This is a genomic window from Bradyrhizobium sp. 139 (assembly GCF_023074175.1).
In the GTDB taxonomy this organism is placed as follows: domain Bacteria; phylum Pseudomonadota; class Alphaproteobacteria; order Rhizobiales; family Xanthobacteraceae; genus Bradyrhizobium.
In genome coordinates this window covers 56,969-171,173 of sequence record NZ_JADPKS010000028.1, presented here as the reverse complement: position 1 = coordinate 171,173, position 114,205 = coordinate 56,969, and the positions used below count along the sequence as shown (strand labels likewise).

The window sequence follows — 114,205 nt, the reverse complement described above, 5'->3', positions numbered from 1 at the left end:
ACGAGCCCGGCCGCTTTTCCTTCAACGTCAAGGGCGGCCGCTGCGAGGCGTGTCAGGGCGACGGCGTCATCAAGATCGAGATGCACTTCTTGCCCGACGTCTACGTCACCTGCGACGTCTGCAAGGGCAAGCGCTACAACCGCGAAACGCTGGAGGTCCTGTTCAAGGGCAAGAGCATCGCCGATGTGCTCGACATGACCGTCGAGGAGGCCGCCGAGTTCTTCAAGGCGGTACCGCGCGTGCGCGAGACCTTCCAGACCCTGCACCGCGTCGGGCTCGACTACATCCATGTCGGCCAGCAGGCTACGACGCTCTCGGGCGGCGAAGCCCAGCGCGTCAAGCTGGCAAAGGAGCTGTCAAAACGCGCCACCGGCCGCACGCTCTACATCCTGGACGAGCCGACCACCGGCCTGCACTTCCACGACGTCAAGAAGCTGCTGGAGGTGCTGCACGAGCTGGTCGCGCAGGGCAACACGGTCGTCGTCATCGAGCACAATCTCGAAGTGATCAAGACCGCAGACTGGGTCATCGACCTCGGCCCCGAAGGCGGCGACGGCGGCGGCGAGATCGTCGCCTGGGGCCCGCCGGAAGACATCGCGAAAGCGCCGCGAAGCTATACGGGGAAGTTTTTGGCGCCGGTGCTGAAGAAGGCGCGGAAGCCGAAGCCGCGGAGCACGAGCGAGGCGGCGGAGTAGGATCGCTCCGCGGCGTCTTCGAGGGCTTCGGAGAACATGCGAGTGACCGCCCGCGATGCCCAGCCGAACCTACACACTCTTTCGCAATGCAATTCTCGCCGAACAGCAGGTGACCTGCATCTACGAGGGCCGCTATCGCGAGCTCTGCCCGCACATCATCGGCGCCAACAAGAGCAGTGAGGAAGCTGTGTTGGCCTGGCAGTTCGCTGGTGAGAGCAGCGGCCCGCTGCCGCAATGGCGATGCCTGAAGCTGGCCAATGTCAGCGGCGCCCGTGCGCGCGATGGCCACTGGCACGAGGGCGGCTCGCATCGGACCACTCAGACCTGCGTCAGCAATATCGATCTCGACATCAATGTTGACGTGCGCAAGTTGCGGTGAGCCGCAAACCGCGGACCTCATCGATCACGAAGCCAGCGCACGATTCAGCGATAGATAATGCCCTATGGCTGTCCTCGAACTCCGCTTAAGAATGGCGTACTACAGCCCGCTTGAAATCCAGCCCCCATGCCCTACTCCCTCGCCATCTTCGATCTCGACGGCACGCTGGCCGACAGCTTCCCGTGGTTCCTGCGGACCATCAATGACGTCGCCGACCGGTTCGGCTTTCGCCGCGTCGCGGACGAGGATGTCGAGGGGCTGCGGCATGCTTCGAGCCGCGAGATCCTCGCCCGGCTCGAGGTGCCGCTGTGGAAGCTGCCGGCGATCGCGCGGCATGCGCGGCGGCTGAAGGCCGAGGCTGCGGCGGAGATTTCGCTGTTTGCGGGCGTCGAGGCGATGCTGCGAACGCTGGCCGAAAGCGGCGTGCAGCTCGCGCTGGTGACGTCGGACAGCGAGGCCAATGCGCGCGAAAAACTCGGCGAAGCTGCCGCGCTGTTCTCGCATTTCGACTGCGCCGCGTCGCTGTTCGGCAAGCCTGCGAAGTTTCGCCGCGTCATCCGGCGTGCCGGCGTGGAGCTCGACCAAGTGATCGCGATCGGCGACGAGGTGCGCGACATCGAGGGGGCGCGAGCTGTCGGTATTGCCTGCGGCGCGGTGTGCTGGGGTTATGCGGCACCGGCGGCGCTGCGGGCGCTGGGGCCGGACCACGTGTTTGAGCGGATGGGAGAGATTGCGGATGCCGTGTGCCGACATCGTAGGGTGGGTTAGCCCTGCGGCTGCGTCGAGCACGGCGCTAGGCTAGGTTCGTTAAGGCCACTTGCACCTTGACGGCCGGTAGGAGGTCCTACGGCACCTGCCCCCCTACTCCGTCTTGCGCAAGAACGCCCCGAACGCGCGCGGGCCGTCGCCGGTCTCGACCTCGCCGATCACCTTCAGCTCGGCGGCATCGATGATATCAAGCGTGTTGCTCTCCCAGCAGGCGACGATGACGTGCTTGCCGTCGGCGGTCGCGGCGATGCCTTCGGGATAGTCGCCGACGTTGATGCGCTTGACCGGCTTCAGCATCGCCAGATCGAACACGCTGACAGTGCCGCCATACTGGTCGGTGACGAAGCCACGGCCCAGCGTCAGTGCCACGGCGTAGGGACGCATGCCGACCGGCACGCGGCCGATCTCGCGGCCTGCGGCGATGTCGATCACGGAGACGTTGTTGGAGCCGACATTGGCGGTGTAGGCGCGCTTGCCCTCTGCATCGATGGTGACGCCGAACGGCCGCGTGCCGACCTTGATGGTCGCTTTGCGCTGACGCGTCGTGGTGTCCACCACCGAGACGCTGTCGTCGTCGCGGTCCGCCGAGAGCAGCAGCTTGCCATCAGGCGTCACCGCCAGGCCGGACGGCGAAGCGCCGACCGCGATGCTGGCCGTGACGCTGCGGCTCGCCGCGTCGATCACCCGCACCGCGGCCGCATACCAGTCCGCGACATAGACCGTCTTGCCATCGGGCGCCACCGCAATGCCGAGCGGCCCGCCGCCGACCTCGATCCTTCCTAAGACCTGGCGCGTTGCTGCGTCCACCACGGTCACCGCCTTGGCATCGGGGCTCGTCACATAGGCAAAGCGCCCGTCCGCGCTGACGGCCACACCGGCCGGCTTGCCGCCGATCGGGATGGTCGCGACGCTGCGCGATATCGCGAGATCCACGACCATCAGATCGTCGCTGAGCTGGTTGGTGACGAACGCTTCTTCGGCGGATGCGTTGCCGAGAGCGGCACGGCAGAGGCTGGCGGCGAACGCCGCCAGGAGCAGCGCCCGCACTGTCAGCTTCCGCTCTCGATCTTCTTCTTCAGCGCTTCGAGGCCGGCCTGATAAAGCCCCTTCACCGCCTTCACCGCGGCCTCGTCGCTCAGCTCCGGCGGCGGATCGTTGTTGGGAAAGCCGCGGTAGAAGGCGCCGGCCCATTCCAGCGTGCTCGCCTTGCCGTCGGCGCTCGGCGCCACCGTCAACGTCGAGGAATAATTGGTGACCGGCAGCACCTTCACGTCGACAGTGGTGATCCGGTAGGAATAAGTCATCGCAGCGGCGTCGAACTTATAGAGCTCCTCATCGACCGTGGCGCCGCCGGTCAAGGTCAGCCGCCGCGTTGCGCCGATCTCGTTGCCCTTCTCGCCCTCGGTCTTGGTGACGGGCGGGAGCCAGTTGATGTCCTGGAAATTGCCGATTGCCGCCCACACTTTGGCCGGGGCTGCATTGATCTCGATGGATTCGCGCACCTTCTGCCGGGTCGGTCCGTGCGCCCAGGCCGGTGTAGAAGCCGGTGCAAAAGCCGCCGTCAAAGCCGCCGCTCCCGCGGCAGTCAGTACCGCGGCCACGGCCACGCGCCGTCCAATCGTCACCCTCATCTCGTTTCCTCATCCGTCTCGTTGATCGTGCGCGACTTGGGCGCGCTGGGATCATCGTAGCGCATTTTGGGGCCGAGGGGAGACCGGTTCGTGGCACCGTTGCGGCGGCGCGCTTGCGCGATCCACAACCTGTTGCGCTGCCCGTCGGGCAAAGCATCCAATGGGTGGGGCAATCACGCCATGCAAAAATAATTCTCTTTATCAGCATTTCGGATTATCGTATAGGAAGCCATCCCAACCCGGCCGAGGGGCGCATCGCGATCGTCACGAACGCGGGATGGGACGTGGTGGACGCAGGCGGCGTCGGCGCGAAGGTGGTTTGCAGGGCGGGTCACACCGTGAGCAGCTACCTGCGTGCACACGACCGGTGCAGCCTGCGTACGGCAAAATCGTGTGGTCCTGGCGCCCGGGGTCTGTGCGCCAAGTCTTGCGGTGACGCTGCGGCCCGACCGGGTCCGCGCGTCAGCCATCCGCAAGACGACGGGGGCAATAGTGCATCGCTCCCCGGGGAGAGCACGACATAAGCCGTAAAGCCACTGCGCAGGGAAGGCCGGGTTGTTTGGCTTCACCTGTATGCCGCTGTGCAAATGTTTGTAGCGCATCTATCGCACAGTGGACCGCGGGTGCCAGCCGGCACCCGGTCTTCCCTGCGCCCTCGGCACCTTCGAGGGCAATGACTGCCGTAAAACTCGGGCGAAACACGCCGCGAGGGGGCGAAGGTGTGTCTGCAATTGAAATGCGAATTGAATTGAAGCGACCGTGTCACCCACGCCCCGTCATTGCGAGCGAAGCGAAGCAATCCAGAGTGCCTCCGCGGAAAGATTCTGGATTGCTTCGTCGCGAGAGCTCCTCGCAACGACGGCGGAGAGAACGGCCGTCGGCCGCGCCTTCCTACTCCGTCAGCGTCGCCTCCACGAACCCGCGCGGGTCGTCACAGAATTCCCGCATCACCCGATAATGATCGGTTTGCTCCACCGTCGTCGGCTCCAGGCCGTATTTCCCGAGCCGAAGCAGCTGCGCATTTGGATAGGCCATCAGCAGAGGCGCATGGGTCGCCATGATGACCTGACAATTGCCGGAGAGATCCATCCGATGCAGGAGCTTGAGGAAGTCCATCTGCCGCGCGGGCGAAAGTGCGGATTCCGGCTCGTCGAAGATGTAGATGCCCTGATTTTGGCAGCGCTCCTCGAAGAAGACCAGAAAGCCCTCACCGTGGGAAAAAGAGAGATAGTCCGGGGCTTCTTGAACGCTCGCACCAAACACGCCTTCCATGGCTTGCGCAGCACTCCCGGCCGAGCGGTCCAGATACCGCGCAACAGAAAAGAATGTCTCGGCCCGAAAAAACCAGCCGTCGGTTACCTTCGGCACCCAGGCAGCCTTCAGGGCGGCAGACAGCTCTACGCCGGTTACTTCCATGCCGCCGCCATCGATCTCCTGAAAGCCCTTGCGGCCGCCGGTGCTGGCAAAGCCGGCCATCCCCGCGATGCCCTCGAGGATGGTCGACTTGCCGGTGCCGTTCTCGCCGACGATGATGGTCACGGCGGTGTCGAAATTCTGATCGAACTCGTCCCTGAACACGGGAAGACAGAACGGATACGCCTCCCAATCCTCGACCGCCGAACGATCGAGCCAGACGCGCCGGAGATAGGGCGCGGGCAAGGTGGTTTGACGACGTTGTTTCCGGCCCATGCTCTCAACCTGCCCCTATTGCTCCAGCGCGGTGCCGATAAATCGGTCCGGATCATCGCAGAACTCCCGCATGACCTTGAAGTGCTCCGTCTCTCGCAACATCACCGGTTCGATGCCTGCTCTGGTCAGCCGCAACAACTTCGCGTTCGGATAAGCCATCAGCATCGGCGCGTGCGTCGCCATGATAACCTGACAGATGCGGGAGTCTTCCATGCGTTGCAGCAGTTTCAGAAATTCGATCTGGCGCGCCGGCGACAGCGCCGATTCCGGCTCGTCGAAAATAAAGATGCCCTGGCGCTGGCACCGCTCCTCGAAGAAGCGCAGGAAGCCTTCGCCATGGGAATGCGACAGGAAATCGGGACCGAGCTGGCCAGCATCACGCGCAGCCTTGTCAAGATATCGCGCCACCGAGAAAAAACTCTCGGCGCGAAAAAACCAGCCATTGGTAATTTTCGGCAACCAGCTTGCGCGCAGTGCCTTGGAGAGTTGGCCGCCCATCTTCTCGCTAGCTTCGGAGTGATCGACGGGCATGTAGCCCTTTCCGCCACCGGCATCGTCGTAGCCGGCGAGCGTGGCTATGCCCTCGAGGATCGTCGATTTCCCGGTGCCGTTCTCGCCGACGATGATCGTGATCGCGGCGTCGAAGTTGAGCTCGAAATCATCCGGAAAGATGGGCAGGCAAAACGGATAAGCCTCGCGATCGTGAACCTGCGACGGGTCGAGCCAGACCCGCTTCAGATACGGCGCAGGCAGGTTGATCGTGCGATTGCCCTTCCGCGCCACTGTTGGCCTCCAGAACCCGAACCTTCCCCGGAACATAACAGGAACAATCAGGTTGCGAAAGGCCTATCTCGCATCTCGGCCGTCGGCCGCCCATCAGTCCAGCGCTTCCAGCACCAGCTCCATGGTCATCAGCACGGGATTGTCGCCGCGAACCAGGCGGCCCTCGGCAACGCCGCCGGTGTAGTCGATCAGGGCAACATCGAGCGCAGCTTCGAGTGCGCCAGAGGAGCCGGGCGCAATCGCACCGGCTGTTATCGCAAGCTCCGTCGCAAACGGCTCGGTCACGCCGCCATCCGTGAAGCGCGCGCCGATGGTCGAGCCGACGCCACCGTGGATTTTGGCGCGCGCGATGCCGTGGTCGCGGCAGAAGCCTTCGAGGCAGCCAGCAAAATCCTGGTTCGGCCGCAACCGCATGGCAAACGCGCGGCTGGTCGTGCGTGCGCCGGTTGCGGCCGAAACGACCGGCCCGAACAGCTTAAAGTTCGTCTCGGGATCGATCTCGGCCGTGAACGTCGCTCCATCGATCCCGAAGGCCTCCACCGCGAACGGCTCGGCGACAACAGTCTCGTCCGGCAGCATGTGGCCGCCGCTGGCGCGGCCGTCGACTTCGGTCCAAAGCGCGTGGCAATGAAAGAACGGCGCACCGTCGCGCGTCCCAAGCGTCATGCTGCCAAGCCTTGTGCGTGTCACGCCGCTCGGCCGGAACGTGTCACTGTAGAAGGCTGCATTCTCGCCGGTCTTCGACAGCGCCGGCATAACGTAGGCGAACGGCCCGAGCGCGCCATGGCCGAAATTCAGTACGCCGCTCGTAAAACCTTCCGCGGCAAACCCGCGGCGCGCGGCTTCGAGCAACGGCAGGCCAGCTTGAAGCGTGAACGAAAAGGCGCGTCCCCTCGCCTCCACCCACTGGATGCGTTCGGGAAGCGGCGCGCCCGGCTGCTTGATGATCCGCATAACCTACGCTCAGCCCGCCTTCGTCTTGTCGAGATCGAGCAGCCCGCGCGCCTCGAGCTCGTCGCGCACCATGCGTTTTGGAATCTTGCCGTAGCCGGATTTCGGCAGCGCCTCCCAGAAGAAGAACCGCTTCGGCATCTTGTAGCGCGGCACTTTTGGCATGAGAAACGCCGCCATCTCCGCTTCGCTCACCGGCTTGGCACCTTCGCACGCAACGCAAACGGCGACGCCGACCTCGCCCCAGGTCGGATCGGGCACGCCGACGACCGCGACCTCGCCGACCGCTGGATGGGTCAGGATCTTCTCCTCGATCTCGCGCGGATAGATGTTGGAGCCGCCGGAGATGTACATGTCGGAGGCGCGACCCGTGATGTAGACGAACCCCTCCTCGTCCATGTGACCGAGATCGCCGGTGCGGAACCAGCCGTTGCGGAACGCCTTCGCATTGGCCTCGGGGTTGTCGTAATAGCCGGCGAGTACGGCAGGCCCGATCACGCATATCTCGCCGCTCTGGTTGGCGGCGAGCTCGCGGCCCTCGTCGTCCTGGATCGAGACCTGCATGCCGGTGCGCTCGAAGCCGCAGGTGCCGATCTTCGCGTGCGGGCCGTCCTCGGGATCGTGCAGCGCCGCCGGCAGCACCGTGATGTTGCCTGTGACCTCGCCGAGGCCGAAATATTGCACGATGACTTGGCCGAGCTTCTTCAGCGCGGCCTTCTGGTCCTCGCGGTACATCGGCGCGCCGGCGTAGATCACCTGACGCAGCGAGGAATGATCGTATTTGTCGGCGGCGGGGTGCTCGACCATCATCTTCAGGATCGTCGGCACCGTGAAGAGATTGCTGACGCGATGGGCCTCGATCAGGCGGAATGCCTCATCGATGTCGAATTTCTCGGTCGGCAGCAGCACGGTGCGGACGCCGCGCGCCGTCTGCACCAGCTGATGCACGCCGGCGCCATGCGACAGCGGCGCCACCACCAGCGACGCATCCTCTTCTGTTACGCCGGGGGTGAGATCGGCGAGATGGTTGGTGACGACAAAGCCCATCTGGCCATGGGTCAGCACCGCGGCCTTGGAGCGGCCCGTGGTGCCCGAGGTGAAGAAGAACCAGCAGGGATCATCGTGCTCGACGTCGACATTTGCAATGCTTGCGCCGGCCTGCGAGGCGATGGCATCAGCGACCGAGCGTTCGCCGAACGAGCCCTTGCCGTCGACGCTCCAGGTGAATTCCAGCGCGCCACCGCTCACCGCCGCGGCGTGCTCGGGAAAATCGACGTGGCACAGAAACGCCTTCGCGCCGGAGGCCTGCGCGAGATAGGTGACCTCGTCCGGCATCAGACGGAAATTGGTGGGCACCCAGACCGCCCCCAGCCGGAACGCAGCGAACATCGAGAAGAACATCTCGTCGCCATTCTTGGAATGGACGAGGATGCGATCGCCCTTGGCGATGCCGCGCGCGGCGAGCGCAGCCGCCAGCGCCGAGACCTGCGCATCGATCTCGCGCCAGGTCCAGGATTTATCTCCCCAGACAAGGCCGGGGCGCGATCCATGCCGCCGCGCATTCTGGGTCAGCATGTGAGCGAGATTCATGACGCGGCGAGACATGCGCAGGGGCTGCATCGGGCTTCCTCTTCGGCGGCGGACGGCGCGCGAGCCGCCCGCTCATTGCAGCCCATTTATCGCCATCGCCAGCGCCCCTGCAAGGCCGCCGGCCGCACACCTGACTTACGGTGCCTGAACGCGAACGGCGGGCGGATATTCGACGAGATTGAACGGCTTTGCTTCGTCGGCAGGCGCAGCGGTGGCGTAGTGTGCGAGCATGAAGATCAGATAGCTCATGCGCGCTTGTCGCCAGCGTAGCCGCAACCATTCAGGGAATTTTAAACATGATCGGCGCAATCTCGCTCAGTTCTCGCGTACAGAGTGCCGCATCATGGTCAAAGCGCCCGCCTTCCTTCTGTTGTCGCTGGCGCTCGCCGGATGTGCCGTGGCTCCGCAGGCGCACCTCTCCTCCGACCCCACCTTCAAGCCTGCGCGCTATGCCTGGGATGGCGCCGGCGAGGATCCCAACCAGCCGCGTGCGGCGTCCGGACCTGCGCGGACCGCGGCCCGATCCGAGCGCAACAGGTCGCACGCCGAGCTTGCGCCCTATTCGAAGGAATGGTGGCAGGCACAGGACGGCATCGAGGCCGAGCAGGATGCCAGGGTCAACCGCTCACTCGTCATCTGCCAAGGCTGTCTTCGCCCGCAGCCGCAGCCCGACGATTCCAGGCTCGCCAAAGCGACCGATTGAACCGAACCGCTCCTCCATCGGTCTACAGAGATACGCGCTGACACCGGCCGCTCCGGCCCGACGTCGCGCGCCATCATCTCAGGACATTCATGCTCACCCGTCGGACCTTTGTCTCCGCTTCTCTGCTTGCCATCGCTTCCCCGACATTCGCCGTCACCCCTGCCCCCGGCGATCCCATCACCATCCTGTCGCAGGAACCGGACGTGAAATCCTTCAAGGTTGACGCGGAAAAGATGGAGGCTGACAAGGCGACGATCGCGGTGACCATTACCGATCCCGGCAACGACCGCAAACCTTCCGACCAGGTCGTGCGTTACGACTTCGTGCAAGAGGCCGATAGCTGGCGGATCGACGACATCAAGGGCTCCTCCGACGGCGAAGCCTGGTGGATCCGCAAGATGCTGACGGACTCCCTGAAGAGCTGACCGGAGACGACATGAGCGAAATCATCAACAACAAAACCCATCACCGCTATGAGCTCGAGATGGAGGGCCATCTTGCGACCGAGCAATACAAGCTCGACGGCAATTTCATCACGTTCGAGCACACGGACGTGCCAAAGGAGCTCGGCGGCAAGGGCGTCGGTTCGAAGCTGGTGCAAGGCGCGCTCGATCAGGTCCGCGCGGCCGGCTTGAAGCTGATCCCTGAATGCCCGTTCGTGAAGGCGTGGATTGAGAAGCACCGGGATTATCAGGACCTGGTGAAGAGATAACCGCGCAGGCCCGCCAGCCGGCGGGCCTGCCGGTCTCTAGGGCTATTGCCGATGCCCGAGCAGGTCCTGATCGTTCAGATCCCAGTCCTGCCAGAGCTGGAGGATGCCGAGGAGCACCACCACCGCGCCGAGGCTCGTGTGGTAGATGCGGAGAAAGCCTCCACCGGAATAACCGAGGACATAGGGCGAGGCGATGAGCCACAATCCGATCAGGATCGTCATCACCTCTTGCCAACGCTGCAATGCGACATATTCGAGCTGGCTAATACCAAACACGACCAGACCGACCGCGACCGCGTTCAGGATCATCGTCTCGTGTCCGACGATCGTCGGCTGATCCTGGATGGGAAACCACGGCGAAACGACGATCAGCGCGCCGAGTAACATCCCGCACCAATCTTCCCACGTTCGATGAGTCTTCAAGAAACCAAAGTCCGACATAGTACCCTCCTACGACAGAGGCATACGTCTGCGGCTGGCGATCATGACACTCCGAATGTCTGGCAACTCTGCCGGCCGCATTCGAGCGTATGTCCTCAAAATGACGTGGCCATCGCCCTGGAACTTGCAAGGGCCATGTTGAGGATTATTTGGGGTATTGCAGTGCCTTGTCGTAGTCGGAAGGCCGCCCTTGTTGGCGCCTAGATCAGACAACGGGCAGCACGTCGGAAGGATCTTGCATGGCGGCATCGGTACGGGACAACAGGGACAGGAGTCGCTTCGAGCTCGATGTCGGCAACGAAATCGCATTCGCCAATTACCGGCTGACGCCGGCGGCCGTGATCATCACCCATACCGAGACGCCGCGCGCGTTGCGCGGCCGCGGCATTGCATCCGAGTTGGTCAAGGGTGCGCTGGATTTAATCCGCCGCGACGGCAAGAAGGTGGTCGCTGGTTGCGGCTTCGTCGGCGACTATCTCGACAGGCATCCGGAGGATGCGGATCTCGTCTCCTGAATGCAAAAGGGCCCGCGAGATCGCGGGCCCTTGGCTCACGACCGAGCGATCGGTCAGTGCTTGATCTCCGGCGGCAGCTTGCCGCCATTGGCGGCGAGCTTGGACATGACCTGCTTGTGCAGCCAGACGTTCATGCTCGCCGAATCGTTGGTGTCGCCGCTGTAGCCGAGCTCCTTGGCGAGATCCTTGCGCGCAGCGAGGCTGGAATCGATGTCGAGCGCCTTCATGAGGTCGACGATCGAGGTACGCCATTCCAGCTTCGCGCCCTTGTGGGCGGCCGCCGCCTTGTCGACGATCGAAGCGACGTCCACCGTCGCCGCGGGCGCGGCTCCGGGCGCCGATCCGCTCGGCGCGGCACCGGCGGGCGCGCTGCCCGACGGTGCGCTGCCTGCGGGTGCGGCGGAAGCCGGATGACTGCCGAAGATCGCGCCCATGATTTTCCCGAAAATGCTCATATCTGCTCCCCGAATAGGATCCGTTGGAAGGGCCTTGAGTGGCACTTATAGACGAAGTGTCTGCGTTGCGCCCGCTAAGTCCTGCGAACCGACACGCAGCATCAGCTTATCTGCGGCGAAATGACGACCGAATGACATGATTGAGGTTGCAGTGCGGCATCGAATCTTACCCAAGCGTGAGGGACAGGACTCGGAAATGGGCGTACGCTCCAGCTTCAGCTCGCGATGCCGTGCGGATTTCGCGTCTGGTCGGATCGCGAAACTCAGAAGGGCGGCCGTCCGCGCCGTTGTCGGCGCCGAATTCGGCCGCATGGCAAGGGAGCTAGCGAGCATGGCGACACTCTACCAGGGCAATGTCCCCCCCATGGCCCCGACCGCGGATGCGGCTGGACCGGTGATCCGAACCATCCGACTGTCCGATCTGCACGACGCGCTCAGGCGCGGCTGGGAAGATTTCAAGGCGGTGCCGAGCCATGCCATCATCCTCTGCGTGATCTATCCGGTGCTGGGCCTCGTGCTCGCCCGCGTGGTGATGGGCTATTCGGTGCTGCCGCTGTTGTTCCCGCTGGCCGCAGGCTTCGCGCTGATCGGCCCGTTCGCCGCTCTCGGTCTCTATGAGCTCTCCAGCCGACGCGAACGCTATGAAGAGGCCAGCGCCTGGGATGCCATGGAGGTGCTGCGCTCGCCTTCGTTCGGCGCCATGCTCGGTCTCGGCACATTGCTGCTCGCGCTGTTCGTGACCTGGGTTGCAACCGCGCAGGCGATCTATGTCGCGGCGTTCGGCTATGAGGGCGCAACCGGGATCTCTGATTTCATGATGCGCGTTCTCACCAGCCGGCAAGGCTGGTGGCTGATCGCCGTCGGCTGCGGCACCGGCTTCCTGTTCGCGCTTGCCGCACTCTGCATCAGCGCCGTGTCGTTCCCGTTGATGCTCGATCGCCATGCCGGCGCGTTCGACGCGATGGTGACGTCACTGCGCGTTGTCGCCAAGAACCCGGTGCCGATGGCGGCTTGGGGCCTGATCGTCGCGGTGCTGCTGGCGCTCGGCACGATTCCGGCGTTCCTTGGCCTTGCCGTGGTGATCCCTCTGCTCGGCCACGCCACTTGGCACCTCTACCGCAAGGTGATCGTCTCGGAGCCCGGTGCACGTCCGGTGCCGCCCCCGCCGCATCGTCCGCGCAAGCCGGCCGCCGACTTCCCCGCCAACCTCTTCCCCTGGCGGAATCGCACTGACGCCTGACGATATCGTGACATCCGATCCTGCCCGGCCTCGGGCAGGATCGCGCACTGTCATGCGCCTTGCTTTGGCCGCGGTTACCGCCGAAATTGCGCCCGCCGATCGGATCACTTCACGGAATTAATTTTATCGAATGACCCCGACGATTTCTCGTCTCGCTCTCGCAGCCTTCGCCCTCTTCGCGTCAATCCTAACCCAGCCAGCTCTCGCCGCTGCTGCCTGTGGCTCGGGCAACTTCGATGCCTGGCTCGCGGACTTCAAAACCGACGCCGCGGCCAAGGGTATCTCGCAGCAGGCCATCACCGCCGGGCTTGCCGGCGTGACGCTCGATCAGGGCGTGCTCAACCGCGACCGCTCGCAAAAGGTCTTCACCCAGACGTTCGAGGAGTTCTCCGGCCGCATGGTGCCGCCGCGCATACAGCGCGGCTCCAACATGATGAAGCAATACGGCTCGGTGCTCTCCCGCATCGAACAGACCTACGGCGTGCCGGGCGAGGTGCTGGTCGCGATCTGGGGTCTCGAGACCGATTTCGGCGTCAACACCGGCAAATTCGCCACCATCCGCTCGCTGGCGACGCTGGCCTATGATTGCCGCCGCTCCGACCAGTTTCGTGCCGAGCTATTGGATGCGCTGCGCATCGTCCAGCGCGGCGACCTCGCGCCCGGCGACATGCGCGGCGCCTGGGCCGGCGAGCTCGGCCAGACCCAGTTCATGCCGTCGTCCTGGATGAAATACGCCGTCGACTTCGACGGCAATGGCAAGCGCGACCTCCTGCACAACGCACCCGACGTGCTCGCCTCCACCGCCAATTATCTTGCCGGCTATGGCTGGCAGCGCGGCAAGGATTGGCAGCCCGGCAGTCCGAATTTTGCGGTGCTACAGCAGTGGAATAAGAGCGAAGTCTACTCCAAGACTGTCGCCTATTTTGCGATCCAGCTCGCACACGCCCCTTAAGGTACTCCTCTCGCAAAACGCCCAAGGCCGGTCCAGCGGAGATCTGGAAACCTGCGTTTTGCATAAAGAATGAATATATATTCAAATTTATAACCAATCGCTCATGCGGTTCGCGCATGTGAGACTTGGGTCCAGCAGCTAATCGCCCGCCTTGCGATGGATCGAAATCCAACTTATTTCGTCGCCTCTCGGAACCTAGGCGATGCCGCAAACCCGTGAATTCACGGGCGCTTATGGCGCCTCGTCGCGCATTCCGCCTGCCCTTTGGGCGGGGCTGCTCTTGGGTTAATCATCCGTTACCGACGCCATGCATTGGGCGCTTAGCTGCATCGCAACATCGGAACTTTCGCACTGCACCACTCCACTCTATATTCATTTCAACGATGAGGCCCGGGCAAGGGCTGAATCGAACTACAGGAGACTACCAATGCTGCTCTCGCTCATCCGCATGATCCAGGCTTTCCGGGACTATCAGCGCAATGTTGCCGAGCTGTCCCAGCTCAGCGATCGCGAACTGGCCGACATCGGCCTTGATCGCTCGGACATCCCGCGCGTTGCCGCCGGTCAGTATCAGGGCTGATATCGTCAGCCCTTCACCGGACGAACCGATAGCGCCCGCCTCGTGCGGGCGTTGTCGCATCCGATGGCAGAAAACTCGATCTCGGCGATTCCACTGGCCGCCGAAAAGCGCTACCTGTCCGCCCCATGACAGGACCCCAATCCAACATTGTGCACGTGATCGGCGCCGGCCTTGCCGGTTCCGAAGCCGCCTGGCAGGTGGCCAAATCCGGCTTGCCCGTGATGCTGCACGAGATGCGGCCGACGCGCATGACCGAGGCGCACCGCACCGACGGGCTCGCCGAACTGGTCTGCTCCAACTCATTCCGCTCGGACGACGCCGCCAACAACGCCGTCGGCCTGCTGCACGCCGAAATGCGTCGGCTCGGCTCGCTGATCATGCGCGCGGCCGACGCCAACCAGGTGCCCGCCGGCGGCGCGCTCGCGGTCGACCGCGACGGCTTCTCCGCAGCCGTCACCAGCGCGCTCAACGACCACCCCCTGATCGAGATCGCCCGCGGCGAGGTTTCAGGGCTGCCGCCGGCCGACTGGAGCAACGTCATCGTTGCGACCGGCCCCCTCACCTCCGCGCCACTCGCCGATGCCATCCGCGAGCTGACCGACGAGAACGCACTCGCTTTCTTCGACGCGATCGCGCCCATCGTGCATCGCGAGTCCATCGACATGTCGGTGGCCTGGTTCCAGTCGCGCTATGACAAGGTCGGCCCCGGCGGCAACGGCGCCGACTACATCAACTGCCCCATGACCAAGGAGCAGTATGACGGCTTCGTGGCCGCGCTGATCGCCGGCGAGAAGACCGAGTTCAAGGAGTGGGAGACCAACACGCCCTATTTCGACGGCTGTCTGCCGATCGAGGTGATGGCGGAGCGCGGCCCCGAGACGCTGCGCCACGGCCCGATGAAGCCCGTCGGCCTCACCAATCCGCACGATCCCACCACGAAAGCCTATGCGATCGTGCAGCTCCGTCAGGACAACAAGCTCGGCACGCTCTACAACATCGTCGGCTTTCAGACGAAGCTGAAATACGGCGAGCAGCAACGCATCTTCCGCACCATTCCCGGGCTGGAGAAGGCCGAATTCGCCCGCCTCGGCGGCCTGCATCGCAACACCTTCCTCAATTCGCCAAAGCTGCTCGACGGCCAGTTGCGCCTGCGCGCGCAGCCGCGGCTCCGCTTCGCCGGCCAAATGACGGGCTGCGAGGGCTATGTGGAGTCTGCCAGCGTCGGCCTGATCGCGGGTCTCTACGCAGCAGCGGATGCGCGCGGCGAGACACTTGCGAGCCCGCCGGGCACCACAGCGCTCGGGTCGCTGCTCGGCCACATCACCAGCGGCCATCTCGAAACCGTGGAGCCGGGAACGCGCTCGTTCCAGCCGATGAACGTCAATTTCGGCCTGTTCCCGCCGCTCGCGACCGTGCCGACGAAGAAGCCCGACGGCACGCGCCTGCGCGGCAACGAGAAGACGGTGGCCAAGAAGCAGGCGATGAGCGCGCTGGCGCTCGCCGATCTCGATCGCTGGATCGCCGATCATTTGCGCATTGCCGCCGCCGCGTGAGAATTCGATGAGCCTCCCCAAAGACGACGCCGCGATCCTCTCGGCGCGCTGGACCGAGGGCGTGCTGCTCAAGCGCGATGTGTTCTCGACCGTTGAGCGCGGCCGCTTCCGTGGTGACAGCGGCGAGGTCGACGCGGTGCTGCGCCGGCTCGACGAGGTGCCGTGGTGGTCCTACCTGCTGGCGCGCCACCTGTTCGCGCGTGAGAAGCACGCGCTGGCGCTGGCCAAAGGCCTCAATGTTGGACCCGGTTTGCTGTGGGGCGGCCGCCGTGCACTCGTGCGCGGCTTCGTCGACGGCGTTGCGCTGCATCTGGCGAAGCCGCACGGCGATCTCGCCTATTTCCGCTCAGCCAAGGCGGCGCTACGCCGGCTGCGCCGCGCCGGCATCTGCCACAACGATCTCGCCAAGGAGCAGAACTGGCTGGTCGGCCGAGATGGCCGCGCCTATGTGACCGACTTCCAGCTCGCGGCGTGCTTCAACCGACGCGGCCGACTCTACCGCATCCTGGCCTACGAGGACCTGCGGCATCTGCTCAAGCACAAGCGTTCCTATGCACCCGAGGCGCTGACACCGCGGGAACGCAAGATCCTGGCGAAGAAGTCGTTCGCCGCGAGTCTGTGGCTGGCCACCGGCAAGAAGGTCTACCGGGCAATCACGCGCGGTCTGTTCAACTTCACCGACCGCGAAGGCGGCGGCCGCCGGCTGGTCAACGACGCGCCGGTTCTGGCCGAGCTGATCCGCAAGAATCCGGCCGTGCGTGACACCGCCATCGTCGCCTTTGCCGATCGCCGTTCCGGCGTCGGGCTCTATGCGTTCGTGGAAGGCGATCGGGCCTCGCTCGAAGGCCAACTTCGCAACGAACTGACCGCAGCCAAGGGACCGAAGCCGCCGGAGCACATCCAGGTCGTGCATTCCCTGCCGCGCGATCCCAACGGCAAGCCGCGCACCGAGATCCTGCAACTGGTCGCCATGAACCAGCTCGACCTGATCGAACCGATGATGAAGAACGATCAGGACCGCGCGTTCCTCAAGGACATCCTGGAACAGCGCAAGAACCTGCGCGACCGCTTCAATTTCGAGGCGGACCTGCCGGCGGGCTAGCATCGCGCACCGCGCCTTGAAGCGTCCACATTGGCAATAGAGAAGCAAACAGATAGCGCTAGCCAGGTGGGGGTTATGGGCACTCGGGGGACGATGATGCATCGTGTGGCTGGCGCCATGATCGCCGGCCTTCTGCTGCTCGCAGCCGCGCCCGCAATGGCCGAAACGCCGGCCGAGCTGATCTCGAGCTTCCGCCTCAAGCACGGTGAAGTCCGCGTCGTGCGCGATTCAACCCTCGACCGCATCGCCATGGACCAGGCCCGCGCGATGGCAGCGAAGGACGATCTCAGCCACGACGCCCTCGGCCCGTTCAACCGGCGCGTCGCACCGGCCGGCGCGGGACGCGCCGCCGAGAATATCGCTTACGGCTACGACAATTTCGAGAAGACTCTCGGCCAGTGGATCGACTCGTCCGGGCATCGCAAGAACCTGCTGCTGCACAACGCCTCCCGGATCGGCATCGCGAGCGCCAGGAACGCCGGCGGCAAGCGCACCTATTGGGCGATGGTGATCGCCGGCGATTACGAGCCGAAGGGCAAAGGCAAGAAGGGCAAGGAGCCGCTGGTTGCCGTGAAGCGCGAGGCCGCGCCCGCCAGCAAGCCGAAATCCAGCGGCTGCCACATCAAGCTGCTCAGCCTCTGCATCTGAGGCGAAACCAGATGTTGCAACCGGCCTCTTGTCCGCATTCCTCGGCGCATCTAATTCATGCAGTGAGATCGCGAGAGCAAAGGCGGCGCACTTGATCGACATCGAGCGAATACGTGCCGACACGCCAGCCACCTCCCGGGTTGCGTACCTGCACAACGCGGGGGCGGCTCTCATGCCTGTCCCTGTCGTCGAAGCCATGAAGCAGCATATCGATCTGGAAAGCGAGATCGGAGGTTATGCTGCCGCTGACCGCGAGTCCGACCGGCTTGAAGCGGTCTACGGCTCGGTGGCGCGTCTGCTGAATGCCGCCCCCGATGAGATCGCGCTCATGGAGAACGCAACGGTCGCCTGGCAGATGGCGTTCTACGCGCTTCCGTTTCGCGCCGGCGATCGCATCCTGACCGCCGAGGCGGAATACGCCGCCAACTATGTCGCGTTTCTTCAGCTCGCCAAGCGCACGGGCGCGATCATCGATGTGGTGCCGAGCGATGCCGGTGGCGAGCTCGACATCCAGGCGCTCGAACGCATGATCGATGAGCGGGTGAAGCTGATCGCCATCACCTGGGTTCCGACCAATGGCGGGCTGGTCAATCCCGCGGCGGCGATCGGCAAGATCGCGCGGGCGCGGGGCATTCCCTATCTGCTCGACGCCTGCCAGGCGGTCGGCCAGATGGCGGTCGACGTCGAAGCCATCGGCTGTGACATGTTGTCGGCGACGGGGCGCAAATTCCTCCGCGGCCCGCGCGGCACCGGCTTTCTCTACGTCCGCCGCGAGATGCTGCAACGGCTCGAACCGCCGATGATCGACCACTTCGCCGCGCCTTGGGTTTCGCGAGATGAATATCGGCTCCGCGATGATGCCCGTCGTTTCGAGACATGGGAGAACAATTACGCGGCACGTCTCGGTCTCGGCGCTGCTGTCGATTATGCCCTCGCGATAGGCCTCGGCCCCATCGAGCAGCGCTGCCGCCTGCTTGCAGGCCGGCTTCGCTACGGCATTGCCGCCATTCGCGGTATCACCATTCGCGATCTCGGCCGCGCGCCGGGTGCCATCGTCAGCTTCACGATCGATGGGCGTGAGGCGGACGCCATTGTCAGAAGTGCCGCTTCGGCCGGCATCACGATCGGCGTTTCACATCCGTCAAGCACCCGCATCGATGCCGAAGTCCGCGCGCTGCCGCCGGTCGTGCGGGCATCCCCGCATTACTACAATACGGATGCCGAGATCGATCGGCTGATCGGGCACCTCGCGAGTTTGACACCGCGATAGCACACGGGTGCGCGCCGCTCAGGTGCAGCGCGCGCTCAGTCCGGATGCACTGAGCCTGGCCATGACCTCGTCGAGATGCGCACTGTCGCGGGTTTCGATGACCAGCTGGAGCAGCGTCGCCTTGGCCGGCAGATCGGAGAAGGTCCGCTGATGCGAGACCTCGATGATGTTGGCGCCGGCCTCGGCCAGAAGCGCCGCGACGGCAGCCAATTGCCCCGGCCGATCAGGGATATCGAGCGACAATTGGGTCAGCCGCCCTTCGCGTGCCAGCTCACGTGTAAGGACAGATGCGATCAGCCTCGTGTCGATGTTGCCGCCGCTCAGCACCAGGCCAACCTTCTGGCCAGCAAAGCGGGACGGATCGGACATCAGCGCGGCAAGGCCGGCAGCGCCGGCGCCCTCGACGACCGTCTTCTCGATCGAGATCAGGGCCGCGACCGCGCGTTCGAGCTCGGCTTCGTTCACCAGCGCGATATCGTCGACGAGGCGGCGGACGATCTCGGTGGTGATCTTGCCCGGCGATTTCACCGCGATGCCTTCGGCGAGGGTATCGCCGCGCGCGGGCAGATTGCCGTCATGGATGGCGTTGTACATCGAGGGATAGAGCCAGGCCTCGACGCCCAAAATCCGGAGTGACGGCTTGATCGATTTCGCAGCAATGCCGATGCCGCTGATCAGGCCACCGCCGCCGATCGGGACCACCAGCGTATCGAGCTCGGGCACTTCCTTCAGCATCTCGAGCCCGACAGTGCCCTGCCCCGCGATGACAAGCGGATCGTCGTAGGGGTGGACGAAAATCATGCCGCGGGCTTCGCCGTGGCTTCGCGCATACGCGGCCGCCTCCTCCAGCGTCGCGCCCGTCACCACCACCTCCGCGCCGTGGTGCTTCGTGTTCTCGACCTTCACCATGGGCGTGCCGACCGGCATGACGATGGTGGCGGGAATGCCGAGCCGCTTGGCGTGATAGGCGACGCCCTGCGCATGGTTGCCCGCCGACATCGCGATGACACCACGCGCACGCTCCTCTGGCGTCAGCGCGGTGAGCCGGTTAAGCGCGCCCCGCTCCTTGAACGAGGACGTGAACTGGAGGTTCTCGAATTTCAGCCAGATGTCGCAGCCGCAGATGTTGCTCAGCGTGCGGCTGTAGCTACAGGGCGTCTCGACGACGGCGCCGCGGATGGTGTCGGCGGCGGCATGAATGTCGGCCGGCGCGACCGGAAAGCCGCTGAGATCGGAGGATGTGTTCTGGGACAACTCAGCCATAGGACAGCATAGAGCATTCGGCGGTTTGAGGCGATAAGCCGGCCGCTATTTGGTAAATTCGCTGGAACGTGAAGCCCGCCACAGGGTCCATAGCGTGCGCAGCCGCGACGACGGCTGCAGCGCAAACGGATTGCGCCCGGGTTGCGACAGGCGCTTGAGGTCGTCCCGCACCTGGGCCAGCAGCAGAAACGCTGGCCGTGCCGACGCTGGCACCTCCGCCAACAGCGACCAGGCCGTCGTCAAATGCTGCTCGGCTTCGCCCACGAGCTGGCCCAGCACCGCATGCAGATTCGGCGTCTCCTTGCCGGCGAACACGTCCTCCATCGGGCAGCCATGGCTCGCCAGCAGCTGCTGCGGCAGGAATAGTTGTCGGTGCGCCGAGTCGCGCGGCAGATTTGCGATCACCTGCGCGATGCCCTGGGCGAGCCCGGCATGCCTTGCGATATGCTCGGCCGCCTCCGAGGGCGGCGCCATGACCCGGGCCGCGAGGGCAAACAATGCCGAACAGGTCGCGTCCAGATAACCCTCCAGAGCCGTCATGGTCGGCATCGGATCGTTATAGAGATCGAACTGATGCTCGTCGGCGAGCAGCGATAGCGGCCCGACCGGAAGGTCGAAATCGCGGATCGCACGCAATAGCTCTGCTGCCACGGGATTGCCCTCGGCGCTGCCATGGACGTGGCCCGACAGCATGTCGGTCCACCATTGCAGGCGGATTTCGCCGGGCAAGGGCTGGCTCACCTGGTCGCGGACGCGGACGATCTCGACATTGAAGGCATAGAGCGCCAGCAGCGCTTGGCGCTCGGCGGCCGGCGCGAACAGCGTTGCGGCATAGCGCGGAAAGTCATGGCTGCGCACGAGGCCGGCGCAGAAGGCAACCGAATCGGGCAGAGGCGCAGCGCTGCTCATGGGACGGCGATCAGCGCGGCCGCGACGCGGCGCCGCTCGCCGATCATGATGTTGTAGGTGCGCACGGCAGGACCGGTTTGCATCGTGTCCAGAACCACCCTCACCGCCTTCAGCGCCTGCCGCAGGTCCGGCGGCGGCAGCCAGACACCGGTTCCGGTGCCGATCAGAAGCGTGTCAATGCTGTTGGCCGCCATGAAGACCCGGTCCAGCGAATAACGGTCGATCCCGGTAGGGTCCGTCACATCCCAGGCCCAGATCGCGTCGGGCAGGCAGAGCAGCGATCCCCGATGGGACATGCCGGCAAAGGCGAAGCCGCCCTTGCCATAGGCTTCGATCGGCGCCGAGCGCGGGAAATGCGGAGCGTTGGGATCGCCGGCCATCAGCCTCGTCCGAATGAGCTTACTGCCCTCGCAAACGCGTGCGAGGGCATGCGGTTCGGATCATGCCTTGTTTTTCTTCGCCGGCGTAGCCTTATCGGGCGCATCTTCGCGATGCTCGCCGACGCCGAGATAGATCAGGATCGGAGCCGCGATGAAGATCGAGGTATAGGTGCCGACCAGCACAACGCCGAACATCATCACCGCGGTGAAGCTGTGGATGGCATGGCCGCCGAACAGCAGCAGAGCCAGCAGCGCCAACGTCACGGTGAAGTGGGTGATGATCGAACGCGACAGGGTGGAGTTGATGGACTCGTTGAGAAGCTGCGGCATCGGCATCTTCTTGTAGCGGCGCAGCATTTCGCGGATGCGGTCGTAGATCACGACGGTGTCGTTGAGCGAATAGCCTAGGATGGTCAGAAGCGCGGCTATGCTGGTCAGATCGAAATCGACCTGGCTGATCGACATGAAGCCGATCGTCAGCACGATGTCGTGCACGTTTGCGATCATGGCGCCCAGCGCGAACTGCCACTCGAAGCGGAACCAGAGATAGATCAGGATCGAGACGATCGCGAGCATCAGGCCGAGCATGCCATAGGCCAGGAGTTCGCCGGAGACGCGCGGGCCGACCACTTCGACGCGGCGATAGTCGACGGAATCGCCGAGCGCGGTGCGGACCTTCTGCACGGCTGCCTGCTGGGCGGCATCGCCGCCCGGCTGCTCCGCGACGCGGATCAGGACGTCGGCGGGACCGCCGAACTGCTGGAGCTGGACTTCACCCAGATGCAGCGCATCGAGCGTCGTGCGCATTGCCGCGATGTCGGCCGTGCCGGACTTGGCCTGCACCTCCAGCAGCGTGCCGCCGCGGAAGTCGATGCCGAAATTGAGGCCGTGGGTGAAGAACAGCGTGATCGCGACGATCGACAGCGCCGCCGAGATCGGGAAGCTGATCCGGCGGAAGCGCGTGAAGTCGAAATGCGTGTCGTCCGGGACAATGCGGAGCGACGGCAGCAGCCCGAGCGCGGCGACCACGGTGAGGACGACAATGAGGATGCCGAGCCCGATGAGAACGGTGTGAGTCACGATCAGGCTCCTAGATCGGCACGCTCTGCGGCCGCTTCCACCGCACCCACCAGGCCACGATCAGTCGCGTCAAGGTGAAGGCGGTGAACACCGTGGTGATGATGCCGATCCCGAGCGTCACGGCGAAGCCGCGCACCGGGCCGGTGCCGATGTAGAACAGCACCGCGGCGGCAATGAAGGTGGTGATGTTGGAATCGAGGATGGTCGCAAGCGCCCGCTTGAAGCCGGCGTCGATCGCCGAGATCGCGTTGCGGCCGCCGCGCAGCTCCTCGCGGATACGCTCGTAGATCAGCACGTTGGAATCGACCGCGATGCCGACGGTGAGTACGATGCCGGCGATGCCGGGCAGCGTGAGCGTGGCGTTGAGCAGCGACAACAGGCCGAAGATCATCGCGACGTTGATCGCCACTGCGATGTTGGCGAACACGCCGAACAGCCGGTAGGTCAGCAGCATGAACACGATAACCAGGATCGAGCCGACATAGGCCGCGAGCTCGCCCTTTTCGATCGAGTCCTGACCAAGACCCGGGCCGACCGTGCGCTCTTCGACCACCGTGAGCGGCGCCGGCAGCGCGCCGGCGCGCAGCAGGATAGCGAGATCATTGGCCGATTGTACGGTGAAATTGCCGGAGATCTGGCCCTGGCCGCCGGTGATGGGCTCGCGGATGACGGGCGCCGAGATCACCTTGTTGTCGAGAACGATTGCGAAGGGCAGCCCCACGTTCTCCTGCGTGGCCTGCGAGAACTTGCGCGCGCCCGACGTATTGAATTTGAAGCTGACGACCGGCTCACTCGTGCGCTGGTCGAAGCTCGCCTGGGCATCGGTCAGATCGCCGCCGGCCACTAGCACCTGCTTCTTCACCACATAGGGCGTGGGCGGCGGCGACGCGCTCATCAACAGTTCGGATTCCGGCGGCAACCGCCCCTGCTGCGCCTGATCCGGCGGCACGGACGTATCGACCATGCGGAATTCCATTTTCGCGGTCTTGCCCAGCAGCTCCTTGAGGCGGGTCGGATCCTGGAGGCCGGGGACCTGCACCAGGATGCGGTCGTTGCCCTGGCGCTGGATCACAGGCTCGACGGTGCCGAGCTCGTTGACGCGGCGCTCGACGATCTGGATCGACTGCTCGATGGTCTTGCGCATACGGTCGAGCATCGCGGCCTGCGGGATGGTCAAACGGATCACGCCGCCGCCGGCTTCGGTCACGTCAAGGTCGCGCTGACCGCTCGATCCCATCAGTCCGCCCAGCGGCTGGGACAGCTCGCGCAGCTTGGCGAGCGCAGGCTGCACGTCCGATTCCTTGGTGATGCGAACCTCGGCCGCGTCGTTGCGCACGGTCACGCCGCCGGTGAATCCGATCTTGGCATCGCGCAGGGTCCGGCGAACGTCGTCGCGGACCTGGTCGAGCCTTTCCTTCTTTACATAGTTGCCGTCGACCTCGAGCAGCAAATAAGAGCCGCCCTGAAGGTCGAGGCCGAGCACGAGCCGACGCTGCGCCCAGGCGGGCCAGGTCTTGACCTGCGCCTCGGGGAAGAAGTTCGGGACCGCGCAGAGGCACACGATCAGCGCCGTCAGGATGATCCCGAGCGCTTTCCACCGCGTGAAATACAACATCGACTGGACCTGTCAGATCAGGAGACTTGAGATACTCGCGCAGGCGATCACTTCGCGGCGGTGTCGTCCTTGGCGCTTTCCTTGGCGCTTTCTTTGGCCGGCTCGCCCTTGGCTCGTACGCCGGAGACCATCGAACGCATCTGCCGCACTCGCACGCCATCGGCGATCTCGAACTCGATCTGGTCGTCGTCGACGACCTTGGTGACCTTGCCGACGAGGCCGCCCGAGGTCACGACGGTATCGCCGCGGCGGATGTTCTTCACGAGGTCGGCATGGTCCTTCACCTTCTTCTGCTGCGGGCGCAGAATCAGGAAGTACATGATCACGAAGATCAGGGCGAACGGCAGCAACGACATCAACATGCTGTTGGTGTCGCCGGCGCCCGCAGCCTGGGCATACGCAGGAGTAATCAGCATTCGGACGATCCTCGTGAGAACGGGGGAAAGCCGGTCAGGCCCCTTGGGCCACCGGCTCGGTCAAATTCGCGCGGACTATAGCGGCCACCGCCCCAATTGCAACGCTGCCAGACCGCCCTTTTGGCCACCTTGCGGCGGGCGGTCAGGCCCGATAAGGCTGCGTTCTCAGGAACTTCGGACATGCCCAGAAAACCAAGCAAAAGCCCGGCCGGCAAAGGCCCCCGTACCCCTGCCACGAGGCCTGCCCGCGTCGCGGCAAAACGCCCCACGGCAGTCCCTAAGGCGGCCCGGGACCTCTCCCAGGATCGCATCGTCCGCGCGCTGGAGAGCATCGCGGCGCACCTCTCCGCCCAAGGCAATCCGGCCGTCGAACGCGAATCGTTCGAGCGAGCGGACGCCTATGTCTGGCACCCGGACGGCCGCCTTTCGGCGGTGCCGCGGGTCAGCCGCGTCGAGTTGTTCCTGCTGAAGGGCGTCGAGCGGGTGCGCGACATCCTGATGGAGAACACCGAACGCTTCGCAGGCGGCCTGCCCGCCAACAATGCACTGCTCTGGGGCGCGCGCGGCATGGGCAAGTCGTCGCTGGTGAAGGCGGTCCATGCCAGCATCAATGCCGACCGAAAGCCTGCGAACAAACTCAAGCTGATCGAGATCCACCGCGAGGACATCGAGAGCCTGCCCGCGCTGATGGAGCAGTTGCGTGCCTCATCCTTCGGCTTCGTCGTGTTCTGCGACGACCTCTCCTTCGACGGCAATGATGCCTCCTACAAGTCGCTCAAGGCGGTGCTCGAAGGCGGCATCGAGGGCCGACCCGAGAACGTCATCCTCTACGCCACCTCCAACCGGCGCCATCTGCTGGCGCGCGAGATGATCGAGAACGAGCGTTCGACCGCGATCAATCCAGGCGAAGCGGTGGAGGAGAAGGTCTCGTTGTCGGATCGCTTCGGACTGTGGCTCGGTTTCCACCGCTGCAGCCAGGACGAATATCTTGCGATGGTGCGCGGCTATTGCAGTCATTTCGGCATCAAGGTCGACGACGAGGCGCTGGAGCGTGAGGCGCTGGAATGGTCGACCACGCGCGGCTCGCGCTCGGGCCGCGTCGCCTGGCAGTTCGTGCAGGAGCTGGCGGGACGGCTCGGCGTGAAGCTGACGGCGAAGTAGCGCGATCGATAGAGCCCGACCCACAACTGTCATTCCCCGCGAAAGCGGGGAATCCAGTACGCGGCAGCTTATCGGCTGAGTCACGACTATCTCTGAATACGGGATCGCCCGGCCAAGCCGGGCGACGACGCCGTCATTGCGGACGCTGACCGGGCCTCACGCCCCGTTCAGGAATTGAAGCGGGTCAACCGGGCTCGATCCCTTACGGATCTCGAAGTGGAGCTGCGGCGACGCCACCTCCCCGGATTGACCCGACTTGGCAATGACCTGGCCGCGCTTGATGGTATCTCCGCGCTTCACCATCAGCTCACTCGCATGGGCATATGCGGTGACGTAGCCGTTGGAGTGCCGAACCAGGACCAAATTGCCGTAACCCTTCAGCTCGTTGCCGGAATAGGCGACGACGCCGTCTTCAGCCGCCTTGACCGGCGTACCCTCGGGCACCGCGAGATTGATGCCGTCATTGGACTTGCCGTTGGTCTTGGCGCCGTAGCTCGTGACCACCTTGCCACGCACCGGCCAGCGGAAGGTCGGCAGTGCGCCGGTGGCGTCCGCAGCCTTCGCCGGCGTCTCGGCAGGCTTCTCTTCGACATTGGCCGTGGCCTGAGCCAGACGCGCGCTCTGCACTGGCGCAGCGACAGCGGCCATCTTGGTGGCGGGTGCGGGAGCCGCCGCAACGGGCTGCAACGTCCCGGCGACAGGGGCAGCAGCAACCGGCGCCGCGACGGCGACGGTCTTGGCACCGGGCACGGTCAGTCTGGTACCGAGCTTGAGCTTGGCCGACGGATCGAGGCCGTTGGCACGGGCAAGCTCGGCCGCCGAGATATGGTTCTTGCGGGCAATGCTGGCGAGCGTGTCGCCATGGTTGACGAAGTGCGTGCTCGGCGGCGCTGCGACGGCTGCAACCGGCTTCGCAGCAGGCGCTGTCGCGGGAGCCGCCGCGACCGGCGCCATCGCCGGTGTGGCCGGATGCGGGATGATCAGTTGCTGGCCCGGCGAGAGCGCGCGCGGGCCCTTGTAGCCGTTGGCGGCGAGGAGCGCCTGCGGCGTGACGTGATAGCGCTTGGCGAGCACCTCGAGCGTGTCGCTGGTGCCGACGATGATTTTGGTCCCGCCGGCCGGCTGGGCGGCTGCAACCGAGCGCGGCGGCACGGTGGCCGTGGTCTCAAGATGCGGCTGCGCCGGGGGCGCGTAGGAGCCGACGCCTCGGCCGCCTCCGGACACGCCACCACCCGCCGCAACGGGATAGGATTGCGGTGCGGAGACCGCCGGCGGCGGCAAGGCCTGCGACTGATAATAACCGGGCTGCGTCTGCGGCCGCGAATATTGCGGCAGCTCACGCTGCGGCGGCGGTGCCTGCTGCACCGAGCCGGTCGATTCCTGCGAGAAAGGATTGGAGAAGTTCGACTGGGACAGCCGCGACGACATGTCGGCGCTGCACCCTGCGAAGCTGAAGGAGATCAGCGCCAGCACCGCGACCTGCGGTACGCGGCGCGAGTAAAGCAACTCGGCGACGACGGACATGGTTACTCACTCGTACGCAACAGAACTGGTCTTTTAAGTAAACACGCGCCGAGTAAATAACGGCTTAACCCTCCCAATAAGATGTTGGCAGCACAGCCGATCCGGAAATCTACAGCTCCCGCGCCACCCCGGGCAGCGCCGGCACGAAGCGGACCTCGACGAGTTCCTTGCGCTCGATCCCGGCTTCGGTCCGGCTGAGACGGACCAGCGTCTGCACACCCTGGTGCGGGCCGACGGGCGCGATCAGGATGCCACCGACCTCCAGCCGCTCGACCAGATTCTCCGGAAGCTGCTCCATCGCAGCGGTCACGATGATGCGATCGAACGGGCCGATGTTGGCCGGCAGATTGAGACCGTCACCGAGCATCACCTCGACATTGTGACAGTCGAGCTTTTCGAGCCGGGCGCGTGCCGCATCCGCGAGCTTGCGGTAACGCTCGACGGTCAGCACCTGGCCTGCGAGCCGCGACAGCACCGCGGCCTGATAGCCCGAGCCGGCGCCGACCTCGAGCACGCGGTGCTTCTTCTGGAGCTGCAGCTGCTCGGTCATGTAGGCGACGACGAAGGGCTGGCTGATGGTCTGCCCGCAGGCGATCGGCAGCGCGCTGTCACGATAGGCGCCGTTGCGATCGGCTTCGTCGACGAACTGCTCGCGCGGCACTTCCTCCATGGTCCGCAGCACCGCCTGGTCGCTGATGCCCCGGCGTCTCAGCATGAGCTGAAACATCATCTTTTCCGGTGGGTGCTGATTGGAGGTCATCGCTGCCAGCGTTGTCTTGTAGGCCCGCCAAACCCGGGCGGGAGAATCCTGTTCCTTAGGCGGGAACCCGTGATACCATTCGGCCTGGACATTTGATCACAGATTGGCGTCCAACGGGCCAACCGTGATCGCCATTTCCGGCGTCCGTTTGCCGAAACGCGCATTGCGTCGATTCGTGTTATCTGCGAACGTTTTTCCGGAATGGGCAAGGACTCAACGATAATGACCGTGGCAGGGCTTTCGGGCCGCTCTGTATTCCTCGTCGAGGACGAGGTGATGATCAGGATGATGGTCGCGGACATGCTCGAAGAGCTCGGCTACAAGATCGCAGCCGAAGCCGGCGATATCACCGAGGCAATGCGGCTCGCCCAGGCGACCGAGTTCGACATCGCCATTCTCGACGTCAACGTCAACGGCAAGGTCATTTCGCCGGTTGCCGACGTCATCAAGGCGAAGGGCTGCCCGTTCATCTTCGCCACCGGCTACGGCTCCTCCGGCCTGCCCGAGCAATACCGCGACCGGCCGGCGCTCCAGAAGCCGTTTCAGCTCGACGCGCTCGGCAAGACCATCGAGGCCGCACTTCGCGGCGGCTAGGCCCAGGTCCAGTCGGACTTACTTCAGCGTCGCGCTCAATTCTTCTGAAAACGCTTCGTTGGTACGGTCGAGCCTGAGCGGTGTGACGGAGACATAGCGTTCGCGCAGCGCCGCTAGGTCAGTGCCATCGGCGGGCGTGTCCACCATCGCCGTGCGCTCGAAGCCGATCCAGAAATAGGGATTGCCGCGGCCGTCCTTGCGCTCGTCGATCCTGAGGAAGCCGAGATTGCGCTTGCCCTGCCGCGTGACGCGGATGCCGAGCACATCTTGCGGCGCGCAGGACGGGAAATTGACGTTGATGACGGTGTCCTTCGGGATGCCGGCGGCGATCACCTTGCGCAGGATGTCGGGCCCGAACTTGCGCGCGGTGTCCCACGGCGGCCGCTCGCGCGTCTCGATGCTGAACTCCTGCGACAGCGCGAACGAGGGCAGACCCAGGATGGTGCCCTCCAGCGCGCCGGCGATGGTGCCGGAATAGACCACGTCCTCGGCGACGTTGCGGCCCTTGTTGACGCCGGACAGCACGACATCGGGCAGCTTGGCGCCGAGGATATGGCGCGCGCCCATGATGACGCAGTCGGTCGGCGTGCCGCGCACCGCAAAATGCCGCGGGCCGACCTCGCGCAGGCGCAACGGATCGTTCAGCGAGAGCGAATGCGACACGCCCGACTGGTCGAGCTCGGGCGCAACGATCCAGACGTCGTCGGACAATGCGCGTGCGATCTCCTCCACGACCTTGAGGCCGGGGGCGTGAATGCCGTCGTCATTGGTGCAGAGAATGCGCATGCGAAGGGTCGATTCCTGAAGCGGGTCTGAGCCGTCTTATCCGGCTGGGGCCGATCAGGCAAACCGGCCGATTGGGTCCGGCGGCAGGTTCCCGGCTTGTCCTGCTACCGGCGGATGCGCCATTGCGGCAGGAAGCGCGCGAGCCTGCCTTCCACACGCAGCCTCATCGCCGGCATCGCCGGCATCACGACCGGAGCCTCGATCACGCCGAGCGCTTCCAGCTGCGCAACGATCGGGTCCGGCACCGGCGTCTGCGGAAAGCGTTCGCGTGCCATGGTCAGCGCCTTGTCGAAATCCGCAGCATTCACGCCGGGCTTGGCTCGCCGGCTTCGCACGAGGTCGTCATCCCAGATCCGCGCGATCTCGATGTCGAGGACACCACGCAGGCGCTGATCGACAGCCTGGATTCCGGCGCCTGTCACCGCCCATTGTCTGCCGACCCAGAAGATGTCGCTGTGCAAGGCCATGAACGGTGGGTTCGCGTTGTCGGGTGGCCGGCAGGATAACCGGCCGCTCGATCTTCGCAACCAAACGTTTCTGCGTCACAGCCGGGGCAACACGCCCTGGAGCCCCGTTCCGATGGACTCGGAACGGGGCTCCAGATTCTTATTTTGACTCGTTTTCTTTACGCGAACCGGTACCCACTTCGCTCGAAAACGCTCTAGTCGCGCGCGACCACCTTGAGCCCGCCCATATAGGGCTGGAGCACGCTGGGGACCGCGATCGAGCCGTCCTCCTGCTGATAGGTCTCCATCACCGCGATCAGTGCACGGCCCAGCGCAGTGCCGGAGCCGTTCAGCGTGTGCACGAAGCGCGGCTTACCGTCGGGGCCGCGCGAGCGCGCGTCCATGCGCCGGGCCTGGAAATCGCCGCACACCGAGCAGCTCGAAATCTCGCGGAATGCGCCGCCCTCACCCTGGCCCGGCATCCAGACTTCGATGTCATAGGTCTTTTGCGACGAAAAGCCCATATCTCCGGTGCACAGCGTCATCACGCGGTAATGCAGGTCGAGTCTCCGCAGCACTTCCTCGGCGCACGCAAGCATGCGTTCGTGCTCGTCCTTGCTGGTCTCCGGCGTCGTGATCGAGACCAGCTCGACCTTCGTGAACTGGTGCTGGCGGATCATGCCGCGGGTGTCGCGCCCGGCAGCCCCCGCCTCCGCGCGAAAACACGGTGTCAGCGCAGTGAGCCGCATCGGAAGCTGCTTCTCCTCGAGGATGGATTCGCGGACGAGATTGGTCAGCGCCACCTCTGCGGTCGGAATGATACCGAGCCGCTCGGTGCGCAGCCGCTCGTGGTCGGGCGCGGCGAGCAACTCGCCCTTGATCGCCCAGAACTGGTCGTCCTCGAACTTCGGCAATTGTCCCGTGCCGAACATGATCTCGTTGCGCACCAGCAGCGGCGGATTGATCTCGGTATAACCGTGCTCGTCGATGTGCAGATTGAGCATGAACTGACCGAGCGCGCGTTCGAGCCGCGCCAGCCCTTTCTTCAGCACGACGAAACGCGCACCGGAGAGCTTTGCCGCCGTCTCGAAATCCATCTCGCCGAGCGCGCCGCCGAGATCATCATGAGGCTTGGGCGCGAACGCGTAGTTGCGCCTGTTGCCGAAGACATGGCGCTGCACATTGCCGTGCTCGTCGACCCCATCGGGCACCTCGCCGAGCGGCAGATTGGGGATCGCCGACAGTTCCTTGGCCAACTCCTCGTCGGCGGCTTTCGCGGCGGCTTCGAGCTGCGGCATCGTCGTCTTGAGCTCTGCGACCTCGGCCATCAGCTTGGCCGCGCGCGCCTCGTCCTTCGCCTTCTTGGCATCGCCGATCTCCTTGGAGACCGCATTGCGCCGCGCCTGCGCCTGCTCGGAAGCCAGGATCGCCGAACGCCGCGTCTCGTCGATCGCAAGCAGCGATGCCGACAACGGCTTCAGGCCCCGCCTCGCGAGGCCGGCGTCGAAGCCTTGCGGATTGTCGCGGATCGATTTGATGTCGTGCATGGCTGATTTCCCGTCATGGCCGGGTTTATCCCGGCCATCCACGTCTCTGCCGCCTTAGATCAAGCCGTAGATGCCCGGGTCAAGCCCGGGCATGACGAATCATGGGATGAGCAACGACATGGTAGGCGAAAAGCGCTCCTACTCCGCTGGATTGGGCGGCGTCGACACGTCAGTGCCGGTGGGAGCCTGCGAGGCCGCCGCCTTCTTCTCCACTATCCCGACCGCGATGATCGAGCCCTCGTAGAGCAGAAGCAGAGGAATCGCGAGCGAACACTGGCTGAGCACGTCCGGCGGGGTCAGCACGGCTGCGATGACGAAGGCGATGACGATGAAATAGCGGCGCTTCTCGCGGAGCATTTTCGAGGTGACGATACCGATGCGACCGAGCAGCGTCAGGATCACCGGAAGCTGGAAGGCGATGCCGAAGGCAAAGATCAGCGACATCATCAGCGACAGATATTCGCCGACCTTGGGCAGGAGCTGGATCTGCGCGGTCTCGTCGCTGCCGGCCTGCTGCATGCCGAGCGAGAAGCGGACCAGCATCGGCAGCACCACGAAATAGACTAGCGCAGCGCCCAGCACGAAGAAGAACGGCGTCGCGACCAGATACGGCAGGAAGGCCTGCTTCTCGTGCTTGTAGAGGCCCGGCGCCACAAACTTGTAGATCTGCGTCGCAATGATCGGGAACGAGATGAAGCCGGCGCCGAACAGCGCGAGCTTGAGCTGGGTGATGAAATATTCCAGCAGCGCCGTGTAGATGAACTTCGAATTCTCCGGCCCCGCGACCCACACGAACGGCCAGACCAGCACGTTGTAGATCTGCTTGGCGAAGAAGAAGCAGACGATGAAGGCCACGCCGAAGCCGAGCAGCGCCTTGATCAACCGCGAACGCAGCTCGATCAGGTGGTCCATCAGAGGGGCTTTGCTGGCCTCGATATCGGCGTCGCTCATGACGCTTTGACGTCCTTGATCGCCTCGGATGGCGATGTGTCCTGTGCGACCGGTGCTTGCTCGACCTCGCGGCTGATGGCGAGCGGCTCGTTCGCCACCGCATGCTCCTCAGCTTCCACGAAGGTTTCCGGCGTCGGCGCTTCCGGCGTCGTTGGTGTCGCCGGCGGCTCGACAGCCGTGATGGTCGTCGTCTCGGCGGGCTTGTCCAGCGCATCGACGCGAAGCGCGTCGCTGACGTCCTTCTGCAGCGAGGTCATCAGATTGTTGCCGGCAAAACCGGCCGCCGCTTCCTTGACCTCGTCAAAGCTCTTCTTGAGGTCGGCCATCTCGGCCTCGCGCATCGCCTCCTGGAACTGGCCCTGGAATTCGGCGGCCATCTTGCGGGCCTTGCCCATCCACTGCCCAACCATGCGCAGCACGCCCGGCAGCTCTTTCGGGCCGATGGCGACCAGGGCCACCACCCCGATCAGGACCAGTTCACTCCACCCGATGTCGAACATGAGGTCTTCCGTTCACGCCAGCCGCGACCGGCCCAATCCCTCGCGCACAGGATCGGCGCCGCTACCCGCGTCTCGCGTAGTCTTACTCAGACGGCCTTGCTCAGACGGCCTTGCTGCCGACGTCGGACCGGGCCGCGGTCGGCGCGGCGTTGTGCTGCTCGATGGACTTGGCCGGCTCGGGCTTGTCGGCGACCTTGTCGTCGTCCTGCATGCCTTTCTTGAAGGCCTTGATGCCCTGTGCCACGTCGCCCATCAGATCCGAAATCTTGCCGCGGCCGAACAGCAGCAGGACGACTGCGATCACCAGGATCCAGTGCCAAATGCTAAGCGAACCCATCCTGCAACCCTCCAAACACCATGGCCGGGGACCCGGCCGATCTTCCCCGAAACCTAGGCTTGGCAGGCCTCAAAAACAAGGACCAAGGCAGCGCCAATTCGCTGTTGGCGCTACGTAATTTTGCTAGTGTTAACTGGTCGCAGGCGGCCCCTAAAAGGCCGGGACGTCAGTCCTCGCTGCTACCCTCGCCCCCCTCATTGCCGCCTTCCGGCGCCTCGGGCTCGACCGCAGGCGCCAGCGCCAGATCCAGGTCCTCGCCGGGTTCCAGCGGATCCTCGTCCTCGCGCAGCTGCGGATCATCCGACGGGGTCGGCACGCTGAATCCGGTCGGCAGGCGCGAATCCAGCAGGCCCGTGCCCTTCAGTTCTTCCAGGCCCGGCAGATCGCCAAGCTGTTCCAGGGTGAATTGCGACAGGAAGTCCTCGGTGGTTCCGAACGTCAAGGGGCGTCCGGGGGTCTTGCGACGGCCGCGCGGCTTGATCCAACCGGTCTCCAGCAGCACGTCGAGCGTGCCCTTCGAGGTGACGACACCGCGGATCTCTTCGATCTCGGCGCGCGTCACCGGCTGGTGATAGGCGATGATTGCCAGCACCTCGATCGCGGCGCGCGACAGGCGGCGGGTCTCGGTGCTCTCCCGCGTCATCAGCCAGGCGAGATCGCCGGCGGTGCGGAAGGTCCATTTGTTGGCGACGCGCACGAGATTCACACCGCGCAAGGCATAGTCGGCCTGGAGCTGTTCGAGCGCAGCCTTGACGTCGACGCCATCGGGCATGCGCTTGGCCAGCGTCGCCGTGTCCAGCGGTTCATTCGAAGCGAACAGCAGTGCTTCCAGCAGCCGCAATTCTTCGGGACGCGCCTGGGATTCGTTCTCCATCGGCTCGGCCTCTTCTACCCGCACTTCAGCCAGGCTTGCCATGGCAGATTCTCCTTGTTGCACTTAAGCGACCGGCGCGTCGGGCGCAGGAGCTGCGTCCATGACCGGCTTAGGGCGCCCCTTCCGGAAATAGATCGGCGCAAACGCCTCTTTCTGGTTCAGCTCGAGCTGACCTTCACGCACGAGCTCGAGCGCAGCCGCAAAGCTCGAGGCGAGCACCGTCGCGCGCTGCGTCGGATCGGCGACGTGCCGGAGCAGAAAATCGTCGAGAACGCCCCAGTCGTCCTGTTCGCTGATGCTGCCGACCAGCCGCTCCAGCGTGGCGCGCGCCTCGGCGAGCGACCACACCGTGCGCTTGGCCAGATGCACGCTCGCCAGCACGCGCGACTGGCGCTGCGCAGCATAGGCAGTGAGCAGGTCGTACAGTGTCGCGGTGTATTTCGGATGCTTGATCTCGGCGATATGCTCGGGCTCGCCGCGCGGGAAGATGTCGCGCTGCAATTGCGGCCTGTTCATCAGCCGGTTGGCGGCTTCGCGAATGGCTTCCAGCCGGCGCAGGCGGTTGGCCAGCGCCGTCGCCATCTCTTCCGCGCTCGGACCTTCCGCACTCGGCGGCTCCGGCAGCAGCAGGCGCGACTTCAGGAAGGCGAGCCAGGCCGCCATGACAAGATAGTCAGCGGCAAGCTCAAGTCGGATCTTTCGCGCGGCTTCGATGAAGTGGAGGTACTGGTCGGCCAGCGCCAGGATCGAGATCTTGGCGAGATCGACCTTCTGCTGCCGCGCCAGCGCAAGCAGCAGGTCGAGCGGGCCCTCATAGCCCTCGACGTCCACCACCAACGCCGGCTCACCCTCGGCGAGCTCTGCGGGCCGCCCGGTTTCGAAAGATAGTATTTCTGCGGTCATGCGGATGCCGTGTTTGCCAGCGCGATCAAAGCGTCCAGTTCGGCGCGTGCGGCCGCCCGGTCGAACACTTGCGGCGCCTTGCGCGCCGCAAGTGCGGCTTTCGCCCGCTCCAGCGCCGTGCCAGACAGCTCAGGTGTCTGGGCGGCGACCTCGCGCATCTCCTCGATGTTGCCGTTGCAATGGAGGGCCATATCGCAGCCGGCCGCGAAGATGGCGCGGGTCCGTTCGGCGATATTCCCCGACAGCGCGTTCATCGACACGTCATCACTCATTAACAAACCCTGGAACCCGATCACGCCACGAATCACCTGAGCAATCATTGTCGCAGAAGTCGTCGCCGGATGGGCGGGGTCGATAGCGCTAAACACAACATGTGCAGTCATGGCCATCGGCAGGTCCGCGAGCGGCCTGAAGGCCGCAAAGTCGGTCCGGTCGAGTTCGTCCCTCGGGGTCTCGACCGTCGGCAGGTTGACATGGGTGTCGGCTGTGGCGCGTCCATGACCGGGAATGTGCTTCAGAACCGGCAGAACGCCGCCCTGCTCCAGGCCCTCGGTGACCGCGCGAGCGATCGCGGCGACCTTGCCCGGTTCGGTGCCGTAAGCCCTGTTCCCAATGACGGCATCGGCGCCCGGCACCGGGACGTCAGCCAGCGGCAGGCAATCCACGGTGATGCCGAGATCGGCGAGATCGGCCGCAATCAGCCGGGCGCTGAGGCGCGCAGCCGTCAGTCCAAGCGCCGAATCAGTGTCGTAGAGGCCCGCGAAAATGGCGCCCGGCGGATAGACCGGCCAATGCGGCGGCCCCAGTCGCTGCACCCGCCCGCCCTCCTGGTCGATCAGGACAGGCGCGTCAGCCGCGCCCGCAACCGCCCGCAATTCCTCAACCAGTGCAGCAACTTGAGCCGGCGTCTCGACGTTGCGCTTGAAGAGGATGAAGCCCCATGGGCGCTCGGCACGGATAAACTCCCGCTCGGCGGCGGTCAGTTCCGTTCCGGATACGCCGGTAATGAAGGCCCGCATGCTCATAACGGCCGATTAACCCCGCCCCGCGAGGGGGTCAAGGAAACGGCCGTTAATTCCTCTGGACGAAGCAGGCGGACAGGCCAGCAGACTTCAGGCTGTTGCAAGCCTGCGTCGCTTCCTCGGCCGAAGCATAGGGTCCGGCGAAGGCACGATAGACGATCCCCTTGCCCTTGTCGGTTAGATCGACCCGCTTGATCACCGGCGAACGGGATCCAAGCACGCTGCCATACTTGCTCTGAAGCACCCGGTACGACGCGGCGGCGCTGTCCTCGCTCTGCTGCGAGGAGACCTGCACGACGTAGCCGCCACCAGCATTGCTGGCGGGCGCGAGTTGCGTCGGGTTGGTCGCAGCCATCCGCTGCGGCGGCTCCGCAGCCGGCGCCGATTGCGGCGCCAGCGACAGCGGCTGGTTGGCGCTGGCATTGGCCGAAGTCAGCGAATTGTGCGGCGCGGCCGATGCAGCGGGCGCGGCAACGGGCTTCGGCGCGGCTGCGGTCGGCTTGGCGGCTGCCGATTGCGGCGTGGCGCTATCGGTTTGATCGCCCTTCACCGCCACGGTCCTGATCGCGCGCGGCGTGTTGGTCGGCAGCGTGCCGTTGCTCGGGATCGGACCCGCGCTCGGCGGCGGGATCGTGGACGGCGAGACGCTCGCCACCGGCGGCGGGTTCGCGTTCTGGTTCAGCGGCGGGAACACCACGCGGGGACCACCCGCCTTGGCAGCGACGTCGACAGGCGCCTCTTCGCGCGGCACGATCTTCTCGGAGCCGTCGCCGCTCGCCATGCGATCCGGCACTTTGGCCGAGGAGTCGGTCGGCGCCGGCACGATCTTGGTCGGCGTGTTGTCGGCCTTGATGATCGGCGGCTCGCCGCTGCGGGGGGAACCGACATAGGTCTTGTAGGCGAAGGCCGCGCCAGTGCCGACCACGGCAAGCGCGAGGATCGCCGCGACCGTCATCATGCCGCCGCGCTGCTTCTTCGGCTCATCGAGATCGGCCTCGGGGTAGTCGCTCTGGAACGCGTAAGGATCGTCCGGATAGGCGGGATCGCGCTGATAATCCTGCTCGCCCGCCTCCAGCCGTCCATAGAGCGCGTCGTCGTAGCGCGCCGGATCGGGCTGCTGATGCGGCTCCTGATAGGCCTGCTCCTGATCGGCCTGGTCATGCTGCTGGTGACCATGCCCGTGATGGGCCCGATCCCGATAGGCCTGATCTTGGTAGGCGTGGTCCTGATAGGCCTGCTGATGAAAATCAGGCCCGGGCGCGGTCGGCTGGGCTGAATAGCGATGCAATGGATGAACCGGGTTCACAGAGACGGGATAGTCGGACTCGGCAGCTGATGCGGGCTGCGGCTGCACGTTGGCGCGCCGCATCCATGAGGGCGGCCCGGGTGGAGGCGGCGGGGCCTGCTCGGCATAGTCTTGCTGATAATCGTCCTGCGAATAGTCGTCTTCCCGTTGGTTCTGGATGGGCGCTGGCGCTGCCGGCGCGCGTGCACTGGGCCGCCCCTGCGCTGCGAACGGATCGGTCTGTCCGATCAGACGGGCGAGTTCGGCCAAGGGATCGTTTTCCGCGTTCCCGTGCTGGTCGCCACCGCGACCATAGTCATCGGAAGGAAACGGTCTGTCCTGATATCGTTCGGCCATCGTGATGATGTGTCCCTTCGGGAAAGCCGCGCGCCCCTCGACCAAGGCGCGGCCTTCGACCCACAAGGCTTTTCAACCAAGTCTAAGCGATCCGGCTTCTGCCGGTTACCCCCAAATGCCCTTAAGTAGTTCGCCCCAAACTACCGCATCTCGTCCGGAGCATGGACGCCGAGGATGGCGAGGCCCGATGCCAGGACAGAGACGACGCCCTGGACCATGGCCAGTCGCGCTTTTGTAAGATCTGCATCATTATTGATAATGAAGCGTAAATAGGGCAAATCGCGCCCCTTCGTCCAAAGTGCATGAAATTCGCTGGCTAAATCATAGAGATAAAAGGCAATTCGGTGTGGCTCATGGGCCGTGGCGGCGGCCTCCAGCATGCGCGGAAAAATTGCGAGGCGCTTGAGCAGCTCCAGTTCAACCGGGTCAGACAGTCGTTCCACGGCCGACTCACCCAGCCAGGCGATGCGCTTGCTCGTATCCTCAGGGAGTTCCGGGAACACCTCGGCCCGCGCGTTGCGGAAGATCGAGTGGCCGCGGGCGTGGCCGTACTGGACGTAGAACACCGGATTGTCGCGCGACTGTTCCATGACCTTGGCGAGGTCGAAGTCGAGCACAGCGTCGTTCTTGCGGTAGAGCATCATGAAGCGGACGGCGTCCTGACCGACTTCATCCACCACCTCACGCAAGGTGACGAAATCCCCGGACCGCTTCGACATTTTCACCGGCTCGCCATTGCGCAGCAACCTCACGAGCTGGACGATCTTGACGTCGAGCGCGCCCTTGCCGGAGGTTGTCGCCTTCACCGCCGCCTGCATGCGCTTGATATAGCCGCCATGGTCGGCGCCCCAGACGTCGATCATCTCCGCAAAACCACGGTCGAACTTGTTCTTGTGGTAGGCAATATCGGAGGCGAAGTAGGTGTAGGAATTGTCCGACTTGATCAGCGGACGATCAACGTCGTCGCCATAAGCGGTCGCCTTGAACAGCAGCTGCACGCGGTCTTCCCAGTCCTCGATCGGCGCGCCCTTCGGTGGCGGCAGGCGGCCCTCATAGATGTCGCCCTTGGCGCGCAGGAAATCGATGGTCTCGGCAACTTTGTTGTTGCCGGTCTCGGTCAACGAGCGCTCGGAGAAAAATACGTCGTGGCGGATGTTGAGGGCGGCGAGATCGTCCCTGATCTCCTCCATCATCATCGCGATCGCCTTGGCGCGCACGGTCGGCAGCCACTCCGCCTCGCTCATGTCGAGGAGCTTGTCGCCGTGTTCTTTCGCGAGCGCCGCACCCACCGGCTTCAGATAGTCGCCGGGATAGAGCCCTTCCGGAATGGCACCGATGTCCTGCCCCAGCGCCTCGCGATACCTGAGGAACGCCGAATGCGCGAGCACGTCAACCTGGGCGCCGGCGTCGTTGATGTAATATTCGCGGGTGACGTCGTGGCCACCGAACTGGAGCAGGCTCGCCAGCGCATCGCCGAACACGGCGCCGCGGCAATGGCCGACATGCATCGGTCCGGTCGGGTTGGCCGAGACATATTCGACGTTGACCTTGGAGCCGCCGCGGACGCGGCCGTAGTCGGCGCCCTCGCGCAGAACCGTCCGCAGCGCCTCCGCCCAGGCGGCCGGCTTCAGCGTCAGGTTGATGAAGCCGGGACCGGCGACGTCGACCTTGGCGATCAGCGCGTCCGCACGCAGCCGCTCGGCGATCCGCTCGGCGAGGTCGCGCGGCTTTGCCTTTGCCTCTTTCGCCAGCACCATGGCGGCGTTGGTCGCCATGTCGCCATGGGAGGCGTCGCGCGGCGGCTCGACCACCACGCGCGAGAAATCGATACCCTCGGGCCAGTTGGCTTCCGCCGCGAGCACGCGGCAGGCGGCGTGCACGCGTGCGAGCACGTCAGCGAACAGATGCAGCGATGAGGATGTGTCGGGCATGGCCGCCGCCTAACGCAAATCCGGGGTCGAGTCAAAGAGCCGCTGATGCTCGGTCAGGGCGAAACGGTCAGTCATTCCGGCAATGAAATTGCCGATCCGGCGGGCCCGGTCGCCCGCATTGTCCGCCTCCGCCCCCAGCAGCCATTCCGGCGGCAGCTCGGCCGGCGATGTCAGGTATCTGGCGAACAGGTCGAACAGGATCTGTTCCGCCTCCTCCATCACCCGCATCACCCGCTTGTGGCGGTACATGTGCTGATACAGAAAGCGCTTGATGGCAGCTTCCTCCTCGGCAACCGCCGCTGGGAACGTGATCAGCGCCCGGCTCTGCTGACGCACGTCCTGGGCCGATTGCGGTTTCACGACGGCGAGATTCTTCTGCGCCTCCGCAAACACCGCGCCGATCAGGTGCGAGATCAGCTCGCGCACCAGCTCGGCGCCGCGCCTGACGCCTTCGAGATCGGGGTAATGCGCAGAGGTCTCGGCGATGATCTCCGCGGTCAGCGGCATCACCTTAAGATCGTCGAGATGGAACAGACCGGCGCGCAGACCGTCATCGATGTCGTGGGCGTCATAGGCGATATCGTCGGCGATCGCGGCGACCTGCGCCTCCAGCGAGGCGAAGCTCCACAATTCCAGATCGTAGGTCTTGATGTAGTCGGCGATGCCGACGGGAATGCCATGCTCGCGATAGCGCCCGACCGGCGCGCCGCTGCGATCCCTCAACGGGCCGTTGTGCTTGACGATGCCCTCCAGCGCCTCCCAGGTCAGGTTGAGACCGTCGAACTCTGGGTAACGGTGCTCCAGCGCGGCGACGACGCGGAGCGTCTGAGCGTTGTGGTCGAAGCCGCCAAAATCTTTCAGGCAGGCATCCAACGCCCGCTCGCCGGCATGGCCGAACGGCGGATGGCCGAGATCATGGGCGAGCGCCAGGGTTTCGGTGAGGTCCTCGTCTAGCCCGAGCTGCCGGGCGAGCGCGCGGGCAATCTGCGCCACCTCAAGCGAATGGGTCAGCCGGGTGCGGTAATGGTCGCCCTCGTGGAACACGAACACCTGGGTCTTGTACTTCAGGCGGCGGAACGCGGTGGAATGGATCACCCGGTCGCAATCCCGGCGGAACGGGCTGCGGGTCCGGCTCGGCGGCTCCGCGACCAACCGGCCGCGACTGCGATCGGGATCGCAGGCATAGGGCGCGCGGGGGGCTGCCATTCCGACGGACACGACGAATTTAGTCCCTATCCATTTGATTCTGCGTATGGTGACACATAACTATGCCGTGCGCGGGATACCAAATGAATTGGCCAAGTGACCCTTTGGCCGAGTGACCCTGGTGTGACCGCGGGACTATCGGAGACGAACGATGACGACTGCCGTGACCATCAGTGACCGGGCCGCACGCCGGATTGGGCAGATCCTCAGGGGCGAAGGCTCAGGCGCGATGCTGCGCATCTCCGTCGAGGGAGGCGGCTGCTCGGGCTTCCAGTACAAATTCGACATCGACCGCGACCGCACCGACGGCGATCTCGTGATCGAGCAGGAGAATGCGGTTGTGCTGGTCGATTCCGCCTCCCAGCCGTTCCTGGCGGGCTCACAGGTCGATTTCGTCGACGATCTGATCGGCGCCTCGTTCCGCGTCATCAATCCGAACGCGACAGCGTCCTGCGGCTGCGGGACCAGCTTCTCGATCTAATCTGACTGGTTAGGCGCCGGTCATCTGCCTTTCTTCGTCCGTCCACTCCAGCTCGACCGGCGTCAGCTCCGGTTGAAGGGGCACGTCGTCCCCCATCTCGTGGTTCAGCGCGCGCAACAATGCTGTCGCGAGGCTGGACTTGCGCAGCGGTTTGGCCAGGAAGTCCGACATCCCCGCTTCGCGGCAAATCTTAACGTCCTCGGGGAAGGCATTGGCGGTCAGCGCGATGATCGGCAAGGCTTCGAACCGCCCACCTTGCACGCGGATCGCCCGCGTCGCGGCAAGGCCGTCCATGTCCGGCATGCGCACGTCCATCAGCACGACATCGTAGTCGCCCTCGGAAACCGCCGCGACGGCCTGGACGCCGTCGGTCACGACACGCAGCTCGACATCGAAGGCGCCGAGCATCTTGCTCACGACCATGCGGTTGACGGCATCGTCCTCGGCGACCAGCACTTTAAGCGGCCGGTCGAGCTCGGCGATCCGGGCCTTGAGCTCGTCGGCTTCATCGCGGCCGGCCGCCTGGTCGGATGCCTGCGCCTGACTCCACGGCAGCACCAGCGTAAAGCGGAAGATGGAGCCCTCGCCCGGCGTCGAGGTGACGCCGATCGTGCCGCCCATCTGCTCGATGATGCGCCGGGAGATCGCAAGCCCGAGTCCGCTGCCGCCGAAGCGGCGGCTGATCGAGGCGTCGGCCTGTGCGAAGTCGCTGAAGAGTTGCCCGACCTTTTCGGGCGCAATGCCGATGCCGCTATCGGTCACCGTCCACTCGACGGTCGCGAGCAGATCGCGGCGCGCCTGGCAGACGGCTGAGATCATGATTTCGCCCTCGTCGGTGAACTTCACCGCGTTGGAGGCGAGGTTGAGCAGCACCTGCCGGATGCGCGCGGCGTCGCCGCGCAGCGTCGGCGGCAGCGTCGGATCGAGCTCGATCTTGACCGCCAGTCCCTTGCTGTTGGCACTCGCTCGCACGACGGTCGCGACCGCCTCGACCAGCGCCTGCGGGGCGAAGTCGATCGCCTCGAACGCGAAGCGTCCGGCCTCGAGCTTGGACAGATCGAGAATATCGTTGAGGATGCGCTGGAGATTGTCGCCGGACTCCCGGATCGTGGTGACGGCCTCATGCTGCTCCGGATCGAGCTTGGTTTCCAGCAGCATGCTGGCAAGCCCGAGCACGCCGTTCATGGGCGTGCGGATCTCGTGGCTCATCACTGCCAGGAAGTTGGATTTGGCACGGCTCTCGGCCTCCGCCTTTTCTGCGCGCCAGCGCTCGGTGACGTCGCGGCCGAAGCCGCGGTAGCCGAGAAACTGGCCGTCGCGGTCATAGGCCGGCTTCGCGGTCAGCGACCACAGCCGCGCCTCGCCGCCGGCGACGACCTTGAGGTTCATCTCATGCAACGGCTCGCTGTGCTCCATCAGTCCGACGACGTTGTAGGCCGCGCTCTTGTCCTCGGGACAGAGCAAGTCGAGCACGTCGGCGAAATGCGAACCCTTGAGGAGCGGAAGCGGAAGCTGCGCGACTTCGGCGAAGCGTTGGGGCACGTCGACCAGATGCCCTTCGGCGTCGGTCTGCCACAACCAGTCGCTGGCGTTCTCCTGAAAGTCCTTCAGCAGCAGCGAGATAATTTCGGTCTGCCGTTCGAGCTCGAGTTGGGCCTTGAGATTGCCGAGGAACAGATTGCCCTGAGAGACGATGTTGCGCGCCATGAAGAACGCGAACAGCAGCAGCAACACCGCAGTCACCTGATACGGCCCGGTGCCGCACAGGAGCAGCGCGCCGACAGAGGCCATCGTCACGGTCGCGAGATAGACGAGGCCGGCGCGCGGGAACGTCGACAGCGTGAAGGCGCCGCCGGACATCATGCCGACCATCAGGCAGGCCAGGATGAGCTGGCTGGTCGGCTCGATGCGGCTGAACAGAGCGAGCGGCAGCGTGCCCCAGATCGCCGCAAGGAAGAACGCCTGCCGCAGCATCTGCCGCGCGGCGCGCACCGTGGCCTCCTGCGGCGGGTTCTGGTGGGACCGCCGCCACGCGCGAACCGCGAGCGAGGCGGTGGCGGCGAGGGTCATGCCCCAGATCACGAGGAAATCGTTCCACCCCCTGCCCCAGAACAGGATCAGCACGATGGCGACGTTGAGCATGGTGACGGCCATCGTCACCGGGATCAGCCGCGTCACCGCGTCGATCTGCTTGGCGCGGATGCGGCGCAGTTCGCGCTCGCTGAGATCGGCGATCAGGCCGTCCTCGATCTCGAAGCCGCCGCGCCAGTACAGGATCGCGCCGATCAGGCCGTCGCGCGGCTGACTTGGCTTCATGAATTTGTCCGGCCATCCCATTCGAAAAACCTTTTCGGCATCAATGGCCCGAGGCCAGCTTAAGCCAGGTTAATTTTGTGGGAGATTTTGCTGCGTCCTTGACGGGCGCGTTTACAGTTTGTTCTAACCATGGCCCCTGCCCGGAGCCCACCAATGCCCATCAGAATAGCCACCTGGAACGTGAACTCGGTCCGGCAGCGGATTGGCCTGCTGCTGACCTGGCTGAAGGAGTGCCAGCCGGACATCGTCTGCCTCCAGGAGATCAAATGCGTCGACGATGCCTTCCCGCGGCTGGAGATCGAGGCGCTGGGCTACAATGTCGTCACCCACGGGCAGAAGACCTTCAACGGCGTCGCGTTGCTCTCGAAGCTCCGCTTCGACGAGACCAAGTCGGGGCTCGCCGGCGACGACGAGGACGCCCATGCCCGCTTCCTCGAGGGCGTGGTCACGCTCAAGACCGGGGTGCTGCGCATCGCCTGCCTCTATCTGCCCAATGGCAATCCGGTCGGGACAGAGAAATATCCCTATAAGCTCAAATGGATGTCCCGGCTTCTTGAGTATTCAAAGGAGCGCCTCAAGACCGAGGAGCCGCTGATCCTCGCAGGCGACTTCAACGTCATCCCGCATGCCCGCGACGTCCATAATCCCGCCGCCTGGACCGAGGACGCCCTGTTCAAGGCCGAGACGCGGGAGAGCTTTCAGTCCCTGCTCGGCCTCGGCCTCACCGACGCGCTGCGGACCGTCACCGACGAGCCCGGGCTCTACACCTTCTGGGACTACCAGGCCGGCGCCTGGCAGAAGAACCATGGCTTGAGGATCGACCATTTGCTGCTGTCGCCACAGGCCAGCGACCGGCTCGCCAATGTCGGCATCGACAGCTTTGTGCGGGCTTGGGAGAAGCCGTCGGATCACGTGCCGGTATGGGCGGACCTGGATCTGGAGGCGGCTTGAGCTGGTGCGTGAGCGCGCCAGGTTACGCCGGCGAACTGCGCTTCGCGCAGCCGCGAGCTAACCTGCCCTGGGCACCGTATTACCGGCGGCCCTGCACGCCCTGCACCCACTGTTCCAGCATTTGCAGGCACATGGCGCGGTCGTCATCCGAGGCCTTGGCGAAAGCGCGGTTGTAGCTTTCCTTGATCCACGTCTCCTCGAGACCGGCGCTGTCACGCGCCAGCGTCAGCCACATCAGCCCACGCGCGGCCTGCCGCGGCAGGCGGTCGCCGCTGAACAGCATCTGACCGAGCAGCGCCTGCGCCTCGTGCTGGCCCTTCTGGGCGGCAAGACCGAGCCAGCGCGCGCCATAGCGGAAATCCTCGCGCGAGGCGTCCGGGGTCTTCAGATACAGTCGGGCGAGATCGTACTGCGCATCCGCATTGCCGAAATAGGAGGCCGCATAGGAGAACATCTCCCGCGCCCGGTCCGGGTCGGGCTTGATCTTCGAGTTCGGGATACCGCTCAGATAGTAGCGGCCGAGCGCGACGAAGGCGTTGGCCACGACCTGCGCCTGCGGCGCCGACGGGCTGTCCTCGGCATGCGCGTTGGCAATCCGGCTGAAATATTCGAATGCGCGCACATCGTCCTGGGCGACGCCGTCGCCATTGGCGTACATGCGGCCGAGCTTCCATTGCGCGATCGGGTGGCCACCCTCTGCGGCATATTGCAGAGCGCTGAGCGAGGTTTCCTGGCTCGCCACCGCCGGCGGCACATTGCGCACCTTGCCCGCTGCGCCCGGCAGAGTGGTCACCACCGGGATGGTCGCGTCCTTCTGATTGACGGGCGCACCGTCGAAGGCGAGCGCCGGCGCGGCCAGCGCAGCAGCCCCCAACACAAACGCAACTATGGCACGCCTAGATGTCCGCATAGCACTGTTTCTCGTGCGCGCCGCCCGGATGGGTCACTGCCCCATCGACCGCCGGTCCAACCTGCTGGGCATATTTCCAGAGCGCACCCGACGTATGGTTAGTCGCGCGAGCGCGCCATTTGGTCTTGCGCTGAGCCAACTCGTCGTCGCTCAAATTTACGTCAAGAGTGCCGGCGACCGCGTCGATCGCGATGATGTCGCCATCCTGCAACAGTCCGATCGGGCCCCCAATGGCGGCTTCGGGCCCGACATGGCCGATGCAGAAGCCGCGCGTGGCGCCGGAGAACCGGCCGTCTGTGATGAGCGCGATCTTGCCGCCCATCCCCTGCCCGGTCAGCGCCGCAGTGGTCTGGAGCATTTCCCGCATGCCGGGACCGCCCTTCGGCCCCTCGTAGCGGATCACGATGACTTCGCCCTCGCGGTAGGTGCGGTTCTGGACCGCCTCAAAGGCATCCTCTTCCCGGTCGAAGCAGCGAGCTGGACCGGTGAACCTCAGGTTGGACATTCCCGCGACTTTCACGATCGCACCTTCTGGCGCCAAATTGCCCTTCAGACCGACCACACCGCCTGTAACGGTGATCGGCTTGTCTGCCGGGTGCACCACGTCCTGGTGCGGATTCCATTTCACGCTCTTGAGGTTTTCGGCGATCGTTCGACCCGTGACGGTGAGGCAATCACCGTGGAGAAATCCGTTGTCGAGCAGCGTCTTCATCAGAAGCGGTATGCCACCTACTTCAAACATGTCTTTGGCGACATAACGGCCACCGGGCTTCAAATCCGCGACATATGGTGTCTTTTTGAAGATTTCGGCAACATCAAACAAGTCGAACTTGATGCCAGCCTCATGCGCGATCGCCGGCAGGTGCAGCGCAGCATTGGTCGAGCCACCGGAGGCCGCAACGACGGCGGCCGCGTTCTCCAATGCCTTGAGGGTGACAATGTCGCGCGGCCGGATGTTGGACGCGATCAGGTCCATCACCTTCTCGCCCGCGGTCATGCAGAAGGCGTCGCGGATTTCGTAAGGTGCCGGGGCGCCTGCCGAGTAAGGCAACGCGAGGCCGATCGCCTCGGAGACAGTCGCCATGGTGTTGGCAGTGAACTGCGCGCCGCAGGCGCCCGCCGAGGGGCATGCCACGCGCTCGATCTCGTCGAGATCCTCGTCCGACATGGCGCCGACCGAATGCTTGCCGACCGCCTCGAACATATCCTGGACCGTGACTTGCTGGCCGCGGAAATTGCCGGGCAGGATCGAGCCGCCATAGATGAAGATCGAGGGCACGTTGAGGCGGACCATCGCCATCATCATGCCCGGCAGCGACTTGTCGCACCCGGCAAGACCGACCAGCGCGTCATAGGCGTGGCCGCGGATGGTCAGTTCGACAGAGTCGGCGATACATTCGCGCGACGGCAGCGAGGACCGCATGCCGTCATGGCCCATGGCGATGCCGTCGGTGACGGTGATGGTGCAGAACTCGCGCGGTGTGCCGCCGGCCGATACGACGCCCTTCTTCACCGCCTGCGCCTGGCGCATCAAGGCGATATTGCATGGGGCGGCCTCGTTCCAGCACGAGGCGACGCCGACGAAGGGCTGGTGGATCTGCTCGGTGGTCAGACCCATGGCGTAGAGGTAGGAGCGATGGGGCGCGCGCGCGGGACCTTCCGTCACGTGACGGCTCGGCAGCCTCTGCTTGATGTTGCTCTTCGCGCCCATCGCAACCAGTTTCCCCGGTCAACCCTTTCCGACCCGAAAAATCAAAGCCGAGATTTGAATCGACCTTGGGATTTCCCGTCCTTCGAAGACTGCCGCTTACCCTTCAAACTTTAGAGCGATTTTATTCATGTTCGGGTGTGGCAAAAAAGCGGCGCTGATGCGAACGGACGGAGATATGGTGAAATCGCGGATGACTGTTGCGTATGCACAACAATCGTGGCGCGGAAGACACGCTTTGGCCTACCTTAATACCTCGCAGTGAGGGGACCATCCACAACTTCAGATTTTGTCGGCCGCGACGCGCCCCCCGGATTTGGCTCGATGACGGAGCGCGGCGAGGGTGAGTCGGCGTCTTCGCTGCGCTCGCAATGGCGGAGCAAGGGGCGGCATCCTCCAACTCTCGTTTCAACTTCCAGACACAGCTTCGCGCCCTCGCGGCGCATTTCGCCCGAGCTTTGCTTGGTCGCTCCACCCTCTTGAGCCAAGAGAGCGCAGGGAAGGCCGGGTGCCGGCTGGCACCCGCGGTCCGCTGCGCGAAAAACACACGCAGAAAAACCGCACAGCAGCATACAGGTGTAGCCAATCACTCGGCCTTCCCTGCGCGATGGTTGGACGGCTTATGCCGTGCTCTCCCGGGAGCCGAGTTCCTTCTGGCCTCCCTTACCCCAGCGAAAGTCGCCGACACCGCGCCGGTTGACGCAAATGCCGCATCCGCAAGAGCTTGACCGTAGCAACGACGGCCAGGACCACACGGTTTTGCCGTACGCACGGTTCGCTTGCTCGCCACATTATCTCCCGACGTTGTCGACGTTGCCGGAAGAATGCTGGCGAGACGAACCTGACAGCGCCGTCCGTCCGCGCGAAGCCTCGGGCTCACGGAGAGCAATCCGCCCTGCCCTTAACCTCTCGCGCCCGACGTTGCTGCGTCCACCGCAAGCCCGGCTCGCGAACGTGACGACACAAGATCGCCCCTCAAGATGAGCCGGGATGCGCGATACATACGCCCTTTCCGAATTTCGGTAAAGTGGAATATTTTCGCGCGCGCGGATTGACAGCGGCACCGATCAAGACCTTCAAGTGTTTTGCCCGTCGGGCAACGAAGCTGCCATCGTGCGATCAGCGAACGTCGCGGCTCCGCTCCAGGTCACGCGGATCCAGATCCCGGCTTGGCGCTGGATCGTCTGGCGATCGTGACGACGGGCTCGAAAATCCGATCGTCTGTGCTGGCGGTCAGGACGGTCGCGGCGCACATCGCCGCCATGACCGGACCTCCATGCCTTGACTGGCACTCATGCATTCCGCATCGCGCGCCCGAACGGATCGATCAGGCGAACGATCTCCCAGGCGGCAACGAGGCCGGCGAGCCAGACGGCGCTGGTCAGCCAAATGCGCGTGACGATGGCCGCGGTGAAGGCGCCCTCTCCGCCGAGGACCGGCGTCGCGGCAAGCAGCGCGAGCTCGTAGGCCGCATAGGCGACGGCGAGCGTGATCGCCAGCATCAGCGGCGTGCGGCCCTGCGGCAGCATGCGAAGCGTGGCCGACGAGATCGCCGTGGCAACCAGCGCAGCAGCGCCGATCACAAAACTCCAGGCGATCGTACTGCCGTCGATCGGATAATGCAGCGCGCCGAAGCCGATGCACTGGTTCACGAGCCAGGCGCCGGTGACGACGAGCAGCGCCGAACGCAGCGGCAGCATCGCGGCGGCGACGACGGCGAAGGCCGCAAACGGCGTTGCGCAGGCCAGTGCAAAGCTTGCGAGCGCGCATGACACGGTCAGCAGCGCAAAGCAAAACATCGGCGCAAGGCGCGGCGCAACCGGATGAAGCCGGAAACGGTCGGCGTGAGGCGAAAGCATGTCAGCGGGCATCATTGATCTCCCGACGCTGACCCTAACACATTTGCCGGGAGATGAACCCGCCGCGACATGACATGCAGGCGAGCGGCGAACCAATTGGGCTAGGCCGTGTACTCATGAAGCGGCTAACCCAACTGACTGTCCGCTCGGCCTCCAACAAGCGGCGGAAAAAATGGACATCGCCCGAGCTCGCCGAAGGCCATGAAGAGGCAAGGAGTGGAGGTCTTCCCAGCTGCACCAGAGGCGCTATGCTAGTTCCCGATCGAGGATATGGAGCATGCGTGATGCAGCTGAATTGGCGTACTGTGCTCATTGCCGCTACTGTCGGACTATTCCCTCAGGTCACTCAATCGGCTGAAATCAAGGTAATTGCGGCGAACGCTCTGAAGGATGGCTACAGCCAGCTTGTTGCAAGCTTTGAAAAAGCTAGCGGTCATAGGGTCATGACTACTTGGACCGGGACAGTAAATGCAACAAAGAGAGTTGGCGATGGCGAGATTTATGATCTTGTTATCATTGGCTCGAGCAACATCGATCAGTTGATCGCAGCCGGGAAGCTGGTCGCTGGCAGCCGCGCCGATTTCGCAAAAAGCGGCGTTGGTGTTGCGGTTCGAGCCGGGCTGCCGAAGCCTGACGTTTCCACGAGCGACGCTGTAAGAACAGCCGTTTTGAACGCGCAGTCGGTCGCCTACTCGGCTGGACCCAGCGGCGCCTATATCGTGGAATTGCTCAACAAAATGGGCATTGCCGAGCAGATAGCCGTTAAGATCAAGCAACCCTCCTCCGGCGCCGAGGTGGCCTCACTGCTCGCTCGTGGCGAGGCGGACTTCGGCTTCGCTCAAGTGAGCGAGTTCTTGAACGTTCCTGCAATCGTCGACCTGGGACCATTGCCCGACAACATTCAGAACTTCACAACCTACTCCATTGGTGTGCACACCGCGGCGCCAGCCCCAGATGCCGCGCAAGACCTGGTCAGACACCTCAGAGCTCCACAAGCGCTACCGGCAATAAAGCAAATGGGCATGGAACCGGGATAGTTGCGAGTTGGGTTGTTGTAAGCGCGCGTCATCTGATCGACGTCCGCGTTGGGTCAGTCGCTCCCGGGACGCGGCCGGCAGCAGGTCTAGCCATGTCGGCTGTTCCCCCGAAAGCGGAAGTAAAACCAGAACATTGGCATCTGCCTCTGGTGCCGCGACGGGCGGGCTACGCCCGCCCTCTTGGACGCTGGGCCTGAGCCCAGGCGGCGGCAACGTCACGCGGCGGGACGTCGATGCGCCGGATCGGCGTCAGCTCCCCGGAGGCGGAGATGATGGCGGTCTCCTCGCGGCGGCAGCGCGGGCATACGAAGCGGACCTCGTGCGGCGACGCCGACCAGCTCGACCGTTTTACGTTGGCCGCCATCGGCCATGCATCGCAATGTGAGCACGACACCAGGAACCGGCCGGGATCGAGCATACCCATTCGATAGGACTCCGCATCCTGCCCGCCCCTTCAATGACTAGCCCGTGCGAATCGTTCCGGTGCCCCCGCACCGTCAGCCTTCGGCTCGAGGAAGCTGCGCCGCTCAGTGGGCGCCCTTGAGCGTGCATGACGTACTGCAGGTGACGGTATTGCCGTGGTCGCACGCCTTGCAGGCGGCAACGCACTGGTTCATGTCGCGTGGATTGTAGGAGCTGTAGGTCCGTATCGCGCAGACCGGGGTCGAGCCGGTGACGTCCTGCTCCTGGTTGCAGGCCGCCGTCATGAGCGCGAAGATGAGGACTGCAAGAAGGCGCATGGGATTGCCCTGGTAAGGAGCGGCAAAGCGACGTCAGCGAGGTACGCTGCACCGCAACGGACCTCGGCATTCCCACTGCGAGCAATCGTGAATCGTGACGCTCGCATCTCCAGGATGCGCGCCAAACATTAAGAACAACTTGCAGCCGGCCTCAGGCCGCGGCCCTGGTCGCGAGCGCCTGACGCATATCCGCCGCCAGCTGGCGGTACTGCTCCGAAAGCTTCAGATAGAACTCGCGCTTCCTGCTGTCGGTGGCGAGCTTGGCGATCAGCTCGCATTCGGCGGTGAGCGTCTCGAACCGCTCCAGCCTGTCCTCAAGTTCTGTCATCGGCGTATCCCCATCAAACGCCTCAAGGACACTCAAACTAAACTTAGGAAATAGGTCACGGCGAACATCGTTATGGAGTAGAATCAATTTTCGTTGGCACGGGCGGCATAGTGACCCCGCGGCAGCTTACTTCTGCTCCAGCCGCCAGGCGCCGTCCCAACCCTGGTCCGGCGGATCGGTCTCGAACTGCGCTATGCGGGCGAGCAGCGTGCGCGAGGGGCCATCGCCGGGAACGGCTTCGAGCGCCGCGTTGAAGGCGGCGCGGGCGTCGTCGAAGCGCTGCGCGCGATAGGCGGCGAGGCCTTCGGCATAGTGCGAACGCAGACTCGCTTGCGGGACGCTGAGCCCGTGCGCCTTGCCCATCACCTCGAAAATGGCTTGCGGCAGGCTCTGGCCGGCGACCGTCAGGCGATCGATCTCGCGCAGCTCGCAGGTCGAGCCGATCGCGTCCGCCGTCGCCTGTGAGATCATGATGCGGGTGCCGTAGATCTTGTTGACAGCCTCCAACCGTGAAGCGAGGTTCACAGCGTCGCCCATCACCGTAAAGCTCATCATCAGCTCGGAGCCGATGCTGCCGGTCAGGACCTCGCCGGTGGCGATGCCGATCCGCAAGTCGCACGGCGCCGGCATGGTGCGGATGCCGAGCAGGTCCGGCAACTGCTTCTGGAGCGCGGGCACCTGGTCGGCCATGTCGATGGCGGCCAAGCAGGCGAGCAGCGCCGGCTCGTCCTCCTCGACGAAGGGAGGGCCCCAATAGGCCATGATGGCATCGCCGATATATTTGTCGATGATGCCGCGATTGTTCCTGATCGGGCCGGACATCACCGTGAAATAGTGATTCATCACCCTGACGAGGCCGCGCGGGGTCATGCCCTCGCTCATCGAGGTGAAGCCACTCATGTCGCAGAACATGATGGTCATCACCCGGCGCTGGCCGTCGATGGCGACCTCCGGCCGGTCGATCAGTCCCTGCACCACCTTGGGGTCGATGTAGCGGCCAAAAGTTTCGCGGATGCGCTCGTTATGGCGCAACTGCTCGATCATGCGGTTGAAGGCCGCGGCAAGCTCGCCGATCTCGTCCTGCGTGGAGACGGTGATGGTCTTGTCGAACCGGCCCGCCTCGACCTCGCGGGTGCCGGCCAGCAGCAGCCGTACCGGGCGCGTGATGCCGCTGGAGACCAGGAGCGCAAAGGCAAATCCGACGATCGCTGCGAGCAGGGTCACGATGCCCGACACGATGATCGCCTGGCGCTGCTGGCCGATCACCTGCGATGTCGACACGAAAACCTGCGTCAGCATGTCGGCACGGATCGCATCGATTTTCAGATTGAACTGGTCGCGCAGCCCGTCGATGTGCTCCAGCGTGCCGCGGGCCTCCGCCATCTGCCTGGCGTCGACCTGCTTGAGGAGCTTTCCGTGATCCTCGTTCAGATCGCGGCGCAGCTCAGTGACGGCGGTTTCGATCCGGATCTCGATCCGGGCCAGCGCGGCATTGTCGGACGGAGTTCTGGGATCGTCGATGATAGCGTTGATCAGCGTGCGTGCGCTCTCGGCCTCCTCCTCGATCCTGCGGTCGGTTTGCTCGAACTCGCGAAGGCGCGCGGCATAGCCCTCTTCGTCCGACGGCGACTGCATCTTGGTCATCACCATGCGCCGCAGCGCCAGCGCTCGTTCCAGCGATCGGATGTTGGCGCGCGCGAGGTGCCCGTAGGCCGGGATGTAACGGTTGGTCAGTTCGTCAAGCAGGACCCCGACCTGGCTCGACATCACCATCGACAGGATCGAGGTGACCAGCATCAGGACGATCAATCCGAGGGCGATGCCGACGATCTTGCGCCGGATCGACTGGTTGAAAAGCAGCATGGAATTCGGGGCAAAGGCTCAAAGGACGGTTTTGGGGAACCCTCAATACACCGGATTCGATCACGGGAACACGCGCAATCTACCCCCTTCCTGGCGTCCTGAACCGTGCGCAACCGTTGCGCGAGCCCTATTTCGTTCGTAAGAAAGGTTAAGGGTGCTGCCCTTTCTGCAAGTTCCGGAAGTTCCCTCTCTCAATCCGGTATTTTGCCGCATTGTTGAAACAGCGTGAGGAATGCGAGACGATGCCGCGTCATCGTTCTAGATGTCGTCTTTGATTCTCAAGCCGCATGTCGTCGCGGACCTTGGTTTGTAGTGGTTTCGCAGGGGGACCATCGAATGAACCAGTGCCTACGCTCGCTCGCGTGTGTCGTTGCCGTGGCCGCTTTGGCCTTGATCCCTACCGGGCTGGCCGCGAAGAGCAGTCACAAATCGTCCGCGTCGAAGAAGACGCATGAGGCGAAAGCCGGCAAGACGCGCCATGCTGCGGTCAAGTCGCGCCATGGCAAACACGCCGAGGCCAAACGCAAATCGAAGAAGCAGGACGACGAGCCGTCGGACAAGCCGGCGCCGCCGCCGCCGCCGCTCACCGGCGACCTTGCCGCGCTGAAAGACGCCATCAATCTCGCGCGCAAGGGCAAGACCGAGGATGCGAGCGCGGCCCGCGACCGCATTGCCGATCCCGCCGGACAGAAGCTCGCCGACTGGTTCATGCTGCGCCATTCCGAGAGCACGGCGAATTTCAAGCGCTACGCGGCCTTCGTCGGAGCCAATCCGGACTGGCCGAGCAACGCACTGCTCCGCCGCCGCGCCGAGGCCCGGCTATGGCAGGAGAGGAGCGATGCGGCGACCGTGCACAAATTCATGATGGACCGGCCGACCAGCGCCAAGGGCAAGTTCGCGCTCGCCCGCGTGCTGCTCACCGAGGGCGAGGCCGACAGGGCCGCTCGCCTCGTGCGCGAGGCCTGGCGCACGGACGAATTGTCGGAGCGCAGCGAGGAGGATTCCTACGAGGCGTTCCGCGATCTCCTGACTGCTGACGACCATCGCGCCCGCATGGACAAGCGCCTTGGCGCCAAGGACTATGCCAGTGCAAGGCGTGCAGCCAAGCGACTCGGCGAAGATGCGCTCGCGATCGTGAAGGCCTGCGCCGCGGTCACCGGCAAGGCCAACAAGGCCAAGGACTATCTCGAGGACGTCTCAGCCGAGGCGCGCCGCGATCTCGGCTATGTGCTTTGCCGCGCACAGTGGCATCTCCAGAACGACCGCATCGACGACGCCGCCGAAGTGATTCTGGCCGCCGCGCCCGACACGATGGCGGCGCAGGACACCGATGCCTGGTGGCGCGAGCGCCGCCTGCTCGCGCGAAAGCTGCTCGACCAGGGCAAGTTCAAGGCGGCCTATGACGTGGTGCGCACGGCGGCCGTGCCCGCGATGGAAGTCTATCGCGTCGACTACCACTTCATGTGCGGCTGGATCGCGCTGCGCTATCTCGACGATCCCAAAGCGGCCATTGTCCATTTCGCCGCGATCGACGAAGGCTCAGCCAATCCGATCGCGCTGTCGCGGGCGCATTACTGGCGCGGCCGCGCGGCGGAGGCGTTGGGGGCAACGGCGGATGCGCGCATGAGCTATCAGGCCGCCGCGCGCTATCCAACAGCCTATTACGGCCAGCTCGCACGCGCCAGGCTCGGCCTCGACCAGATCGAGCTGCGCCCGCCCTCGCCCGTGCTGGCGGCCGCCGATACACAGCCCGCGGACGAGCGCGTACGCGCGGCCGACATGCTCTACGGCATCGGCGAGCGCGACGTGGTGTTTTACTATGCCGAGGATTTTGCCAGGGAGAGCACCGACGTCGCAGCCCTCGAAGCGCTCGGCGAGCTCGCCGGCCGGCGCAACGATGCGCGCGTGATGCTGGAGGTCGGCAAGTCGGCGCTGGCGCGCGGGCTTGCGCTCGATCATTACGCCTTTCCGACCATCGGCATTCCCGAGCACAAGCAGGTCGCGCCCGCGATCGAGACCAGCGTGATCTATTCGGTGGCACGCACCGAAAGCTCGTTCGACCAACGCGACAAATCTGCCGCCAACGCGGTCGGGCTGATGCAGGTGACGCCGGAGGCGGGCCGCGACACCGCAAAGCGCTTTGGCCTGACCTATGACTGGGACAAGATGGTCTCCGATCCCGTCTACAACACGCAGATGGGCGCGGCCGAGCTCAGCGCGCTGCTGTCGGAATATCGCGGCAACCAGATCATGACCTTCGCCGGCTACAATGCCGGCCGCGGCCGAGTGCGTGAATGGGTGCAGGCGCGTGGCGATCCGCGGGACCCCAAAGTCGATCCGGTCGACTGGGTCGAGCGCATCCCGCTGTCGGAGACGCGCAACTACGTCCAGCGCGTGATGGAGAACGTGCTGGTCTATCGCGCGCGGTTCGAGGCAAGCGGCATAGCCACGGCGAAGTCCGAGCAGCGCGTTAAGACGCACGAAGTCAGCGCGGCAGCGGCCGCAGCCTCCGCGCCCTAGCTTCGCAACGCCGGGGCTGGACGCGGCGCGAAGCTGGATGCAGTGACTGCGGCCGACCACTCTGCGCGGCCCGCATCGTTCGGCTAGCCGTCACCTCCTTCCGTGGTCAGAAGGTTCGTGCGCGCGCAGAAATGATCCCGTCAGCGCTGGCGAGAGCGCGCCGACGGGATGAGAATGTACTTCCCGTCTTCCCGGCGTCGCGCGTAGACCCTGCCGTCGACGTATCGCACCTCGGTCGGCAAGCAATCCGCTTTATTGCAGCAGCTGAGCGCCGGACTGTCGGGCATATGCCAGCTGGAATAGAATTTCTCGTGCAGGAGCTGATCCTGGAGCGGATGATGACGGTGTGCACCATCCTGTCCAACCTCCTCGGCCTCCACTCCCGTTATCGACGGAAGCGGCAGCGCGATCATCAAGAGGAGGTTGCAAGCACGGTTCAGCACGCAGCCTCCTGCAGAATTGGCGAATGGAGCGGATCGAGCGGCTAATCCTCATGCCGCCTGACATCGGAACAACCATCGGCGGTCGCGTTCGCGGCGCGCCCTGAAGCGATCGAGACATTTTCTGGAGCACAGCGGGGTTCGCCAGGAATAATATCGGATCAGGCCAAACTTGCCGCTGCAGACAGCGCAACCTTTTACGGCAGGACCGCGCTCGGAGTGTTCAGGCGTATCGCACATCATGCTCTCCTCCCGGCTTCATGGTCGTGGCTTCGCTCGTACGCTGACGCAGGGCCATCCACGCTCGTTCGTGAATGCAGCCTTCATTCGTGACCAGCCAGTCCTGCGGCAAGTCTGGCAACGGACGCAGAGCTATGAACCGCACATCGACCAATCGCCGGCTTGTGTCTTGCACATCGCGTCTCCTCAATGTTTGTGAGACTAATCCGCATGCAACGGACCGATCAATTGTACGGAGGTAAATGTGCCCTATGACTTGGGATGCGCGAGCTATACGTAGGTTTGTCCCGTAGTTCTTCGGACCTTCGCCGCACCTTCGCACGAGACGGCGCCAGACCGGCGGGCTGCACGGCTGCCGCGAGTTGCGGCGCGCAGCTCTACTTTGGGTCGGAGGGAATTGCTCCCGTTGTTGCAAAGTGCTCTACTTGCTTCGATCCCAGCGAGCCGGGACGCCTGCGATGATGCCTGGCCAAATCGCGAAATTTGGGAATTCGGCCGCGCAATTGTTGCTCGGCGGCCTCGCAGCGCTTCGATCTTTCGGCAACGGCGAGAAGGACAGCACCGCGGTCGAAGATGACTCGCGACAACACACCGTCGATCTACGCGACGCCGTGAAGCAGTGGCGCGAGGTGTTCGAGCACAATCCGGTCATGTACTTCATGGTCGATCCGGCCGGAACAGTGCTCAACGTCAACACATTCGGCGCCGCACAACTGGGCTACACGGCGGCCGAGCTGATTGGCCAGTCCGTGCTCAACGTCTTCTTCGAGGAGGACCACGATTTCGTTCGCCGATGCGTAGCGTTGTCCCTGGAAACCTTGGACCAGCCGCATACCTGGGAGATTCGCAAGTTCCGGAAGGACGGCTCGGTTCTTTGGGTCCGTGAGAACGCCAAGGCGATGCTGCGCGGCGACGGCACGCCGATCGTGCTGGTTGCCTGCGAAAACATAACCCAGCGCAAGGAGGCGGAGGATGCGTTGCGCCAGAGCGAGGCCTACCTCGCCCAAGCACAGGAACTGAGCCGCACCGGCAGCTTCGGCCTGAACATCGCAACAGGTGCAATTGTCTGGTCAAGGGAAACCTTTCGCATCTTCCAATGCGACCTGACGGTGAAGCCGACCTTGGATTTTGTTGTTCAGCGCATCCATCCGGAAGATCGCGATGCGGTCAGCAAGACCCTCGATCGTGCCGCCCGCCGAGCAGCGGATTTCGACCATGAATATCGCCTGCTGATGCCGGATGGATCAGTCAAATATCTCCATTCCGTGGCACGCGCGGTAAGACATGGACCCGGGCTCATCGAATTTGTCGGGGCTGTCACCGATGTTACGGTTGCAAAGGAGGCGGAACAGAGGCTGCGTCGCAGCGAGGCCTATTTGGCCGAGGCCCAGCGGCTCAGCCATACAAGCAGCTGGGCCTGGGATGTGCGTCGTCAGGAGTTTGCCTACCGATCGGCTGAACTCTACCGCCTGTTCGGATTTGACCCGGGCCAGATCGACTTACCTGCACGGGCTTTCCAGCAACGCATCCTCCCGGAGGATTTCCAACAGATCGTCGGGGTGGAACGTCAGGCCGTCCGGCGAAGGGAACCCTTCGAAATTGACTTTCGCATTGCGCGCCCGGACGGCTCGATACGACGTGTCCATACCGAGGGACTTCCTGTTGTCGGCAGCGACGGCGAAGTGATGGAGATCATCGGCACGCACGTGGACGTCACCGAGCAGGTCGCTGCAAAAGAAGCACTGCAAAAGGCATTTGATGAACTCAAGACATCCGAGCAGCGATTCCGCGACTATGCTGAAACGGCATCCGACTGGTTTTGGGAGACCGGACCGGATCACCGCATCACGCGGATATCGGAACACGCCGATACGGCCAGTGCTGCGCCGTCGGGATTGATCGGCCTGACCCGTTGGGACATTCGGCCCGACGCCGAGCTCGAGCCGGGCAAATGGGAGCAGCATCGCGCGGCGCTCGACGCCCACCTCCCATTCCGCGATTTGGTCTACCGCGGTAGAGATCGCAATGGATCTCCAATTTACGTGCGCACCAGCGGCAAGCCCTTGCATGACGCGGACGGCCATTTTCTCGGCTATCGGGGCGTCAGCAGCGATGTGACGGCGGCGATCCGCGCCGAGCAGGCGGAAGACGCGCTACGCAAAGCGCAAGCCGAGCTTGCCCATGTCACGCGCGTCACGACACTCGGCGAACTCACCGCCTCGATTGCCCACGAAATCAACCAGCCTCTTGCCGCCGTAATTTCCAATGCGGATGCCTGCATCGGGTGGCTCGGCCGCGACCCGGCTAATCTGGATGCTGCGCGCCGTTCCCTGGAATGGATTGTCGAAGACGCCAATCGGGCTAGCGAGGTGATCCGCCGGATCCGGGCGCTTGCGAAGAAGACCGAGATCGAGATGGTTCCACTCGACATCAATCAGGTCGTCAGGGAGGTGATGGCTCTCGTTCGGCGCGAGCTCGCTATCCATGCGGTGACGGTGCGGATGGAGTTGTCGTCCGGCCTGCCCAAGATTTGCGGCGATCGGATCCAGCTTCAGCAGGTGCTGATCAATCTTGTCATGAACGGGATCGAAGCCATGCAGGCCAATGTCGACCGCCCGCGCGAACTGGCGATTTGCTCCAGGCGGGCTGACGAGGACGGCGACGGGCACCTGCTCCTGACCGTGACAGATCGCGGTGTCGGCCTTGGCAGCGATGTGACAGACCGCATCTTCACGCCGTTCTTCACCACAAAGTCGAGCGGCCTGGGGATGGGACTATCGATCTGCCGATCGATCATCGAGGCTCACGCAGGCCGGCTTTCGGCGTTCTCCAATGAGGGGATCGGTGCAACATTCCAGATTGCCCTGCCCTTCCCACACGAGGACATGTCGTGACTGACCACGACAAGCCAACGCCGCAGGCACAGGCGAGCGCCGATGATCCGATCGTCCTAGTCGTCGATGACGATCCGTCGATGAGACGTGCGCTCACCAATCTCTTTCAATCGGTCGGCCTAAGGGTGCAGGCCTTCGGCTCAGCGGCGGAGGTGATGGAAGCCAAGCCGCCGGCGGTCCCCAGTTGCCTTGTGCTCGACATTCGCCTGCCCGGCTCGAGCGGCTTCGACCTCCAGGCGGACCTCGTGAAGGCCGACATTCGCACGCCGATTATCTTCATCACCGGTCATGGCGATATCCCCATGACAGTCAGGGCCATGAAGAGTGGCGCCATCGATTTTCTGACCAAACCGGTGCGCGACCAGGACATGCTGGATGCGGTCCAGGCTGCGATCGAACGGGATCGCAGGCGGCGCGATGCCGAGAAGTCGGTGTCAAGCGTGCGGACTCGCTTTGAAGGCTTGACAGCGCGTCAGCGCGACATCCTCGCCCTGGTTGCGTCCGGCCTGATGAACAAGCAAGTCGCTGCCGAGCTTGGATTGGCTGAGATTACCGTCAAGATCTATCGCGGGCAGATCATGCGGAAAATGGGCGCGAAGTCATTGGCCGATCTCGTCAGAATGACCGAGGCGCTCGGAATCCCACGTCCAAGGGGAAACGTGCAAACCTAAGTATGCTTTTCAAGCTCGCTCCGAGGGCCCATTTTCCGGTGGGCGCTGCACCATGATCGGCGGCTTCCCGATCAGGAGCAATCATCTTGTCAGTCCCCTCGGTCATTTCCGTCATTGACGATGATCCATCGGTCCGCCTCGCGACGAACAATCTCCTGACGTCGCGGGGATACACCGTTTGTGTCTTTGGCTCCGCTCGCGAATTTCTCCAATCGGCCGAACTGAAGACGACGTCCTGCGTGATCGCGGATGTGCAGATGTCGGTCATGAGCGGCGTTGACCTATTGATGCATATGCGCGGCCTTGGTCATCACACGCCATTCATCTTCGTGACGGCCTTTCACGACGATGCCGTACGCGACCGCGCGCTGGAAGCTGGCGCCATCTGCTTTCTCGCGAAGCCGTTTTCGACGCCGGCTCTGATCGAATGCCTCGAGACGGCCCTGTCGGGGCCCGGTGAAGCCAAGACGTAACGCGGCCGCGCGTGGCCTGATAGTTCCTCGGGGTGCGATTTGTCGGTGTGGCCGCATGCGAAGAGGCAAGGCGCTCAATCCACCTTGATGTTGGCGGCCTTGATGATCGGCCACCATTTGGCGATCTCGGCCTTCTGTCGCGCACCGAGCGCTTCGGGCTTGAGCTGATCCTGCGGCGTCATCTCCAGGCCCTGGCCTTCGAGCTGCTTCTTCACGGCGGGATCGCCCAGCGCTTCGACCGCGGCCGCGTTGAGCCTGGTGACGATCTCCTTCGGTGTGCCCTTCGGCACCCACAGGCCCGACCACAATGTCATGTTGAAGCCTTTCAGCCCCGCCTCGGCTGCCGTCGGGATACCCGGCGCTGACGAGAGTCGCTTGTCGTCGGTGATGGCGTAGGCGCGGATCGTGCCGGCGCGCACCTGGTTGATGGAATTGGAGGTCTGATCGATGATGACGTCGATCTGGCCGGCGATGAGATCGTTCAGTGCGGGGGCCGTGCCGCGATACGGCACGTATTGCAGCTTGGTGCCGCTGACGCTCTCGAAATAGACGCCAGCGATATGGCTGCCGGAGCCCGCGCCGGCGGTGCCGGCGGTCGGCGGCGACGGCCGCGACTTCAGCCACTCAATGAGCTCCTTCAGCGAGGCCGCGGGCACCGCGTTCTTGCTGACGACGATCATCGGATTGCTCGGCAGCAGCACCACGGGCTCGAGATCGGCGACGAGGTCGTATTTGAGCTTGTAGACGGCACCGTTGGCGACGTGGGTGCCGAGATGACCGAAGGAGATCGTGTAGCCGTCCGGCGGCGATTGCGCGGCGCGGCCGACGCCGATCGAGCCGCCCGCGCCGGTGACATTCTCGATCACCAGCGGCTGGCCGAGCGTCACCCGCATGCGCTCGGCGAGCACGCGCGCCATCGCGTCCGACGGGCCGCCGGCGGCGAAGGGAACGATGATGGTGATGGGATGCGAGGGATAGTCGTCGGCGCGCGCGGCGCCGATAGCAGCGAGAATACCGATCAGCCCGGCCCGGATGGCCTTCATCATTATCATTGTCTTCTCCCCAGCGTTTTCTTTTTTCTTTACTCTCCCCGCTTGCGGGGAGAGGTCGAATTGCGAAGCAATTCAGGTGAGGGGGAGCCTCCGCAAATTCAGCTGTCACCTTCCCCGCGGAGACTCCCCCTCACCCAACCCTCTCAGCGCGAGCGAAGCTCGTCGCGCCCCGCAAGCGGGGCGAGGGAGAAGCAAGTCAGAACTGCGTGTAGTCGATCGGCTTGTGGCGGTCGAGCGTGCGCGTGACCGGCGGCAGCGGGTACTTCAGGCCGGTCGCGCAGTTGAACAGCATCACGCGGTCGGTTTTGCCGACGCGGCCGTCGGCGAGGCTCTCCTTGTAGGCGGCGTAGGTCGCGGCGCCCTCGGGGCAGAGCAGCAGCCCCTCCTCGCGCGCGACTTCGTTCAGCGCCGACGAGATCTTGTCGTCGTCGACAGCGATGGCAAAGCCCTTGCTCTCGCGCACCGCGCGCAGGATCAGGAAGTCGCCGATCGCCTGCGGCACGCGGATGCCGGAGGCGATGGTGTGGGCGTCCTCCCAGCGTGTCGCGTGCTCGGTGCCGGCGTCATAGGCCCGCACCATCGGCGCGCAGCCAGAGGCCTGCACCGCGACCATGCGCGGGCGCTTGCTTCCGATGAAGCCGATCTTCTCCAGCTCGTCAAAGGCCTTCCACATGCCGATCAGGCCGGTGCCGCCGCCGGTCGGATAGAAGATCACGTCGGGCACGTCCCAGCCGAGCTGCTCGGCGAGTTCCAGACCCATCGTCTTCTTGCCTTCGATGCGGTACGGCTCCTTGAGCGTGGACGTGTCGAACCAGCCGATCTTGGCTTTGCCCTCGCCGACGATCTTGCCGCAATCGTCGATGTAGCCGTTGACGCGATAGACGGTCGCGCCCTGGAGCTCGATCTCGCTGACGTTCACCTCCGGCGTGTCGGCCGGACAGAAGATCGTGGTCTTGATTCCGCAGGAGGTCGCGTAGGCCGCGAGCGCCGCGCCGGCATTGCCGTTGGTCGGCATCGCCATGTGCTTGATGCCGAGCGCCTTGCCCATCGACACCGCCATCACGAGGCCGCGCGCCTTGAACGAGCCGGTCGGCAGGCGACCTTCGTCTTTTACAATGATCTCGCCGCCGCCAAGCCTGGCGCCGAGCTTCGACAGCCGGATCAGCGGCGTCGTGACCTCGCCGAGCGAGACGATGTCCTTGCATTTGCGCACGGGCAAGAGTTCGCGGTAGCGCCACATGTCGCCGGGACGCTGGGCCAGCGCATCCTTGGTCAGCGCCTTCTTCACGCCCGCGAGGTCGTAGCGCACCAAAAGCGGCTTGCCGGCCTTAGAGAGGTTGTGCACCTGGTCGGCCGCGTAGTGATCGCCCTCCATCGCGCATTCGAGATGGCTGACGAAGGTCGGACGTTCGATGGTCAGGTTGTCGTTGTCGTGCATGGGTTCATCCCTATTCTTGTTCTCGTGTTCCACTCTTAATCAGCCTGAGGCGCCCTTCATGCGGCGCAACGCGCCGTATGAAGGGCCTCGAAGGGCGACGAGCCCGGCTGCATCTCGGCCGTTCATCCTTCGAGGCTCGCTCCGCGGTGCAAATGCACCGCGCCGCTCGCGCCTCAGGATGACGGATCGGCCCGTCCGGATCTCATCCCTTAGATATTCAACACCCTTCCATAGGCATCCAGCACCGCTTCCTTCATCATCTCCGACAGCGTCGGATGCGGGAAGACCGTGTGCATCAGCTCTTCTTCCGTGGTCTCCAGGTTCATGGCGACGACGTAGCCCTGGATCAGCTCGGTCACCTCCGCGCCGACCATGTGGGCGCCGAGGAGCTGGCCGGTCTTCTTGTCGAAGATCACCTTGACCAGGCCCTGGTCTTCGCCGAGCGCAATCGCCTTGCCGTTGCCGACGAAGGGGAAACGGCCGACGCGGATCTCGCGGCCGTTCTCCTTGGCCTTGGCTTCAGTGAGGCCGACAGAGGCCACCTGCGGCTGGCAATAGGTGCAGCCCGGGATCAGGTTCTTATCCATGGGATGCGGATGCAGGCCCTTGATCGCCTCGACGCAGATCACGCCTTCGTGCTCGGCCTTGTGCGCGAGCATCGGGGGACCTGCAACGTCGCCGATCGCGTAGATACCGGGGATGTTGGTCTTGCCGTAGCCATCGATCACGATGACGCCACGGTCGGTTTTGACACCGAGCTTCTCGAGTCCGAGATTCTCGATGTTACCGACCACGCCGACCGCGGAGATCACACGCTCGAACTCGGTCGTGACAGGCTTGCCCTTGCCGTCATCGATGGTGGCGACGACGCTGTCGGCCTTTTTCTCAAGCTTCGTCACCTTGGTCGAGGACATGATCTTGATGCCCTGCTTCTCAAGACGCTTGCGGGCAAGACCGGCGATCTCTGCGTCCTCGACGGGGAGGATCTGCGGCAGCACCTCGACCACGGTCACATCAGAGCCCATGGTTTGGAAGAAGGATGCGAACTCGATTCCGATCGCGCCGGAGCCGACGACCAGCAGCGACTTCGGCATCCGCTCCGGCACCATCGCTTCAAAGTAGGTCCAGATCAGCTTCTTGTCAGGCTCGAGCCCCGGCAGCACGCGCGGCCGCGCGCCGGTCGCGACGATGATGTGCTTGGCCTGATAAGCCCCCTCGCCCAGCGCGCCCTTGGGCCCCTCAACGTCGGACTTCTTCACGGTGACCTTGCCGGGTGCGTCGATCGAAGCGGCGCCCCAGATCACGCTGACCTTGTTCTTCTTCATCAGAAAGCCAACGCCGTCGTTCAGCCGCTTCGAGACACCGCGCGAGCGCTGCACCACGGCTTTTGGATCGAACGACACGTTCTCCGCCGACAGGCCGTAATCCTTGGCGTGCTGCATGTAGTGATAGATCTCGGCCGAGCGCAGCAGCGCCTTGGTCGGGATGCAGCCCCAGTTCAGGCAGATGCCGCCCAGATACGACTTCTCGACAATCGCGGTCTTGAGACCGAGCTGTGCGGCGCGGATCGCCGTGACATAGCCGCCGGGACCGGAGCCGATGATGATGACGTCGAAGGATGTGTCGGCCATGGCGGCTCCCATTCCACTGAAATTCGTAGGGTGGGCAAAGCGAAGCGTGCCCACCGCCCTCTAACGCTTATGAAATAAGGTGGGCACGGCGCCTCGCGCCTTTGCCCACCCTACGTATTCACCGTTCTCGGCTCACACCATCATCATGACGGGATTTTCGATCAGCTGCTTGAACGCGCCGATCAACTCGGCCCCGAGCGCGCCGTCGATGGCGCGGTGATCGCAGGAGAGCGTCACGCTCATCATGTGCGCGATCTCGATCTTGCCGCCGCGCACGACGGGGCGCTCCTCGCTGGTGCCGACCGCGAGGATGGTGGCATGCGGCGGATTGATCACGGCGGTGAAGTGGCTGATGCCGAACATGCCGAGGTTGGAAACGGCCGTGGTGCCGCCCTGGTACTCTTCCGGCTTCAGCTTGCGCGAGCGGGCGCGGGCGGCGAAATCCTTCATCTCGTTGGAGATGGTCGAGAGCGTCTTGGTCTCGGCCTTGCGGATGATCGGCGTGATCAGACCGCCGGGCATCGCCACGGCGACGCCGACGTCGGAATGATGGTGCTTGACCATGCCGGATTCGGTCCAGCTCACATTGCAGTTCGGAATCCTCTGGAGTGCGACCGCCATCGCCTTGATGACGAAGTCGTTGACCGAGATCTTGTAGAGCGGCTTCTTCTCCTTGTCTTTCGGCGCGGCGGCGTTGATCTCCTCGCGCGCGGCGAGCAGCTTGCCGATGTCGCAGTCGATGGTGAGATAGAAGTGCGGGACGTTCTGGATCGACGCGGTCAAACGTTGGGCAATGGTGCGGCGCATGCCGTCATGCGGGACGACATCGTAAGAGCCGGGCTCGAACAGCGAAAGGATCTGCTTGTCCGACATGGTCGGCGCGATCGAGGGCGCACCGGACGGCGCCGCCGCCGGCGCCTTGAGACCCTTGCCGGATTTGGCCTGCTCGACGTCGCGCGCGACGACGCGGCCATGCGGGCCGGTGCCGGCGACCATCGCAACGTCGATGCCGGATTCCCTGGCGAGACGGCGCGCCAGCGGTGATGAGAACACACGGCCGCCATGGCCGTTGCTCTGCGCAGCCGGAGCCGCGGCCTGCGGCGCCGGAGCAGCCGCGGGTGGCGGTGCGGCTCTTGGTGCAGCGGGCGTGGGAGTCGGCGCAGCAGCGGGAGTCTCAGCAGCTTTCGGAGGTGCGGCCGAGGCGCCGGGCTTTGCAGCACCTGCCGCCTTCACGTCCTCTCCTTCTCCAGCCAGCACCGCGATCACGTCATTAACCGGAACGTCCTGCGTGCCCTCGGGCACGAGGATCTTGGCGATCGTGCCCTCGTCGATGGCTTCGACCTCCATGGTCGCCTTGTCGGTCTCGATCTCGGCAATGACGTCGCCGGATTTGACCTTGTCGCCTTCCTTCTTCAGCCACTTGGCGAGGTTGCCCTTCTCCATCGTTGGCGAGAGAGCGGGCATCAGGATGTTGATGGGCATGCTGACCTCACGAAGAACTTTTCAAAACGTCGCCCTCGAAGCGAAGACGAACTGACCAGGTTTAGTTGCCGATGTCGCCTTGCCAGAGGCGCTCATTGGCAGGGATCGAACGCCAATTCTTCATCATGGTGATGGAGCGGTCGTCGGCAAGATCGATCCAGGGGATGCCGAACTTGTCGAGGATGTCCTTGGAGCCCGGGAAGGTGACGGATTCCCCGATCACCACCAGCTGAACCTTGAACAAAGCGAGCGCGCCGGCACACATCGAGCATGGCGACAGCGTGGTGTACATGACGGTGTCGTGGAACGAGATCACGCCGGCTTCGCGCAGGCAGCTCATCTCGCCGTGCAGGATGACGTTCTTTTCCTGCACGCGGTTGTTGTGGCCGCGGGCGATGATCTCATTATTGCGCGTCAGCACGGCGCCGATCGGCAGGCCGCCCTGCGCGATCGAAGCCTCCGCCTCGCGGATCGCCTCCAGCATCAAATCGAAATGATAGGGCTCGATCGCCACCGTCAGTGTCCCTTCCCGCGCGGCGTCGTGGTGCCGGTGTCCGTGGGACGCTCAATCTCCGCCTGGAACATCTCCAGGATCCGGTTCATGGCGTCTTCCTCGGTATATTCGCTCTCGCGCGCATAGGCACGCGCGGCATGACGGGCGAGATCAACGAGCAAAAGGCCCCACATGTCAGGTTCGTCGAAGGCACGCTGGAACGCCATCGACAGCCCGCCGTCCAGCACGAATACGCGCAGGATCTCGACCGCATCATCGCGGGCGAGGACGTCGGGTGGCAATGGCTGCTCCTTCGGACCCGCCATGGCCTACCTGTAGCAGACGGCTTTGGCGGCCTCGACCACTTCGGCCGCGGATGGTAGCGCGAGCTTCTCCAGGTTCGCGGCATAGGGCATCGGCACGTCCTTGCCGGAGACGCGGGCGACAGGCGCATCCAGATAATCGAACGCATTTTCCACGATGCGCGCAGCGATTTCGGCGCCGACGCCGCTCTGCGCCCAGCCCTCTTCCACCGTGACGGCCCGGCCGGTCTTCTTGACCGAATTGACGATCGTTTCGGTGTCCATCGGCCGCAGCGTGCGCAGGTCGATCACCTCGGCCTCGATGCCGTCCTTGGTGAGCTCCTCGGCGGCCTTGAGCGCATAGCTCATGCCGTTCGACCAGGAGATGATGGTGACGTGGCTGCCGGCGCGCACGATGCGCGCCTTGCCGATCGGGATCACGAAGTCATCGAGCTTCGGCACCTCGCCGGTGTGACCGTAGAGCATTTCGTTCTCGAGGAAGATCACCGGATTGGGATCGCGGATCGCGGCCTTGAGCAGGCCCTTGTAATCCGCGGCCGAGAACGGCGCGACAACTTTGAGACCCGGGACGTTCGAATACCAGGACGAGTAATCCTGGCTGTGCTGGGCGGCGACGCGCGCCGCGGCACCATTCGGGCCGCGGAACACGATCGAGCAGCCCATCTGGCCGCCGGACATATAGAGCGTCTTGGCGGCGGAGTTGATGATCTGGTCGATCGCTTGCATGGCGAAGTTGAAGGTCATGAACTCGACGACCGGCTTCAGCCCGGTCATCGCGGCGCCGACGCCAATGCCGGCAAAGCCGTGCTCGGTGATCGGCGTGTCGATGACGCGCCTGGCGCCGAATTCCTGGAGCAATCCTTGCGTAACCTTGTAGGCGCCCTGGTATTCGGCGACCTCCTCGCCCATCACGAAAACGTCGGCGTCGCGGCGCATCTCTTCGGCCATGGCGTCGCGCAACGCTTCGCGGATGGTCTGCGTCACCATCTCGGTGCCGGCGGGCACCTCAGGATCGGGTTCGGCGACGACCTGCGGCGCGGACGGCGCAGTCTTCGGCGCGGGCGCCTCGGCCTTTGCGGGCGCAGGGGCTGCGGATTCGGCGGCCTTCTGCTGCTGGGCAGGCGCGGGCGTCTTGGCAAGATCGGCCGCGCTCTCGCCATCGGCCAAGATCGTCGCGATCGGCGTGTTCACGGCAACGTCGGCGGTACCCTCGGGAATCAGGATCTTGCCCAGCGTGCCTTCATCGGTCGCCTCGACCTCCATGGTAGCCTTGTCGGTCTCGATCTCGGCGATGACATCGCCCGACTTGATCGTCTCACCCTCTTTTTTCAGCCACTTGGCGAGGTTGCCCTTCTCCATCGTGGGTGACAACGCGGGCATCAGCACTTGAATTGGCATATCGACTCCAAAAGAAAGCTTGCGCGCGTTCAGCGGTAAATGTCGGTCCAGAGCTCGGCGGCATCCGGCTCGGGATCATGCTGGGCAAAGTCGGCGGAGGCATTGACGATTTCGCGCACCTCGGCATCGATCGCCTTCAGATCCTGCTCGCTGACCTTGGCGGCCAGCAGGCGGTTGCGCACCTGCTCGATCGGATCCTGGTCGTGGCGGACCTTTTCGACCTCCTCGCGCGTTCTGTACTTTGCGGGATCGGACATCGAGTGGCCGCGATAGCGGTAGGTCTGCATCTCCAGGATGAAGGGGCCCTTGCCGGCGCGGCACCAGGCCGCCGCCTCGTCGCCCGCGGCCTTCACGGCGCGGACGTCCATGCCGTCGACCTGCTGGCCGGGAATGTTGAAGGAGGCGCCGCGCTTGGAGAAATCCTGCTGGGCCGAAGCGCGCGACACCGAAGTGCCCATGGCGTAGCGATTGTTCTCGATGACGTAGATCACCGGCAGCTTCCACAGCTCCGCCATGTTGAAGCTCTCATAGACCTGGCCCTGGTTGGCCGCGCCGTCGCCGAAATAGGTGACGCTGACATTGTCGTTGCCGCGATAGTGATTGGCGAACGCGAGACCGGTGCCGAGCGAGACCTGCGCGCCGACGATGCCGTGGCCGCCGTAAAAGTGCTTCTCCTTGCTGAACATGTGCATGGAGCCGCCCTTGCCCTTGGAATAGCCGCCGCGACGGCCGGTAAGCTCGGACATGACGCCGTTGGCCTCCATGCCGGTGGCGAGCATATGGCCGTGATCGCGATAGCCGGTGATGACCTGATCGCCCAGCTTCAGGGCCATCTGCATACCGACCACCACGGCCTCCTGGCCGATATAAAGATGGCAGAAGCCGCCGATCGCGCCCATGCCGTAGAGTTGGCCGGCCTTTTCCTCGAACCGCCGGATCAGGAGCATGTCGCGGAGCGCCTTTAGCTCCTGCTCCCTGGTGAATTCCGGGGGCGAACCGCCGTCGGTCTTGTCCTGTGGAGTGCTTGCGGCGGCTTTCTTGGGTGCGGCCATGGGAATTCCGGGTCAGAGAAAACTTTCGACCTCTCTAACCCAGTTCAAACGCGCGCGAAAGCACTGCAGCGGCATGACACGACTTTCATTATGCCGCACTGCAATGTGATCGAAATATTGCAAAATCTTTGGCGTCGGTGGGGCAACAAATTTAACCACAGGCGATTCGCCGTGCCACGCCTTGGAAGCGCGGCGCCGGTCAGCGCCCGTCTGCCGGAGCGAGCGGCGCCAAAATGACGCCGCCCGTTCCTGCCCGATCAGAAGAAGCCGAGTTTCTTCGGGCTGTCGCTGACCAGAGATTCTTGGTCTGCTGGTAATGATCGAGCATCATCTTGTGGGTCTCGCGCCCGCGTCGGCTCCTCAAGCCGGTCCCAACTCGCAATGATGGCGATTGGGGAAAAGCAGCTCAGTGCGCGTTCAGATCGAACCGCTTGAGCTTCCTGTGCAGCGTGGCGCGGCTGACGCCGAGGGCACTTTTCCCCGATCGTCATTGCGAGCGAGTTACGACACGCCTGCCGAATTTCGGCAGCGGCTGTCGATGCCGATTTCGATATAGCGGAAGGCGCTATTTCGCCGGGATCATGCGAACGAGATCATGCGGATTGACATAGTCGAGCTGAAAGCGCGCCCGCTCGTCCAGCATGTCCGGATCAATCCTCGATGTGCGCAGCAACGAGACGCGCTGCTCGCTCCTGGCACGCTCGCGCTTGAGCTGGGCGAGTTCGCTTGTCAGCGCGACGATCTCCTGATCGAGTTCCTGGCGGGCGTTGAGGCCGTATTTGCCGGTGTAGGCGTTGACGCCGAAATAGCCGACGATGGCGGCCGCCATGACATAGAGGGCAAGGCCGGTCAGGATCGATTTCAGGCGCGCACGGGAGACCATCTTGGGAAGATGCGACAGGCTGGTTAAGGGAGTGCTAATTTCGGCCTAACCGCCCCGCCCAATCATGTCACCAGATCCACATGATGAGGAGGCCGCGCAGCGGCCGTCTCCGGACGATGCTTCGCATCGCCGGGAGAACGATGAAGGCGCGGCTGTCGCCTGCGGCCATCCTTTGAGACGACCGTTCCGCGGTCCCCTCCGGATGAGGACTTACGATGTGGCCGCGGCACAATAAGCCTCAGCCGTGGTGCTTCGCAACGTGCGCGGCGAAGGCGTCGATATAGGCCTGAAGCACCGGCTTCAGGGAATCCTTGGCCAGGTTGCCGTCCGAATCGAAGGCGTCGCCGACCGCATTCAGATAGGCTTCCGGCTGCTGCATGATCGGGCCGGAAATGCCCGGCAGGATGTTCTGCAGCGTCTTGGCGGCGCTGACGCCGCCGAGCGGGCCCGGCGAGTTGGAGATGATGCCGACCGGCTTGCCGTTGAAGGAGCTCTTGCCGTAGGGCCGCGAACCAACGTCGATGGCGTTCTTCAGCACGCCCGGGATCGCGCGGTTGTATTCGGGGGTGACGAAGATGACGCCGTCCGACTTCTGCAGCTTTTCACGGAAGGCCAGCCAGTCCGCGGGCGGCGCGCCCTCGAGGTCCTGGTTGAAGAACGAGATGCCCGCCGGGGTGATGACCTCGAGCTTGAGCGAGGCCGGCGCGAGTTTTGCGAGCGCGTTGGCGAGCTTCAGCGAAAAGCTGTCCTTGCGCAGGCTGCCGGCGATCGTGACGATGTTATAGGCCATGGGATGTCCTCGAAATCTTCAGCGGGAATGCCGGGTCGGCACTTAAGCCATCTCCACGGATGGATGCAAGTGCATGAACCGGTCCGATTTGGAAACGCAGCGTTTCTGAAACGATTGCCAAAACAATCAGGCCGCCAAGCGGCGGCCTGATGTTTCCCGGAATCGGCTGATCCGGATCAGATCGTCGGATTCCACGCCGACGGGATCAGGCGATACTTGGCGCCTTCCTTCTCGACATGACCGACCGAGGGGAAGGTGAAGTGGAAGCCGATCACGGTCGCCTTCTCGGCTGCCGCCATGTCGTAGAATTTGTGGCGCGTCTCCTGCGCCAGCGCGGCATCGGTGTCGAACACCACATGCCAGTCCGGATTGCGCAGGAAGAATTCCGGAATGTTGGTGACGTCGGACTGGATCAGCACCTTGGCGTCGCCCGAGGCGACCGCGAACGAGGTGTGGCCGGGGGTGTGGCCCGGCGTCGCGATCGAGGTGATGCCCGGCGCGACCTCCTTGCCCCACTCATACTTCGTCACCTTGGATTCGAGACCGGCAAAGGTCTTTTTCACGTTGGCGAAATAGTTCTTCATCATCGGATTGGACTCGGCCTTGGCGGTGTTGTCCTCGCTGGTCCAGAATTCCCAGTCCTTGCCCGGCACCATGATCTCCGCGTTCGGGAAGGCGAGCGCGCCGTCGGCGAGGCGGATGCCGTTGGTGTGGTCGGGATGCAGATGCGAGAGCAGCACGATGTCGATGCTCTTCGGATCGACGCCGGCAGCAGTGAGGTTTTGCAGCGTGCGGCCGACTGCGCCCTTGCTGGGCTCGAGATTGGCGACACCGTTGCCGGTGTCGATCAGCACGAGCTTGGAGCCGGTGTTGATGAGCTGCGGATTGAACGGCACCGTGACCATGTCCTTCGGCATGTAGGCCGCCTCGCCCGCGGCCAGCGCTTCCTCCTTCGGCGCGTTGACGACGAATTTGTCCGGCATCGGGAAGGTGCGCGCACCGTCATTGATCGATGTGCACTCGTAGCTGCCGACCTTGTAGCGGTAGAAGCCCGGCGCCTGCGTCCCGGCTTGCGGCACTGCGGCATTGGCGGCGGTCGGTCCAAGCCTGGTCACGGCAGCCGCACTGAGCGCGGCGGCGCCTGCGAGCAAATGGCGGCGATTGAGATCGGTCATGGAGAGGTCCCCTTCTGAGCGCCCTGCGGCTTTTCCGCTTTCAAATGGCGGCGGAATAATCTCCCGCTTCGCTCAGAAGGCAAGACCTCTTTTGCGTGACGTGCCGTCGCACATCACGACAATTTATTTGGGTTGATGAGGAATTTTTCGCCGGTGGCGCGTTTGGCGTAGACCGCGATGTTGGCGGGATCGAGCGCCTCCTGAAGCGACACCACCTTGGTGTAGTGGCTCGCGAAGGTGGTCTTCAATTCATCGACCACGCGCTGGCGCAGCTTTGCCGCGTCAGCCTGCCCGATCTTCATCAGGAACGGAAACAGCAGCCAGCCGCCGACGCCCCAGGCCATGCCGAAGCCGCGCGGCAGCTCGATCGGACGGACATCGAGTCCGCCGTAGACATAGACCTGCTTGTGCACGTTGGAGCCGTAACGGCTGTACTCCTTCGCGGTCTTGTTGATCGCGACTTCCATGCAGTTGAGGATGTCGCCGGCGAGCTTGCCGCCGCCGATGGCATCGAACGCGATGGTGGCGCCGGTCTCGACCAGCGCATCGGTGAGATCGCCGAGGAAGCTCGGCGCGGTGGAATCGACGACGTATTTGGCGCCGAGCTTGTGCAGGATGTCGGCCTGCTCCTTGCTGCGCACGATGTTGACCAGCGGGATGCCGTCCTTGATGCAGATCTTGTTCAGCATCTGGCCGAGATTGGAGGCGGCCGCGGTGTGCACCAGCGCCTTGTGACCCTCGCGCCGCATGGTCTCGGTCATGCCGAGCGCTGTGAGCGGATTGACGAAGCAGGAGGCGCCTTCAGCCGGCGTGGTGCCTTCCGGCAATGGCAGGCACTCGCGCACCTTCAGAGTGCGATACTGCGCGTACATCGCGCCGCCGATCATGGCGACGGTCTTGCCCATCAGCGCCTTCGCGGCATCGGACGAGCCGGTCTTGATGACGACGCCCGCGCCTTCGTTACCGACCGGCATGGATTCGTCGAGCCGGCCTGCCATCGCGCGCATCGCGCCCTCCGGCACTTTCGCGGTGATGACGGGAGAGTCCTTCGTGCCCGACGCCTTCGCCGTGCTCATATCGGCCGCGCCGATCAGGAGCCCGAGGTCGGACGGGTTGATCGGCGCCGCCTCGACGCGGACGACGACCTCGTCCGCGGCGGGTTCAGGGGTCGACACATCGGCGAGCGAGATCTCGAGCTCGCCGCTCGTCTTGATCAGCGAACGCAGTTGCAGTCCGGTCTTGCCGTCGCTCATCTCGATCCTCCCCTGTTTTGTCAAAGCGCCGGCTTACGCCAGCGCCTTCAGTGCCGCCTTGCCGCCGTAGAGTGCCTGCTTGCCGAGCTGCTGTTCGATGCGCAGGAGCTGGTTGTATTTGGCGGTGCGGTCAGAACGTGCAAGGGAGCCGGTCTTGATCTGCCCGCAGTTGGTGGCGACCGCGAGGTCGGCAATAGTTGAATCCTCGGTCTCGCCGGAACGGTGCGACATCACCGAGGTGTAGCCGGCCTTGTGCGCCATCTCGACGGCGGCGAGCGTCTCGGTCAGCGTGCCGATCTGGTTGACCTTGATCAGGATCGAGTTGGCCCGGCCGGCCTTGATGCCTTCGGCAAGGCGCTTGACGTTGGTGACGAAGAGATCGTCGCCGACCAGCTGGCACTTCTTGCCGATGAGGTCGGTGAGCTCCTTCCAGCCGTCCATGTCGTCTTCCGACATACCGTCCTCGATGGTGACGATCGGATAGCGCGAGACGAGGTCAGCAAGATACTTGGCCTGTTCGGAGATCGAGCGGGTCTTGCCCTCGCCTTCATAGACGTACTTGCCATCCTTGAAGAACTCGGTCGAGGCGCAGTCGAGACCGATCACGATGTCAGTCCCTGCCTTGTAGCCGGCCTTGCCGATCGCGTTCATGACGAACTCGAGCGCGGCGTCGGCCGACGGCAGGTTCGGGGCAAAACCGCCCTCGTCGCCGACATTGGTGTTGTGCCCGGCCTTCTTCAGCTCGGATTTCAGCGTGTGGAAGACCTCCGTACCGTAGCGCAGGCCCTCGGCGAAGGAAGATGCGCCGACCGGCAGGATCATGAACTCCTGGAAGTCGATCGGATTGTCGGCATGCACGCCGCCATTGATGATGTTCATCATCGGCACCGGCAGCAGCCGCGCCGAGGTGCCGCCGACATAGCGATAGAGCGGCATGTCGAGCGAATTCGCGGCCGCCTTGGCGCAGGCCAGCGACACGCCGAGAATGGCATTGGCGCCGAGCCGGCTCTTGTTGGCGGTGCCGTCGAGGTCGATCATGATCTGGTCGAGCTGGGCCTGCTGCTCGACATCGAGGCCGCTCAGGGCCTCGAAGATCTCGCCGTTGACGGCGCCGACCGCCTTGGTGACGCCCTTGCCGAGATAGCGAGCCTTGTCGCCATCGCGCAGTTCCACCGCCTCATGAGCGCCCGTGGAGGCGCCGGAGGGCACCGCGGCACGGCCGAGCGCACCATCTTCCAGCACGACGTCGACCTCGACGGTGGGATTGCCACGGCTATCGAGAATTTCGCGGCCGATGATGTCGATGATGGCGGTCATGATGTCCACTTCCGTTCGTTAGGGCTGATCGGTGCCGCGGGTCTTACACGGAGCGCAAGCAAATGTGAACGCTTGGACCGCGTGCTTTGACTGGCGCGCGAAGCCCCCAAGGCTAAGCTAGACTTCGCCTGATCTGCGCGTCCAACCTCAATCTGAAACAGTCGGGGTAACGCCATGAATCGCCGCCAGTTTCTTGCCTCGAGCGTCGCCACCCTCGCCGTCCGCCCAGGTTTTGCGCAGGAAGCCCCGTTCCGGACAAAATATTTCCCGATCAGCCCTGGCATCGGCCTGCACGACCTCGCGCCCGCTCCTGATGGCACGGTCTGGTTCACCGCGCAGGGCCAGGGCATGCTTGGCAGGCTCGATCCGAAGGACGGCAGTTTCAAGACCGTGAGCCTCGGCCAGGGCGCCGCCCCGCACGGCGTGACGATCGGCCCCGACGGGGCGCCCTGGATCACCGAGGGCGGCCAGAACGCGATCGCGCGAGTCGATCCCGGCGATCTCAAGGTCACGCTGTTCCGCTTGCCGGAGAAATTCGCCTCCGCCAATCTCAACACCGGCGTGTTCGACAAAGCCGGCACCTACTGGTTCACCGGCCAGTCCGGGTATTACGGACGGCTCGCACCAAAGTCCGGCGACATGACGGTGTTCAAGGCACCGAAGGGCGTCGGCCCCTACGGCATCACGGTCACGCCCAAGGGCGAGGTCTGGTACGCCTCGCTCGCCGGCAGCCATATCGCGAAGATCGATCTGGCGAGCGGCAATGCGACCGTGGTCGAGCCGCCGACACCGAACCAGGGTTCGCGGCGGGTCTGGTCAGATTCGCAAAGCCGGATTTGGGTCAGCGAGTGGAACAGCGGCCATGTCTCGGTGCACGATCCCGCCAACGGCTCCTGGAAAACCTGGAAGCTGCCGGGCGATCGTCCCCGCACCTATGCCGTTTATGTCGACGACAAGGACAAGGTCTGGCTCACCGATTTCGCCGCCAATGCCATCGTCCGCTTCGATCCCACGACCGAGCGGTTCAACGTTTTCGCCAGCGACAGGGCCAATGCCAATGTGCGCCAGCTCGACGGCCGTCCGGGCGAGCTCTGGGGCTGCGAGTCCGGCAACGACCGCATCGTCATGATCCAGACGGTCGCGGCTGGTTGACGACAGCGACATTTGCGTCCATCCCGGCACCCAAAACAGGATGTGACGACGATGGCGAAAAAATCCCTCCAGCTCGGCCGCGCGGTCGAGTGGCCGCACACACCGGAAGAAGCCCAGCTCGACCGCGTGCCCAATCCGCAAAGCGGCACGGACTATCTGGTGCGCTTCACTGTGCCGGAATTCACCTCGCTCTGCCCGGTTACGGGACAACCGGATTTCGCGCATCTGATGATCGACTATGCGCCTGGCCCCTGGCTGCTGGAGTCGAAGTCGCTGAAGCTTTACATCGCGAGCTTCCGCAATCACGGCGCATTCCATGAGGACTGCACCGTGATGATCGGCAAGCGCATCGCCTCCGAGATCAAGCCGAAGTTCTTGCGCATCGGCGGCTACTGGTATCCGCGCGGCGGCATTCCCATCGACGTGTTCTGGCAGACCGGCCGCGTGCCGAAGGGCCTCTGGGTCCCGGAGCAAGGTGTCGCGCCGTACCGCGGGCGGGGCTAGTTTTTTCTCGATCACGAATTGAAGCGTCATGCCACACTAACTGGGCGCCAACGCAGCGGAAACACACGGGAGCTTTCTCCACTAGCCGGGGGCTGCCGAGGTCTCCCTGATCGGACCGTGATCGCGCGCCGGATAGTTGGCGCCGGATTCTGCAATGTGGCGCCGCACCGCTGCAATGAGTGCAGCGAGATTGCGAGACTCGATCGCATCGACAATCTCGACGTGGTGTGCAGCACTTCTCTGCAACTCGGCATTCGACGGCCACAAGGCGATCGGTCCTGGTCTGGCGCGGTTTCGGATCTCCACGATGAGGCTGGCGAGCGATCGGTTCGCTGCATGACGGTAGATTTCGTCGTGAAAGGCTGCGTTGGTATTTGCTTGATCGGCTTTGCTGCCGCGCACCACAGCATCTTCAAAAGTCTTTTGGGCCAGCTTGATGTTCTCCAGTTCAGCCGGCCCTATGTTCGGTAGCGCCTGTGTGACCGCTTCGACCTCGAGCAGCATCCGAATTGCCAAGATCTCGCGCACTACGTTCAAGTCGGGCTGGGCGACCCGGTATCCGCGATTTTCGACATGAGTGACCATCCCGCTTGCGGCGAGTTGGGTCAGCGCACTTCGAACGTCAAACCGTTTGGCAACGAACGCTTCTTCGAGGTCGATCTGGCGCAACCATTCGCCCGGCCGATAGTCGCCCTGGAGGATGGCGGCACCGATTTCCGCCGCCAACAATCGCCTTTGCTCCTTCCGTACTTTCATGGCTGCTTCCCTCTTTGACGCGCTTGACTTGCCAAAATTATTGCGCACAAATTGGCGCCAATAAATATGCATAACAAATCGCGGCGACGGGAGGAACAGTGGATGTCCGGCATCGATCGTAGAAGCTTAATGGTGATGTCGATGCTCGGTGCCACGATGGGGCTCCGGGGCACGGCCCAGGCTGCGCCGAACGGATATCCTGAGATCTATCAAAAAATTATCGAGGACGCCCAGAACGAGGGCAGCCTCCTCATTTATTCGATCATGTCGCCGGAAAACTGGCGGCCCGTGATCGAGGGCTTCAACAAGCTCTACCCGAAGATCAAGGTCGAGACCCTGGATCTCCCCGCCTCCCGCGAGAGCTTCGAGCGCTATCTGGCTGAGCGGAGCACCAACAGCCGCACCTGCGACCTCATCGCGACCGCCGATCCGGGCGGATGGATCGATTTCCAGGAGCGCGGCGAAGTCCTCGACTATGCGTCGCCCGAAGCCAAGGCTTGGCCGGATTGGTCAAAGCCGTTTCCCGGCGTCTACACCGTTTCGTCCGATCCGATGGCGCTGATCTGGAATAATGCCCTGGTGCCTGACGGCAAGCGGCCCAAGACCCTTGCCGAATTCGTCGAACTTGCGGTCGCAAATGAGAAAGCCTGGCGTAACCGCATCACCAGCTACGGCGTGCATCAAACGACTTTCGGCTACGGCATCAGCTATGCGTTCGTGAAGAAGCATGGCGAGAAGGCCTGGGACTGGTTCGCGCAGCTTGCAAAGCTTTCGCCGCGTTTCGAACGCTCCGGCGGGCCGATGACCGAAAAGGTCACCTCGGGCGAATACGTCACGGGCTGGTTTGTCTCGGCCATCACCTTCTGGCCGCGGCTTAATGATCCGGCGCGGGCACGAATCCTCGGTTGGAGTTTCATCGGAGACGGCCAGCCCGTCGTGCTGCGGGGAATCGCCATTCCGAAGGGCTCGAAGAACGTCAACGCCGCCAAATTGATGCTCGACTACGTCATCTCGGAAGACGGGCAGCGCGCATTCGGACGAGGTGGCCTGACGCCGGCGCGTCCAGGTGTGCAACCGGGCGACGGCATCCGCCATACGTATTCTTCGATCGTGGAAGCCGTTGGCGAGCAGAACATCTGCTACATCGGTTACGACCGGGACGCCCTGCGGGACTACGACAGCTTCGTGGCACGCTGGAAAAAAACCTTCAATGTCGCTTGAGGCAAGCACGACGCTCAGGCCCGCGTCGGCAGATGCTTTGCCGAAGCCGCTACCCGGCCGGGATACCGTCATCCAGTACGGCATGGCGCTGCTGACGGTCGGCCTGATCGCAGCGCCTCTGCTTCCCGTCCTCTATCAATCCATACTGGACCGCGCGCTCTATGATTCCGGCCAGCAGCTGACGCTGAACAACTTCGGCCGCCTGCTTCGCACCGACGGCTTCGGCCTCGTGATCTGGAACACGTTAGTCTTCGCCACCCTCACCACCGTCATCTCGCAAACACTAGGCACGTTGGCGGCGGTGCTGTTCGGCCGCACCGACATGCCGTTCGCACGGCTTTTCGGTGAGCTCTTCCTGTGGCCGATCTATCTCTCCGCGCTGGTGCTGTCGTTCGGCTGGTACACGATCTATGGGCCGGCCGGTTACCTGACGCTTCTGATCCAGTCGATCTTCGACGGCGCGCCCTGGAATCTTTACTCTTTGCCGGGCATGGCGATGATCGCCGGCGTCTCGCAAGCCCCCGTCGCCTACATCTACTGCATGTCATCGGCCTCGATTACCGATCCGACACTGGAGGAAGCCGCGCGCGTGGCCGGCGCCGGCACCTTGAGGACCTTGTGGCGGATCACGCTGCCGCTGCTGATGCCGGCGATCGCCTACAGTGCCGTGCTGAATTTCACGGTGGGACTGGAACTGCTCGCGATCCCTTTGGTGTTCGGAGATCCCGTCGGCATCACCGTGCTGACCACCTTCCTCTACAATAACGGCGTGGCGTCGGCCCGCCCCGATCACGGGCTGGTGGCAACGGCGGCCGTGCTGATGCTGGCCGTCGTCTGCGTCCTGGTCTGGTTGCAAGGACGTCTGCTCGGCAACACAAGGCGTTTTGTCACACTGGGTGGCAAAGCCACACGACCGCGCCCTTTCCGCTTGAACGGACTGCGCTGGCCGCTTTGCACCGTCGCTGCAATCTACATCACCGCAACGGTCGTGATGCCGATCGGCGCGCTCCTGCTGCGCGCTTTCACAAGCCTGCTGTCGCCGATGGTGCCGATCACCGAGGTGCTGACGCTCGGCAACTTCACCAACATGCTCGAATATCCGGTCTACCTACGCTCTATCTGGAATTCGTTCATCGTCAGCACGCTCGGCGGCGTCATCGCCACCGCGATGGTCGCTCTGATCGCCATCATCGTGCTGCGGTCGGACTTCCGATGGCGTGGCCCACTGCACTACATCGCGCTGTTTCCCCGCGCAGTGCCGGGTGTCGTGGCCGGCGTGGGTTTCTTCTACGCGTTTGCGCTCGTTCCAGGCCTGGGAAGCCTTCGAAACACGATCTGGATTCTGGTGGCCGCCTTCACGATGCACTTCATTCCCGTGGGGCTCGGTGCGGTCGCGCCGATGTTGTTGCAGATGAGTCCGGATTTCGACCGCGCCGCACGCACGCAGGGCGCGGACTGGTGGACGACGAGCCGGCGGATCGTTCTGCCTTTGCTCCGGCCGGCGCTCGTCGCCTGCTTCATCATCCTCTTCATCACGTTCTTCAAGGAGTACACGACCGCGATCTTCCTGTTCGCCCCTGGCAGCGAGGTCATCGGGACCACGCTGCTTCAAGCCTGGACTCAGGGCGAGGTCGGCCTGGTATCCGCGCTGGCGACCATACAGATCCTGGTGATCGGGATCTGTGTCACGGCGGCGCGCGCCTTTCTCGGAGTGAAGCTTTATGGCTGAGTTGTTGATCGAGAACCTGCATAAGCGGTACGGACCGGTCAAAGCGATCGACGATGTCAACATCCACGTTGCGGATGGGGAGTTCGTCACGCTGCTGGGGCCGTCGGGGTGCGGCAAGTCAACGACCCTCGGCGCCATTGCCGGACTGGATCAGCCGACGAGCGGCCGCATCCGCGTCGGCAACAAGACCTATTTCGACGGCGAGAAGGCGATCTTCCTGCCGCCGGAAGCCCGCAATTGCGGGCTCGTATTCCAGAGCTACGCGTTGTGGCCGCACATGACGGTTTACGACAACGTCGTGTTTCCGCTCAAGCTGCGCAAGGTGTCGACCGCCGATTGCAAGCGCCGCGTCGAGGAGAGTCTTGCTCTCGTCGAGATGGAGCGCCTTCAGGATCGCTATCCACATCAGCTTTCCGGTGGCCAGCAGCAGCGCGTCGCACTCGCGCGAACGCTGGTCTACCAGCCCGAAATCCTCTTGCTTGACGAACCCCTGTCGAACCTCGACGCGAAGCTGCGCGACCGTGCCCGGACCTGGCTCGCCGAATTACGCACGCGTCTTGGCTTGACGACGATCTACGTGACACACGACCAGGTCGAAGCACTGGCCTTGTCCGACCGCATCGTCGTCATGAATGGCGGCCGTATCAGTCAGATCGGCTCGCCCCAGGAGATCTACACGCGGCCGGCGGACAGTTTCGTGGCCGACTTCATCGGGACGACGAATTTTCTGAGCGGCGACGTGGTCGGGGCGCCCGACGGCGATGGGCAGACGCTGGTCAGTCTCGCCGACGGTCAGCGCATTCTGATCAAGTCCGACAAACGTCCGTCGCTGGGCGACAAGGTCACGTTTGCCTATCGTCCCGAGCAGATGCGCCTGGCAGCAGCCAACGACCAGACGATCGGAGGTTCGATCATCGAGGCCGACGTGGTCAGCCATTCCTACGTTGGTGGCCGGTGGCAAATCGGATTGAGCGTCGGCGGAAATCAGATTCGCATCGAAACCCAGGACGCAACGACTGACCGCCAATTGCGCCTGTGGCTGCCTGTAACCGGCGGCATCCTGTTTACAGATCGGAACCATGGCAAATCTCACTGACGCCACCTCACCCGAAAGCGGACTGCATCGGGGCGACTATACGCCCGGCGTCCGCGGCCCGCTGACAGGGCTTCGCGTCGTCGACCTTTCGAGGCTGGTCGCGGGCAATCTGCTCACCCAGCATCTCGCCGACTTCGGCGCCGATGTCGTCAAGGTCGAACCGCGCGAAGGCGATACCCTGCGTGGCTGGCGTACAAAGGGTGTCGAAACGAACTGGAAGATACATTCGCGCAACAAGCGCAGCATCTGTCTGGAATTTCGTCGCGATGAAGCGGTGCCGCTGATTCGCAAGCTCATTCCCGGCGCAGCGATGCTGATTGAAAGCTTCCGTCCCGGTACGCTCGAGCAGATGGGGCTTCCTCCCGAAGAACTGCTACGGCTCGAGCCCAAGCTCGTGATCGTTCGAATATCGGGATGGGGACAGACCGGCCCTTATCATCGCCGCCCCGGCTTCGGGACGCTGGTGGAAGGCTTTTCCGGCTTCGCCGAGATGAACGGATTCCCTGATCGCGAGCCGGTGTTGCCGCCGATGTATCTCGCGGACGCATTGTCCGGTCTCACCGGAGCGTTCGCAGCCATGGCGGCGTTGCGGGAAGTCGAAATCAACGGCGGAAAAGGACAGGTGATCGATCTGCCGCTGCTCGACCCGATCGTCAACTCGCTCGGTCCTCAGGCGGCAAATTATCGTTTGACCGGCGTGGTCAAGCCGCGCAGCGGGAGCCGCTCAAGCGGCTCGGTGCCGCGCAACGTCTATTGTACACTCGATGGCGGTTGGGTTTGCCTGTCGGCTTCCACGCAAGGTATGGCAATGCGGGTGCTGCGTTCAATCGGCCGCCCCGAGCTTTGCGATGATCCGCGGTTCAGGACTAACGAACAGAGGCTCGTCCATGTCGCCGAACTGGACAAGATCATCGGCGATTTCATTGCGACGCGGACGGTCGATGACAACGTGGCTTTCTTCGAAGCGGCCGAGGTGACCATCGGTCCGGTCAACGATACCGTGCGATTGATGAACGATCGCCACGTTCGGGCCCGCGAACTGCTGGCCGACTATCCCGACGAGGACATGGGAACGTTCCCGATGCACGCCGTTCCGGTGCGCCTGTCCGAAACGCCGGGCAGCATCCGGACGCCGGCGCCACGGCTCGGACAGCACAGCCGCACCATCTTGGCCGAATCCGGCCTCAGCTCCGACGAGATCGATACCGCCCTCGCCTCGGGCCTTGTGAAGGAAACCAGGACATGACAGTTCAACGAAAATTCCCGGTCTGGCGCTCGGCGCTGTTCGTACCCGCGAACGTGGAGCGGTTCGTCGTCAAAGCCGTCGAGCGTGGCGCGGACGCACTGATCATCGATCTCGAGGATAGTGTCCCGCTTGCTGAAAAAGCGAACGCCCGCGCGCTGATACCCGGCATCGTGAAGCGCTTTCGCGACACCGGGAATTCGGACGTCATGGTGCGGATCAACCAGCCGCTCGAATTGGCGGTGCCCGATCTGGAAGCGGCCGTCATCCCCGGCGTGGACGCGATCAAGATCACCAAGGTCGAAGGCGCCGAGCATCTGCGCCTGCTCGACGAAATGGTGACAAGATTGGAGATCGATCGCGGTTTGCCCCTCGGCAAGATCTGGTTCGTCGGCCTGATCGAGGCGCCGGGACCGCTCTCCAGGGCCCATGACATCGCGCGGTCGATCCCGCGGCTGGCGGGCATTTCATTGGGGGCAGAAGATTATGCGACCGCCATCGGCGCCAAGCCGACGGAAGAGACCCTGTTGATGCCCAAGCAACAGATTGTGCAGGCAGCGCGAGCCGCGGGTATCATGCCGCTCGGCACCATCGGCTCGGTAGCCGATTTCTCCGATCTGGAAGGCTATACCAGGATCGTGAGGCGGTCAGCGGATTTTGGATTCGTGGGCTCTGCCTGTATTCACCCATCTCTGGTGCCGATCCTCAACGCGGGTTTCAGCCCATCCCCACATGAGGTGGCTGACGCGGAGCGGGTCGTTACACTCAACAAGCAGGCGGCGGCCGAAGGGCGCGCCTCCTTCGCCATCGATGGCAAGATGATCGACATCCCGATCGTTCAGCGGGCAGAAGCACTCCTCGAGCGCGCGCAAGCGATCGCTGCGCGGGCGCATCGGTCTCGTTGATTTTGCCGGCCTCAGCGCGCCACGCCGCAAGCCAGGCTGCATCCGGGGAACGGGGTCCGAGCGATAGGGCGCGCTCGGCTACGCAGATGATGCCGCAACCGACGACTTGCCGGCACTTCAGGGATCGAAGGGTGAGATTTGATTAAAGATCGAAGGGATTGCGCTACCGTTCTTCCACGGAAAAATGCAGGAATCGGTAATCCAATACTTCGTCAGGCGCGCGCGTCAGAAGGTGCCCGCTGTTTGAGCAGGCGGGCGCAGACGAGGCCCAGCACCACCATGATTCCCGCGCTCGTAAGCAGGGTCGGTCCTTTGCCGGCATGCGCGAGGCCGAACCCATAGGCGAGCGGACCGACGGTCTGCCCCATGAAAAAGAAAAACGAGTGCAGCGACATCGCCGTCGCCCGCGCCCCGATCGACAGCTCGCTGGCGAACACCTGCAAACAGCCATGGATCATGTAGAAGCCCCAGCCCATCGCCAGCATGCTGACGAATTGCAGCTTCCAGCCAGGACCGAAGGCGAGCACGCCGAGCTGCAACCCCACGAGGCTCGCGCCCGCGATCATCATGCCCTTGACGCCGAGCCGCGGCAGGAAGCGCGATACCGTCAAGGTGTAGAACAACCCACCGACCGCAAAACCCGCGATCACGACGCCCGCGATCGACAGAGATTTCTCGCCGAGATCGAACAGGAAAGCGGCTATGAAGGGAAACAGGCCGAACACGCAGCAGCCTTCCACGAACACGGCCGAGTAGCAGAAGCGCGTGTTGGGATTGGCGAAGATGGTGCGGTAGCCCTGCCTCAAGGTTTTCAGGTCGGTCTTCGGCGGTGCCGTCAGCGCGGCACCACGAAAGCCCGCCGCAACCGCGACGGCCGCAATGAGGCCGAGTGCCCCGAGGATCGCGAGCACGCCGCGCCACCCGATGAGATCGCCAATGATTCCGCTGGCGGATGAGCCGAGCAGATTGCCGGTCATCGAACCGGCCATCGTGCGCCCGATCGCGACCTGCCGCTTGGCGGGCGCAACGAGGTCGGCGGTCAGGCCGAGTGCGACGGGAAACACGCCGCCCGCGGCGATGCCGGCCAGGATGCGGCTCGCGAACAGGCCCGAGAAGGAGCTGGCGAGCGCGCCGAGAATGCAGGCGACGCCGAGCAGCGCCAGGCACAGCGTCATCAATCGCGCCTTGCCGAACAGGTCGGCAGCCGCTCCGATGGCCGGCTGAACCAGCGCGTAGATCAAGGCGAATCCGGCCGCGATGCTCGCCGCCGTCGTGATGCTGATCGCGAAGTCGTCCGCGACATGCGGCAGGACAGGATCAAGCGCCCGCGTCGACAACGCCGCCGAGAATCCGGCGAGCGCGATGATATTGATCGCGGGCGGAAACTTCTGGTCGGAGGACGGCCTCGTCACAGGCTGGTGCATCAGCGCATTGTGCTTTTTGCCAGCGCGTCGAACGCCATCAGCGTGCGAATCAGTCCTTCGAATTCGCGCAGCGGCACCATGTTGGGCCCGTCCGAGGGTGCGCGATCAGGATCGGGATGGGTCTCGATGAAGACGCCGGCAACGCCTACGGCAACAGCCGCGCGTGCGAGCACCGGGACGAATTCGCGCTCGCCGCCGGAGGAAGTCCCCTTCCCGCCGGGCTGCTGGACCGAATGGGTGGCGTCGAAGATCACGGGCGCGCCGGTGGTGCGCGCCAGGATCGGCAGCGCACGCATGTCGGAGACCAGCGTGTTGTAGCCGAACGAGGCGCCGCGCTCGGTGACGAGCACGTTGGGGTTGTTAGCACTCGTGATCTTGGTCACGACATTCGCCATGTCCCAGGGCGCGAGAAATTGCCCCTTCTTGACGTTGACGACCTTGCCCGTCGCGGCCGCCGCCAGCAGCAGATCGGTCTGCCGGCACAGGAAGGCCGGGATCTGGAGGATGTCCACGGCTTGCGCCACCTCGGCGCACTGCGCAGCGTCATGCACGTCGGTCAGGACCGGCAAGCCGAGCGAGGCGCGGATCTCGGCGAAGATCGGCAGCGACTGTGCGAGCCCGAGACCGCGGGCAGCCGACGCGCTGGTGCGGTTGGCCTTGTCGAACGAGGTCTTGTACACGAGGCCAATCTTCAGCCGCGCGGCGATCTCCTTCAGCGCGGAGGCCACCTCCAGCGCATGCTGGCGGCTTTCGAGCTGACACGGCCCGGCAATGATCGAGATCGGCAGATCATTGCCGAACTTGACCGTGCCAATGGTGACGACCGGCGCTGCTGAATTCGAAGAGCTCAAGGCCAATTTCCCTCGTTTCGCCGCGACCATAGCGGCCGAACAGGTCGGATCAACCCTATTCGGCCCGGCCATTCGAATATCAGGATTGCGCCAAAGCTCTCCGCAAGGCTTCCGGGGTGCCCTACTTCACCGACGAGAAGGCCGTCGGCGTCAGGAACTGGCTGACGATGTTGCCGACGATCTGGCCGTCCGCCTCCGACTTCGCTCGCGCATCCATCCAGTCCGGATCGGTCATGAACGCACCCCACTTCTTCTCGCGCTCGGCGAGCGAGTCCCAGGCCAGGAAATAGGTCAGCTCCTGGTTGGATTCACCGATCAGCGTGGTGAAGAACCCGGCTTGGCGAATGCCGTGCTTTTCCCAAAGCTTCAGCGTCACCGTCTCGAACCGCTTCAGCAGCGCCGGCAAACGGCCGGGCACGCAGCGATAGACGCGCATTTCGTAGATCATCGAAGTTCAACTCCCTGCATTGCTGTTCTTGCGGCAGAGAGTTGTCGCAACAAACGTCGCAATCGTCAAAGGGCGAGAATGCGCTACACCAACCGGCTCTGCACCATCGCCGCCTGAATGAACGAGGCGAACAGCGGGTGTGGCTCGAAGGGCCGCGACTTCAGCTCGGGGTGGAACTGGACGCCGATGAACCAGGGGTGATCCTCGTACTCGACAATCTCCGGCAAAATGCCATCGGGCGACAGGCCGGAGAATTTCAGCCCGTGCTGCTCGAGGCGGTCCTTATAGGCGGTGTTGACCTCGTAGCGGTGGCGGTGGCGCTCCGAAATCTCGGTCGCGTCGCCGTAAATCTGCGAGACGCGGCTGCCGCGGCTGAGCGCCGCGGGATAGGCGCCCAGACGCATCGTGCCGCCGAGATCGCCGGCCTTGGAACGCTTCTCCAGCTCGTTGCCACGCAGCCATTCCGTCATCAGGCCGACCAGCGGCTCCCTAGTCGGACCGAATTCGGTGGAATTGGCCTCCTCGATGCCGACGAGATTTCGCGCGGCTTCGATCACCGCCATCTGCATGCCGAAGCAGATACCGAAATACGGCACGTCGCGCTCGCGCGCGAACTGCGCCGCGCGGATCTTGCCTTCGGCGCCGCGCTGGCCGAAGCCGCCGGGCACCAGAATGCCGTTGACGTGCTCGAGGAACGGCGCCGGATCTTCCTTCTCGAAGATCTCGCTCTCGATCCAGTCGAGATTGACCTTCACCTTGTTGGCGATTCCGCCATGCGAGAGCGCCTCGATCAGCGACTTGTAGGCGTCCTTCATGCCGGTGTATTTGCCGACGATGGCGATGGTGACGTTGCCTTCGGGACTGCGGACGCGCTCGTTGATCTGCTGCCAGCTTCGCAGCTCCGGCGGAATCCGCGAGCCAATGCCGAAGGCGGCGAGCACTTCGTCGTCCAGGCCCGCGTTATGATAGGCCTCGGGCACGGCATAGATGTTGTCGACGTCGCGCGCCTCGATCACGGCGCTTTCGCGCACGTTGCAGAACAGCCCCAGCTTGCGCCGCTCCTCCTTCGGGATCTCGCGGTCGGTGCGGCAGAGCAGGATGTCCGGCTGGATGCCGATCGAGCGCAGCTCCTTCACCGAGTGCTGCGTCGGCTTGGTCTTGAGCTCGCCGGCGCTCGGGATGTAAGGCAGCAGCGTCAGATGGATGTAGACGGCGTGATCGCGCGGCAGCTCGTTCTTAAGCTGACGGATCGCCTCGAAGAACGGCAGGCCTTCGATGTCGCCGACAGTGCCGCCGATCTCCACCAGCACGAAATCGTAATCATCGTTGCCGTCGAGGACGAATTCCTTGATGGCGTTGGTGACATGCGGAACCACCTGGATGGTGGCGCCGAGATAGTCACCGCGGCGCTCCTTGGAGATGATGTCCTGGTAGATGCGTCCGGTCGTGATGTTGTCGGCCTTGGTCGCAGGCCGCCCGGTGAAGCGCTCGTAGTGACCGAGATCGAGATCGGTCTCCGCGCCATCATCGGTCACGAACACTTCGCCGTGTTGATACGGCGACATCGTTCCGGGATCGAGGTTGAGATAAGGATCGAGCTTGCGGAGGCGGACCTTGTAGCCCCGGGCTTGCAACAGAGCACCGAGTGCCGCTGAACCCAGACCCTTGCCGAGCGAGGAAACCACGCCGCCGGTGATGAATATGTACCGCGCCATGGGACTTAACCTCTAATCCCTCGAATCCGATTCGCCAAAGCGATTCGTATTCCGCCCCAAAGATTTTGCGGGCCTGTGGGTGAACCAAAACAAAGAGTGATGACAGAGCCTTGATGGGGATTGTTGATGCAGGACGGTAGAAGTCCCCCTGCATGGCCCCCCTGCTTTATTGCGAGCGCGGCACCTGCGGGCCGGCGGGCGCCTGGTTCTGCTGCTGCTCATCCGACTTCTTCAACGAATCCAGAATGCCGCCCGAGGTCGGCGGCGCGATCGGCCCGCCACCGGCGGGCTGGGTCTGCGACGTCGGCTGGCCGATGATCGAGGACGGCTTGCGGTCGTAGCCGGCGTACCAGGACAGGAACAGGCTGGTGAGGAAGAAGCCCACGGCCAGAACAGCAGTCGTCCGCGACAAAAGATTCGCGGTGCCGCGGCTCGACATGAAGCCTGCACCTCCCCCCATGCCGAGGCCGCCGCCTTCCGATTTCTGGAGCAGGACGGCGCCGATCATGACGACGACGATCATGAGGTGAATGACAATGACAACAGTCTGCATAGTACCCTTCCGTCACAAGCCGACAGCGCCGGTGCCGGCAGCCGATCGCGCTTCGCGGGTTTTCCTGAAGTTGCGCGGTGTTACACGATCGGAAACGGCATTGCCACCCCAGATCAGCCGCGGCCGCGCTTTGAGGTTAGCTAGGGGCAGCCCTTCGCAATCGCAAGGAAATCGGCCGCCTTCAGGCTGGCGCCGCCGACCAGCGCGCCGTTGACGTTTTTCACGGCCATCAGCTCGGTCGCGTTCGACGGCTTGACCGAGCCGCCGTACAGGATGCGCATCTTCGCCCCGTCCGCCCTGAACCGGGAGGTCAGGAGTTCCCGGATAAAGCCATGAATCTGCTCGACATCCCGGGCGGTCGGGGTCAGGCCGGTGCCGATCGCCCAGACCGGCTCGTAGGCCACGACCAGGTTGGCGGCGGTCGAGCCGTCCGGCAGGGAGCCCTCAAGCTGGCTGCGCACGATGTCCAGGGTTTGGCCGGCATCGCGCTGGCCTTGCGTTTCGCCGATGCAGACGATCGCCGTCGCGCCAGCGCGCCAGGCGGCCTCGGCCTTCTGCCGGATCAGCGCATCGCCCTCGCCGTGGTCGGCCCGACGCTCGGAATGGCCGACGATGACGGCGGTCGCGCCCGCGTCTGTCAGCATTTCGGCGGCGATATCGCCGGTATGGGCGCCGGAGGCCTCGGGGTGGCAATCCTGCGCCCCCACCGCGACCTTTTTGCCGCTCGCCATGCCGGCATAGGCCGCGATCAGGGTCGCCGGCGGGCAGATCAGCAAGTCGGCTTTGGCGGCCACCTCCGCCGCGCCCTTGAGCATGGCGTCGAATTCGGCAGCCGAGCCCTTGAGGCCGTTCATTTTCCAGTTGCCGGCGATCAGCGGTCGGATGGCATCGGTCATGTCAATTTCCAGCAAAATGAGGTTTGTGCATGCGCTAGCAGAGCTGTTGCGGCAGTTCCAGAGAGCTAAGGGCTTTTAACCGCAGCTTCGAGAGACCGCCTGACCTGAGGTTGCGGGGGGAAAGCTGCCACTTTATGATGATCTATCAATTTGGTGACGCGCTTCTGCGGAATCTGCATTAAGACGCGCTCCCGTTCCCCTCCTGCCAAATAAGTTGGACCAAATGCTTCGAGGAATGCGCAAGGCCTCATCAAACTGGCTCGGCAAGACCATCATGGCCGTGGTGATGGGTGTGCTGATCATCAGTTTCGGCGTTTGGGGCATCGCCGACATCTTCAAAGGCTTCGGGCAGTCCACCCTGGCCAAGGTCGGCGGCACCGAAATCTCGTTGAACGAGTTCCGGCAGACCTATACCGAGCGGCTGCAACAGATCAGCCGCCAGTTCGGCCGGCCGCTGACGCCCGACCAGGCGCGCGCCTTCGGCCTCGACCGCCAGGTGCTCCAGCAGACGATCGCGGAAGCCGCCCTCGATGAAGAGGCGCGCCGGATCGGGCTCGGCCAGTCCGACGAGCAGATCCGCCAGGTCATCATGAACGACCCCAACTTCAAGGGCGTCGGCGGCAGCTTCGATCCGAACCGCTTTCAGGCCCTGATCCGCAATTTCGGCTACACCGAGCAGCGCTACGTCTCCGAGCAACGCAAGGTGTCGCTGCGCCGGCAGATCACTGGCACGATCGGCGCCGGCCTCGAACCGCCGAAGGCCATGATTGACGTGCTGACGCGGTTCCAGAACGAGCAGCGTGCGATCGAATTCGTCAGGCTCGACGCCGCGCAGGCGGGCACCATCGACGCACCCTCGCCCGAAACGCTCGCCGCCTATTTCGAGGATCACAAGGTCCAGTTCCGCGCGCCCGAATATCGCAAGATTTCCTTCGTCGTGGTCTCGCCGGAAGAGATCGGCAAATGGAGCGAAGTCTCCGACGAGGACGCCAAGAAAGTGTTCGATCAGCGCAAGGACCGGCTCGGCACGCCGGAGAAGCGCCAGATTCATCAGATCGTATTCCCCAACGCGGCCGAGGCGCAGACCGCGCGCGAGCGCCTTGCTGGCGGGATGTCGTTCGAGGACCTCGGCAAGGAGCGCGGGCTGAGCGCGTCCGACGTCGACCTTGGCCTCGTGACCAAGTCTTCGCTCGATCCCGCGGTCGGAGACGCCGCCTTCTCGCTTCCCGCCGGTGAGATCAGCCAGCCGATCCAGGGCCGTCTCGGCACCGCGATCGTCAAGGTCGACAAGATCGAGCCTGGCGCTGAGGCGAACTACGCCAGCGTTGTCGGCGACATCAAGCGCGAGATCGCGACCGAGCGCGCGCGCGTCAAGATCGCCGATCTCCGCGACAAGATGGAAGACGAGCGCGGCGGCGGCGCCAGCGTGATCGACGCGGCGCAGAAGCTCGGTCTTGCCGCCGTGACCGTCGACGCCGTCGACCGCTCCGGCCGTGCTCCGAACGGCCAGCCCGTCTCCAGCATCCCGCAGGGCCTCGACGTGGTGTCGCAGGCCTTCAACACCGATGTCGGGGTCGACAACGACTCAATCTCGTTCAAGGGCGGCTATGTCTGGTACGACGTGCTTGCCATCACGCCCTCGCGCGACCGCAATCTCGACGAGGTCCGCGACCAGGTTGAGGCGCGCTGGCGCCAGGACCAGATCGCCGCCAAGCTGAAAACCAAGGCGACCGAGATGGTGCAGAAGCTCGAACAGGGCGACAAGCTGTCTGATGAAGCTGCCGCGATCAGCGCCAAGGTCGAGACCGCCACCGGCTTCAAGCGTGACGACTCGCCTGCCGGCGTGCCCGCCAACGTCATTTCGGCCGTTTTCCGCACTGCCAAGGACGGAGTCGGACAGACGGCCGTGAGCGGCGGCAGCGAGGTGATCATCTTCCGCGTCACAGACATCGTCGAACCCGCGCTCGACGCCGCCTCCGACGCGGTGAAGAAGCTGAAGGACAGCCTCGACCGCGCGCTAACCGACGAGCAGGTCGCCTCCTACGTCAACAAGCTCGAAACCGACATCGGGACCACGATTAATCAGGCCGCCTTCGCGCAGGTGACCGGCGCGAACCAGTGAGTTGAAAGCACGCGATGGACGACCTGAAATCGATCATTGGAAAAGTGGCGACCGGCGCCAGCCTGTCGCGTGACGAAGCAGCTTCCGCCTTCGATGCCATGATGTCCGGCGAGGCCACCCCCTCGCAAATGGGTGGCCTCCTGATGGCGCTCAGGGTGCGCGGCGAGACCGTCGACGAGATCACCGGCGCCGTCTCGGCGATGCGCTCCAAGATGCTGACCGTGACGGCACCGCCCGAAGCCGTCGACATCGTCGGCACCGGCGGCGACGGCTCCGGCTCGGTCAACGTCTCGACCTGCGCCTCCTTCATCGTCGCGGGCGCCGGCCTGCCGGTGGCCAAGCACGGTAACCGCGCGCTGTCGTCGCGCTCGGGCGCGGCCGACGTGCTGGCCTCGCTCGGCGTGAAAATTGATCTCAGGCCTGAGCAGGTGGGGCTCTGCGTGCGTGAATGCGGCATCGGCTTCATGTTCGCCCCCGCCCATCATCCCGCCATGAAGAACGTCGGCCCGACCCGGGTCGAGCTCGCCACGCGCACGATCTTCAACCTGCTCGGCCCTCTGTCGAACCCGGCGGGCGTAAAGCGGCAGATGGTCGGCGTGTTCTCGCGGCAATGGGTGCAGCCGCTGGCGCAAGTGCTGAAGAACCTCGGCTCCGAATCCGCCTGGGTCGTGCACGGCTCCGACGGCCTCGATGAGATCACCCTCACCGGCCCGACCTTCGTCTCCGCGCTCCACAATGGCGAGATCCGGAATTTCGAGGTGACGCCGGAAGACGCCGGCCTGTCGCGCTGCGATCCCGGTGCGCTCAAGGGCGGCGACGCCGACGCCAATGCGATCGCCTTGCAGAGCGTGCTCGACGGCAAGCCGAGCCCCTATCGTGATGTGGCGCTGATAAACGCCGCCGCCGCGCTGGTCGTGGCCGGTCGCGCCAAGGACCTCAAGGAGGGCGTTGCGATCGGCGCCAAATCGCTCGACAGCGGGGCCGCGAGCGCGCGACTGAAGCATCTGATCGCGGTTTCGAACGGCTGAGCCTGACATGTCGGACATCCTGACCAAGATCGAAGCGTACAAGCGCGAGGAGATCGCAGCCGCCAAGCGCGCGCAGCCGCTCCCGGAAGTCGAGGCCAAGGCCAAGGCGCAACCCGCCCCGCGCGGCTTCGTGCGCGCGATCAAGGCCAAGCACGCCAATGGCGACTACGCGCTGATCGCCGAGGTCAAGAAGGCATCGCCGTCGAAAGGGTTGATCCGCGCCGATTTCGATCCGCCGCTTCTCGCCAAGGCCTATGAGGCCGGCGGCGCGGCCTGTCTGTCGGTCCTGACCGACACGCCATCGTTCCAGGGCCATCTCGACTTCATGGTGGCGGCGCGCGCGGCGACGTCGCTCCCGGTGCTGCGCAAGGATTTCATGTTCGACACCTACCAGGTGACTGAAGCGCGCGCGCATGGCGCCGACTGCATCCTGATCATCATGGCCGCGCTCGACGATGCCACCGCCAAAGATCTCGAGGACGCTGCCCTCGCCTACGGCATGGATGTGCTGATCGAAATCCACGACCGCGCCGAGCTCGACCGCGCGCTGAAGCTGCGTTCGCCGATGATCGGCGTCAACAACCGGAATTTGCGCACCTTTGAGACCACGCTCGCGACCAGCGAGACGCTGGCGCCGCTGATCCCTGCGGAGCGGCTGATGGTCGGCGAGAGCGGCATCTTCACGTCCGCCGATCTCGGCCGGCTCGAACGCGCCGGCATGTCGACCTTCCTGGTCGGCGAGAGCCTGATGCGCCAGGCCGACGTGACCGCCGCCACCCGCACGCTGCTCGCGCGCGAGAACGCGCCGCGCGCGACGGGTACGCGCTGACATGGCGCGCAAGCCCTCGAAGACCAAGCCTTCCAAGACCAAGCCTTCCAAGACGGCCGGCCCTGCCCTCACCCATATCGCCGCCTCCGGCGAGGCCCGGATGGTGGACGTGTCGGACAAGGCGTCGACCGAGCGGCTCGCGGTCGCCGAAGGCCGCGTCATCATGACCAAGGCGACGCTTGATCTCATCGTCTCGGGCAACGCCAAAAAAGGCGACGTGCTCGGCACCGCGCGCATCGCCGGCATCATGGCCGCCAAGCGCACCTCGGAGCTGATCCCGCTCTGTCATCCCCTCGCCCTGTCGAAGGTCACGGTCGACATCGAGCCCGACGCGAAACTGCCGGGCTGCCTCGTCCGGGCCAGCGTGAAGGTGACGGGTCCGACCGGCGTCGAGATGGAGGCGCTCACGGCCGTTTCGGTCGCCTGCCTCACCATCTACGACATGATCAAAGCGGTGGAACGCGGCGTGCGCATCGAGGGCATCCATCTCGTCGAGAAGCTCGGCGGCAAGTCGGGCCACTACCGCGCCTGAGCGCGCCGCTACTTCCGTGACCTGCTGATCGATCCGAATTTGCGCTGAGCCTGCTGCCCATGCCGTTCACGATGGTGATGATGGCAAGCGCAATGCCGGCCGCCCCGGGCATTGATTGCTTTTGTGCGCGTCCATTCATGACGCGTTAACCGCGCTTCCTAACTTCGCCTCCACCCAGTTCCCGTAAACCAACGGATGTTTCCAGGGCCGAGAGTTGACCCTGGCGTGTGCACGGTAATGATCGAGCATGATGACGAGATTCGGCAGTCGCCTCTTCGACCAGGCAGCGCTCGTCCGCAGCGGGCCGATCCGCTGGCTGGTGGTGGGTGGGATATTCCTGATCGCCGCGATCGCCATCGGTGCCACGCTGATGGCGCAGAACTTTCGCGAACGCGCGCTGCGCAACTCCGGCCGCGAGCTGGAAAACACCGTGCTGCTGCTCACCCATCATTTCGACCAGCAATTGCAGGATTTCGCGGTCATCCAGAAGGACTTCGTCGACCATGTTCGCGCAAACGGGATTGCGAGCGCGGAGGACTATCGCAAACGCCTCTCCGGCCAGGACATCCACCGGATGCTCCGTTCCAAGATCGAGGCGCTGCCCTATATGGGCGGCGTCAACATCATCGATGCCGACGGCAACCTGATCAACTCCTCAACGACATGGCCGGCACCAAAGGTCAACGTTGCCGATCGCGCCTATTTCCGGACTTTCAGATATGATCCGCATGCACCCGACGTGCTGATCGAGCCGGTGCACAGCCGCATCTCCGGCGAATGGACCATCCTGATCATCCGCAAGATCGTCGGGCCGAACGGCGAATTCATGGGGGTGGTCGGGCGCGGCATCGAGCCTGCCAGTTTCGAGAAATTCTTCGCCTCCGTCGTGCTCGGCGGGGGCGCGACGATCTCGATGCTGCATCGGGACGGCACGCTGCTCGCCCGCTATCCCCATTCCAGCGAATTGATGGGCAGGAATTTCAAGGCCGGCCCGTTCGAGCATCAGAGGGTCTTCGGGCTCGATCATTTCGTCGGCCGCTTCATGAGCCCCGTCGACGGTGAGGACCGGCTGATCTCCTCGCGCGCCCTGCCCCACTTCCCGATCCTGATGATGGCCACCATGACGCGCACGGCCGCGCTGACGGACTGGCGCGAACAGATTGGCATCCTGATCTCGGTTGCAAGCGCCTCCGCGCTCGCCATTGCGGGCGTGCTGATCGCGATCGTGCGCAAGCTCCTGGAGCAGCACCGTGCCTCCCGCGAGCGACTGACGCTGGAGAAACAGCGCCTCGACCGAGCCGTCAACAACATGACGCAGGGCCTGCTGCTGTTCGACGCCGAGCGGCGGCTCGTGGTGTGCAACCAGCGCTACATCGAGATGTACGGGCTGTCGGCCGATGTCGTGAGACCCGGCTGTAGTTTCCACGACATCATTGCGCACCGCAAGGCCACCGGCTCGTTCACAGGCGACCTGGACTCGTATGTCGCGCGCGTGCTGCGCGACATCCATGTGCGCAACTCCATGGTGGTCGATACGTCCGACGGGCGCTCGATCCACATCCTTAACGAGCCGCTCGCGGACGGCGGCTGGGTGGCGACCCACGAAGACGTCACCGAGCGCCGGCGGACCGAGGAGCGCATCACCCACCTCGCCCACTATGATGCGCTGACCGATCTGCCCAACCGCACCCTGTTCCACGAGCATCTGCGCGAAGAGCTGGCTGCCATCGCCGGCGAGGAAGAGATCGCGGTGCATTACATCGACATCGACGAGTTCAAGGGCGTCAACGACGCACTCGGCCATCTCGTCGGCGACGAGCTGTTGAAATCGGTCGCGCGGAGTCTGCGCCGCTGCGCAGGCCCGGCGGACTTCGTGGCGCGGCTCGGCGGCGACGAATTCGCCATCGTGCAAAGCGCGGTGACGTCGCTGGAGCAGGTTAGCGATCTCGTCGCGCGGGTCTTCGAGGCCATCCGCACGCCGTTCGACTGCATGGGCCATCATCTCACCAGCGACGCCAGCATCGGCATCGCGTTGGCGCCGGCACACGGCACGGTGCTGGACCAGATCCTGAAGAACGCGGACATGGCGATGTACGCCGCCAAGGCCGCAGGACGCCGGACCTATCGCTTCTTTGAGCCGGAGATGGACGCCAAGATTCGCGAGCGGCGCCAGCTCGAGATCGATCTGCGCCACGCTATCGCCTATGGCGGGCTCGAGGTCTACTACCAGCCCTGCCTCGCCCTGAAGGACGACCGCATCACCGGCTGCGAGGCGCTGGTGCGCTGGCGCCATCCCGAGCGCGGCATGGTCTCGCCCGCCGAGTTCATCCCGATCGCCGAAGACACCGGCCTGATCAACGAGATCGGCGAATGGGTGCTGGCAACCGCCTGCCGCGATGCCGCCAACTGGCCCGACGACATCCGCCTCGCCGTCAACGTCTCGCCGGTTCAATTCAAGAGCGGCACGTTGGCGCTGAAGATCATGGCGGCCCTTGCCGCCTCCAATTTGCCGGCGAGCCGGCTCGAGCTCGAGATCACCGAGGCCGTACTGATCCGCGACGACGACACCGCGCTTGCGATCCTGCACCAGCTCCGCGCCATCGGCGTGCGCATCGCGCTCGACGATTTCGGCACCGGCTACTCCTCGCTGAGCTATCTGCACCGCTTCCCGTTCGACAAGATCAAGATCGACCGCTGCTTCGTCAACGACATCGCCGGTCCCGACGGCTCCGCCAGCATCGTGCAAGCCGTCGTCAACTTAGCTGCCGCCCGCCGCATGACCACCACGGCCGAGGGCGTCGAGACCGAGGAGCAGCAGCGCCTGCTCCGCGCGCTCGGCTGCTCGGAGATGCAGGGCTATCTGTTCAGCGCCGCGAAGCCGGCCGACAAGGTGCTGGAGCTGTTCGCGCTGCACCGCAGCCGCCTTGCCCAGCGCGGCGGCAAGGAAAGCCACCGCCGCGAGGCGAGCTAGGGATCTGTCCCCACACAGGCGCGATCGTCAGTTCATGGGGCCAAGCGGGGCCGCTTGGAATTAAAGACTGTTTGGTCTATATATCGGCAATGCGTCACCGAATCCCAGTGCAGTTGCCCCGTGGCCGGCCCCGAGGTTTCGACACGGAAGCCGCCGTCGAACGCGCGATGGGTGTGTTCTGGTCGCGTGGCTATCACGCCACGGCGCTGCCGGACCTTCTTCGTGCGACGAAGCTCTCGCGGGGCAGCCTCTATGCCGCTTTCGGCGACAAGCACTCGCTGTTCTTGCTCGCGCTTGATCGCTACGTCGCCGATGCCTTGAAACGGATGGATGTCGAACTCGCGTCCCGCCGGGAGCCGGTGGACGGCCTGCGGGCGTTCCTTGCCGGGTATGTTGACCGAACGAGCGGTGCCAAAGGTCGGCGCGGATGCCTGCTGGTGGCCACGGCCATGGAACTGGCTGGTCAGGATGCCGACGTTGGTCGTCGCATCGGGAGCTTTTTCGAAGCCATGGAGGCCGGGTTGGCCGATGCACTTTCCCGCGCGAAGGCGGCGGGCAGGTTGGCCGACGGCGTTGAGCCTTCAAGTGCCGCCAGAATTCTCGTCTGTTTCGTCGAGGGGCTGCGCGTGGTCGGCAAAACGGCGCCGACACGGAGCGCGTCGCAGGCCACCGTTGACGCCCTTCTCGACCGCTTCATCAGGTAGACAACCCGTCATCAGGACAACGGCCTTGGACACCTCCGCCGTCAGCGCGCCAATATCTGGACCGAACGGTCTTGAAAGGAATGATGCCATGTCCGCCATCCAGATCATCTGTGCCGTGGCCGTCCCCCTGCTCTGGGGTTATCAGTTCGTGGCCATCAAGGTGGGCGTTACGGAGTTTCCCCCTCTCTTCTTCCTCGCACTGCGCTTCCTGGCGATCGCGATGCTGCTCGTTCCATTCGTCAAAAAACCCACGCGTCGGCAGTTCGGCCCGATCGCAGCTATTTCGATTTTCCTCGGTGGACTGAACTTCGGGCTGTTCTATGTTGGCCTTGGGCTCGGCTCGGGAAGCATGTCGGCCGTCGCATACCAACTCGCCACGCCCTTCACCGTCCTGTTGGCCTGGCCGTTGCTCGCCGAGAGGCCGTCGCTAACCACCTCCGCCGGCGTGGTGCTTGCGTTCGCAGGCGTGGTCGTGCTGGCAGCGGCGCCCGGTCTGTCGGCAAACGCCCTTCCGCTACTGCTTGTGGTCGCGGCGGCCTTCGCATTCGCCGTGTCCAACGTCTTGACGAAACGCTTCGGCCCTTTTGATCCCCTGATGTTGATGGGATGGTCGTCGTTGTTCACGGTGCCGCAGGTGATGTTGATGTCACTGCTCTTTGAGTATGGACAAATCGCGAGCCTTGCCGCGGCGGATGGACGTGGCTGGCTGACGCTCGCCTACACGATTTTCATCGGAGGAATTGTCGGGTTTGGCCTTTGGTTCTGGTTGATCGCCCATTGCTCCATGAGCCGCATCGCACCCTTCGGTCTGCTGCTTCCGGTGTTCGCCCTGATGTCGAGCGTGCTGTTCCTTGGCGAACACATCACCCCAAAGTTGATTGTCGGTGGACTGCTCGCGATCTCCGGCGTCGCCATGACACAGCTGAGACCGAGCGCTTGACCGATGTGACCCTGGAAGTCGCGTCGTTGCAGCGTCCCAAACGAATACGCCCGGGAGCGGTCATCCGCTCCCGGGCGATATCTGGACATCGTAAGGCTTAGTTCGGCACCGCAGCCTTCGGCGCGGGCTTGGCGGCGACCGCATTCGCGGTGACGCCGTGCAGAAAGTCGTAGGCCGTATGCAAGGCCTTGTCGTCCTTCTCTTCCGGCGGGACGTAGGATTGCGATCCTGTCTGCTCGGTACCGTCGGCGGCCGACAGATGGCCGCGCATCTGGGACTCCGCCATGGTGTCCATCCGGCCCTTCAGCTCGGGCGGCACATCCTGGAGGATCTCGATGTCGGGCGCGATGCCCTGGGCCTGGATCGAGCGGCCCGACGGCGTGTAGTAGCGCGCCGTGGTCAGCGCCAGCGCGCCGTTGCCGGCGCCGAGCGGAATGATGGTCTGCACCGAGCCCTTACCGAACGAGCGTGTGCCGATCAGCGTTGCGCGCTTGTGGTCATGCAGCGCGCCGGCCACGATCTCCGAGGCCGAGGCCGAACCGCCGTTGACCAGAACCACCAGCGGCTTGCCCTTGGTGAAGTCGCCGCCACGCGCGGTGAAGCGCTGGGTCTCTTCCGGATTGCGGCCGCGGGTCGAAACGACCTCGCCGCGCTGAAGGAACGCGCTCGACACCGACACGGCCTGGTCGAGCAATCCGCCCGGATTGTTGCGCAGGTCCATCACGTAGCCCACGAGCTTCTCGGGCGGGACGTCCTTGGAGATCGACGCGATCGCCTTCTTCAGGCCGTCGGTGGTCTGCTCGTTGAACGAGGTGACGCGGATATAGCCGATGTCGCCGTTCTCGACGTGGAAGCGCACCGGACGCACATGGATGATCTCGCGCTTGATCGCGACATCGAGCGGGGCGTCGGCACCCTTGCGCACGATGGTGAGCTTGGTCTGGGTATCGACCGGCCCCTTCATCTTGTTGACAGCCTGCTCGAGCGTCATGCCCTGCACGGCATCGCCGTCGATCTTGCTGATAAGGTCGCCTGACATGATGCCGGCCTTTGACGCCGGCGTGTCGTCGATCGGCGAGACCACCTTGACGAGGCCCTCCTCCATCGTGACCTCGATGCCGAGCCCGCCGAACTCGCCGGAGGTGGTCTCCTGCATCTCGGTCCAGGCTTTGTCGTTCATGTAGCGCGAATGCGGATCGAGCGAGGTCACCATGCCGGCGATCGCGCCCTCGATCAGTTTGGAATTGTCGGGCTTCTCGACATAGCTCGCCTTGACCCGCTCGAACACTTCGCCGAACAAATTGAGCCGGGAATAGGCATCATCCGCGCGCGCCGCCGCCCGTGCCGCCCATACTCCGCCGTGCGGGCTGGCTACCAAAAGGGTCAGACAGGCTCCCGTGAGCGCGCCCAGGGGGAACAGCAGGGTTTTCCGCATGGATAGGCTGGCCTTCTTGCTTGGAGCTTGCTTTGGGCTTGGGAGGTGCCATGCAAATGGCGATCCAGCCCGTTGTTCACAATACCATTCTGGTTTCTTCAAGGCCGGGACGCCACGCTGGCGGCTACACCGTAAAAATCCCTTCGCCCCCGGCTAAACTTTTGGCAACGTTCCGAAACCATTTCGCGCAAAGCGGGAATCGGCCCACGCGTCGCAGCTATGCGATTTTAAGATGGTTTTGGAGGGCCGGACGCGATAGGCGATGACAATAAGACTTCAAATTCTCGGGAGGACAACAATGAACGACGCGCCCCGCATCCAGCCGGAAAGGAACGTCGAACTCGGCGCTAGCAACGAGCTATTCCAGAACCTGCACGAATTCGTTCGGAAGGCGCGCACCAACCTGAACCAGAACGCCTGGGACTATATCGTCGGCGCTGCCGAGACCGAGACCACGATGCGCCGCAACCGAATGGCGCTGGACGAAATCGCCTTCCGGCCGCGCGTGCTGCGCGACGTCCGCAATGTCGACGGCTCGGTCGAGCTGTTCGGGCGCAAGATGCGCCTGCCGGTGGTGCTGGCCCCCGTCGGCGCACTGGAGACCTTCGACCCGCATGGCGCGGCCAGCGTCGCCCGCGCCTGCGGCACCTTCGGCGCCGCGCACATGCTGAGTTCGGTATCCGAGCCCGGCCTGGAGAAGACCGCCGAAGCCGCCCCTAATGCGCTGCGGCTCTATCAACTCTATGTGCGCGGTGACGACGACTTCGTCGCCGATGTCGTCAGCCGGAGCGAGAAGAACGCCTACGCCGCCTTCTGCCTGACCGTTGACACCGCCCATTACAGCCGTCGCGAACGCGACATTGCCAAGCGCTATGTTCGCGAGAGCCGCCTGCGCGCCACCGGCGGCGATTACCAGAAGGGTCTGGAGTGGCGGACCGTGAAGATGGTCAAGGACAAGTTCAAAATTCCGCTCATCCTGAAGGGCATCGCCACCGCCGAGGACGCGCAGATTGCGATTGATCATGGCGTCGAGTGGATCTACGTCTCCAACCATGGCGGCCGCCAGCTCGATCACGGCCGCGGCGCCATGCATGTGCTGCCCGAGATCGTCGAGGCGGTGAAGGGCCGCGCCAGGATCATGGTCGATGGCGGCTTCTGCCGCGGCACCGACATCGTCAAGGCGATCGCGGCGGGTGCGGACATGGTCGGCATCGGCCGGCTGCAGTGCTGGGCGCTGGCGGCGGCCGGCGAAGCCGGCGTGAGACGGATGCTGGAGCTGCTGGAGGACGAGGTGCTGCGCTGCCTCGGCCTTTTGGGCGCCACCTCGTTCGCCGAGGTCAACAAGTCCTGCCTGCACCAGGCGACCGCAACGAATGCGCCGAGCGTGTTCAGCGCGTTCCCGCTGTTCGACCACGACCCATATCGATATTGAGTGAAAGGATGCAATGAACTCGCTCTCTCCCGGCAGCGCGGACGCGCTTCTGTTCGATCTCGGGCGCGTCGTGCTCGACATCGATTTCTCCAAGGCGATCGCGTGCTGGGCGGGACATGCCGGCTGCAAGCCGGAAGCCATCGTTGCGCGCTATGTCCGGGACAGCGAAGCCTACCGGCTGCACGAGGTCGGCAAGATCAGCGACGAGGCCTATTTTGACTCGCTGCGCGTCTCGCTCGGGATCGGCATTTCGGACGCGCAGTTCCTGGAGGGCTGGAACGCGATCTTCGCCGGCGAGATGCCCGACATCGCCGAGCTGTTGCCGCGCGCGGCAAAGCGGATGCCGCTCTACGCCTTCTCCAACACCAACCGCCCGCATGTGGACTACTTCTCGAAGGAATATGCCGGCCTGCTCGGCCATTTCCGCGAGCTCTATCTGTCGTCCAGCATCGGCCTGCGCAAACCGGATGCGGAGGCCTTCGACCATGTCGTGGCCGCGATCGGCATGCCGGCGAACCGTATCGTGTTCTTCGATGATCTTGGCGAGAACATCGAAGGAGCGCGGTCGCGCGGCCTGACCGCGGTGCACGTGACCTCGCCCCGCGACGTCGGGAACGCCCTCAAGGCGCTCGGAATCTGATCTCGAGCCGACAGACCGCGAACCCGCCGCGCCCGGAACTATTTTGCCCCGGAGGCGAGGAACCCAAACCCTTGTGCATTTTATACAGAGTTCCCGGAACGAATGCCCGCCTCGGGACTCATGAGTTCGTTGGGAACTCTACATCGGACTTATCATCGTGTTGGGCAAAACCTACCTCACCAAGCAGGCCTCTCTGCTGATGAAATTCGCCAGAACCACATCGGATTCTGAGCTTTCCGCCAAGCTGATCAGCAAGGCCGCCGACCTGAAATCCCGGGCCGACCCGCTGCCTGACAAGGATCAGGGCCCCGCGGCGCCGGACGTCAGTCCGGACAGGCAGCCGGGGACCTGACCGACGCTGGCCATGGCTCTGGTCATTCTCGTCCTCGCCGTGGCCATCCTCGTGCCGGTCTGTCTCGCCTTCCGGATCATGCCACGACGGACGTGAGTTCTATTGCTCAAGCGGCGGAGCGCGGCTTCGGCATCCGACGCAAATTGCCGGTGATCGGGTTTGTGCAAGGCCCACCAAGCGTACGCTTTGCGCCAATATAGCCCTTTTGCGTCAGCCCTTCCGCTCGGCTAGAACCTTGCTGACCGAGTCCTCGACTTGTTGCGGGAGTTCACTTTGGCCTTGATGCCGGTTTCTGACGCGCTTGCCGCGGTGCTGGCGGGTGCAGAACCGCTGCCCGAAGAGACGGTCGCGCTTGAGGATGCCCACCATCGCGTGCTTGCGTCGGACGTTGCGGCGCGGCGCACACAGCCGCCGGAGGCAATGTCGGCGATGGACGGCTACGCCGTGCGCGCGGCCGATGCGGCGAAGATCGATGCCACGCTCACCGTCATCGGCGAGGTGGCGGCGGGCCGTCCGTTCACAGGGACGGTCGGCACCGGCGAGGCCGTGCGGATCTTCACCGGCGGCGTCGTTCCCGATGGCGCGGATGCCGTCGTGATCCAGGAGGACACGGTCGCCGAGGGCAAGCGCATCACGATCAAGGAGGCCACTGTGACCGGACGGCACATCCGCCCCGCAGGCGTCGATTTTCGCGAGGGTGACGTGCTCCTGCGCAAGGGGATCCGGCTGACCGAGCGCGACCTCGCGCTCGCCGCCGGGATGAACCATCCTCAACTGCCCGTCCGCCGCCGCCCAAAGGTCGCGGTCCTCGCCACCGGCGACGAGTTGGTGATGCCGGGCACGACGCCCGGCCACGGCCAGATCGTCTATTCCAACGGCTTTGCCCTGCACGCGCTCGCCCGCAGCGAGGGCGCCGAGACCATCGATCTCGGCGTTGCCGCCGACACGCTGGAGGCCACCACGGCCGGCATCCGCCGCGCGCGGGAGAACGGCGCCGACATCCTGATCACGATCGGCGGCGCTTCGGTCGGCGACCACGATCTGGTCCAGCAGGCGCTCAACGCCGAAGGCATCTTGATGGCGTTCTGGAAGATCGCGATGCGGCCGGGCAAACCGATGATGAACGGGCGGCTCAGCACGACGCGTGTGATCGGCCTGCCCGGCAATCCCGTGTCATCCTACGTTTGCGCCTTCCTGTTCATGGTGCCGCTGATTCGTGCGCTGTCGGGCCGGCAGGTGATTCATCACCGCCGCGAACGCGCGGTACTCGGCCGCGACGTCGGCGCCAATGACCAGCGCGAGGATTATCTGCGCGCACGCCTTGAGTTGCGCGACGACGGCACGCTCCTCGCCCTTCCGGTCAATCACCAGGATTCCTCGCTGCTTGCGAATCTTGCTGCGGCACAGGCACTCCTCGTGCGCGCACCATTTGCGCCGAAAGCCGAGGCCGGCACGCCTTGCGAGGTCTTGCGGCTGCCCGTCTGAACCCTTCGTTCGCGTGCGTTCCGCCAACTTTGTCGCGTTCACGGTAAATTAAGCAGTTGCGGAACACATATCGAACATATAGTGTCCGTTCATGATTTGTTTCGAGCATGCAGCGGCTTACTGCTGAATTCAGCGTCTCGGAATCGAACGACATCAACCGGGGGATTTTGGTCGAGATGTTAACGCGCAAACAATACGAGCTTCTGCGGTTCATCAGCGAACGGCTGAAGGAAAGCGGCGTGCCGCCGTCCTTCGACGAGATGAAGGACGCGCTCGACCTGCGCTCGAAATCGGGCATCCATCGCCTGATCACCGCGCTCGAGGAGCGCGGCTTCATCCGGCGCCTGCCCAACCGCGCCCGCGCCATCGAGGTGATCAAGCTGCCCGAGCTTCAGGCCGCCGCCGGCAGCCGCCGCGGCTTCACGCCGAGCGTCATCGAAGGCAATCTCGGCAAGGTCCGCACGACATCCAGCCCGGCCCCTGACGAGGGCGAGCGCCCCGTGGCGGTGCCCGTGATGGGCCGCATCGCGGCCGGCACGCCGATCGAGGCCTTGCAGACCCGCAGCCACACCATCAGCGTCCCGCCGGACATGCTCGGCTCGGGCGAGCACTACGCGCTCGAAGTGCGCGGCGATTCCATGGTCGAGGCCGGCATTCTCGACGGCGACATGGCACTGATCCAGCGCAACGAGAGCGCCGATACCGGCGACATCGTCGTGGCGCTGATCGACGAGGAGGAAGCAACCCTGAAGCGCTTCCGCCGGCGCGGCGCCTCGATCGCGCTCGAGCCCGCCAATGCGGCCTATGAGGTCCGCATCCTGCCGCCGAACCGGGTGAAGATCCAGGGCAAGCTGATCGGGCTGTACCGGAAGTACTGATGCCGGACGTCCCGAGCGCCTCGCGCTTTTGATCGGCGTCTCCGATCCGAGATTGGAGCGGACGATTGTCCGCTCCCGCTGGGTAGCCGGCCCCTCCTCCAGCGCTACATCCTCGGCACGCCGCACGAAGCAACACTGCTTCGGGGCCTTCAGGTTCGAGAAGTCATGCGCAAGATCGTTCTGAGAACAGTCGCTGCGGCGCTGATCGCAGCGTCAGCGCCGCAAGCCTTCGCCGCGCAATCGCGACACCACGTTCGCGCTGTGAACGAGCAGGTCCGCAATGCTCGCAACGCCGTCGAGCAACCGTCGCAGCCGCGCTCGCAATATTCCGGCTGGTCGGCGCCTGCTGGGCGCTGAGACGCGCGTCCCAAATGCACGGGAGCGAGCTTTGTTCCTAGTGGATTCGGGAAAGATAATGTGATCGCGGGCTGTGACGGCGAGCCGCAGATTTGCCTACAACCGGGCAGACTCTTCCATATTTCCACTCTGATAGAGGCCTGCGCCTCCGAAACAGACGCGGGTCGCTATCCCTGAAATGAGGAGCACCCGATGTGTGACTACAGCCTGCATGCCATCGCGTCGCGTCCCGCCGAAGTCGGCGAGACGATCATCACGACAACCTTCCGCGGCACCTCGACGCGCGGCTTTGCGTCCGCAGCCGATCCGACGGTCGCGGTCTGCCTGCTGCCGGGAACGGAGCTCGCCTTCGCCGACAACGTGCGCTACGACAATCGCTGGATCTGGACGCGGACCATCAATTCGCGCGTCGGCAAGTTCGGCAAGATGGATCCGCACATTCCCGATCGTCATCATGATGCGATCGAATTCCCCGACGGCAAATATGTGCTGGTGACGCAGCTTGTCGAAGGCCAGCGCGCGACAGTGCTGCAACTGCCGGTGACCCAGTCGATCGGCGAGCGCGAGCACAAGCCGCAGATCATCGCCGACAGCCGGCCGACCGTCACCCGCCTGCCGATCGGTTGATACAACCATCCCCGGCCGACAGGTCGGGCCGGGATTGAAATTGCCATCGCCGGCTGAGGCCGGCGAGATGGTATCGTTCGTGTCCCGCGAAGCTCCATCGGGCGGGCCAGGGGGCTGCGCCTCCCCACCGCACGACGTTTGCGCTGTGACGTTTGCGCTGTCCTGCCTGAATTTTGAACGTCCGTTCCGCAGCCAAATGGCCGATGCATGGTGCGGCTTGCGACGGCGGACACGTTCGATGAAGACCTTCATTCGCGTTGTTGAACTCTGGGTGCCCGACCCGACGCGCATGCGGCTCAATCCTCTGACTGCAAGTCGGCCTCTGATGGCGTTGCGTCCCGGTTGCGGGACGCGGCCGTCTTCGGCGCAAGGCTCCCATCGAAATCGCCCTCGCCGGCGAGAGCCGGCGACCACGGGCGGTTTGCGCCCCTCGCCTTCGCCGCCTGCACCGCAAAGCCGTCGCCGCTTCGCGTCAGCGCCAGCGCGCCCTGCCTTGCGAGACGCTGACGGTCGACAACCATCGCCGCGCAATCGGGCGGCGCGGGCCGCGCCGTCACCACCAGCGCGGCGCGGCTGCAATCGTCGGCCAGCGCGTCGACGCGCAAGGAAAGCGCGACGAGGCGCCCGTCGGCGAGCGGCGTCACGCAGCCGGACTCATCGCACGACACGCCATCGGCCAGCGCAGCACCGCCGGCGCCGCGCGGATCGGCGTCGGCCGCGAGCCATTCCTTGAGCAGAAAGCTGTCCTTGCTCGACCTGATCAGATGCAGGTGTCCGTCCCTGCCCCGCACCGCGACGCTCTGGCCGTCACCGGCGATCAAAATGTCGGGCTGCCGCACGGACAGCCCCCAGAGGATCGCAGCCAACAGCACCACCGCGCCGGACCAGCGCAAGGGCGTGCGAAGCAGGCCCATCACGATGATCCCCAAACTTGCAGCGATCAGCGGTGCGATGCCGAAAGCCGGGATGCGGCCGACCGCGCCCGGCAATGCGGCCACCCAGCGCGACACCGCGACCATCCAGTCGATGCCGATCCCCATCAGCCACCAGAACGGACCATCGAGTCCGAACGGCGCTGCAATCAATCCCAAGAGCCCCGCGGGCATCACCAGCGCCGAGACCACCGGCATCGCCCCGAGATTGGCGAGCACGCCGAACGGCGTGACGCGGTGGAAGTGGAAGGCGGCATAGGGCGTGGTCGCAAGCCCCGCGATCAGCGAGGCCAGGAACAGCATCACGATCTCGCGCCCTCCCCACAGCGCGATGCGCGCGGTCGTCGAATGATCGGGCGACGCAAACAGGTTCGGCATGCCGATCTGCACCAGCGCCACCAGTCCGAGCGTTGCCGCAAACGACATCTGGAAGCTCGGATGGACCAGCGCTTCGGGCGCGACCGCAAGCACGATCAGCGCCGCCACGGCCAGGGTGCGGAACGTGATGGCGCGGCGATCGACCATGACCGCGATCAGCACCACCGCAGTCATGAAGAATGATCGTTGCGTCGCGACCTCCGCACCCGACAGCAGCAGATAGAACGCAGCCGCGACCAGCGCGGCGGTCGCCGACCATTTCTTGATGGCGAAGCCGGCCGCCATTCCAGGGATCAACGCCAGCAGCGCGCGCACCGCGAAGAAGACCACGCCGGCGACGACCGCCATGTGGTAGCCGGAGATCGAGAGCACATGTCCGAGTCCCGAGATGAACATGGCATCGTTGACAGGCGTGGTGATCGCATCGCGTCGCCCGGTCAGCAGCGCGGTCGCGATCGCGCGATTGTCGCCGTCGAGCGTGGCACGGATGCGCGCGTCGATCGCATCGCGCAGGCCCTGCATGAAGGCGGCATAACGCAGCCGCAAGCCGCCGGCGTCCGGCGACACTGAAGCCGTGATCGCGCCCATCACGAAACCGGAGGCGCCGATGCCCTGGAAGAACATGTCGCGGGAAAAATCATAGCTGCCGGGCCGCACCGGCGACAGCGGCGGCATCAGCCGCGCCTTCAACTGCACGAAGCTGCCGACCTCCGGCGCCGTCCCCTTGCGCACCGAGAGGCGCACCCGCTCCAGCCTGACGTCGCTGCGCTGCGCCTCCATCGCGGTGACGCGCAGCACGAACCGATCGGTGCGCTCGCGGATGTCGCGGGTCTCGACGAAACCCGACAGCGACACCGAATAGAGCGGCTTGGCCAGTACGGTGTGGCCGATCCACGCCGTCTTCCAGGTCGCCGTGGCAAGACCGGCCGCGACCGCCGCGATCATGATCGCCGGAGCAAACAACCGGCTCCGCCGCAACAGCCCCGCGCCAAGCATGAGCACGATGGCCGTCGCGGCAACGACCCAGAGCACCGGCTCATGATCGGCGGCGAAATAGAGCGCGATGCCGCCGCCGAAAGCGACAGGCACCCACGGCAACAGCCGCCCGGCGCCGGCCTCGGCACGCGCCCATTCGCGCAGTGTCTCGGCCAGCGATGTCCAGAGGTCGAACCCGGCCGGCACGAGGCCGCCCGCGGGTGCAGCTCGGCCGACGGGCCAAGTCCCCGCGATACCCTGGGACCGTACTGGCCGGCCCGGCTCCGCCATTCCCAACACCTTACGATACGCGACGGAAGCGGAGGCTACCGGAACGTGCGGCTGCGCGAATAGCGGTACGGATCAGGAACGAACCGTGACGGCCCTACTTTTCCTCTTCCATCTTTACGGCCACATCCGCCTTGGCCGAGAGCCGCACCTTGTTGCCCTCGACGTCGGCGACGAGTCCCTTGTCGATGAAGTGATGATGTCCCTTGTGGCTGCCCTCGCCGCTGTCCTTCTTGGTCAGCTTGATGCGATTGCCCTCGACACGATCGACCGTGCCGACGTGGACGCCGTCGGCGCCGATGACTTCCATATGCTCTGCGATGTTCTGCATGGTGGGATCCTTGTTTGGATCCAGCTTAACGCGCCGGCAGCCCGTTCGTTCTCTCACGGGAATGACGAAGCCGTGTGCCACCCGCTCGTCAGATCAGCGCCGCTTTAGACGAGGCATGGTGATTGACGATTTTCCAATCACCATCCTCGCGGATGATGACCCAGCTCATCTTGACGACGAGATCGGGCGCTCGCCCGAGAGGTCGAACGAGATGGTCGCAGCCATGTTGATCAGCTCAGGACCTGCCTGCGCTGCGTTCACCTCGGAAAACACTGCGCTTGGCGCGCGCCAGCGCGGCAGGCCGTTGAAATAATCGGCGACACCGTCCCTGCCCCGATAGAGCTTTGGATTGGAGCCGAAGAAGAACGCGTTGCTCGAATAGAGCGACGACAGCGAGGCCGCATCGAGCGTTGCGAAGCCAGCGCACCATTTCGCGATGATGGCGGAAATGATGGAGTCGGCTTCGTTGCTCATGTCGTCTCTCAGCCCTTTGCAACTTCCTTCGCAAACGTATCGCGCAGGCCGATCGTTCTGGAGAACACCGGCTTGCCCGGCGTCGAGTCCTTGTCGCGAACGAAATAGCCCTGACGCTCGAACTGCATCGGTTCCATCGAATTGCTCTCCGCGACCGATGCCTCGATCCGTGCGTCGCTGAGAATCTCCAGCGACTGCGGATTGAGATCGGCCGCGAAGTTCGAGGCGTCCGGGCTGGGATTCGAGAAGAGCTGGTTGTAGATGCGGATCTCCGCAGGCTTCGACGTCGCCGCCGACAGCCAGTGCATGGTCGCCTTGACCTTGCGGCCATCGGGCGCGTTGCCGCCCTTGGTCGCGGGATCATAGGTGCAGCGCAGCTCGACCACCTCACCGGAATCGTCCTTGATCACGCCGGTGCATTTGATGAAATAGGCGTAGCGCAACCGCACCTCGTTGCCCGGCGACAGGCGGAAGAACTTCTTCGGCGGGGTCTCCATGAAGTCGTCCCGCTCGATATAGAGCTCGCGGCCGAACGTGATCTTGCGCGTGCCGGCGCTGGCGTCGTCGGGATGGTTGATCGCCTCAAGCTCCTCGACCTGCCCTTCCGGATAGTTCTCGATCACCACCTTGAGTGGCCGCAGCACGCCCATGCGTCGCTGCGCGCTGCGGTTCAGCTCCTCGCGGATGCAGAACTCCAGCATGCCGACATCGACCACGCTGTTGGCCTTGGCAACGCCGATGCGCTTGACGAATTCGCGGAGCGCTGCCGGCGGCACGCCGCGGCGGCGCATCCCCGCCATGGTCGGCATGCGTGGATCGTCCCAGCCGGCGACATGGCCCTCGCGCACGAGCTGGGTCAGCACGCGCTTGGACAGCAGCGTGTAGGTCAGGTTGAGCCGTGCGAACTCGTACTGATGCGGCTGCGATGGCACCGGCAGCTTCTCGATGAACCAGTCATAGAGCGGCCGGTGGTCCTCGAACTCCAGCGTGCAGATCGAATGCGTGATGCCTTCGATGGCATCCGACTGGCCGTGCGCGTAGTCATAGCTCGGATAGATGCACCATTTGTCGCCGGTGCGCGGATGATGCGCATGCAGGATGCGGTACAGCACGGGATCGCGCAGGTTGATGTTGCCCGCCGACATGTCGATCTTGGCCCGCAGCACGCGCGCGCCGTTCGGGAATTCGCCGGCCTTCATGCGGCGGAACAAATCGAGGTTGTCATCCACGCTGCGGTCGCGGAACGGCGAGTTCTTGCCGGGCTCGGTCAGCGTGCCGCGGGAGAGACGGATCTCCTCCTGGGTCTGGTCGTCGACATAGGCGAGCCCGTCGCGGATCAGCTGCTCCGCCCATTCGTACAGGCGGTCGAAATAGTCGGATGCGAAGAACAGATTCCTGCCCCAGTCGAAGCCGAGCCAGCGCACGTCGGCCTGGATGGAATCGATATATTCCTGCTCCTCCTTGACCGGATTGGTGTCGTCGAAGCGCAGATGGCAGCGGCCCGGAAACTCCTGGGCGATGCCGAAATTGAGCGCGATCGACTTGGCGTGGCCGATATGCAGGTAGCCGTTCGGCTCCGGCGGGAACCGGGTCACGATCTCCTGGTATTTGCCCTGATCGAGGTCAGCCTGGATGATGTCACGAATGAAATCGCGCCCAACCTCAGTCGCCACCGGTTCTGTGCTCATCCTGCAATCCTGTAGGGAAATCAGCGGCCCTTCTGCCAAATTCGCGTGGCCGAGCCAAGGCCTTAAGCCGTCCGCTGCCGGGCTTTAGTTATGCACCGGTCCTGCTATATACCACCGCCTCCAATGCATAGGCCCTGCCAAGAATGACCGATTCCGTCGTCACACGCTTCGCTCCCTCGCCGACAGGCTTCCTCCATATCGGGGGCGCCCGCACGGCGCTGTTCAACTGGCTCTATGCGAAGAAGCACGGCGGCAAGATGCTGCTCCGGATCGAGGACACCGACCGGGAGCGCTCCACCGAGGCCGCGATCGGCGCCATCCTGGACGGCCTCAAATGGCTGGAGCTCGGCTGGGACGGCGAGGTCATCTATCAGTTCAGCCGCGCCGCCCGCCACCGCGAGGTCGCCGAGCAACTGCTCGCCGACGGCAAGGCCTACCGTTGCTACGCCACGGCCGACGAGCTCACCGCCATGCGCGAGAAGGCGCGTGCGGAAGGCCGCACCCGCCTCTATGACGGCCTGTGGCGCGACCGTGATCCTGCGACCGCCCCGGCCGACGTGAAGCCGACGATCCGCCTGCGCGCGCCGCAGACCGGCGAAACCGTGATCGAGGACCAGGTCCAGGGCCGCGTGGTCTGGCAGAACGAGAACCTCGACGACCTCGTCCTTCTGCGCGGCGATGGCAACCCGACCTACATGCTCGCGGTGGTGGTCGACGACCACGACATGGCCGTCACCCATGTCATCCGTGGCGACGACCATCTGATCAACGCCGCCCGCCAGAAGCAGATCTACGACGCCATGGGCTGGGCGCTGCCGAGCATGTCCCACATCCCGCTGATCCACGGCCCGGACGGCTCGAAGCTCTCCAAGAGGCACGGCGCCCTGGGCGTCGATGCCTACCGCGCCATGGGGTACCTTCCGGCCGCGCTTCGCAACTACCTCGTCCGCCTCGGCTGGAGCCATGGCGACCAGGAGATCTTCTCGACCGAGGAAATGATCGCGGCGTTCGACCTCGCCAGCGTCGGCCGTGCCGCCGCCCGCTTCGATTTCGCCAAGCTGGAGAGTCTCAATGGCCATTACATCCGCAATGCCGACGATCAATCACTCGTGAAGATGTTCGAGGACGTGCTCGACCACATTCCCGGCCGCGACGAGCTCAAGGCCAAGTTAAACGACACCACGCGCGCGCAGCTTCTCAAGGCCATGCCGGCCCTGAAGGAGCGCGCCAAGACGTTGCTCGAGCTGATCGACGGCGCCTATTTCATCTTTGCCGACCGGCCGCTGGATCTCGATCCCAAGGCGCAAACGCTGCTGACGCCCGAGAACCGCAAGCTGATCGGCCAGCTTCATTCCGCGCTGGAGAATGTCGAGACCTGGAGCGCCGCGAATGCCGAGGCTGCGCTGCGCGCCTTTGCCGAGGAAAATAGTCTCAAGCTCGGCGCGGTCGCCCAGCCGCTGCGGGCGGCGCTCACCGGACGGTCGACATCGCCCGGGATTTTCGAGGTTTTGGACGTGCTCGGACGTCAGGAAAGCCTGGGCCGGCTTGAGGATCAAGCCAAGGACTAGGCTACGACGTAAGTCGACCATGCGCGGCGCCATCTTGCAGCGCACACAGCAATAATATACCCATCTCACCCGTACCTTCTGGAACATCCGGCCTGCCCCACCATCTCTCATCGGGGCCTCCGGGTCCGGCCCGTTTCACCATACATCGGGGACCTCTGATGGACGCAAAACCAAGCAATAAGACCGCCACGCTGACGGTTGGAAACAAGAATTTCGATCTCCCGATCCTCAGCGGCAGCGTCGGGCCTGATGTCGTCGATATCGGCAAGCTTTACGGCCAGTCCGGCCTCTTCACCTACGATCCCGGCTTCACCTCGACCGCGAGCTGCCAGTCCAAGATCACCTATATCGACGGCGACGCGGGCGTGCTGGAATACCGCGGCTACCCGATCGAGCAGCTCGCCGAGCAGGGCGACTTCCTGGAGACCTGCTACCTCCTGCTCTACGGCAGCCTGCCGAACGCCTCGCAGAAGAAGGATTTCGACGATCGCGTGATCCATCACACGATGGTGCACGAGCAGATGGCCCGCTTCTTCCAGGGCTTCCGCCGCGACGCTCATCCGATGGCAATCATGGTGGCCGCCGTCGGCGCGCTGGCCGCGTTCTACCACGACAGCACCGACATCAACGATCCGAAGCAGCGCATGATTGCGTCGATGCGGATGGTCGCCAAGATTCCGACGCTGGCGGCAATGGCCTACAAGTACACGATCGGCCAGCCCTTCGTGTATCCGAAGAACTCGCTGAAGTTCGCCGAGAACTTCCTGCACATGTGCTTCGCTGTGCCGTGCGAGGAGTACCAGATCAATCCGGTGCTGGCGGATGCGCTGGACAAGATCTTCATCCTGCACGCCGACCACGAGCAGAACGCCTCGACCTCGACGGTTCGCATCGCCGGTTCCTCCGGCGCCAACCCGTTCGCCTGCATCGCCGCCGGCATCGCCTGCCTCTGGGGCCCGGCGCATGGCGGCGCCAACGAAGCCGCGCTCGCGATGCTCGCCGAGATCGGTTCGGTCGACAAAATTCCGGAATTCATCGCCAAGGTGAAGGACAAGAACAGCGAAGTCCGCCTGATGGGCTTTGGCCACCGCGTCTACAAGAACTACGATCCGCGCGCCAAGATCATGCAGAAGATGTGTCACGCCGTGCTCAAGGAGACCGGCCATGGCGACGATCCGATGCTCAAGGTGGCGCTGGAGCTGGAGCGGATTGCGCTCAGCGACCAGTACTTCATCGACCGCAAGCTCTACCCGAACGTCGACTTCTATTCGGGCATCACGCTGAAGGCGATGGGCTTCCCGGTCTCGATGTTCACCGTGCTGTTCGCGGTCGCCCGCACCGTCGGCTGGATCAGCCAGTGGAGCGAGATGATCGAGGACCCGCAGCAGAAGATCGGCCGCCCGCGCCAGCTCTACACCGGCGTCCCCCGCCGCGACTACGTTGCGATCAAGGACCGCACGTAAAGTTCGGACCTCACGGTCCTTCGGAACGGCGCCATCGCGAAATGGCGCCGTTTTTGTTTGGCGCTTGCCAGATCAAGGGACACCCTGATGCTGAACGGAAGCTGCCTCTGCGGAAGCGTCGCCTACGAAATCGATGCACCCCCGGGCGTCATCATTCACTGCCATTGCGCAACCTGCCGGAAGACACACCGATCGGCCTTCTCCACAATCCCGGCGCAACTGAGAAACAGCGCGACCTTGAACGAATTGCCGGACGTACCCACGCAATGCAGCCGATATCGCACCATTGGCATGGCCTCGCGCTGGTTTGATCACCGCCACCATCATGTTCGCCGTGACACTGTCATCGCAGCAGATCCGATTTTGCTGCCGCGCACAACATCAAGTCGACGCATCAGGCCGTCGGGCGCTTGACAGTTGAAATGCTCCGGGCGCACATTCTTACACTAAGTAAGAATGACGACAGGGATGGAAATGCCGGAGCGGCCGAGAAGTCGGCGGCAGACGCGTGCTGCCATTTTGACTCATCTGCTTCAGTCAGGCGGCTCGTTTCGCCCGCCGCTGGCCAAGGCCGTGCGCCTGTCGGAAGCGAGCCTGTCGCGCATCCTGTTTGATCTGAAAGCCGAAGGCCTGATCGAGGAAGTGCGGCGCCCTGCCCCTTATGTCGGTGGTCCGACGGGCCTCGTGTCGCTCGAGGGGGCGGTGGCGCTCGCGGCTTTCGAACTCACCACCCAGCGGCTCAGCGTCGGCGTTGGGGGCCTGTCGGGTGAGTTGCACTACACCGGGCATGTGCCGCTACCAAAGACGCCGACCGTTGCGGCCGTCGGCCGGGCGTTTCGCGAGGCGATGACATTGCTGCGCGACTGGACCCGGCGCCGGCGCATCCCTCTCGCGCAGATCGGCGTCTCCATTCCGGGCCTCGGCCGGTTGGGCGCATCAAGCAATCCGATCATTCCCTGCGACGTCGGGCGTATCAGCGAGATGCTCGGCGAGACGTTTGCCAGCGTGCCGGTCGAGTTCACCAATTCGGTCGTCGCGCACGCCATTTTTCACCGTTGCCG

General features: G+C 64.2%; 108 protein-coding genes and 1 pseudogene (2 of these 109 cut by a window edge). 47 read left to right on the top strand and 62 right to left on the bottom strand.

The window, feature by feature from the left end; translation table 11 throughout:
- From uvrA to IVA80_RS08250, 3 genes are all read left to right on the top strand, one after another.
- Positions 1-695, top strand: the 3' portion of a protein-coding gene (gene uvrA, locus IVA80_RS08260) for an excinuclease ABC subunit UvrA (protein WP_247427797.1). The gene continues 2,281 nt to the left of window position 1, outside the view; 695 of the gene's 2,976 nt are visible here — the last part of the coding sequence; the start codon falls outside the window, past its left edge; the stop codon is at positions 693-695.
- A 55-nt stretch (positions 696-750) separates the two neighbouring features.
- Positions 751-1,074, top strand: a complete 324-nt coding sequence (locus IVA80_RS08255; protein WP_247427795.1) for a hypothetical protein — start codon at positions 751-753, stop codon at positions 1,072-1,074.
- 126 nt (positions 1,075-1,200) lie between these two features.
- Positions 1,201-1,842: an HAD family hydrolase gene (locus IVA80_RS08250; protein ID WP_247427793.1), complete on the top strand. Its 642-nt coding sequence runs from the start codon at positions 1,201-1,203 to the stop codon at positions 1,840-1,842.
- Between the two features lie 93 nt (positions 1,843-1,935).
- On the opposite strand, the gene IVA80_RS08245 is transcribed toward IVA80_RS08250, so the two are convergent.
- The 6 genes from IVA80_RS08245 to IVA80_RS08220 all read right to left on the bottom strand — a co-directional run bounded on the left by IVA80_RS08245 (position 1,936) and on the right by IVA80_RS08220 (position 8,516).
- The gene (locus IVA80_RS08245; protein WP_247427791.1) at positions 1,936-2,889 is read right to left on the bottom strand and encodes a cytochrome D1 domain-containing protein; all 954 of its coding nucleotides are present in this window, start codon (positions 2,887-2,889) and stop codon (positions 1,936-1,938) included.
- Positions 2,890-2,891: 2 nt separating this feature from the next.
- Entirely contained in the window at positions 2,892-3,473 is a 582-nt protein-coding gene (locus IVA80_RS08240) for an SRPBCC family protein (protein WP_247427789.1), read from the bottom strand.
- An 891-nt stretch (positions 3,474-4,364) separates the two neighbouring features.
- Positions 4,365-5,162, bottom strand: a complete 798-nt coding sequence (locus IVA80_RS08235; protein WP_247427787.1) for an AAA family ATPase — start codon at positions 5,160-5,162, stop codon at positions 4,365-4,367.
- A gap of 15 nt (positions 5,163-5,177) precedes the next feature.
- A complete protein-coding gene (locus tag IVA80_RS08230; protein ID WP_247427784.1) occupies positions 5,178-5,945 on the bottom strand; it encodes an AAA family ATPase in 768 nt (255 codons plus the stop codon).
- Positions 5,946-6,038: 93 nt separating this feature from the next.
- The gene (locus tag IVA80_RS08225; protein WP_247427781.1) at positions 6,039-6,899 is read right to left on the bottom strand and encodes a DUF296 domain-containing protein; all 861 of its coding nucleotides are present in this window, start codon (positions 6,897-6,899) and stop codon (positions 6,039-6,041) included.
- A gap of 9 nt (positions 6,900-6,908) precedes the next feature.
- Positions 6,909-8,516: an acyl-CoA synthetase gene (locus IVA80_RS08220; protein WP_247427779.1), complete on the bottom strand. Its 1,608-nt coding sequence runs from the start codon at positions 8,514-8,516 to the stop codon at positions 6,909-6,911.
- Between the two features lie 313 nt (positions 8,517-8,829).
- On the opposite strand from IVA80_RS08220, the gene IVA80_RS08215 reads away from it, so the two are divergent.
- The 3 genes from IVA80_RS08215 (at position 8,830) to IVA80_RS08205 (ending at position 9,901) form a co-directional block, all read left to right on the top strand.
- Complete coding sequence (locus IVA80_RS08215; RefSeq protein WP_247427777.1) at positions 8,830-9,189, top strand: hypothetical protein; 360 nt, start codon at positions 8,830-8,832, stop codon at positions 9,187-9,189.
- Positions 9,190-9,278: 89 nt separating this feature from the next.
- Entirely contained in the window at positions 9,279-9,614 is a 336-nt protein-coding gene (locus tag IVA80_RS08210) for an ARC6/PARC6 family protein (protein ID WP_247427775.1), read from the top strand.
- Between the two features lie 11 nt (positions 9,615-9,625).
- Positions 9,626-9,901 carry a GNAT family N-acetyltransferase gene (locus IVA80_RS08205; protein WP_247427772.1) on the top strand — a complete coding sequence of 92 codons (276 nt, stop codon included), beginning with the start codon at positions 9,626-9,628 and terminating at the stop codon, positions 9,899-9,901.
- A 42-nt stretch (positions 9,902-9,943) separates the two neighbouring features.
- Here the strand turns inward: IVA80_RS08205 and IVA80_RS08200 are convergent, their stop codons facing one another.
- Positions 9,944-10,342 carry an SPW repeat protein gene (locus IVA80_RS08200; protein ID WP_247427770.1) on the bottom strand — a complete coding sequence of 133 codons (399 nt, stop codon included), beginning with the start codon at positions 10,340-10,342 and terminating at the stop codon, positions 9,944-9,946.
- 239 nt (positions 10,343-10,581) lie between these two features.
- Between IVA80_RS08200 and IVA80_RS08195 the strand changes: the two genes are divergently transcribed.
- A complete protein-coding gene (locus IVA80_RS08195; RefSeq protein WP_247427768.1) occupies positions 10,582-10,857 on the top strand; it encodes a GNAT family N-acetyltransferase in 276 nt (91 codons plus the stop codon).
- 53 nt (positions 10,858-10,910) lie between these two features.
- On the opposite strand, the gene IVA80_RS08190 is transcribed toward IVA80_RS08195, so the two are convergent.
- Entirely contained in the window at positions 10,911-11,312 is a 402-nt protein-coding gene (locus IVA80_RS08190; protein WP_247427766.1) for a DUF3597 domain-containing protein, read from the bottom strand.
- 331 nt (positions 11,313-11,643) lie between these two features.
- Here IVA80_RS08190 and IVA80_RS08185 point away from each other — a divergent pair, with 331 nt between their 5' ends.
- The 7 genes from IVA80_RS08185 (at position 11,644) to IVA80_RS08155 (ending at position 18,657) form a co-directional block, all read left to right on the top strand.
- Positions 11,644-12,552, top strand: a complete 909-nt coding sequence (locus tag IVA80_RS08185) for a DUF2189 domain-containing protein (RefSeq protein WP_247427764.1) — start codon at positions 11,644-11,646, stop codon at positions 12,550-12,552.
- A gap of 130 nt (positions 12,553-12,682) precedes the next feature.
- Positions 12,683-13,504, top strand: coding sequence for a lytic murein transglycosylase (locus IVA80_RS08180; RefSeq protein WP_247427762.1), 822 nt, complete (start codon positions 12,683-12,685; stop codon positions 13,502-13,504).
- A gap of 427 nt (positions 13,505-13,931) precedes the next feature.
- Positions 13,932-14,084, top strand: a complete 153-nt coding sequence (locus IVA80_RS08175; protein ID WP_007590701.1) for a DUF1127 domain-containing protein — start codon at positions 13,932-13,934, stop codon at positions 14,082-14,084.
- A 125-nt stretch (positions 14,085-14,209) separates the two neighbouring features.
- Positions 14,210-15,637 (top strand): methylenetetrahydrofolate--tRNA-(uracil(54)-C(5))-methyltransferase (FADH(2)-oxidizing) TrmFO, encoded by a 1,428-nt coding sequence (trmFO, locus tag IVA80_RS08170; RefSeq protein ID WP_247427759.1) that lies wholly within the window; start codon positions 14,210-14,212, stop codon positions 15,635-15,637.
- Positions 15,638-15,644: 7 nt separating this feature from the next.
- Positions 15,645-16,739 carry a serine/threonine protein kinase gene (locus tag IVA80_RS08165; RefSeq protein WP_247427756.1) on the top strand — a complete coding sequence of 365 codons (1,095 nt, stop codon included), beginning with the start codon at positions 15,645-15,647 and terminating at the stop codon, positions 16,737-16,739.
- Positions 16,740-16,835: 96 nt separating this feature from the next.
- Positions 16,836-17,387, top strand: coding sequence for a CAP domain-containing protein (locus IVA80_RS08160; RefSeq protein ID WP_247427751.1), 552 nt, complete (start codon positions 16,836-16,838; stop codon positions 17,385-17,387).
- A gap of 91 nt (positions 17,388-17,478) precedes the next feature.
- The gene (locus IVA80_RS08155) at positions 17,479-18,657 is read left to right on the top strand and encodes an aminotransferase class V-fold PLP-dependent enzyme (RefSeq protein WP_247427747.1); all 1,179 of its coding nucleotides are present in this window, start codon (positions 17,479-17,481) and stop codon (positions 18,655-18,657) included.
- Positions 18,658-18,675: 18 nt separating this feature from the next.
- On the opposite strand, the gene IVA80_RS08150 is transcribed toward IVA80_RS08155, so the two are convergent.
- From IVA80_RS08150 to yajC, 6 genes are read right to left on the bottom strand one after another with little or no spacing between them, the layout of a single operon-like run.
- A complete protein-coding gene (locus tag IVA80_RS08150; protein ID WP_247427744.1) occupies positions 18,676-19,920 on the bottom strand; it encodes a threonine ammonia-lyase in 1,245 nt (414 codons plus the stop codon).
- 45 nt (positions 19,921-19,965) lie between these two features.
- Positions 19,966-20,829, bottom strand: coding sequence for a phytoene/squalene synthase family protein (locus IVA80_RS08145; protein ID WP_247427741.1), 864 nt, complete (start codon positions 20,827-20,829; stop codon positions 19,966-19,968).
- On the bottom strand, positions 20,826-21,209 hold the full coding sequence (locus tag IVA80_RS08140; protein ID WP_247427738.1) for an Mth938-like domain-containing protein: 384 nt from the start codon (positions 21,207-21,209) through the stop codon (positions 20,826-20,828). Before IVA80_RS08140 ends, IVA80_RS08145 begins: the two co-directional genes overlap by 4 nt.
- Before the next feature lie 60 nt (positions 21,210-21,269).
- A complete protein-coding gene (secF, locus tag IVA80_RS08135; RefSeq protein WP_247427735.1) occupies positions 21,270-22,289 on the bottom strand; it encodes a protein translocase subunit SecF in 1,020 nt (339 codons plus the stop codon).
- Between the two features lie 10 nt (positions 22,290-22,299).
- The gene (secD, locus tag IVA80_RS08130) at positions 22,300-23,904 is read right to left on the bottom strand and encodes a protein translocase subunit SecD (RefSeq protein ID WP_247427732.1); all 1,605 of its coding nucleotides are present in this window, start codon (positions 23,902-23,904) and stop codon (positions 22,300-22,302) included.
- A gap of 47 nt (positions 23,905-23,951) precedes the next feature.
- On the bottom strand, positions 23,952-24,320 hold the full coding sequence (gene yajC, locus IVA80_RS08125; protein WP_247427729.1) for a preprotein translocase subunit YajC: 369 nt from the start codon (positions 24,318-24,320) through the stop codon (positions 23,952-23,954).
- Positions 24,321-24,500: 180 nt separating this feature from the next.
- On the opposite strand from yajC, the gene IVA80_RS08120 reads away from it, so the two are divergent.
- Positions 24,501-25,481 carry an ATP-binding protein gene (locus IVA80_RS08120; protein WP_247427726.1) on the top strand — a complete coding sequence of 327 codons (981 nt, stop codon included), beginning with the start codon at positions 24,501-24,503 and terminating at the stop codon, positions 25,479-25,481.
- A 156-nt stretch (positions 25,482-25,637) separates the two neighbouring features.
- Here the strand turns inward: IVA80_RS08120 and IVA80_RS08115 are convergent, their stop codons facing one another.
- The gene (locus IVA80_RS08115) at positions 25,638-27,005 is read right to left on the bottom strand and encodes a LysM peptidoglycan-binding domain-containing M23 family metallopeptidase (RefSeq protein WP_247427723.1); all 1,368 of its coding nucleotides are present in this window, start codon (positions 27,003-27,005) and stop codon (positions 25,638-25,640) included.
- A 109-nt stretch (positions 27,006-27,114) separates the two neighbouring features.
- A complete protein-coding gene (locus tag IVA80_RS08110; protein WP_247427720.1) occupies positions 27,115-27,765 on the bottom strand; it encodes a protein-L-isoaspartate(D-aspartate) O-methyltransferase in 651 nt (216 codons plus the stop codon).
- A 222-nt stretch (positions 27,766-27,987) separates the two neighbouring features.
- On the opposite strand from IVA80_RS08110, the gene IVA80_RS08105 reads away from it, so the two are divergent.
- Positions 27,988-28,359, top strand: a complete 372-nt coding sequence (locus tag IVA80_RS08105) for a response regulator (protein ID WP_247427717.1) — start codon at positions 27,988-27,990, stop codon at positions 28,357-28,359.
- 18 nt (positions 28,360-28,377) lie between these two features.
- Here IVA80_RS08105 and surE read toward each other — a convergent pair whose 3' ends face one another.
- The 12 genes from surE to IVA80_RS08045 all read right to left on the bottom strand — a co-directional run bounded on the left by surE (position 28,378) and on the right by IVA80_RS08045 (position 40,504).
- The gene (gene surE / locus IVA80_RS08100; RefSeq protein ID WP_247427714.1) at positions 28,378-29,145 is read right to left on the bottom strand and encodes a 5'/3'-nucleotidase SurE; all 768 of its coding nucleotides are present in this window, start codon (positions 29,143-29,145) and stop codon (positions 28,378-28,380) included.
- A 104-nt stretch (positions 29,146-29,249) separates the two neighbouring features.
- Positions 29,250-29,612, bottom strand: coding sequence for a hypothetical protein (locus IVA80_RS08095; RefSeq protein WP_247427711.1), 363 nt, complete (start codon positions 29,610-29,612; stop codon positions 29,250-29,252).
- A gap of 194 nt (positions 29,613-29,806) precedes the next feature.
- Positions 29,807-31,138, bottom strand: coding sequence for a serine--tRNA ligase (gene serS / locus IVA80_RS08090; protein ID WP_247427708.1), 1,332 nt, complete (start codon positions 31,136-31,138; stop codon positions 29,807-29,809).
- 138 nt (positions 31,139-31,276) lie between these two features.
- Entirely contained in the window at positions 31,277-32,089 is an 813-nt protein-coding gene (gene tatC / locus IVA80_RS08085) for a twin-arginine translocase subunit TatC (RefSeq protein WP_247427704.1), read from the bottom strand.
- A complete protein-coding gene (gene tatB / locus IVA80_RS08080) occupies positions 32,086-32,589 on the bottom strand; it encodes a Sec-independent protein translocase protein TatB (protein WP_247427700.1) in 504 nt (167 codons plus the stop codon). Before tatB ends, tatC begins: the two co-directional genes overlap by 4 nt.
- Before the next feature lie 100 nt (positions 32,590-32,689).
- Positions 32,690-32,926, bottom strand: a complete 237-nt coding sequence (locus IVA80_RS08075; protein ID WP_247427697.1) for a twin-arginine translocase TatA/TatE family subunit — start codon at positions 32,924-32,926, stop codon at positions 32,690-32,692.
- Positions 32,927-33,092: 166 nt separating this feature from the next.
- Positions 33,093-33,842 (bottom strand): SMC-Scp complex subunit ScpB, encoded by a 750-nt coding sequence (scpB, locus tag IVA80_RS08070; protein ID WP_247427694.1) that lies wholly within the window; start codon positions 33,840-33,842, stop codon positions 33,093-33,095.
- A gap of 21 nt (positions 33,843-33,863) precedes the next feature.
- Positions 33,864-34,703, bottom strand: coding sequence for a ScpA family protein (locus IVA80_RS08065; RefSeq protein WP_247427691.1), 840 nt, complete (start codon positions 34,701-34,703; stop codon positions 33,864-33,866).
- Positions 34,700-35,728, bottom strand: coding sequence for a beta-N-acetylhexosaminidase (nagZ, locus tag IVA80_RS08060; RefSeq protein WP_247427688.1), 1,029 nt, complete (start codon positions 35,726-35,728; stop codon positions 34,700-34,702). Before nagZ ends, IVA80_RS08065 begins: the two co-directional genes overlap by 4 nt.
- A gap of 46 nt (positions 35,729-35,774) precedes the next feature.
- A complete protein-coding gene (locus tag IVA80_RS08055; protein ID WP_247427685.1) occupies positions 35,775-37,367 on the bottom strand; it encodes an SPOR domain-containing protein in 1,593 nt (530 codons plus the stop codon).
- A gap of 140 nt (positions 37,368-37,507) precedes the next feature.
- Positions 37,508-39,298 carry an arginine--tRNA ligase gene (argS, locus tag IVA80_RS08050; protein ID WP_247427681.1) on the bottom strand — a complete coding sequence of 597 codons (1,791 nt, stop codon included), beginning with the start codon at positions 39,296-39,298 and terminating at the stop codon, positions 37,508-37,510.
- Positions 39,299-39,307: 9 nt separating this feature from the next.
- A complete protein-coding gene (locus IVA80_RS08045) occupies positions 39,308-40,504 on the bottom strand; it encodes a deoxyguanosinetriphosphate triphosphohydrolase (protein ID WP_247427678.1) in 1,197 nt (398 codons plus the stop codon).
- Positions 40,505-40,655: 151 nt separating this feature from the next.
- Between IVA80_RS08045 and IVA80_RS08040 the strand changes: the two genes are divergently transcribed.
- Complete coding sequence (locus IVA80_RS08040) at positions 40,656-40,985, top strand: iron-sulfur cluster assembly accessory protein (RefSeq protein ID WP_247427675.1); 330 nt, start codon at positions 40,656-40,658, stop codon at positions 40,983-40,985.
- 9 nt (positions 40,986-40,994) lie between these two features.
- On the opposite strand, the gene IVA80_RS08035 is transcribed toward IVA80_RS08040, so the two are convergent.
- Positions 40,995-43,322 carry an ATP-binding protein gene (locus tag IVA80_RS08035; RefSeq protein ID WP_247427672.1) on the bottom strand — a complete coding sequence of 776 codons (2,328 nt, stop codon included), beginning with the start codon at positions 43,320-43,322 and terminating at the stop codon, positions 40,995-40,997.
- A 132-nt stretch (positions 43,323-43,454) separates the two neighbouring features.
- On the opposite strand from IVA80_RS08035, the gene xth reads away from it, so the two are divergent.
- Entirely contained in the window at positions 43,455-44,252 is a 798-nt protein-coding gene (gene xth / locus IVA80_RS08030; protein ID WP_247427670.1) for an exodeoxyribonuclease III, read from the top strand.
- Positions 44,253-44,331: 79 nt separating this feature from the next.
- Here xth and IVA80_RS08025 read toward each other — a convergent pair whose 3' ends face one another.
- From IVA80_RS08025 to IVA80_RS08015, 3 genes are all read right to left on the bottom strand, one after another.
- Complete coding sequence (locus IVA80_RS08025; protein WP_247427667.1) at positions 44,332-45,162, bottom strand: tetratricopeptide repeat protein; 831 nt, start codon at positions 45,160-45,162, stop codon at positions 44,332-44,334.
- Complete coding sequence (gene ilvD / locus IVA80_RS08020; protein WP_247427664.1) at positions 45,149-46,873, bottom strand: dihydroxy-acid dehydratase; 1,725 nt, start codon at positions 46,871-46,873, stop codon at positions 45,149-45,151. Before ilvD ends, IVA80_RS08025 begins: the two co-directional genes overlap by 14 nt.
- A gap of 1,289 nt (positions 46,874-48,162) precedes the next feature.
- Positions 48,163-48,741 carry a hypothetical protein gene (locus IVA80_RS08015; RefSeq protein ID WP_247427661.1) on the bottom strand — a complete coding sequence of 193 codons (579 nt, stop codon included), beginning with the start codon at positions 48,739-48,741 and terminating at the stop codon, positions 48,163-48,165.
- A gap of 272 nt (positions 48,742-49,013) precedes the next feature.
- Between IVA80_RS08015 and IVA80_RS08010 the strand changes: the two genes are divergently transcribed.
- Entirely contained in the window at positions 49,014-49,766 is a 753-nt protein-coding gene (locus IVA80_RS08010; protein WP_247427913.1) for a substrate-binding domain-containing protein, read from the top strand.
- Between the two features lie 166 nt (positions 49,767-49,932).
- On the opposite strand, the gene IVA80_RS08005 is transcribed toward IVA80_RS08010, so the two are convergent.
- The 4 genes from IVA80_RS08005 to IVA80_RS07990 form a co-directional block, all read right to left on the bottom strand.
- Positions 49,933-50,190, bottom strand: a complete 258-nt coding sequence (locus IVA80_RS08005; RefSeq protein WP_247427659.1) for a hypothetical protein — start codon at positions 50,188-50,190, stop codon at positions 49,933-49,935.
- A gap of 103 nt (positions 50,191-50,293) precedes the next feature.
- Positions 50,294-50,506 (bottom strand): hypothetical protein, encoded by a 213-nt coding sequence (locus IVA80_RS08000; RefSeq protein ID WP_247427656.1) that lies wholly within the window; start codon positions 50,504-50,506, stop codon positions 50,294-50,296.
- Positions 50,507-50,657: 151 nt separating this feature from the next.
- Entirely contained in the window at positions 50,658-50,834 is a 177-nt protein-coding gene (locus IVA80_RS07995) for a hypothetical protein (protein WP_247427653.1), read from the bottom strand.
- A gap of 126 nt (positions 50,835-50,960) precedes the next feature.
- Positions 50,961-52,697 carry an adenylate/guanylate cyclase domain-containing protein gene (locus tag IVA80_RS07990; protein ID WP_247427650.1) on the bottom strand — a complete coding sequence of 579 codons (1,737 nt, stop codon included), beginning with the start codon at positions 52,695-52,697 and terminating at the stop codon, positions 50,961-50,963.
- Positions 52,698-53,033: 336 nt separating this feature from the next.
- Here IVA80_RS07990 and IVA80_RS07985 point away from each other — a divergent pair, with 336 nt between their 5' ends.
- Positions 53,034-55,217 carry a lytic transglycosylase domain-containing protein gene (locus IVA80_RS07985; RefSeq protein WP_247427647.1) on the top strand — a complete coding sequence of 728 codons (2,184 nt, stop codon included), beginning with the start codon at positions 53,034-53,036 and terminating at the stop codon, positions 55,215-55,217.
- 140 nt (positions 55,218-55,357) lie between these two features.
- Here the strand turns inward: IVA80_RS07985 and IVA80_RS07980 are convergent, their stop codons facing one another.
- A complete protein-coding gene (locus tag IVA80_RS07980) occupies positions 55,358-55,660 on the bottom strand; it encodes a hypothetical protein (protein ID WP_247427644.1) in 303 nt (100 codons plus the stop codon).
- A 695-nt stretch (positions 55,661-56,355) separates the two neighbouring features.
- Between IVA80_RS07980 and IVA80_RS07975 the strand changes: the two genes are divergently transcribed.
- The 3 genes from IVA80_RS07975 to IVA80_RS07965 all read left to right on the top strand — a co-directional run bounded on the left by IVA80_RS07975 (position 56,356) and on the right by IVA80_RS07965 (position 59,935).
- Complete coding sequence (locus IVA80_RS07975) at positions 56,356-58,791, top strand: PAS domain-containing sensor histidine kinase (RefSeq protein ID WP_247427641.1); 2,436 nt, start codon at positions 56,356-56,358, stop codon at positions 58,789-58,791.
- On the top strand, positions 58,788-59,462 hold the full coding sequence (locus IVA80_RS07970) for a response regulator (RefSeq protein WP_247427638.1): 675 nt from the start codon (positions 58,788-58,790) through the stop codon (positions 59,460-59,462). Before IVA80_RS07975 ends, IVA80_RS07970 begins: the two co-directional genes overlap by 4 nt.
- 86 nt (positions 59,463-59,548) lie before the next feature.
- Positions 59,549-59,935: a response regulator gene (locus IVA80_RS07965; protein ID WP_247427635.1), complete on the top strand. Its 387-nt coding sequence runs from the start codon at positions 59,549-59,551 to the stop codon at positions 59,933-59,935.
- A gap of 74 nt (positions 59,936-60,009) precedes the next feature.
- Here IVA80_RS07965 and IVA80_RS07960 read toward each other — a convergent pair whose 3' ends face one another.
- From IVA80_RS07960 to eno, 13 genes are all read right to left on the bottom strand, one after another.
- Positions 60,010-60,981, bottom strand: a complete 972-nt coding sequence (locus tag IVA80_RS07960) for a tripartite tricarboxylate transporter substrate binding protein BugD (RefSeq protein WP_247427910.1) — start codon at positions 60,979-60,981, stop codon at positions 60,010-60,012.
- A 202-nt stretch (positions 60,982-61,183) separates the two neighbouring features.
- Positions 61,184-62,425 (bottom strand): threonine synthase, encoded by a 1,242-nt coding sequence (locus IVA80_RS07955; protein ID WP_247427632.1) that lies wholly within the window; start codon positions 62,423-62,425, stop codon positions 61,184-61,186.
- Between the two features lie 209 nt (positions 62,426-62,634).
- Positions 62,635-64,056, bottom strand: a complete 1,422-nt coding sequence (gene lpdA, locus IVA80_RS07950) for a dihydrolipoyl dehydrogenase (protein WP_247427629.1) — start codon at positions 64,054-64,056, stop codon at positions 62,635-62,637.
- Between the two features lie 132 nt (positions 64,057-64,188).
- Complete coding sequence (locus IVA80_RS07945; protein WP_247427626.1) at positions 64,189-65,538, bottom strand: pyruvate dehydrogenase complex dihydrolipoamide acetyltransferase; 1,350 nt, start codon at positions 65,536-65,538, stop codon at positions 64,189-64,191.
- A 61-nt stretch (positions 65,539-65,599) separates the two neighbouring features.
- Positions 65,600-66,052 (bottom strand): nucleoside deaminase, encoded by a 453-nt coding sequence (locus IVA80_RS07940; RefSeq protein WP_247427623.1) that lies wholly within the window; start codon positions 66,050-66,052, stop codon positions 65,600-65,602.
- Between the two features lie 2 nt (positions 66,053-66,054).
- Complete coding sequence (locus IVA80_RS07935) at positions 66,055-66,357, bottom strand: DUF5076 domain-containing protein (RefSeq protein WP_247427620.1); 303 nt, start codon at positions 66,355-66,357, stop codon at positions 66,055-66,057.
- Positions 66,358-66,360: 3 nt separating this feature from the next.
- On the bottom strand, positions 66,361-67,752 hold the full coding sequence (locus tag IVA80_RS07930) for a pyruvate dehydrogenase complex E1 component subunit beta (RefSeq protein WP_247427617.1): 1,392 nt from the start codon (positions 67,750-67,752) through the stop codon (positions 66,361-66,363).
- 29 nt (positions 67,753-67,781) lie between these two features.
- Positions 67,782-68,804 carry a pyruvate dehydrogenase (acetyl-transferring) E1 component subunit alpha gene (gene pdhA / locus IVA80_RS07925; RefSeq protein ID WP_247427612.1) on the bottom strand — a complete coding sequence of 341 codons (1,023 nt, stop codon included), beginning with the start codon at positions 68,802-68,804 and terminating at the stop codon, positions 67,782-67,784.
- Positions 68,805-69,369: 565 nt separating this feature from the next.
- Positions 69,370-69,687, bottom strand: a complete 318-nt coding sequence (locus tag IVA80_RS07915) for a septum formation initiator family protein (RefSeq protein WP_247427609.1) — start codon at positions 69,685-69,687, stop codon at positions 69,370-69,372.
- Between the two features lie 238 nt (positions 69,688-69,925).
- Positions 69,926-70,477: an NADPH-dependent FMN reductase gene (locus IVA80_RS07910; protein ID WP_247427605.1), complete on the bottom strand. Its 552-nt coding sequence runs from the start codon at positions 70,475-70,477 to the stop codon at positions 69,926-69,928.
- Between the two features lie 176 nt (positions 70,478-70,653).
- Positions 70,654-71,652: an MBL fold metallo-hydrolase gene (locus IVA80_RS07905; RefSeq protein WP_247427603.1), complete on the bottom strand. Its 999-nt coding sequence runs from the start codon at positions 71,650-71,652 to the stop codon at positions 70,654-70,656.
- Between the two features lie 113 nt (positions 71,653-71,765).
- Entirely contained in the window at positions 71,766-72,905 is a 1,140-nt protein-coding gene (locus IVA80_RS07900) for a zinc-binding dehydrogenase (protein WP_247427600.1), read from the bottom strand.
- 33 nt (positions 72,906-72,938) lie between these two features.
- Positions 72,939-74,222, bottom strand: coding sequence for a phosphopyruvate hydratase (eno, locus tag IVA80_RS07895; RefSeq protein WP_247427597.1), 1,284 nt, complete (start codon positions 74,220-74,222; stop codon positions 72,939-72,941).
- Between the two features lie 174 nt (positions 74,223-74,396).
- Between eno and IVA80_RS07890 the strand changes: the two genes are divergently transcribed.
- Positions 74,397-75,374 carry a lyase gene (locus IVA80_RS07890; RefSeq protein WP_247427594.1) on the top strand — a complete coding sequence of 326 codons (978 nt, stop codon included), beginning with the start codon at positions 74,397-74,399 and terminating at the stop codon, positions 75,372-75,374.
- A 51-nt stretch (positions 75,375-75,425) separates the two neighbouring features.
- The gene (queF, locus tag IVA80_RS07885; protein ID WP_247427591.1) at positions 75,426-75,878 is read left to right on the top strand and encodes a preQ(1) synthase; all 453 of its coding nucleotides are present in this window, start codon (positions 75,426-75,428) and stop codon (positions 75,876-75,878) included.
- Between the two features lie 81 nt (positions 75,879-75,959).
- Here the strand turns inward: queF and IVA80_RS07880 are convergent, their stop codons facing one another.
- Positions 75,960-76,634: a GntR family transcriptional regulator gene (locus tag IVA80_RS07880; RefSeq protein ID WP_247427587.1), complete on the bottom strand. Its 675-nt coding sequence runs from the start codon at positions 76,632-76,634 to the stop codon at positions 75,960-75,962.
- A gap of 102 nt (positions 76,635-76,736) precedes the next feature.
- Between IVA80_RS07880 and IVA80_RS07875 the strand changes: the two genes are divergently transcribed.
- Genes IVA80_RS07875 through IVA80_RS07855 form a run of 5 tightly spaced genes read left to right on the top strand, consistent with a single transcriptional unit; the run spans position 76,737 to position 82,828 of the window.
- Complete coding sequence (locus tag IVA80_RS07875) at positions 76,737-77,855, top strand: extracellular solute-binding protein (RefSeq protein ID WP_247427584.1); 1,119 nt, start codon at positions 76,737-76,739, stop codon at positions 77,853-77,855.
- Positions 77,845-79,584 (top strand): iron ABC transporter permease, encoded by a 1,740-nt coding sequence (locus IVA80_RS07870; protein WP_247427582.1) that lies wholly within the window; start codon positions 77,845-77,847, stop codon positions 79,582-79,584. The genes IVA80_RS07875 and IVA80_RS07870 overlap by 11 nt, the downstream gene beginning before the upstream one ends.
- The gene (locus tag IVA80_RS07865; RefSeq protein ID WP_247427580.1) at positions 79,577-80,680 is read left to right on the top strand and encodes an ABC transporter ATP-binding protein; all 1,104 of its coding nucleotides are present in this window, start codon (positions 79,577-79,579) and stop codon (positions 80,678-80,680) included. The genes IVA80_RS07870 and IVA80_RS07865 overlap by 8 nt, the downstream gene beginning before the upstream one ends.
- Positions 80,664-81,926, top strand: a complete 1,263-nt coding sequence (locus tag IVA80_RS07860) for a CoA transferase (RefSeq protein WP_247427578.1) — start codon at positions 80,664-80,666, stop codon at positions 81,924-81,926. The genes IVA80_RS07865 and IVA80_RS07860 overlap by 17 nt, the downstream gene beginning before the upstream one ends.
- A complete protein-coding gene (locus IVA80_RS07855; protein WP_249809734.1) occupies positions 81,923-82,828 on the top strand; it encodes a CoA ester lyase in 906 nt (301 codons plus the stop codon). The genes IVA80_RS07860 and IVA80_RS07855 overlap by 4 nt, the downstream gene beginning before the upstream one ends.
- A 212-nt stretch (positions 82,829-83,040) precedes the next feature.
- On the opposite strand, the gene IVA80_RS07850 is transcribed toward IVA80_RS07855, so the two are convergent.
- From IVA80_RS07850 to tpiA, 6 genes are all read right to left on the bottom strand, one after another.
- Positions 83,041-84,252, bottom strand: coding sequence for an MFS transporter (locus tag IVA80_RS07850; protein WP_247427573.1), 1,212 nt, complete (start codon positions 84,250-84,252; stop codon positions 83,041-83,043).
- The gene (gene kdsA, locus IVA80_RS07845) at positions 84,252-85,103 is read right to left on the bottom strand and encodes a 3-deoxy-8-phosphooctulonate synthase (protein ID WP_247427571.1); all 852 of its coding nucleotides are present in this window, start codon (positions 85,101-85,103) and stop codon (positions 84,252-84,254) included. Before kdsA ends, IVA80_RS07850 begins: the two co-directional genes overlap by 1 nt.
- Before the next feature lie 121 nt (positions 85,104-85,224).
- Positions 85,225-85,551 carry an NIPSNAP family protein gene (locus IVA80_RS07840; RefSeq protein WP_247427569.1) on the bottom strand — a complete coding sequence of 109 codons (327 nt, stop codon included), beginning with the start codon at positions 85,549-85,551 and terminating at the stop codon, positions 85,225-85,227.
- An 83-nt stretch (positions 85,552-85,634) separates the two neighbouring features.
- Positions 85,635-87,266: a CTP synthase gene (locus tag IVA80_RS07835; protein WP_247427566.1), complete on the bottom strand. Its 1,632-nt coding sequence runs from the start codon at positions 87,264-87,266 to the stop codon at positions 85,635-85,637.
- Between the two features lie 166 nt (positions 87,267-87,432).
- Positions 87,433-87,819, bottom strand: coding sequence for a preprotein translocase subunit SecG (gene secG / locus IVA80_RS07830; protein WP_247427564.1), 387 nt, complete (start codon positions 87,817-87,819; stop codon positions 87,433-87,435).
- 140 nt (positions 87,820-87,959) lie between these two features.
- Entirely contained in the window at positions 87,960-88,715 is a 756-nt protein-coding gene (gene tpiA, locus IVA80_RS07825) for a triose-phosphate isomerase (RefSeq protein ID WP_247427560.1), read from the bottom strand.
- A 223-nt stretch (positions 88,716-88,938) separates the two neighbouring features.
- On the opposite strand from tpiA, the gene IVA80_RS07820 reads away from it, so the two are divergent.
- The 7 genes from IVA80_RS07820 to IVA80_RS07790 all read left to right on the top strand — a co-directional run bounded on the left by IVA80_RS07820 (position 88,939) and on the right by IVA80_RS07790 (position 97,841).
- The gene (locus IVA80_RS07820; protein WP_247427556.1) at positions 88,939-90,837 is read left to right on the top strand and encodes a SurA N-terminal domain-containing protein; all 1,899 of its coding nucleotides are present in this window, start codon (positions 88,939-88,941) and stop codon (positions 90,835-90,837) included.
- Positions 90,838-90,851: 14 nt separating this feature from the next.
- Entirely contained in the window at positions 90,852-91,865 is a 1,014-nt protein-coding gene (trpD, locus tag IVA80_RS07815) for an anthranilate phosphoribosyltransferase (protein WP_247427554.1), read from the top strand.
- 7 nt (positions 91,866-91,872) lie between these two features.
- Positions 91,873-92,694: an indole-3-glycerol phosphate synthase TrpC gene (gene trpC / locus IVA80_RS07810; RefSeq protein ID WP_247427551.1), complete on the top strand. Its 822-nt coding sequence runs from the start codon at positions 91,873-91,875 to the stop codon at positions 92,692-92,694.
- Between the two features lies 1 nt (position 92,695).
- Entirely contained in the window at positions 92,696-93,226 is a 531-nt protein-coding gene (gene moaC / locus IVA80_RS07805) for a cyclic pyranopterin monophosphate synthase MoaC (RefSeq protein WP_247427548.1), read from the top strand.
- A gap of 247 nt (positions 93,227-93,473) precedes the next feature.
- Positions 93,474-96,197 carry an EAL domain-containing protein gene (locus IVA80_RS07800; RefSeq protein WP_247427545.1) on the top strand — a complete coding sequence of 908 codons (2,724 nt, stop codon included), beginning with the start codon at positions 93,474-93,476 and terminating at the stop codon, positions 96,195-96,197.
- A gap of 167 nt (positions 96,198-96,364) precedes the next feature.
- Positions 96,365-96,901: a TetR/AcrR family transcriptional regulator gene (locus IVA80_RS07795; protein ID WP_247427542.1), complete on the top strand. Its 537-nt coding sequence runs from the start codon at positions 96,365-96,367 to the stop codon at positions 96,899-96,901.
- 88 nt (positions 96,902-96,989) lie between these two features.
- Entirely contained in the window at positions 96,990-97,841 is an 852-nt protein-coding gene (locus IVA80_RS07790) for an EamA family transporter (protein ID WP_247427539.1), read from the top strand.
- Positions 97,842-97,938: 97 nt separating this feature from the next.
- Here IVA80_RS07790 and IVA80_RS07785 read toward each other — a convergent pair whose 3' ends face one another.
- Entirely contained in the window at positions 97,939-99,276 is a 1,338-nt protein-coding gene (locus IVA80_RS07785; protein WP_247427537.1) for a S41 family peptidase, read from the bottom strand.
- A 298-nt stretch (positions 99,277-99,574) separates the two neighbouring features.
- Between IVA80_RS07785 and IVA80_RS07780 the strand changes: the two genes are divergently transcribed.
- From IVA80_RS07780 to IVA80_RS07750, 7 genes are all read left to right on the top strand, one after another.
- Positions 99,575-100,708, top strand: coding sequence for an alpha-hydroxy acid oxidase (locus IVA80_RS07780; RefSeq protein ID WP_247427534.1), 1,134 nt, complete (start codon positions 99,575-99,577; stop codon positions 100,706-100,708).
- Positions 100,709-100,721: 13 nt separating this feature from the next.
- Complete coding sequence (locus IVA80_RS07775; protein ID WP_247427531.1) at positions 100,722-101,348, top strand: HAD family phosphatase; 627 nt, start codon at positions 100,722-100,724, stop codon at positions 101,346-101,348.
- A gap of 157 nt (positions 101,349-101,505) precedes the next feature.
- A complete protein-coding gene (locus IVA80_RS07770) occupies positions 101,506-101,700 on the top strand; it encodes a hypothetical protein (protein ID WP_247427528.1) in 195 nt (64 codons plus the stop codon).
- Positions 101,701-101,973: 273 nt separating this feature from the next.
- Positions 101,974-103,185, top strand: coding sequence for a gephyrin-like molybdotransferase Glp (gene glp / locus IVA80_RS07765; RefSeq protein WP_247427526.1), 1,212 nt, complete (start codon positions 101,974-101,976; stop codon positions 103,183-103,185).
- 176 nt (positions 103,186-103,361) lie between these two features.
- Entirely contained in the window at positions 103,362-104,063 is a 702-nt protein-coding gene (lexA, locus tag IVA80_RS07760; RefSeq protein ID WP_247427908.1) for a transcriptional repressor LexA, read from the top strand.
- 165 nt (positions 104,064-104,228) lie between these two features.
- Complete coding sequence (locus IVA80_RS07755; protein ID WP_247427523.1) at positions 104,229-104,420, top strand: hypothetical protein; 192 nt, start codon at positions 104,229-104,231, stop codon at positions 104,418-104,420.
- 192 nt (positions 104,421-104,612) lie between these two features.
- Positions 104,613-105,047, top strand: a complete 435-nt coding sequence (locus IVA80_RS07750; RefSeq protein WP_247427520.1) for a hypothetical protein — start codon at positions 104,613-104,615, stop codon at positions 105,045-105,047.
- A gap of 296 nt (positions 105,048-105,343) precedes the next feature.
- On the opposite strand, the gene IVA80_RS07745 is transcribed toward IVA80_RS07750, so the two are convergent.
- From IVA80_RS07745 to IVA80_RS07730, 4 genes and pseudogenes are all read right to left on the bottom strand, one after another.
- Complete coding sequence (locus IVA80_RS07745; protein ID WP_247427517.1) at positions 105,344-107,623, bottom strand: ComEC/Rec2 family competence protein; 2,280 nt, start codon at positions 107,621-107,623, stop codon at positions 105,344-105,346.
- Positions 107,624-107,717: 94 nt separating this feature from the next.
- A complete protein-coding gene (locus tag IVA80_RS07740; protein ID WP_247427514.1) occupies positions 107,718-107,951 on the bottom strand; it encodes a DUF2171 domain-containing protein in 234 nt (77 codons plus the stop codon).
- Between the two features lie 88 nt (positions 107,952-108,039).
- Positions 108,040-108,425: pseudogene (locus tag IVA80_RS07735) on the bottom strand (nuclear transport factor 2 family protein).
- Between the two features lie 8 nt (positions 108,426-108,433).
- Positions 108,434-110,113: a glutamine--tRNA ligase/YqeY domain fusion protein gene (locus IVA80_RS07730; protein WP_247427512.1), complete on the bottom strand. Its 1,680-nt coding sequence runs from the start codon at positions 110,111-110,113 to the stop codon at positions 108,434-108,436.
- Between the two features lie 143 nt (positions 110,114-110,256).
- Here IVA80_RS07730 and gltX point away from each other — a divergent pair, with 143 nt between their 5' ends.
- The 3 genes from gltX to IVA80_RS07715 form a co-directional block, all read left to right on the top strand.
- Positions 110,257-111,681: a glutamate--tRNA ligase gene (gene gltX, locus IVA80_RS07725; protein ID WP_247427509.1), complete on the top strand. Its 1,425-nt coding sequence runs from the start codon at positions 110,257-110,259 to the stop codon at positions 111,679-111,681.
- A gap of 158 nt (positions 111,682-111,839) precedes the next feature.
- Positions 111,840-113,144: a citrate synthase gene (gltA, locus tag IVA80_RS07720; RefSeq protein WP_247427506.1), complete on the top strand. Its 1,305-nt coding sequence runs from the start codon at positions 111,840-111,842 to the stop codon at positions 113,142-113,144.
- Positions 113,145-113,612: 468 nt separating this feature from the next.
- Positions 113,613-114,205, top strand: the 5' portion of a protein-coding gene (locus IVA80_RS07715) for an ROK family transcriptional regulator (protein ID WP_247427906.1). Its footprint extends 586 nt past the window's final position; 593 of the gene's 1,179 nt are visible here — the first part of the coding sequence; its start codon is at positions 113,613-113,615; the stop codon falls past the right edge of the window.

Bases quoted from the DNA above. Each gene is read 5' to 3' on its own strand.
- IVA80_RS08255 (WP_247427795.1), top strand. From the start codon at position 751: ATGCCCAGCCGAACCTACACACTCTTTCGCAATGCAATTCTCGCCGAA.
- IVA80_RS08250 (WP_247427793.1), top strand. From the start codon at position 1,201: ATGCCCTACTCCCTCGCCATCTTCGATCTCGACGGCACGCTGGCCGAC.
- IVA80_RS08240 (WP_247427789.1), bottom strand. From the start codon at position 3,473: ATGAGGGTGACGATTGGACGGCGCGTGGCCGTGGCCGCGGTACTGACT.
- IVA80_RS08235 (WP_247427787.1), bottom strand. From the start codon at position 5,162: ATGGGCCGGAAACAACGTCGTCAAACCACCTTGCCCGCGCCCTATCTC.
- IVA80_RS08225 (WP_247427781.1), bottom strand. From the start codon at position 6,899: ATGCGGATCATCAAGCAGCCGGGCGCGCCGCTTCCCGAACGCATCCAG.
- IVA80_RS08220 (WP_247427779.1), bottom strand. From the start codon at position 8,516: ATGCAGCCCCTGCGCATGTCTCGCCGCGTCATGAATCTCGCTCACATG.
- IVA80_RS08215 (WP_247427777.1), top strand. From the start codon at position 8,830: ATGGTCAAAGCGCCCGCCTTCCTTCTGTTGTCGCTGGCGCTCGCCGGA.
- IVA80_RS08210 (WP_247427775.1), top strand. From the start codon at position 9,279: ATGCTCACCCGTCGGACCTTTGTCTCCGCTTCTCTGCTTGCCATCGCT.
- IVA80_RS08205 (WP_247427772.1), top strand. From the start codon at position 9,626: ATGAGCGAAATCATCAACAACAAAACCCATCACCGCTATGAGCTCGAG.
- IVA80_RS08200 (WP_247427770.1), bottom strand. From the start codon at position 10,342: ATGTCGGACTTTGGTTTCTTGAAGACTCATCGAACGTGGGAAGATTGG.
- IVA80_RS08195 (WP_247427768.1), top strand. From the start codon at position 10,582: ATGGCGGCATCGGTACGGGACAACAGGGACAGGAGTCGCTTCGAGCTC.
- IVA80_RS08190 (WP_247427766.1), bottom strand. From the start codon at position 11,312: ATGAGCATTTTCGGGAAAATCATGGGCGCGATCTTCGGCAGTCATCCG.
- IVA80_RS08185 (WP_247427764.1), top strand. From the start codon at position 11,644: ATGGCGACACTCTACCAGGGCAATGTCCCCCCCATGGCCCCGACCGCG.
- IVA80_RS08180 (WP_247427762.1), top strand. From the start codon at position 12,683: ATGACCCCGACGATTTCTCGTCTCGCTCTCGCAGCCTTCGCCCTCTTC.
- IVA80_RS08175 (WP_007590701.1), top strand. From the start codon at position 13,932: ATGCTGCTCTCGCTCATCCGCATGATCCAGGCTTTCCGGGACTATCAG.
- trmFO (WP_247427759.1), top strand. From the start codon at position 14,210: ATGACAGGACCCCAATCCAACATTGTGCACGTGATCGGCGCCGGCCTT.
- IVA80_RS08165 (WP_247427756.1), top strand. From the start codon at position 15,645: ATGAGCCTCCCCAAAGACGACGCCGCGATCCTCTCGGCGCGCTGGACC.
- IVA80_RS08160 (WP_247427751.1), top strand. From the start codon at position 16,836: ATGCATCGTGTGGCTGGCGCCATGATCGCCGGCCTTCTGCTGCTCGCA.
- IVA80_RS08150 (WP_247427744.1), bottom strand. From the start codon at position 19,920: ATGGCTGAGTTGTCCCAGAACACATCCTCCGATCTCAGCGGCTTTCCG.
- IVA80_RS08145 (WP_247427741.1), bottom strand. From the start codon at position 20,829: ATGAGCAGCGCTGCGCCTCTGCCCGATTCGGTTGCCTTCTGCGCCGGC.
- IVA80_RS08140 (WP_247427738.1), bottom strand. From the start codon at position 21,209: ATGGCCGGCGATCCCAACGCTCCGCATTTCCCGCGCTCGGCGCCGATC.
- secD (WP_247427732.1), bottom strand. From the start codon at position 23,904: ATGTTGTATTTCACGCGGTGGAAAGCGCTCGGGATCATCCTGACGGCG.
- yajC (WP_247427729.1), bottom strand. From the start codon at position 24,320: ATGCTGATTACTCCTGCGTATGCCCAGGCTGCGGGCGCCGGCGACACC.
- IVA80_RS08120 (WP_247427726.1), top strand. From the start codon at position 24,501: ATGCCCAGAAAACCAAGCAAAAGCCCGGCCGGCAAAGGCCCCCGTACC.
- IVA80_RS08115 (WP_247427723.1), bottom strand. From the start codon at position 27,005: ATGTCCGTCGTCGCCGAGTTGCTTTACTCGCGCCGCGTACCGCAGGTC.
- IVA80_RS08110 (WP_247427720.1), bottom strand. From the start codon at position 27,765: ATGACCTCCAATCAGCACCCACCGGAAAAGATGATGTTTCAGCTCATG.
- IVA80_RS08105 (WP_247427717.1), top strand. From the start codon at position 27,988: ATGACCGTGGCAGGGCTTTCGGGCCGCTCTGTATTCCTCGTCGAGGAC.
- surE (WP_247427714.1), bottom strand. From the start codon at position 29,145: ATGCGCATTCTCTGCACCAATGACGACGGCATTCACGCCCCCGGCCTC.
- IVA80_RS08095 (WP_247427711.1), bottom strand. From the start codon at position 29,612: ATGGCCTTGCACAGCGACATCTTCTGGGTCGGCAGACAATGGGCGGTG.
- serS (WP_247427708.1), bottom strand. From the start codon at position 31,138: ATGCACGACATCAAATCGATCCGCGACAATCCGCAAGGCTTCGACGCC.
- tatC (WP_247427704.1), bottom strand. From the start codon at position 32,089: ATGAGCGACGCCGATATCGAGGCCAGCAAAGCCCCTCTGATGGACCAC.
- tatB (WP_247427700.1), bottom strand. From the start codon at position 32,589: ATGTTCGACATCGGGTGGAGTGAACTGGTCCTGATCGGGGTGGTGGCC.
- IVA80_RS08075 (WP_247427697.1), bottom strand. From the start codon at position 32,926: ATGGGTTCGCTTAGCATTTGGCACTGGATCCTGGTGATCGCAGTCGTC.
- scpB (WP_247427694.1), bottom strand. From the start codon at position 33,842: ATGGCAAGCCTGGCTGAAGTGCGGGTAGAAGAGGCCGAGCCGATGGAG.
- IVA80_RS08065 (WP_247427691.1), bottom strand. From the start codon at position 34,703: ATGACCGCAGAAATACTATCTTTCGAAACCGGGCGGCCCGCAGAGCTC.
- nagZ (WP_247427688.1), bottom strand. From the start codon at position 35,728: ATGAGCATGCGGGCCTTCATTACCGGCGTATCCGGAACGGAACTGACC.
- IVA80_RS08055 (WP_247427685.1), bottom strand. From the start codon at position 37,367: ATGGCCGAACGATATCAGGACAGACCGTTTCCTTCCGATGACTATGGT.
- argS (WP_247427681.1), bottom strand. From the start codon at position 39,298: ATGCCCGACACATCCTCATCGCTGCATCTGTTCGCTGACGTGCTCGCA.
- IVA80_RS08045 (WP_247427678.1), bottom strand. From the start codon at position 40,504: ATGGCAGCCCCCCGCGCGCCCTATGCCTGCGATCCCGATCGCAGTCGC.
- IVA80_RS08040 (WP_247427675.1), top strand. From the start codon at position 40,656: ATGACGACTGCCGTGACCATCAGTGACCGGGCCGCACGCCGGATTGGG.
- IVA80_RS08035 (WP_247427672.1), bottom strand. From the start codon at position 43,322: ATGGGATGGCCGGACAAATTCATGAAGCCAAGTCAGCCGCGCGACGGC.
- xth (WP_247427670.1), top strand. From the start codon at position 43,455: ATGCCCATCAGAATAGCCACCTGGAACGTGAACTCGGTCCGGCAGCGG.
- IVA80_RS08025 (WP_247427667.1), bottom strand. From the start codon at position 45,162: ATGCGGACATCTAGGCGTGCCATAGTTGCGTTTGTGTTGGGGGCTGCT.
- ilvD (WP_247427664.1), bottom strand. From the start codon at position 46,873: ATGGGCGCGAAGAGCAACATCAAGCAGAGGCTGCCGAGCCGTCACGTG.
- IVA80_RS08015 (WP_247427661.1), bottom strand. From the start codon at position 48,741: ATGCCCGCTGACATGCTTTCGCCTCACGCCGACCGTTTCCGGCTTCAT.
- IVA80_RS08010 (WP_247427913.1), top strand. From the start codon at position 49,014: ATGCAGCTGAATTGGCGTACTGTGCTCATTGCCGCTACTGTCGGACTA.
- IVA80_RS08005 (WP_247427659.1), bottom strand. From the start codon at position 50,190: ATGGGTATGCTCGATCCCGGCCGGTTCCTGGTGTCGTGCTCACATTGC.
- IVA80_RS08000 (WP_247427656.1), bottom strand. From the start codon at position 50,506: ATGCGCCTTCTTGCAGTCCTCATCTTCGCGCTCATGACGGCGGCCTGC.
- IVA80_RS07995 (WP_247427653.1), bottom strand. From the start codon at position 50,834: ATGACAGAACTTGAGGACAGGCTGGAGCGGTTCGAGACGCTCACCGCC.
- IVA80_RS07990 (WP_247427650.1), bottom strand. From the start codon at position 52,697: ATGCTGCTTTTCAACCAGTCGATCCGGCGCAAGATCGTCGGCATCGCC.
- IVA80_RS07985 (WP_247427647.1), top strand. From the start codon at position 53,034: ATGAACCAGTGCCTACGCTCGCTCGCGTGTGTCGTTGCCGTGGCCGCT.
- IVA80_RS07975 (WP_247427641.1), top strand. From the start codon at position 56,356: ATGATGCCTGGCCAAATCGCGAAATTTGGGAATTCGGCCGCGCAATTG.
- IVA80_RS07960 (WP_247427910.1), bottom strand. From the start codon at position 60,981: ATGATGAAGGCCATCCGGGCCGGGCTGATCGGTATTCTCGCTGCTATC.
- IVA80_RS07955 (WP_247427632.1), bottom strand. From the start codon at position 62,425: ATGCACGACAACGACAACCTGACCATCGAACGTCCGACCTTCGTCAGC.
- lpdA (WP_247427629.1), bottom strand. From the start codon at position 64,056: ATGGCCGACACATCCTTCGACGTCATCATCATCGGCTCCGGTCCCGGC.
- IVA80_RS07945 (WP_247427626.1), bottom strand. From the start codon at position 65,538: ATGCCCATCAACATCCTGATGCCCGCTCTCTCGCCAACGATGGAGAAG.
- IVA80_RS07935 (WP_247427620.1), bottom strand. From the start codon at position 66,357: ATGGCGGGTCCGAAGGAGCAGCCATTGCCACCCGACGTCCTCGCCCGC.
- IVA80_RS07930 (WP_247427617.1), bottom strand. From the start codon at position 67,752: ATGCCAATTCAAGTGCTGATGCCCGCGTTGTCACCCACGATGGAGAAG.
- pdhA (WP_247427612.1), bottom strand. From the start codon at position 68,804: ATGGCCGCACCCAAGAAAGCCGCCGCAAGCACTCCACAGGACAAGACC.
- IVA80_RS07915 (WP_247427609.1), bottom strand. From the start codon at position 69,687: ATGGTCTCCCGTGCGCGCCTGAAATCGATCCTGACCGGCCTTGCCCTC.
- IVA80_RS07910 (WP_247427605.1), bottom strand. From the start codon at position 70,477: ATGGCCTATAACATCGTCACGATCGCCGGCAGCCTGCGCAAGGACAGC.
- IVA80_RS07905 (WP_247427603.1), bottom strand. From the start codon at position 71,652: ATGACCGATCTCAATCGCCGCCATTTGCTCGCAGGCGCCGCCGCGCTC.
- IVA80_RS07900 (WP_247427600.1), bottom strand. From the start codon at position 72,905: ATGAGCGACGGCAAGACCGGACTGCAACTGCGTTCGCTGATCAAGACG.
- eno (WP_247427597.1), bottom strand. From the start codon at position 74,222: ATGACCGCCATCATCGACATCATCGGCCGCGAAATTCTCGATAGCCGT.
- IVA80_RS07890 (WP_247427594.1), top strand. From the start codon at position 74,397: ATGAATCGCCGCCAGTTTCTTGCCTCGAGCGTCGCCACCCTCGCCGTC.
- queF (WP_247427591.1), top strand. From the start codon at position 75,426: ATGGCGAAAAAATCCCTCCAGCTCGGCCGCGCGGTCGAGTGGCCGCAC.
- IVA80_RS07880 (WP_247427587.1), bottom strand. From the start codon at position 76,634: ATGAAAGTACGGAAGGAGCAAAGGCGATTGTTGGCGGCGGAAATCGGT.
- IVA80_RS07875 (WP_247427584.1), top strand. From the start codon at position 76,737: ATGTCCGGCATCGATCGTAGAAGCTTAATGGTGATGTCGATGCTCGGT.
- IVA80_RS07870 (WP_247427582.1), top strand. From the start codon at position 77,845: ATGTCGCTTGAGGCAAGCACGACGCTCAGGCCCGCGTCGGCAGATGCT.
- IVA80_RS07865 (WP_247427580.1), top strand. From the start codon at position 79,577: ATGGCTGAGTTGTTGATCGAGAACCTGCATAAGCGGTACGGACCGGTC.
- IVA80_RS07860 (WP_247427578.1), top strand. From the start codon at position 80,664: ATGGCAAATCTCACTGACGCCACCTCACCCGAAAGCGGACTGCATCGG.
- IVA80_RS07855 (WP_249809734.1), top strand. From the start codon at position 81,923: ATGACAGTTCAACGAAAATTCCCGGTCTGGCGCTCGGCGCTGTTCGTA.
- IVA80_RS07850 (WP_247427573.1), bottom strand. From the start codon at position 84,252: ATGCACCAGCCTGTGACGAGGCCGTCCTCCGACCAGAAGTTTCCGCCC.
- IVA80_RS07840 (WP_247427569.1), bottom strand. From the start codon at position 85,551: ATGATCTACGAAATGCGCGTCTATCGCTGCGTGCCCGGCCGTTTGCCG.
- IVA80_RS07835 (WP_247427566.1), bottom strand. From the start codon at position 87,266: ATGGCGCGGTACATATTCATCACCGGCGGCGTGGTTTCCTCGCTCGGC.
- secG (WP_247427564.1), bottom strand. From the start codon at position 87,819: ATGCAGACTGTTGTCATTGTCATTCACCTCATGATCGTCGTCGTCATG.
- tpiA (WP_247427560.1), bottom strand. From the start codon at position 88,715: ATGACCGATGCCATCCGACCGCTGATCGCCGGCAACTGGAAAATGAAC.
- IVA80_RS07820 (WP_247427556.1), top strand. From the start codon at position 88,939: ATGCTTCGAGGAATGCGCAAGGCCTCATCAAACTGGCTCGGCAAGACC.
- trpD (WP_247427554.1), top strand. From the start codon at position 90,852: ATGGACGACCTGAAATCGATCATTGGAAAAGTGGCGACCGGCGCCAGC.
- trpC (WP_247427551.1), top strand. From the start codon at position 91,873: ATGTCGGACATCCTGACCAAGATCGAAGCGTACAAGCGCGAGGAGATC.
- moaC (WP_247427548.1), top strand. From the start codon at position 92,696: ATGGCGCGCAAGCCCTCGAAGACCAAGCCTTCCAAGACCAAGCCTTCC.
- IVA80_RS07800 (WP_247427545.1), top strand. From the start codon at position 93,474: ATGATGACGAGATTCGGCAGTCGCCTCTTCGACCAGGCAGCGCTCGTC.
- IVA80_RS07795 (WP_247427542.1), top strand. From the start codon at position 96,365: ATGGGTGTGTTCTGGTCGCGTGGCTATCACGCCACGGCGCTGCCGGAC.
- IVA80_RS07790 (WP_247427539.1), top strand. From the start codon at position 96,990: ATGTCCGCCATCCAGATCATCTGTGCCGTGGCCGTCCCCCTGCTCTGG.
- IVA80_RS07785 (WP_247427537.1), bottom strand. From the start codon at position 99,276: ATGCGGAAAACCCTGCTGTTCCCCCTGGGCGCGCTCACGGGAGCCTGT.
- IVA80_RS07780 (WP_247427534.1), top strand. From the start codon at position 99,575: ATGAACGACGCGCCCCGCATCCAGCCGGAAAGGAACGTCGAACTCGGC.
- IVA80_RS07775 (WP_247427531.1), top strand. From the start codon at position 100,722: ATGAACTCGCTCTCTCCCGGCAGCGCGGACGCGCTTCTGTTCGATCTC.
- lexA (WP_247427908.1), top strand. From the start codon at position 103,362: ATGTTAACGCGCAAACAATACGAGCTTCTGCGGTTCATCAGCGAACGG.
- IVA80_RS07755 (WP_247427523.1), top strand. From the start codon at position 104,229: ATGCGCAAGATCGTTCTGAGAACAGTCGCTGCGGCGCTGATCGCAGCG.
- IVA80_RS07750 (WP_247427520.1), top strand. From the start codon at position 104,613: ATGTGTGACTACAGCCTGCATGCCATCGCGTCGCGTCCCGCCGAAGTC.
- IVA80_RS07745 (WP_247427517.1), bottom strand. From the start codon at position 107,623: ATGGCGGAGCCGGGCCGGCCAGTACGGTCCCAGGGTATCGCGGGGACT.
- IVA80_RS07740 (WP_247427514.1), bottom strand. From the start codon at position 107,951: ATGCAGAACATCGCAGAGCATATGGAAGTCATCGGCGCCGACGGCGTC.
- IVA80_RS07730 (WP_247427512.1), bottom strand. From the start codon at position 110,113: ATGAGCACAGAACCGGTGGCGACTGAGGTTGGGCGCGATTTCATTCGT.
- gltX (WP_247427509.1), top strand. From the start codon at position 110,257: ATGACCGATTCCGTCGTCACACGCTTCGCTCCCTCGCCGACAGGCTTC.
- gltA (WP_247427506.1), top strand. From the start codon at position 111,840: ATGGACGCAAAACCAAGCAATAAGACCGCCACGCTGACGGTTGGAAAC.